We start from the raw sequence: 111,855 nt of genomic DNA, 5'->3' as shown, positions 1-111,855 counted from the left end.
TGGCCAGCGTCAAGGCGGCCGGCAGCGGCTACCCCCTGCGCGGCGAGCTGAAGAGTGCGCCCGCCCCCTACCAGGCCGAGCAACCCGGCAGCGGTCCCGGCCCCGGCGAGGCCTGGGCCGAGGCACGCCTGTTCGCCGCACTCGACCTGCGGATCGGCCAGCCGATCGAAGTCGGCAACCTGCAGCTGCGCCTGACCCGGGTCCTGACCTACGAACCGGATCGCGCGGGCGACTTCTACAGCCTGACCCCGCGCGTCCTCATACACCTCGACGACCTGGCAGCCACCGGCGTGGTCCAGCCCGGCAGCCGGGTGCGCTACCGCGAGCTGTGGCGCGGCGACGGCCAGGCCCTGAGTCGCTACCGCAGCAGCGTCAAGCCGACCCTGGCCGCGCACCAGCGCCTGGAAGACGCCCGCTCCGGCAATCGCCAGATCGGCGGCGCCCTCGGCCGCGCAGAGCGCTACCTGAACCTGGCCAGCCTGGCCGCCGTGCTGCTCTCCGGGGTGGCGGTGGCGCTTTCGGCAGCACGCTTCGCCGCCCGCCGCTTCGACAACAGCGCCCTGCTGCGCTGCCTGGGTCTTTCGCGCCGCGAGGCGCTGAGCCTGTTCGCCCTGCAGTTGGCCATGCTCGGCCTGCTGGCCAGCGTACTGGGCGCCCTGCTCGGCTGGGCCGGCCAACTGATCCTGTTCAAGCTGCTGCACGGCCTGCTCCCCTCCGGCGTGCCTGCCGGCAACCTCTGGCCGGCACTGGCCGGGATCGCCACCGGCCTGGTGGCCCTGGCCGGCTTCGCCCTGCCGCCGCTGGCCGCACTGGGCCGCGTACCGCCGCTGCGGGTATTGCGCCGCGACCTGCTGCCGGTGCCGCCCAGCTCCTGGCTGGTCTACGGCGCCGCCCTGCTGGCCCTGGGGCTGATCATGTGGCGGCTGAGCCTGGATCTGGCCCTGACCCTGGCCCTGCTCGGTGGCGGCCTGCTGGCCACCCTGCTGCTCGGCGGCCTGCTGCTCCTCGGGCTGCGCAGCCTGCGTCACCTGCTGGCACGCGCCGCGCTGCCCTGGCGCCTGGGCCTGGGCCAACTGCTGCGCCACCCGCTGGCCGCTGCCGGGCAGGCGCTGGCGTTCGGCCTGATCCTCCTGGCCATGGCCCTGATCGGCCTGCTGCGGGGCGAACTGCTCGACACCTGGCAGGACCAGCTGCCGGAAAAGGCCCCCAACCACTTCGCCCTGAATATCCTGCCGGCCGAGCAACAGGCCTTTGCCGCGCGCCTCGCCGCATTGTCGCCACAGCCGGCGCCGCTCTATCCGATAGTCGCCGGGCGCCTGACCCTGATCAATGGCCAGCCGGTGAAACGGATCGTCAGCAAGGACAGCGCCGGCGACCGGGCGGTGCGCCGCGACCTCAGCCTGACCTGGTCCAGCGAGTTGCCGGCAGGCAACGAGCTGCAGGCCGGCCAGTGGTGGCAAGCGCAGCCGCGCGACGCGCTGCCCGGCGTCTCGGTGGAGGCCGAACTGGCCGAGAGCCTGCACCTGCAGCTGGACGACGTGCTGACCTTCAGCGTCGGCGGGCTGGAGCGCCAGGCCCGTGTCAGCAGCCTGCGCAAGGTGCAGTGGGACAGTTTCCAGCCGAACTTCTACATGATCTTCGCGCCCGGCACCCTGCAGGATCTGCCGGCGACCTACCTGACCAGCTTCTACCTGCCGCCCAACAGCGAGCGCCAGCTGGTCGAGCTGGCGCGGGCCTTCCCGGCGGTGACCCTGCTGCAGGTCGAGGCCCTGCTGGCCCAGCTGCGCAGCATCCTCGCCCAGGTCACCCTGGCCGTGGAGTACGTGCTGCTGTTCGTCCTGGCTGCCGGCCTGAGCGTGCTGTTCGCCGGCCTGCAGGCGACCCTGGATGAGCGCATCCGCCAGGGCGCGCTCTTGCGTGCCCTCGGCGCCGAGCGACGCCTGCTGCTGGCCGCGCGACGCAGCGAGTTCGGCCTGCTCGGCGCCGCCAGTGGCGTGCTGGCGGCCATCGGCTGCGAGCTGGTGAGCTTCTTGCTGTACCGCTTCGCCCTCGATCTGCCGTGGCAGCCGCATCCCTGGCTATTGCTGTTGCCGCTGATCGGTGCGCTGCTGGTGGGGGGCGCCGGCCTGCTCGGCACCCGCCGCGCGCTGAATGCCAGCCCGCTGGCCGTGCTGCGCGAGGCCTGAGCTTGGTAAACTCGCGCCTTCTTTCCGATACCCGAGCACCATGAGCCGTTATCGTCCGCCCCGCTCCGCCGGCACCCCGCTGATCACCCCCGAAGGCGAGGCCCGCCTGCGCGCCGAGCTGCACGAACTCTGGCATGTCCGCCGCCCGCAGGTGACCCAGTCGGTCAGCGAGGCCGCCGCCCAGGGCGATCGTTCGGAAAATGCCGAGTACACCTACGGCAAGAAGATGCTGCGCGAAATCGACAGCCGCGTGCGCTTTCTCACCAAGCGCCTGGAAAGCCTGAAGGTGGTCGACAGCCGCCCAGCCGATCCGCACAAGGTGTATTTCGGCGCCTGGGTGACCCTGGAAGACGAGGACGGTGAGGAAACCCGCTATCGCATCGTCGGCCCCGATGAGCTGGACCTACGGCTCGGCCTGATCAGCATCGACTCGCCGCTGGCCCGGGCCCTGGTGGGCAAGGCCCTCGACGCCGAAGTGCGGGTGCAGGCGCCGGGTGGCGAGCAGACCTTTTACATCACCGCCATCGACTACCCTTAGAATCGCCGGCTCAGCGCAGGCTGATCAGGCCCTGACGGGCGACCCGTACCAGCTGCCCGATCAGCTCGGCATCGACCGGCTGCGCTTCGCCGCCGACCACCACCAGATCGAAGCCATTGCTGGGCAGCTGGGCCAGCGCCTCGGCGCGCGGGGCGGCGAAGCGGATCAGGAAGTTACGTGCCCCCGGCCAGTGCTTGGGCCAGCCTTCGAGGCTCTTGAGCAGGCGTGGCTGATGCGTACCGACCAGCAGTACATGCGGATGACGGTTGACCGCGGTACGCGGCAGAGAGGAAAAATACAGATGGGGGCGCGGGCAATTCATGGATGCAGTCTCAGCCTCGTAATCCCGCCGGACTGCGGTGGGAGGCGACACCGGCCAGCGCTTTAGCGGTATTCGCCCAACCGGGCGGCGCCCCGCAAGTTGCTCTTAAATCGGCGCCATGGCTGTCATCCTAGAAATCCCGGCACCGCCCTGTCAAGCCGCTTGCAGGCCAGGAGACGAATGTGTCGAGGCAAACCGAGACGAGTCTGCGCCTGTTCTTCGCCCTGCCCCTGCCGAGTGCGCTGCGCCAGCGCCTGGCAAGCTGGCGCAGCAGTCTGGCCCTGACGGGGCGCGCAGTTGCCCCCGGCGACCTGCACCTGACCCTGGTCTTTCTCGGCAACCAGCCCAGCAGCAACCTGGCACTGCTCACCGCCATCGCCGCCGGACTGCGCGGCCGGCCCTTCAGCCTGTGCCTCGACCAGCTGCGCTGTCGCCGCGGCGGCCTGTTGCTGCTGACCCCGCGCCAGGTACCGGATGAGCTACTGGCGCTGCAGCAACGCCTGCTGCAGGCCCTGGGCGAAGCCGGCGTGGCAGCCGATACGCGGCCCTACCACCCGCACCTGACGTTGGCCCGGCATAGCCGGCTGCCGGAAAAGAGCGAAGCCCGTGCCTTCACCTGGCGGGTCACCCGCTTTGCCCTGCTGGTCTCCCGGCAGCAAGCCAGCGGCCATGACTATCAGGTGCTCGGCGAGTGGTTGCTGCGGCCCTAGAGGCCTGGAGCAGTCGGCAGCCGGCCAGGGATTCGCCCTTGCGCGTTTCCCCTGGTAACACCTCGGCGAGCCGCCGAAAAGGCGTGAAATAGTAGCCTGAATTTGTAAACGTCCGTTTAGAGCCTTCGCTCTAAAAAATCAGCTGTTTGGCACATTTCCTGCCCTGTCAGCCCAGGCCGCCGCGCCTGCCCGGGATGGGCAGTGCTGGCCGAACGCATGGACAGCGCCCACCCCACCCATCGAGAGCATCCAATGAATAATAAGAAGACTCTGCTCGCCCTCTGCCTCGGCAGCGGGATCCTCCTCTGCGGCCAGGCCGAGGCCGGCCTGTTCGGCTCCACCGGCTACACCAAGACCAAGTACCCGGTGGTCCTGGCCCACGGCATGCTGGGCTTCGACAGCATCCTCGGCATCGACTACTGGTACGGCATTCCCTCCGCCCTGCGCGCCGATGGCGCCAGCGTCTACATCACCGAAGTCAGCCAGCTGAACACCTCCGAGCTGCGCGGCGAAGAGCTGCTGGAGCAGGTCGAGGAAATCGCCGCCATCAGCGGCAAGGGCAAGGTCAACCTGATCGGCCACAGCCACGGCGGCCCGACCATCCGCTACGTCGCCGCCGTGCGCCCGGATCTGATCGCCTCGGCCACCAGCGTCGGCGCGCCGCACAAGGGCTCTGATACTGCCGACTTCATTCGCCAGATCCCGCCCGGCTCGGCCGGCGAGGCCATAGTCGCCGGCATCGTCAACGGCCTCGGGGCGCTGATCAACTTCCTCTCCGGCAGCTCCAGCACCAGCCCGCAGAACGCCCTGGGCGCCCTCGAGTCGCTGAACAGCGAAGGCGCGGCGGCCTTCAATGCCAAGTACCCCCAGGCCATCCCAACCAGTGCCTGCGGCGAAGGCGCCTACAAGGTCAACGGCGTCAGCTACTACTCCTGGAGCGGCAGCAGCCCGCTGACCAACATCTTCGACATCAGCGACCTGCTGATGGGTGCTTCGGCGCTGACCTTCGACGAGGCCAACGACGGCCTGGTCGGCACCTGCAGCTCGCACATGGGCAAGGTGATCCGCGACAACTACCGGATGAACCACCTCGACGAGGTCAACCAGACCTTCGGCCTGACCAGCCTGTTCGAGACCGATCCGGTCACCGTCTACCGCCAGCACGCCAACCGCCTGAAAAACGCCGGTCTGTAATCCACCTGCCGGGGCCTGCGGGCCCCCTACGGTTGCCCGCTTACGAGTATCGCCGTGAATCGAAAACTGCTTGTGGCCCTGCCGCTGTTGATCGGCGCCAGCGTGGCCCTGACGTTCCAGCTCAACCCCATCGATGCCCATCCGGGCGCCACGCCTCTAGCGCCGCAGCCGGCCAATCAACCCGCCAGCGACCAGCGCCCGGCGCTGCCGGCCAGTCTCGGCGCGATCGCCGACCCTGCGTCCGCCACCCGCCCCGCCGCCCTGCCAGGCTCACTGGCCGGCACCGAAGTGGATGGCCGCTTCCGCCTCGACAGCGCCGGCAACCTGCTGATCAGCGAAGACATTCGGCGCATCTTCGACTATTTCCTGAGTACCCTCGGCGAAGAGTCGCTGGCCCGGAGCATCCAGCGCCTGCAGGCCTACATCGGCAACCAGCTGGCCCAACCCGCCGAAGGGCAGGCGTTGGCGCTGCTCGCCCAGTACCTGCAGTACAAGGAGCAACTGCTCAGCCTGGAGCGCGACCTGCCGCAACTGGCCAGCCTGGATGCCATGCGCCAGCGCGAGCAGGCCGTGCAAGCGCTGCGCGCCGCGATCTTCAGCGCCGAGGTGCACCAGGTGTTCTTCGCCAACGAGGAGGCCTACAACCAGTTCACCCTGCAACGCCTGGGCATCCGCCACGACCCGAGCCTGAGCGACACGCAGAAAGCGGTGGCCCTCGACCAGTTGCGCAGCAGCCTGCCGCCGCAGCTGCAGGAACTGATCGTGCCGCAGCTGCAGAGCGAACTGCGCACCCAGACCGCTGCCCTGCAGGCCGAAGGCGCCAGCCCGGCGCAGATCCAGCAGTTGCGCCTGCAACTGGTCGGCGCCGAGGCCACCGCGCGCCTGGAGGCGCTCGATCAGCGCCGCCAGCAGTGGACCCAGCGCCTCGACCAGTATCGCCAGGAGAAGGCCCGCATCGAGAGCAACGACGGCCTCAGCCAGAGCGACAAGGCGGCGGCCATCGATAGCCTGGTCGCAGAACACTTCGCGCCCCAGGAGCGCCTGCGCCTGGCTGCCGCCGAGGAGCTGGCCGCGGCCCGCGCGCAGACGCCTTGAGCGATGAGAAAGCAGACCGCCACAACGCACGAGGCCCGCATCAGCGGGCCTCGTTCATTGATTGCCGGGGCATTCAGCCGGCGATGCGGCGATCCAGGGACAACTTGCCGGCGCCTTCGAGGATCAGCGCCAGGCTGATCACCCCGAGCATCAGGGCATATTCGTAGCCGTTGGCGGTGATGAAGAAGCCATTGACCCAGTGCACGCTGAACATCGCCACCAGCGACACGACCAGCAGGGCCGCCGCCGCCGGACGCACCAGCAGGCCGATGACCAGGGCCAGGCCACCAAAGAACTCGGCACTGCCGGCCAGGGCCGCCATCAGGTAGCCTGGGGTGATGCCGATGCTTTCCATCCACTGGGCGACACCGGCCAGGCCATAGCCGCCGAACCAGCCGAACAGTTTCTGCGCGCCATGGGCGGCAAAGGTCAGGCCGGTGACGACCCGCAACAGGGTGATGCCGTAGCCGGCCTGGGTGGAGAGAGCGGTTTTGATCAGTGCGTTCATGGCATACATCCTGTTTGGGGGGAGTGGAAGTGCTTGGGTGTTGAGAGACAGATTAGATGATTTTATCGATTTTAAAAGTGCAATTTTGCGTATTTAAATATCGAATTGATCGATCAATCTCGCGCACTCACGGCACTTCCCTGCGGCTCCAGCAGATCGCGCTCGCGGTCATAGGCCAGGTAGTACTTGTTCACGCTGTTGACATAGGTGACCACGCCCATGCCCACCTGCTCCATGGCGATACGCTCCACCTGGAAGAACCAGCGATTGGAGTTCAGGCCGCGCCGCCTGGCCTCCGCACGCAGGCCTTGCACCCGCTGCGGGCCCATGTTGTAGGCCGCCAGGACAAAGGCCATGCGCTCCTCCTCGGCGATCTGCCGGCTGGCGAAGAACTCGCGGCGAATCCGCGCCATGTAGCGAGTTGCCGCCTGCACATTGCTGTCCAGCGCATGCACATTACCGACCCCCACGCTGCGCGCGGCGGCAGGAGTCACCTGCATCAGCCCGGTCGCCCCGGAGGCCCCGCGCGCGGCGGGATTGAGGGTGGACTCCTTGTAGGCCACGGCGGCCAGCTGCAGCCAGTCCAGGTCCTGCTGGCGGGCATGCTTCTGCAGCACCTGGCGCACCTTTTCCAGGCGCTGGCGATCGCTGCGGGCCAGCGGGTTGCGCACCTTGTACAGGCGCCGGTAGACCCGCTGAAACGCCGCATCCTGGTCGGCCGGCGCACGGTAGGCGGCGAGGAAGCGGTCGATGCTGGCACGCAGCATCGGCGCGTCGCGGCGCACGAACCAGCTCATGTCGCTGTCCTGGCCGAGCACCAGATGCCGCTCGATGCGCAGGCGCGGCATGACCTTGAGCCAGCGTTCGGCAATCGGCTGCTCCACCGCGGTCCAGGGATAGATGCCGGCCTGGACCATCTCCAGCACGTCCTCGACGGCCAGGCTGGAATCGGCCCACTCGATCTGGATCGGCGGCTGCCCGCGTTCGGCCAGGCGCCGGTTGACGGCCTGCAGGGCCTCGCCGGCGGCGCTGCCTATCGGCAGAGTCAGGGTGCGCCCGGCCATGTCCTCGAGCTTGCGGTAATGCCGGTTGCCGCGGTTTCCGACCACCACCAGGGGCACATTGCTGCGGATCGCCGCGCTGGCGCTGATGCCTGAACCGGTATGGGCGTCGAGCAGCTCGCCCGGCGCCACCAGATCGCCCTCGCCCTTGTGCAGCGCGGCGAGCAGCTGTTCCTTGCTCTTGGGGATGATCTTCAGGCGCAGGCTGCGGCCATCGCGGGCGTTGCGCGTGAGGTACTGTTCGAAGGCCCGCAGGCGGTGATACTCGACGCCGATCACTTGCCCCTTGATCTCGCCGGAGCTGTGCCGGCTCTGGTTGACCAGCACCCGCAGCTCGCCGCTCTTGCGGATCTCGGCCAGGTCGCGCGCGGCCCGCTCGCTGTGCCAGGCTTCCGGCGGCCCGGCCAGGCGCGCCTGGGCCGCCAACGGCAGCAGGGTCAGGCAGAGCAGGCACAGTAGCGCGCGGATCATCCGGCCTCCGGGTTGAGCCTGGCGCGAGGGGCGCCGGGCCGACTGAGAGTCCCCGCGAGCCGACGAGTTCCGACCCAGGGGGGCGCGGAGATTGTCACAGACAACCGTGTGGCGCTAGCCGAAGCTGGTAACCGACTTCAAATACCATAGCTAACTCAATGTAATTGTTGACTTTATTATCGAGCAAAGCAGCTCTGTTATGCTGCCCGGCGCAGCCCGGAGGTAGCACCATGCAACTCATCGACATCGGCGTCAATCTGACCCATCCCAGCCTGGCCCGCCAACGTGACGCGGTACTCGCCCGCGCGCGCGAGGCCGGCGTCTGCCAACTGGTGCTGACCGGCACCAGCCTGGCGGAAAGCGAACAGGCCCTGGCCTTCTGCGACGAACTGGATGACAGCGGCCAGCGCCTGTTCAGCACCGCCGGCGTGCACCCCCACGATGCCAGCCAGTGGAACGGCGACAGCGCCCGCCAGTTGCGCGCCCTGCTGAGCCAGGCGCCGATACGCGCGGTGGGCGAATGCGGGCTGGACTTCAACCGCGACTTCTCCCCGCGCCCGCAACAGGAAAAGGCCCTGGAAGAACAACTGGCCCTGGCGGTGGAGCTGCAACTACCGGTATTTCTCCATGAGCGCGAGGCCGGCGAGCGGCTGACCGCCATCCTGCGCGAGTTCCGCGACCGCCTGCCGGCTGCGGTGGTGCACTGTTTCACCGGCGAGAAGGCCACGTTGTACGGCTATCTGGACCTCGACCTGCATATCGGCATCACCGGCTGGATCTGCGACGAGCGCCGCGGCACCCACCTGCAGGCGCTGGTGCGCGAGATCCCGGCCGGCCGCCTGATGCTGGAGAGCGACGCGCCCTACCTGCTGCCGCGCAGCCTGCGCCCCAAGCCCAAGAGCGGGCACAACGAGCCGGCCTTTCTCGGCGAGGTCATGCGCGAGGTGGCCCTGCAGCGTGGCGAAAGCCAGGCGGCACTGGCGGCACACACCACCGCCAGCGCCCGGGCTTTCTTCAACCTGCCGAGCCTGGCCGACTGATCAGGCGAATACCGTGACGGTCTGCCGGCTCAGCGCCAGCAACTCGCCGCCGGGACTCCACAGGCCGGCGGCAATGTGCCCGTAGCCGTCGCGGGCGTGCTCGATCTCGGCGTGGTACAGGCACCAGTCGTGGGTGGTCAGCTTGGCCACCGGCTGGACGAACTCGATGGTCCAGGTCAGCGAACTGCCGGGAGCCGGCGCCCGCAGATGGGACAGCGGGATCGGCGGCCAGGCATCGACCAGGGCCAGCAGATGCGCTTCAGTGACCTGGTCATAGGCCACATCGCTGCGCAGGCGCACCCAGCCGCCCATTTCCCGCGAGGTGTTGCCGCTGAAGGGCATGCCGCCGAGGCCCCAGCGCATGGCCAGGAAGCGGGTGTATTCAGGGGTGACGCCGGCTACATAGGGCAGCTCGTGGCATTTCTCGAGCGGCTTCATCGCCGGCGCCGGCACGGCCGGCACGTCGATCACCGACTCGCGCGAGGCGCCGAAGCTGCCCTGCATCAGCGCCACCACCTGGCCACCCTGCACCACCCGGCCGAGCATCTGGCTGACCGCCTTGCCTTCGCGCAGCACTTCGCTCTCGAAGGCCGCCGGCTCGCCCATCAGCAACGGCCCGACAAAGGTGATCGACAGCGAACGCACCGGGCGCCCGGTCGGCACCTTGACCCGCATGGCCTCGTACAGCATGGCGGCGACCAGGCCGCCGAAGGTGGCCCGGCCCTGGCCCCAGAGCGGCGGAACTACGACGTGTTGCGGGCGGTTGTGCACCGCCTGAATCAGTTCGGCAAAGGTCATGCAGCGGTCTCCAGTTGTCTGCCCCGCAGCTTAGGAGAAAAGCCCCCCGTTGCGGGAGGGGCTCCGGCGACAATTATGCGCAGAAATCAGCGCTCATCCGGCGCAACGGGGAAGTAGCCGAGCAAGGCCTGCAGTGCCACGTCGGCCTCTACCTCGGCCTGTTCCAGGCGCCGTTGCCAGTCGGCGGCACAGGGCGCCAGATCGGGCTCGGCCGGCAGCCGCGCCAGCCACTGCAGGTGGTCATGCCAATCGCCCAGGGCACTTTGCGCGCTGCGCAGGGCGACGCTGGCCGGGGCCGGCAGTTCGGCATACTGCGGATAGGCCTCGGCGCCGTAGCGCAGGCGCTTGATCAGCAGGCGCAGGCGGTGCCGGTCATGCGCCGGATCGCGCAGCACCTCGGCCAGGCGCAGGGCCTGGGCGCGCAGGTACCGGCGAATGCGCTTGCCGTCGCCGCGCCACTGGCCGGCCTGCGCCATCTCGCGGCAGCTCGCCGGCCAGTCGTCGAGCACTTCGAACAACTGCTGCAGCGCCTCACTGCCGAGCAAGGCCTGGTAGCCCTGCAGCAGCGACGCCTGGCGGCGCCGGGCCAGCAGCCGATGGCCCTGCTGGTGCAGTTCGCCGGCCAGCACCTCGAGGTCGCGCCACGGCCCGCTGAGCTGGCCCAGCGCAGCCGCGGCCTGCTCCAGCTGCGCGCAGGGCGCCTGGCGGCGCAACGGCCGCAGCAGGCTGCGCAGCTTGCGCAAGGCGATGCGCAGGTCGTGCAGCGCCTCGCCATCGGTCTGCGCCTGCAGCCGGGCGCAGCAGGCATACAGGCGCACCTCCAGGGCGAGAACCTGGGCCTGCAAATCGTTCAGCACTACCGACATCGCTTGTCTCCCTGCCATCACTTACCGCTATCGCTAACCACCACTCAGTGTGGCCTGCGCCCAAGCCTTCAACTAGGCAAATCATTCCGCCGCTGTTTATCCGCTTGGTGCGCGGCGCCAGGGCAGTGCCCGGCGCAGGCGCTGCAGGGCCTGGCGCAACTGTTGCGGGGCACCTTGCTGGCCGGCATAGCGCTGCGCCTCGAAGGCCTCGGCGAACGCGCGGATTTCCCGCGCCTGGGCCGGCAGGGCCTGCGCCGCCCGCCCGGCAAAGGCGCGCACGCCCTCGCCGCGCTCGCGCTGCAGGCCCTGGCGCGCCAGCAGGCGATCGAAGCGCCGCAGCAGGCGCTGCTGCGGATCCCGCTCGCGGCGCCAGGGCTTGAACAGCCATAGCGCCACCAGGGTCAGCACCCCGCCGCCACCGCCGACCAGGGCCAGTGCCAGGTTCTGCCAGTCGAGGCTGCCGAACCAGCGTTGCAGCAGACGCAGCTGCTGTTCGCCGCGGTAGCCGAGCACCCAGCGCTGCCAGCCATAGTTAAGGTTGTCCCAGCTCAGGCGCAGGTCGTTGAGCCAGCCGACATCCCGGTAGCGCAGCAGCGACAGCGGCGACTCCTCGAGGAAGCTCTGCTCGGCGGCTACCGCCTGTTCCAGGCCCAGCTCGATGCGCTCGGGCGCCACCTGGAAAGTCGGGTCGACGCTGACCCAGCCCTTGCCGACCTGCCAGTACTCGACCCAGGCATGGGCATCGAACTGGCGCACGGACAGGTAGTTGCCGGCCGGATTCAGCTCGCCGCCCTGGTAGCCGGCCACCACCCGTGCCGGAATTCCCGCCGCCCGCAGGACGAAAACCATCGCCCCGGCGTAGTGGGCGCAGAAGCCCTGGCGCGTGCGAAAGAGGAACTCGTCGATGCTGTCCTGCCCCACCGGCGGCGGCTTGAGGGTGTAGCCGTAGGGTTCGCGATTGAAATGTTCCAGCAGCGCCCCGACCAGGGCCTGCGGTTGCGGGTGCCGGCGCTGCAGTTGCGCGGCCCAGGCCCGGCTGCGCGGGTCACCGCCGTCCGGCAGCTGCAGGGTGCGCCGCGCCACGCCTGCCGGCAGCTCGGGCTGGCGCACCGCCTGCGGCCAGGACTGCACCCGGTAGAGCAGGTTCTGCCGCACCGGCTGCCCGCTCTCCAGGCGGAAATCGCCCATCTGCCGCACCCCGGGCAGGTCGCTCTGGCCGACATCCAGGGCAAACAGCCAGGGCTTGCCGCTGGGCTGCATGACGATGCTGTAGTCCAGCGCCGCGCCCTGCCTGCTCCACTGCGCCGGGTTCGGCAGGCGCGCCGCGGGCGACTGCGACCAGCGCCGGCCGTCGAAGTCTTCCAGGGTCAGGGCACGCCAGTACAGCTCGCCGCGCGGCGGCACCGCCCCGCTGAAGCTGGCGCGAAACGCCAAGGCATCGGAACGGCTGAGCTCGGCGATATCGGCCGGCGCCATGCTGTCGGACAGGCCGGTGAAGGCCTTGTTCGGGCTGGGCAGGCTCCACAGCGGCCCCAGGCGCGGGAAGAACAGGAACAGCAGCAGCATCAGCGGCAAGGCCTGCAGCTGCAGGCTGACTGCCAGTTTCAGGGTGGCCCGCGGCTGCACCGCCAGGCCGCTGTGCTGCAGGCCGATCAGCGCCGCCAGCAAGGCGGTGACCGGCAGCAGGCTGTACAGCGCGGCCAGCAGGCTGTCATCGAACAGGTAGGCGGTCACCACCACGAAGAAGCCGAGGAAGATCAGCACCAGGGCATCGCGCTTGCTGCGCATTTCCAGCAGCTTGAGGATAAAGGTCGCCACCAGCAGCAACACCCCGGCATCCAGGCCGATCAGGCTGCCGCGCGAGAGCCACACGCCGGCGGCGGTGCCGATCAGCAGTGCGACCCGCACCAAGGTGCCCGGGTAACTGGCACGCATGCGGTACACCTGGATGCGCCAGCCGGCACACAGCAGCCACAGGCCGATGATCCACGGCGGCAGGTGCAGCAGGTGCGGCAGGATCACCAGCACCTGGGCCAGCAGCAGCCAGCTCAGGGCGATCCGCGGGATCGGCTGGACGCCGCTCATGCCGCCACCCCGTACAGCGCCAGGGCGCGCAGGCAGGCTTCGCGGTGCGCCTCGCCATGGCTCGGCGCCAGCTCCGTGCCGGGCAGGCGCAGGCCATAGGCCTGCTGGCGGCCGTCCAGCTGCAGCACCCAGTGGCACAGCAGCGACAGGCGCGCCTCGGGGTCGCCACCGATGGCCAGGAAATCCAGCCACAGGTCACGCCCGGCCAGGGCGGCAAAATCCTTGACCAGCAGCCCCTGGCCGCGCGAGTAGGCCTTCCAGTGCAGGCGCCGCTTGGAATCGCCGGGCTGGTAGCCTTTCAAGCCCTGGTAATCGTCGGCACCGCGCCCGTGGGCGCGCACGCCCTCGTCGTCCTCATCGCGGCCACGGCCGGCCGCCAGCGGCAGGTCCCCCGGCAACGGCCGCGGGTAGACCAGCACCGCCTGATCCAGATCGACCCAGCTCCAGGCCACCAGGATGCCCAGCGGGAAGCGGCTTTCCACCCGCATGCGCGGCGGGTGCAGCCAGCCCCGGCGCGTGGCCGGCAGGCTCAGCTCGCATTCGCGCTGGCCCTGGGGCGGGATATCCAGGGTCTGCAGCTCGGCCGGCGGCCAGCCCAGGGCCACCGCCTGGTGGGCGTGCTCGACGCTTTCCAGGCGCACGCGAAAACGCGCCTGCTCGCCGACGAACACCGCGCCACTGACCCCGGCCTTGAGCAGCAGGCCGGAAAAATTGCGGTAGGTATGCAGGATGGCGACGATGAACAGCGCCGCCAGCATGAAGGTCAGGCCGTAGGCCAGACTGTTCTCGTAGTTGATCGCCGCCAGCAGCATCAGCAGCAGGGCCAGGCCGAAGGCGCCGCCGACCCGGCTGGGCATGATGAAGATGCGCCGCTGGTTGAGCTGCACCTGGGCCGCCGGCGGAATACGCCGGGCGATCCAGCGCCGCCAGCGGGCCCGGCCCCGTTCGCCCAGGGTCAAACCGCCGGCACCTCGCGCAACAGCCACTGCACCAGCGAGCCACCGCCGTGGCCGCTGGGGTCGGCTCGTTCGCGCAGGCGATGGCCGACCACCGAGGGCAGCACCGCCTGCACGTCTTCCGGGATCACGTAGTCGCGGTTGCTCAGGAAGGCCCAGGCGCGCGCGGCCGCCAGCAGCGCCAGGCTGGCCCGTGGCGACAGGCCCCAGGCAAACTGCGGTTCGCTGCGGGTCGCCTCGACCAGGCGCAGCACATAGTCGACCAGCGCATCGCTGGCGCGCACCTGGGGAATCAGCGCCTGGATCGCCGCCAGTTCGGCATGGTTGAGCAGGGGTTGCAGCCTGGGCAGCAGCTCGCGGCGGGTCTCGCCGAGCAGCAGGGCCTTTTCCGCGGCCTTGGCCGGGTAGCCGAGGGACAGGCGCATGAGGAAGCGGTCCAGCTGCGATTCCGGCAAGGCGAAGGTGCCGCCCGAGCTCACCGGGTTCTGCGTGGCGATGACGAAGAAGGGCTCCGGCAGCGGCCGGGTGGCGCCCTCGATGGTCACCTGGCCCTCCTCCATGGCCTCCAGCAGCGCGCTCTGGCTCTTCGGCGTGGCGCGGTTGATCTCGTCGGCCAGCACCAGCTCGGCGAAGATCGGCCCCGGGTGGAAGGTGAACTGCCCGCTGTCCTTGTCGAACACCGAGGTGCCGAGGATGTCGCCGGGCAGCAGGTCGGAGGTGAACTGGATGCGCTGATAGCTCAGGCCGAGGATGCGCGCCAGGGCCTGGCTCAGGGTGGTCTTGCCCATCCCCGGCAAATCCTCGATCAGCAGGTGCCCGCGGGCCAGCAGGCAGGTCAGGGCCAGGCGCACCTGCGGCTCCTTGCCCAGCACAATCTCGTTCACCGCCTGCAGTACGTCATCCAGCTTGGTGCGCATGCGCCACTCCTTCTTGTCAGGCGCACGATGCTACTGTGCCGGCTCGCGCAGGCATAGCTGACGGCAATCTTTGTTGACGATTGCGTCCTAGCCCGGCCGCTGCAGGCTGAACGGCTCGCGGGTGCGGCAATACTGGCTGCCACCCAGACGACCGACCAGGTCCAGACGCTGCGGGTCGATGCGGCCCTGCTCGGTGAGCACGGCGTCATCGATATGCGCCAGCAGCACCTCGACGAAGATCAGGTGGCAGTTGGGCGTGGCCCGCGGGAACGGCTGCACCTCCAGCAGGCGGCATTCGAAGGCCACCGGCGCCCCGGCCACCCGCGGCGGGCGCACCCGTTGCGACGGCGCGCTGGCGATGGCGCAGCGCTCGAACTCGCTGACCCCGTGGGGCAGCTGCGCGGCACTGGCATTCATCGCCTCGGCCTGGGCGAAGGACACCAGCTGGATCACCAGCTCGCCGGTATCCTGCACATTGCGCAGGGTGTCCTTGAGGCTGCCGTCGTCGCGCGAGCCGACATTGATCATCAGGCTCGGCGGGTCGTCACTGATCACCTGGAAGAAGCTGAACGGCGCCAGGTTGCTGACGCCCTCCCGGGACAAGCTGGAAACCCAGGCAATCGGCCGCGGCGTGACCGTGGCGGCGAGCCAGCGGTAGGCCTCCAGTGCACTTAAATCGCCGAAATCCAGCTGCATTCAGTACGCCGCCTCAACGGCCGGCACGCGATTCGCGGATATAGAAACGGGCCTTCTGCGCCTTGGCCGCACAGCCCTCGAACGCCTCGAACTGCTGCTGGGTCTTGGCCCCGGTCAGCAGCGACAGCGCCTTGGAGTAGCTGACCGTACCGGCGAAGCCTTCGGCCTTGGCCAGATCCAGCTCGCGCCAGGCGGCATCCAGCTGGTTGGCGCAGCTGTCACGGTAGGCGGTCTTGCTTGCCCCGGCGCAGCCGCTGATCAATGCGACCAGCAGCGTCAGCAAGGTGAGTTTCTTCATGGATAAAGCTCCTGAACGACTGGTGTCTAATGGAGTACTGCACCGCGAAAAAGTGCCCGCACAACCCGTATGCTGCCGCAGGTTCTGCGGCGGCGCACCGGTACAGGCGAAAGCCGGCGCGCAGGGTGCCGCAAATCCTCGGCGGGCGCCAGGCTGGCGGGTGGCCATGGAAGAGTCTAGCAAATGCCGCCTTGGCGCCGCGCTGCGGCGCAGGTATGTTCAGGATAGGCGTATGGGGGATGGCAATGAGCAAGAAAGTCGCACTGGTACTGGGCTCCGGTGGCGCGCGCGGGTACGCGCACATCGGTGTGATCGAAGAGCTGGAAGCCCGCGGTTATGAAATCGGCTGCGTCGCCGGCTGTTCCATGGGCGCGGTGGTCGGCGGCATCTACGCCGCCGGCAAACTGCGCGAATACCGCGAGTGGACCGAGAGCCTGGACTACCTCGACGTGCTGCGCCTGCTCGATGTGAGTTTTCGACTCGGCGCGATCCGCGGCGAAAAGGTGTTCGGCAAGATCCACGACCTCATCGGCGAGATCGACATCGAAGACCTGGCGATCCCCTACACGGCGGTGGCCGCCGACCTGACCAACCAGCAGGAAATCTGGTTCCAGGAAGGCTGCCTGCACAAGGCCATGCGCGCCTCGGCGGCGATTCCCAGCCTGTTCACGCCGGTCACCCAGGGCAACCGCATGCTGGTCGACGGCGGCCTGCTCAACCCGCTGCCGATCGTGCCGGTGGTGGCCAGCCACTGCGACCTGATCATCGCCGTCAACCTCAACTCGCAGAACCAGAATCAGTACCAGCTGCCGGTGATCGAGCGTCCGGCGGTATTTAAGAACCGCATCGATCAGCTGATGGGTTCGCTCAGCTCGCGCCTACCCTTCTTCAAGCGCGAAGTCGATGAGGAAGAGGAAGGCGAGCTGCTGGTGGAGAGCAACCCCTGGGTGGAACAGCCCACGCCCCGCCGCAAGGTCGTGCCAGAGGCCGCCCCCAAGTCGGCCAGCGGCTCCCGGGTGCTGAGCAATGTCGGCCCGGCGTCGCTGCTGGAACTGGTCAACCAGAGTTTCGAAGTCATGCAGGCCTCGCTGACCCAGTACAAGATCGCCGGCTACCCGCCGGACATCCTGGTCAATGTGCCCAAGCGCGCGTGCCGCTTCTTCGAGTTCCACAAGGCGCCGGAGCTGATCATGCTCGGCCGGCAGATCGCCAGCGACACCCTGGACAAGTACGAGCGCGAGCATCCGTAGGGTGAAAGCATAGGCGGGGCATGTCAGTGGTGGTGGGTAGTGACGACTACTATTGAGCAGGCAGATTAGATAGTTAATAGCTATATCAATAGATGCAGCCCCACTCACCCCCGACCTTCCCGATCAGGCCGGGCAATGGGGAGCAACATTGCCAAGCCTGTCGAGAGATTTGCCGCATTGCATGCTGGGAGAGTTAGCTGAGTGGCACTCCGGCTTAGCAGAGCTTCAAGATGGCCAAAACGATGACGAGGCCGGTGTGGAGAAATCAGATTAGAGCTAACGGTGACCAAAACGCAGAATTCTGGGCAGAGGGGGAAAACCATCAGGCATAAAAAAATCCAGTCACCGCTAAGTGACTGGATTTTTTAGGGTTTTTTGGTCGGGACGGAGTGATTCGAACACTCTACCCCTTGCACCCCATACAGGTAATAACCCTTCCGAGCTTGTCCAGGCCAATCCAACCCTCCCCCTCCAAACCATTGAATCTACTGGCCTGCAGCCAATTTATCGTCCAAAATAGCGCGAAGCGATTCAGTCAAAGCCAATCTCAATTGGCAACGAATTGGCAACCAGAGAATCTCAATTGGCAACCAATTGGCAACGGGAAAACTGAGCGAATGGCCAAGATTACAGACCGCCAGATGACGGCCAAACCTGGCGCAAGCGACAAGTGGCTCAGCGAAGTCGCCATCTGGGGGCATGGCAGTCTGGTAGCTCGAATAACCCCCAGCGGCGAGCGACTCTTTTATTTCCGCTACACAAATAGCAGCAGTGAACGCATCACCTTCCCCATAGGTACCTACAGCCGCGATGGTAGCGAAGGCACAATGACCCTGGCAGAAGCAGGACAGCGAGCGAAGGAGCTTGCAGGACTCCATAAGTCTGGAGTCAGGGATTTGAAGGAGCATCTGGAAGCCGAGGAAGCTGCTCGTGTGGCTGCGCGCGACGCAGAACTTGCACGGATTGCTGCGGAGCAAGCAGCACTGGAGGAAGCCAAATCCCGACAAGCAGCCAGAAAAACCGTCCAGCATTTGTTCGAGCACTGGGCCAAGGTCGACTTAATCAACCGCAAGGATGGCGGCGCAGAAGTTCGCCGAATGTTCGAAAAGGATGTCTTGCCTTATCTCGGCAAGCTGGCAGTCGAAGACGTGAAAAAAGGTCACATCACAGAAGTTACTGATGCGTTGCTTTCGCGTGGCGTTAATCGCATGGCGAAGATGATTTTCAGTCTGATGCGACAAATGTTCAGGTTCGCAGTAGATCGTGACCTAATTGATCACGACCCCACTTCGAGCATTCGCAAAGCCAAGATAGGCGGCAAAGAGGTCGAGCGTGATCGCGTTTTGAGCGAAGAGGAAATCCGCACATTAGCAAAGCTCGCCCCTGAGGCTGGCCTGCTTCCATCCTCAGAAGCTGCAATCTGGATTGCTTTATCGACCTGCTGCCGCATTGGTGAGCTGCTGAACGCTCGATGGGAAAACGTCGATCTTGAAAAAGCAAACTGGCACATCCCCGCCGATCACAGCAAGAATGGCAAGGCCCACAACGTAACCCTCTCACCTTTCGCCATCAAACAGTTCAAAAGAGTCAGGGCATTCACTACTGCTAGTGAGTGGTGCTATCCCAACGTCCAAAACAGCGGACCAGTCTGTTCAAAGACAGTAACCAAACAACTTGGTGATCGGCAACGCATGCCTGGTCAGGGGACTCTGAGCAATAGAAGCGCGAATGCTCAGGCGCTGCTACTCCCTGGTGGAAAGTGGACTCCTCATGATCTTAGGCGAACTGGGGCCACGATCATGACGGCGCTCGGCGTATTACCAGAAGTGGCGGAGCGCTGCCTCAACCATACCGAGGAAAATAAAGTTAAACGAATCTACCAACGCCACAGCTATAGCAAGGAAATGGCAGAAGCTTGGTTAGCTCTTGGTCAATACCTGGAAAAAGTTGTCCATACTACGTAGCTAATACTTAGCTTTACAAGGACACCCCAACCCCAAAAAGCCCTTAGCGCAGATAATTTAATTCCGAAATTAAACGCGGAGTTAAAATCATGAAAATACTTTTACTTTACATTAAAAACACAAGGCAATACCGCGCAATTCAAACGCCACACATTGCGGCACAAGTATTATGTTTATTACTACTCCCTTACAACACCAAAACCCAACAACACAATTGACCGATCTCAATCCAACCCATTGAATATTTTTTAAATCAATAATCACCTATTGAGTATGAGTTAAACTATAGAGCTCATGACCATGCTCAACAACACTAATACCTTACAGCACCACCCACTCAGACACCCTGATAATAAAAACCTCCACCTGCACTACGATGACACATTTGAAGGCTTCCAACTAATGCGTGACAAGGGGCCTTTGATTCGAGAGAGCCTCTCCGCCCTCAAGCATACTATCGACTTGGCGCTGACTGATTACCCGAGAGTCCTGGCTTTCAGAGTGGATCTTTACGTACCTAAAAAAATTAAACTACCTGACTACGCATACACGAACAAGGTCATAACCAAGTTCTTTGAATCGTTCACAAAAAAGATCAAGTACCACCAGAATCGGGTGGCTGAGCGCGGCTACTCACGTGGTTGCAAAGTGCGGTACGTCTGGTCGAGAGAGATCGGCCAGGGAGGTAGACTCCACTATCATCTGTTGATTCTTTTAAATCGCGACGCATACTACAAATTAGGCTTATTACGATCGGAAAAGATCAATATGTTTAGACGAATTGAAGAGTCTTGGGCAAGTGTACTTGGATTATCAGTCGATCAGGTTAGGGGATTGGTTAACAAACCACCGAACCCTGAGTACTTTATCAATCGAGAAATCCGTCGAGATAAGGCTGATGAGCTCCCTGAACTTTTCTTCCGAGCCAGCTACCTGTGTAAGAAAGCGACCAAGCACTATGGTGACCGTCAGCGGAGTTTCGATACCAGTCGGGGGTAGCAAGCGGTCAGCACAATCCCCATGGGCTTACAGCTGGATGAAAGGCCTAAGGGCAGTCGGTGCTGTCAGATTGGCGGATGTTCAAAATTGGACGCATCCTGCCATTCGGAAGATTGCCCATGGGGATGTCTTGCTATGCTATGCACCCTAAGACCAAAATAAAGACCTAAAAAAGGAGCTATGGTATGCAGAGTGTTTTGGCTGACGTTGCCGTGAGCGTTTCTGAGCTGAAGAAAAACCCCACCGGTGTCATGGCGGGTGCCGGTGGCATGCCGGTCGCCGTTCTCAATCATAACCGTGTGATGGGGTACATGGTGCCCGCCGAGCTGTACGAGCAGATGCTGGACCGTCTGGACGATCTGGATCTGATCGATGTCGTTAACGCACGCTCCGGTGAGAAGGGTGTGCCGGTAAACCTGGATGACCTATAAGCTCGAATTCCTGCCCTCAGCGCTGAAGGAATGGGAGAAGCTGGGTCATACGGTGCGTGAGCAGGCAAAGAAAAAACTGCGTGAGCGGCTGGAAGCACCAAAGGTACAGGCTGATGCCCTCAGGGATCTGCCTGGGCACTACAAGATCAAGCTCCGAACAGCAGGCTATCGATTGGTCTATCGGGTCGAAGATGATCGGGTGGTTGTGATGGTGGTCGCAGTGGGCAAGCGTGAACGAAGTGCAGCTTACAAGGCAGCAGGTAAGCGTTAGCTACCAGGGCAAAAGAAAAAGTGGGAGCCATTGCAGGCAGTCTTTCGACTACCCACGCTGGCTCACCGTTCAAGGGTTCATTCTTACTTTCTGCTTCCGGTAGATCCAGCACGCCAACACCACGGCAATCAGCAATGGTGGAAAGCGCACCATCAGAATCACCAGCAGCAATATCGCCAGACAACCGGCCAAGATCCCGGCAAACATGAATGCCGAGGCAACAGTCCGTAACAGCAGTTTCATTGGCACCTCCTTACAGGTAGCCGCGCTCAGCCAACGACACGCAATCCTCCTGGCCTACCACAACGTGATCGAGCGTTCTGACTCCGACCAGATTCAGTGCGTCCTGCAGTTTCGTGGTGAGATTGCGATCCGCCTGGCTGGGCTCGGGATCACCTGAGGGGTGGTTGTGCACCAGGATGATTGCGGCTGCGTTGTGTTCCAAGGCGATCTTCACGACTTCCCGTGGGTAGACGCTGGCGCTATCTAGGGTCCCTCGAAACACCTCCTCAAATGCGATCACCCGGTGCCTGCTATCGAGCATGAGCAGTGCGAACACTTCATGCTCGTATCCGACCAGCAGTGCTTGCAGGTGGCTGAACACTTCCTTCGGTGAAGTCAGTTCACGGCCTTTGCGCAGACGCAGGCTGGCCAGTTGCTTGGCCATCTGCAGGATGTCGTTTTCCGTCACCGGCGAATCGACCAGGTAGGTGCCGGTCGTGTCACTGGCTTTCAGCTTGTGCAGGCGCATGGCGGCCTCCTTGGTCTGTGGGTGGGGTTTGACGAGCAGCCTGTGCATCGAGCTTTTCAGCCAGGCTGGGTTTGGTGGGGTGGAGTGAAGCGGTGTGCGCTGCTGCAGGTGCTTCACCCTCGGGGTAGAATTCTTCGACGATGGCGCTTGCATCCTCCTCGCTGTCTTCGAACGCACCGTTGCCAAAGCCACGTCGTGCTGTCTCATCCAAAGCGGCTTGATCGAAGCCTGCAGCCTGACGCCGTGAGTCGAGTTCACTGGCAGTTACTAATGCCTCCGCCATGTCCATGCCGCTTCTTACCGTCAGGTCGGCGTAAAAGATCGGCGTGCCATGGCTCTGGCGTGTCGACTTACCACGCAGACGCAGTTCCAGCGGCAGGCAGGCCAGGCGGTTGCCTGAAATGGCCTGGAAGTAATGCAGGCGAGCCGCCAGAGTGCGGATGCTGTTGAAGCCGGTGGTGCGGAACACGAAGCTGCCCAGCGGATCCTCATCACCAATGATCACGTTCAGTCGGCCGTAGGGCTTGCAGGCACCGCCTCTGGCCAGCGGACAGGCATCCGGTGAAGGACAAGGCAACGACTGCATGCCGTCCTGGGTAACCCGCTTGCAGGTCTCGCCATTGCCGACGCAAACAGGTCGGCCCGATTGCCGGTCGAACAGCGTGTAGTCGGCTCGGAAATTCAGCTCCGGCTCGTTGAACAGCAGGCGTACCGGAATGCTGCGCAGCTTGTCGCCCTTGCCCTGACGCAGCTCGTCATTGAGCGGGTGCAACAGCCAGCCGTCCTTGCCTTGTACCTGGGATGTGATGGTGAACTGGTCATCCTTCTCCGGAAGCCGTTTGCCGTTCTTCTCGATGACCTTGCCGATGGAAATCCGCCCGAGTACCGGCGGAGTGATAGCCAGACCTTTGAGCATGGTGGCGCTCCTGGAAATGAAAAAAGCCAGCCACGCAGTGCGAACTGCATGGGCTGACCAAAGGGGATGAATGAGGTTGGTTTCAGCCGACCAGAAAGCGCCGCGCACCCGGTTTCAGCAGTGGGTACTTGGCCTGTAGGTAGGGCTTGTCCTGGAGCAACTGAGCGACATCGAGGCCGATGCTGTCCTTCGCTTTGCGCCAGCTGACATAGCCGCTGGAAAACTCCGCCCGACTGGCATCACCCATGGCCTGCTGCAGCATCTGCTTGAGTTCGGCCTCGCGCTTTTCCTTGTCGGCAATCGACTGGCGAATGGCCTTGAGCTCGATGAAGGCAGCGGCCAGTCCGGCATGGCTGCTGAAGTCGACGGTCAGGCCGTTGTCCTCCGGGTAGAGGCAGCGCAGCGCAGACTCAGCCGAAGCCGTGCCATCAGCCGGTGGTGGCGTGTCGGTTTCCACGTAGTGCCAGAACTTGCGCTCCAGCTCGATCAGGCGAGCAATCATCTGCTCGTCTCGTTCGATGCGATGGATCTCCAGCGTTTGACCGCCGAGCAGCACGGCCACATCAGCAGCCTGCTTGCCGGTAACGGCGAGCTGGTGCATCACCTGCAACTGCACATACTCCGGCACGCCCTCCTTCCAGAGGCGTGCCCCGTTTATGCCGGCTGTCTTGCATTCGAGGATCTGCACATCGTCGGCCCCGATCACCTCGCGGTCGATGTTGGCCAGCATCCAAGGCAGCTCCGGATCCGGATGCTGCAGTACGGCATTGATGCGCCGTACCTTGTTCTTGGTGCGCTTGCTGTAATGCCAGGCCACGATAGGCTCCAGCACGTTGCCCCAGTACATCGGGCTTTCCTCATCCTGAGGATCAGCCTTCGGCATGCCGGCATCACGCCCCGTCTTTTCCATCCACAGCTCCAGTTGCGACTTGTACGGGTTCAGACCGACTGCTGCCGCCGCGTCCGAACTGCCGATACCTTGCTTGCGGATCTGCAGCCAGTCCTCGCGCGGGAGCTCCTTGGTGCTGACCAGGCGCAGGGCCGGACGGGCTTTGCTGGTGCTGCGATTCAATGAAGTAGCTTTCATAGCGTTCACCTTGCAGAAATAGAAACGCCCGACCTGCAACAAAGCGGGTCGGGCGTTATGGGGTGGGTAAAAGGTCAGGCGACCAATTGCAGGGCTGTATCCAATGCGCGCTGTTTGATCTGGGCACCCTGGCCGAACCAGGCTGAATCGAGGCGGTACTCCGTGCTGCGTGCCCGGCGTTCGTGATCGACGTACTCGGTCACGGCATTGAGCAGGCCCCAGGCGGTGCCGCGTGCCGAGTCCAGCTGGCTACCGCGACCACGGCCTTCGTACAGCTCCTGCACTTTGCGCAGGGCGCGCTCGTTGGGCAGTTGCTCCGGTAGTGCGCCGGTCGGGCTTGTCTCGCACATCACGTTCATGAAGAAGCCCAGTGCTTCATGCCACTGCACCTTGCGTTCAGCCAGGTGGCGCATGCGGTACATGAAGTCATCCCATTGCGAGACGGCGATACCGAGCTGCTTCTTGACCAGATCGCCGTCGAAGCGGGTGCTATGCGGCACCTTGATCGCACGGCTGTGGCCGTCCAAAGCGATGGTCAACGTGTTGTTGCAGACCACACGAATGGTGGTGGGCGTTGCTGTGGTAGCCAGGGTGCCGTCACAGGAAGTGGCCAGCAGCAGGTAGCCGTTCACCTGGTCGTTGCCCTTGAGCGCAGCGCCCTGTCCGGTTCGCGCCAGCGCCCAGAACTTGCGACCACCCTTGAGCACGCCAGCGGTTTCCAGCTCGTAGCCGGATACCTCGGTCAGGTCGCGGTAAAACTCCAGCACCTCACGAGGCTGGACGGTGTGGTAACGCTGCGAGACCACCGACAGCGGTGCCTTGGTGTCCGAACGGTAGAGCACCTTCTGTTCGGGGAAAGAATGGATTGCGCCCAGATGGCCGATGGCGTCTGACTTGAAATGCACGGGGCTTTCCAGGATCTGCCAGTCCATACCGGCTTCACGTTGCCAGACTTCAATGGGCTGTTTCTGCGGCAGGTTGTTGCCCAGGCCGTGCCACGGAGTAGCGCCAACGTAAGCCATTTGTTCGATTTGATGAGCCATGACGAATTTCCTTTGGGTGCAGGCCGGCATAAAGCGCCGCGCATGGCGCAGCACCGGCAATCAGTGATGGGTAAGGAAGAAGCGAGCGGTGGCCGGATCAGGCCGGCAGGTTGAAGCGGTGACCGCAGAGCAGGCAGAGGTTGTGGGCCAGGACGTGGCGGTCAAGCGACTCGCCGAGCTGAGCGCCAAGTGCGCAGCCACCCACTCCACCGGCCAGGCCGCCGAGAATGGCACCGGAGACCGAGCCCAAGGTGATGCCGACTGGCCCGGCGATTACGCCAAGCGCTGCGCCGGCCTTGCCGCCTGCCAGAGCAGCACTGACGCCGCGGGCGAGGCCACCGACAGCGCCGATGGTCGCGCCGGCTTTCATGGCGTGATGGAACGAAGCGACTTTTGGGGAATGACAGCGAGGACACTGCAATGACATGGGACGAACCTCCTTGGTGCTGATGTCATGGCAGTTATGTGTTGTCAAAAAAATGACGAATTGAATTTTATTAAGTGAATGACTTCCAGAGCCTGCTTCCTCAGCTTCATAAGAAGCTGAGGAAGCAGGTAGCTGAGGGTAGCGTTATAAAAAATCGTATCTGCAACCAGGACCACACCCATGTTGGCAGTTGGATTTCTGGCGCAGCGCTCGTACCAGCGGAGCCAACCAAGGTGCTTTCCTGCGGCCGCTCTGCGTTGAGCAAATACAGCTGATCTTGCACTCAGGCAACAGCGCTCTTCACACGAAAGAGCGCTGACTGATGCCCTCCCCTCTGAAAGTTACACCGGAAGCGCACTTACCACTTCTTGGTAAATGGCTTGTCGGTAAGCCCCCCCCTATGCGTGGCATCGACTCAAACGCGCAATCACCTAGCCAGCCGCACTCGGCTGAGGTCATAGGGCATTTCACGCATGGCCGAACTCTGGACGCCGAGACTTATCCATCACATGCGGTGACACGCCCAGAGGAGACATCCAGAATTTATACAAAAAATCAAGCCTACCGCTTAAAAATAAATATCGCTCAGCGCTCGCACTAATTCCTGAACGCCGAATAGATAACTTAGGGCTTCTTGAGGAGACGCCCTATGAAAGAAAAATTTGACGACGAGGAACTGAGGGTCATTCGCGTGAAGCGATTGCAAGACATGCTTGGAATAAGCAGGTCAACGATTTACTCGAGGGTTGATCCGAAATCAAAGTGGTTCGATCCCGACTTTCCAAAACCATTCAAAATTGGAGGATACGCAGTGGGCTGGGATCTACGCGAGGTCGTTAAATTTGTTGAGATGAAAAAAATGGAGGCTCGATGATCGACTATAAGAGGGCCGCACCACAGCCGTCTTGGAACGATGCTCCACTTGGGCCAAAAGAGGCAAGCAATAGGCACTTAATTGATGACCCTATACCTGCACTGCCCTTTGAAATAACATCAGAGGCAATTGAAGAATGTGTTAGGAATCTTAAAAACCCAAAAGACCTAGCACTTGTCTCAGCAATTACCTTTATATCACTGTCTGTTCAAGGACTATACGATGCACGGTCACCACTTGGAAACATATTTCCCACATCACTTTTATCCATAGCAGTCGCCGGATCTGGAGAGGGTAAAACACCATGCCTAAATAAAATGGGAGGGGGATTATTTGACTACCAAAAAGAAATCCTAGCCAACAGAGATGTTGAATTAAAAAAATTCAGATATGCACATGATATATGGTCGGAGATTTTAAAAGCTCATAAATCCGAGTTAAGAAGATTGATTAAAATCGGTGATAACACTGACAGCATCTTAGAGGTAATAGCTGATCATTATTCAAAAGAACCCAAAGAACCGATGAAGGCCGGCTTCCTTTACGAAGACACCACAGAACCAGCCCTATATGGAAATATGAATGGTGGGCTGCAGTCTATCGGATGGATATCGAGCGAGGCATCAGGAATAGTCAACGGCAGTTCTTTCCGCAACGTTGACAAAATAAACTCCGTCACAAGTGGTGATGGCGTTAGGGTTGAGCGAGCCACTCGGGAATCATACTACCTGGCCAATGCAAGAATTACTTTATGTTATATGTTTCAACCATCCGTACTAAAAAAATTCGAAAATACACGCGGCGAGACAGCAAGAGGAACTGGCTTCTCTGCAAGGTGCTTATTTGTTAATTCTAAAAGCACGCAGGGTACTAGAATTTTTGACGGACTTGAGCAGAGCTGGACAGCTTGCGAACGGTTTAGAGCAAGAACCGTTGAGCTTTACAAGTCCTATGTAGAAAAATTCTCTCGCGGCAGCTTTGCTCGTGAAGAGATTCGCTTGTCGGATCGGGCTGCCGAAATATGGATAGAAACCCGGAATGAAATAGAAAAACAAATACTGGAAGGTGGGCGTTATTCTTGGGCACCTGATCATGCCTCAAAGCTTGCGGAAATTATGATTAGGCTTGCAGTAAATTTTCACGTGTTTGAAGGACGCGAAGGCGACGTTTCTGAAACCACAATGCGGGCTTCAATCGAGCTGGGATATTGGTTCTCTCGTCAATTCGAAAGAATGTTTAGTCCAGAAGCGAAACTAGAAAATGATGCAAGTGAGCTGCACGCATGGCTACGGTCGAAATATGATGAAAACAGCTCCAGAAGATTTGACAGAACATATATTGGCCGACACTGCCCTTCCAGACTCAGGGGAGACCCAAAATACTTAGAGTTGATTTACGATAAGCTTGAAAATGACAAACTGATACGAATCATTACCGAAGGCAAGGCAAAGATCATACTTCTAAATTGATTTATCCAGACCGCAGCACTATATTGACCCAAAGCCATGCACTTGCTGCCTCTGGCTTTTTATTAAATAATTTTTCTCGACATGCCGACTCGAGGTGATCCGCATGGATGCTTATGAATCCATTAATGCAGTAAAGGGACTCGGACTGAGTGGTGGACTAAAACAGCTCGAGATTGAATTACGGAGTATTTTTAAATCCTATTGGCGGGAAGAAATTTTTTCTTATTTTGAAAGAGAGTGTAGAAAGCTTCTTAAAGAAGACGGCCCTATCGCCGAGGACAAAATACTTCGCTGCTGGACCCCTGACATTCGGCAGTCCGGAAGCATCGAACTAAAAGAGCGATTTTTCCATGCAATGCTTTACCTTATGGGAGCAGAGCACGAGTACTATAAAGGCAATCATGGTGCCGCTGGACTACTTGCCATGAGATCGGCACATGAGCTTGGTCGATTTGATGGGTGGCGCGCATGCATGGAAACTATAAATGCGCCCTACAACGGCCGCATTAAAGGTGGAGAGACTGGAAAGGCCATAAGAGAAGATGCCTACCTCGAGCTCTTTAGATACATACAATCAGGTCCCATCAAAGAAGGCTCGACTTGGAAATCTAAAGAAGATGTAATCCGAGACTGCGAGCAGAGACTTCAATCATATATCAATAAAAAATACCCGCTCTTTTCTTTTATGGCCGACAACTTTATTGACAATTCCCTGAGCAAGAAAGGCTTAGTAAAGGATGCTTTTTTGTCATACAAGAAAGCAGTAAAAGACAAGGTCGATACTGACTCAACCCCCAGCGACCAAATTAATTCTCAGAATGCTAAAACAAATGCCGATTTAACCTTCGACCAGCGCCTGTCTTTTCTTCAGCGACAGCAGGATTGGGCATCTCCTGCCAACGAGACGGATTCATCCAATGAACAGGGAGCCGGCCCTGATGAGCAACCTTAACGGCATTGAAGTGCATGAGATGTCGCAAGACCTCTTCTCTTGCTGGAAGACTTTGCCATCAAGAGCATGGCGATCATCGGCCAGGGCAGCGATCCTAACCTAGAGATCAATATCCAGGGAGCCAGCAAGATTCTGCTGACGGGCAAAGCCCAGATCTGCCAGTGGACCACTCTACATGCCAGCGCCAAGTAGCTGCGAAGAATCGGCACCAGCTATGCAACCCTGAAGGTCGTGCACGCCCCTAGATGGTCTACAGCCCTGGCAGCACGACTGAACTGACGGAATTCACATGGCCACCCAACCCTTGCTGTACACCCTGCATATCCAACTGGAACCGCTTCACTTCAACCCACCGATATGGCGGCGCCTCCGCGTGACCGGCGACTGCACGCTGCGCAAGCTGCACCACTTCATCCAGGCTGCCTTTGGCTGGCATAGCAGCCATCTCCATGAGTTCAGCGATGGCGTCAGTCGCTTCATGCCACTGGATGCTGAGTTCATGGACATGTATGACGACGCGCTGGATGACCGTAAAACCAAACTGCGCCGCGTGTTGAAAGAAGCAGGCCGGCTGCGCTATCTCTACGACTTCGGTGATAGCTGGCAGCACGTGATTGCTGTAGAGGCCGTTGAGCCCTGAGACTTCACCGGCAGCTGGTGTGAGGTACTCGATGGTGCCCGCGCCTGCCCACCCGAAGATGTCGGCGTATCAGCACTTCCTGGACAGCATCCAGCAACCAAGCAGTGAAGAAGGCCGCAGCGCACTCGATTGGGCGGGCGGAAAGTTCGATCCCGAGCTATTTGATCGTCGAGCGGCCAACGCCGCCGTGCAGCGGATCTGCAACAACTTCTGGGGCTAGCCGCCCCCTTTGGGCGCTCATCACCCCGGCGGGGAATGCACTCAATGAGCACAGCTAGAAAGCCCCTACTGAAGCCCCCCCCACATCGCACCCAAACCGCAAAAATAAAAGATAGACGCAGTCCAATCATTAATTTGGACGGAATATAAATATTAAAATAGACGATCAACAACCATGAAGGTAGACGGTCAAGAGCACCGATCCTACACTGCGCCCATTGAACCCATACCGATCAGGTAGCCCTGTGACTACGACCCTTCACCCTCGTTATCTGCAGCAACAGGTGCTCGATGCCCTCAGCGACACGCCTGTCGTGTGCATCCTTGGCCCACGCCAGGTCGGCAAAACCACCCTAGCTCGCCAGCTGGAGCCAGGACGCACCTATGTCTCCTTCGACGACAACACAATGCTGGCTGCCGCCCGCTATGACCCACTGGGGTTTGTGGCAGGTCTTCCGGACCGGGTGATACTCGATGAAGTACAACGCGTTCCCGAGTTGCTGACCGCGATCAAACTCTCGGTCGACAATGATCGTCGCCCTGGTCGCTTCATTCTGACCGGGTCGGCCAATCTGCTGCTGTTGCCCAACGTGCAGGAGTCGCTCGCAGGACGAATGGAGGTGATCTATCTCAACCCGCTCTCGGAGCAGGAAAAACACCATAGCGCCTTCTCGCTCCTGGAAGCCCTGCTGACCAACCAGATCAAGCCCGCCATCACGGGAGTTCAGCCCCCTGTGACCGGCATTGCCGAAGCGGTCGTAGGCGGTGGCTACCCCGAGCCGAACACCAGAACGGAGGCGCGTGCCCGCCAGTGGTACCGCCAATACCTGAATGCCATTATTCAGCGGGATGTGCAGGACATCGCCAACATCCGCGACGGAGATGAACTGCTGCGCCTGCTCCAACTCATCGCCCTGCGCACCGGCAACCTAATCAACATCAGCAATCTGATGCAGGACATCGGTCTGCAGCGCGACACTATCAGTCGCTACCTGTCAGTGCTGGAGCGGTTGTTCCTGGTACGCACGCTGCCGGCATGGCACCGCAATGCAGCCAAACGACTGATCAAGTCCCCCAAGATCCACATCATCGACTCAGGCCTGGGTAGCGCACTCACTGGCCTGAAGGCAGCCGATTGGAACAAGCCCGATAACGCCTTTGGCGGGATGCTGGAAAGCTTTGTCGTACAGCAACTGATCTGCCAGTCCGGGTGGTGTGACAGCGAATTGCGCTTCTCCCATTACCGCGACAAAGACCAGCTCGAAGTGGATTTAGTCATCGAACAGGATGACCGCCTCTGGGGAGTGGAAGTGAAAAAGTCCGCCTCCATACAGGGGCGCGATGCTCGAGGTCTGGCACGACTGGCCGAACAAGCTGGTAGTAGCTGGCAGGGCGGCATCCTGCTGTACACAGGCACCAGCACCCTCCCGTTGGCGGATATACCGAACGCCTTTGCAGTCCCCATGAGTCAGCTGTGGCAGAAAGGCTAACCTTGAGTGTGCCTGCCTTAAGCGCACACACAAACTTCGCTGGCCGCCACTGACACCCAACCTTACACCTCGTAGGAGGCCTTTCACGTGTCACCGAAGGAAGCCAAGCGTATTCTCGAGCTCCTCGCCAACGGCGTAGATCCCGTCACCGGCGAAATTTTGCCTGGAAATCATGTGGTGAACTCACCTGACGTGATAAGGGCGCTGTTCCTGGCTGCACAAGCTCTCGACACTGATCCAGTCAAACTTCAAAAACCCAGTTCCGGCGGGCAAGCAGGAAAGCCGTGGACTGTCGACGAAGAGCAACGGCTGATCGCAGAGTTTGAAAGCGGCGCTTCAATCGAACAGATGTCAATAACTCATGAGCGCAGCAAGGGTGGGATTGCTGCACGTCTAGTCCGACTTGGAAAAATCGATGAGCGTTCTGATCTGTACGTACGCGAGCCTCGCCCAACCGCGCAGTCGTGAGGTAATCCCCAGAGAAAGCAGTGCCTCTGGCGGAAACAGTCACTGGCGGAAGACCGTATATGACCGAGGGCAGACACCAAATTTCAACTATCCACGTACCCCAATCACCTCTTCCCAGCGCGTCGTGTAGCGCTGGCTGAGCATTTCTCTGCGCATAGCCCAGGCCGGTGCAGCAGGCACGCTGCCGATACGCACGGTGCCTCGTCCTTCCTTCTGATTGATTTGGTCGACCACCGCCATCAGCCGCTCAGCTCCGCGGCGTGGCGCCGGCGAGAACAGGTCTGGCGTCAGCTCGCCGCGCCGGCTTAGGCCCATCAGCAAGATGGAGCATTTCGAATATGGGTAGCCGGGGCGATATATCTGCGTCAGCCCTTGCTGGGCGAGCGCCAGGATCTCGCGTGTGTCGTCTGTCGGCACTGGCAGTGCCAGGGTAACTGCATTGGCGTAGCGCAGCCCCCTAAGGTCTGCCAGCTGGGTTTGTAGGCCCACCTGGATGGTGCTGCACAACGAGGTCTGGCTACGCAACTTCTCCGCCGCCCGGCTCACGTAGGCGGCCAGCGCCTCGCGAATCGGCGCCAGCTCCGTCTGGCGCACGCCGAACATCTTGCTTGAGCAGATGGCCTCTTTTGGTGCTGGCCCCTCGTTGAAGCCGATGCAACTGATGCCACCCAGCTCGCGCGCGGTGCGCTCCATGGTCACGCCGAAGGTTTTGCGCAGCGTACCGATATCGAACTGGGCCAGATCCCACGCGGTGGTGATATTTAGCGCCGCCAACTTGGCCGCCGAGCGATGGCCAACGCCCCACACCTCGCTCACCGGTGCTATGCGCAGCAGCTTCTCCTGCCGGGCCGGGGAGGTCAGATCGAGCACACCGCCGGTGCCCTTCCACTTCTTCGCGGCCCAGTTGGCCAACTTCGCCAGGGTTTTGGTGGTGCTGACTCCGACCCCCACCGGCATGCCAATCTCACGCGCCAGGCGCTGCCGGATGTGCCGGCCGTGTGCCTCGATATCGGCGATGCCGGTCATGTCGCCCCAGGCCTCATCGATGGAATACACCTCAATGCCGGCCAGTTCCTCGGCCATAACCCGCATCACGCGGTTGCTGATGTCGGCATACAGGGTGTAGTTGCTGGAGCGTGCCACCACACCATGCCGGCGCATTTGCTCGCGCACCTGGTAGTAGGCGGCGCCCATGCCAATGCCCAGCACCTTCGCCTCCGCCGATCGGGCGATCACGCAGCCGTCGTTGTTCGAAAGCACTACCAACGGCCGGCGCTTCAGCTCCGGCTGGCAGATACGCTCGCAGCTGCAGTAGAAGGAATTGCAGTCGATTAGCGCGAACACGCGCCCGGTACCGCTCATGGCGCAACGTGGCTGACCACCCAGCTCACCACGCCCCACACCTCGATAGGCTCTTCACCATCCAGCTGCACATCCGGCACCACCGGGTCGGCAGCCCTCAGCCACAGACCGCCGAACAGATCCCGCGCCACCAGCCGCACGCGGTAGCCCTCGCCTCCCAGATCAACCACCACTAGCCTTCCCTCCAGGTGGCCGGCAGCACGGTTCACAATCAAGCGGTCACCCGGAAAAATGCCGAACCCGAGCAGCGTGTCATCCAGCACCTGCACACCCCAGATATGCGGCGCGCCCAGGCCAGTGAGACGGTCGAGGGAAAGCCCCTCTTCCTTCTCGTCGTCAGCAGGCGACTGGAAGCCGGTGATACGAAGGTCTGCGGCGTCGGAGAGGAGGCGCTCACGCAGGCGCGCACCGCGGGCAAGGATGGAAAGGGACATCTGGGCACTTCCGAAAAAACTGTTTATATATACAGTATTCGAGAAGAGCCCAATTCGGTCAATCCGCCAGTATCACCCCGCCGACAGTTGGCCAGTCGTTCACCAGCTCGGCACGCAGGATCTTCACCTGGTTGGGCGCCTCGATAGCCAGGCGCACCTTGCCATGATCCACCTCCAACATCTGCACGGTAATACCGTCGCGCAGCAGCTTGTCGGTATCTACGGCAGGATCGATGGTAAGCCGGATCTGTTCGCCGGCACGCCGGGTAAGACATAGATTGCCCATGATGGAACTCCTTTTCCGCTGGGTAGGGAATGTGCGTCCTGCTCCGGCAGTCTAGAACATGACAAACGGCGCGAAAGCGCGAGGAGTCAAGAATGTGTGGTGGTGTGCAGGCCCGCGTGGCCGACCAGGTGTGGAAGATCTACTTTCCCAACCCCAAGGCCGCCCTGCCCGTGCTGCAGGCAGACGGTACCACCGAGTGGGTGCTCTGGGGCCGACGACGCGAAGAACCTGGCCACCTACCCACCACCGGCTGGGCACGGCACGACTCAATCACAGCCGGCAAGTGGGCACGCTACCAACCGCGAACGGTAAGCATCCTGGCGGAACGGTTCATGGAAAAAGATGCCGAGCGAGTGTCGCATTGGTTCGACCTGGAGCCAGGTCAGGCACTAGAGGGGCTATTGCTGGAGACGGGCATAGAGCGGCGGGTGTATGTAGTGACCACCACCTCGCCTGAGGGCTATGCCTGGGCACATGACCGGTGGCCGCGACTTCATACCAATCTACGCGATACAGCCCAGTAGCGAGGTCATCAGTTTTCCCTGACTTGAGTACCCCCCGCTTCCCCCAGACCTACCACTACCTCAGCAACTCCCGCACTGTGCTCGCCGGATGGGCGAGCGATATACCGATTTGCTGACTGCAAAGGCCGTCCAGCCGTGAAGCAATGTGTCGCAAAAAACACATTTCGAGTACACGTTGTACCCCATATGTCCTCAACGGCGACACTTTTCCAACCGTCAGCTAAACACATGTTCGATTCCCCCTTGAACCATGTCACGCCTTAGTCTTGACCACTTTCGTCGAGCATGAATCGATAGGTAAGCGCCTCTGCAGCGAGCACACCGGCGAACTGAACAGATGTGGTTGGCTGCAGTGAGAGCTGATCTAACGGATTTGTAATTATTCGCACCTCAGGATTCCCAGCCCCTGTTTGAAGGTTGCCGATTACGACTAGAAAGAAGTTAGAAGTAGTCCGCGCCCTCTCGATCTGGCTGGGCTCGAGTCGAATCACGTCAGGAATGGCGCCGGCATGCACCTTGTACTCATAGAAGTTGTTCAGCTGATCGACTGCATCTGCTCCAACGTTGTGCTGATTGCGAATGTCGACGATCTCGCTTTCGTCAAGTCCAAGAACCCACCGACAAATCTCTGCACCAAGGCTCTCTTGTTCCTCTTGCGTGTAGTTGCGCGTGGCCGCCCCAGCACCTGGCGGTCGCTTCGCTTTGGGCTTGTTCTTATTGGCATCCTGCAGCAGCTTACCGCCCCTCGTCGGGTCCTTTGGTATCGCAGAATCTTTCGTGTGGGCTCCCACCAGAATCTCCCCAGTGGGGTTCTTCAGTCTCAGTGTCGAGATGTCTACCAGGGTCTTGGGTGGCTGCTTCCGCGCATTGCCCTCTTCCGCGCTCCCGGTCTGCCTACCGCCTGGCCTTGCGCGCAACCTCTTCTGACGGCGTCGCTCCGATTCCTCTGACAACTGTTGGAGCACGACGCCGCCAGCGGCCTCGCGCTCGGCCCTGGCCTGTTTTTCCTCAGCCTCCAGACTCGCGGCTGTCTTAATCACCTCAGCTCGATGCCCCGCCTTCGCAGCCGCCCAAGCGGCCAGCCAATCATGGGCCATCCGCCGCGTGTCACTGGCAAAGACCGTCGCGATCGCGTATGCGCCGGAATCCGGGTCGCCGAGGTCGTCTGGATGGGCGATGTAAAACGTGGCTGCGTCCGTGTCGATCCAAGCTCGAGGCGTGAAGGACAAAACCTTGCCTGGGATAATATCGTCCAACGTGACAGTTAGGTCTTGCAGAACGCAGACGTTGAACCGCGATAGCTCGTCCCATGACACCCGTATGCTGGCTTCACTATACGAGTCGCTCAGCGCTAGATCCTTGCGCAAGTTTGAAACTGCGCTAGAAAACATGCTGGTGAGCTCAGGGTCGTACTCTGCATGTTCGGCCCCCTTGACCCTGGTCTGGGAGGCGTCGACACGCTTGAGCCCGTATGGCTCGACCAGTGAGTCTAATTGCGCAAGCGCTCCACCTGGAGTCCAGATCGGAATCTGGCCCGACAATCCGCCAGCAATTAGCGGGTTTTCAACCGCGAAGACGGGGCGCGCCGACATCCAGTGATCGCCAACCCACACGGGGCTTCTAACTAGCTTTCCCCGTTGATCGACCGACGCTCCGGCAAGAATGCGCAACGCTTCCAGCATCACAAGCAGTTGCTCCTTGGTCGGGGTACTCCGCTTGGCTAACTTTCGAAGAGTCTCCTTCGCGTCCGTTACGTCCGGGGGGCGCACCTCCAGCGCCTTCCACAGTGGATCCGCACCCTCGACGGCCGGAACAAACGGCTGCATGAGGCCAAATACGGCACGACCGCTTCTTACAACTGACGGTCGCCGCCACCCGACGTTGGTGGCAATCAGCCCCTCACCCTTCCCGAACTCCGAGCGCAGCGCGCCTAGGGTCAATTGACCAGGGCGGCGAGACGCTCCGCGGCCAGGGATTTGGGCTGCGAGCGCTCGGTACAGGGGCGCTGCATGGTCCGCAGCTGCGGCCGCATCGTCAGGGTACTTGTCACGAATCGCACGTAGCCTGTCGATAAGCTGGTCAGGACGAGGGTCGCCCGCAACGCCCAGGACTGCAAGTACCTCCTGGTAGGCAGCATTATCGAGCCGGTCATTGAGGTATTCAGAAGGGGCACTCCCGAAAAAGGCCTCCGTAACTGCCGTCCGAATCCGGAGATTGTCAGGTTCAGCGGCAGCCCCACTGGCCGATGTGAGCCATTGAATCGAAGCGGCCTTCGCCACCCACCACGCATCGACGTGGTCCCGATTCTGCCAAGAGCGGTAATCGCTGACCGCACGTACCTTTGTGTAAGGGGCCAGACGGTCCCAGGCACGATTAAGACTATTCAGGACTGCGCTTGCACGACGGATTCTGTCGGTGGCCTTCTTTTCGCGTGCAATGTTCGAAAGCACTGCATCCAAGTCGGGCGACATCAGATCCGCCAACGTATATGTTGCCCCGACATCATTCATCTGGTCACTGCGCCGTCGCGGTGTGCCAGTCTCAAAGCGACTGACTCCCGGCTCGGTATACGCGAAGCGCTGAACGTGCGCTGGATGCTTGACCAGTCGTGGGGCAGTCTCAGCCCCAAGGTAGCGAAACAGACGCTGAGCTCCGACCCCTTCGCGGCCGGACTCGGCACGCAACTTCTCCGCATACCGGCTGTGAAGCCAGACAAGGCCTGGCGTCTTGCCCGCAGCCACTCGCCAAGCGTTCGCCTCGCGCTCGATGATGTAGGCCTCACTCGGCTTCGCCGTCGTGGGTATTTTCTTTCCAGCGTTGTCATAGGTAACAGCAGCAAATCGGACCGCTTGACCAATGCCGTCCCCCAATGTCTGGCGGTCGCCAATTGGCAGCTGCTCAAACGCCATGCGAAGCGCGTCAGCCTGCTCGTCAGTCAGCGGCGCATTGAGTTCAAGTCCATCGTTGCCTGCGTTCGCGAGCACACGCAACGCAACATTATCGGTTGCCTCCATGAGAAGAAGATCCCTTCTCTGGAGCCATTCTCGCACGCTCCTCCATCCCGGCCGCTCTCCGTATGCAGGATGAAGTCGTTGACCTATGTCGAGAACATCCCACAGGGTACCCGCCTCCTCGGGCAGCAGAACGCCAAGGCCGACAACGTCCGAGGGGGTCACCCGGTCGACATCATTCAGAACGATGCACGGACGATTTTCTAGCTCATTAGTTGAGTCAGTCTCTACAGCGATGGCGACGAGGTCCGCCACGAACTCCGGAGAGCAGCAGACGTCGTCGAGCAATTTAAGAGCGTCGACCACCTCAACGAGTTTCGGAGTTTCCGCCCCAATGTCACGAAGCGCTTCTAGCGTATCTCGCCAACGATTGTCGTCTGATCTCACTGCCGCGATTACGGTCCCTGCGGTGCCCGCGATGGTCTTGACGTCGTTAGGGGTCAAGACGTGCTCAAGCTCAGGGGCTTCGTACGATAGCTCATGGAGGTGATAGCGCTGTCCATCATCCGGTAGGGTAATTATCTTGGCGAATGCTGTACGCGCGGCTTCCATCAAATGCCGATCGATTTCGGCTCGCAGTTGTCCGGTAGTTTGCCCGTCGTCGTCCAACTCATCTTTCAGGGGAACCGCAGCCCATGCGGCAACAGGGTTCCGATCAAAGTGCTCAAGCACGGCGTCAAGCCACAGGGCACTGAGCGGCTCGACTAATGAGTGATTCCATGGATCGTCGGAGATGTCTCGGCGGCTGGTCAGCGGATCGAATTGGGCCATCATTCGAAAGGGCAGACCGATCGGGCGTACCGGAAGGCCGACATGCAGATGTCCGATGTCCGGCCCGATGAGAGAAAACGCAACAGCGATTGGAGTGAACCGTGTCTGGGCCTTGCGCGACCGAGTGCGGCCCGTGGGTACAGGGACCGACCGTGAGTAGACGACCCACTCTCGAGAGTCGGAGGCTTTGGCAACACGCCGAGTCATCTCACCACTGGTGCTCTTAACAAGCTCGGGGGCGCCGCGATCCAGGTGAAGTTTGGCTAGCACATCGCCGGCAGGCCCCCGCAACACCACAGTGTTGAGAGCGGACAAGAAGACCAATCCGGCGTCGCTCCAACGCTTCAGCCATTCGGCCACGATTGTCGCGGTAGACGCGTCAGGCTTCAATGGGATCACGAACGTCGTCATGGTGTCCGCCAGCTCCTCACCCGGCCACGTCACATTGCTCTTGGCAACCGACAGATCGTTTGCTTGGTAGCGCACACGGAAGTGGCCCTGATGGACCTCAAGGACGTCGGAAAGCGCATGAAGTGTTTTCAGACCAATTCCAAACCGACCCAACTGATCCGGGTCGTCGACTTTGAGGCTAAGCCAGGGGATCGCGAGCGCCCACACGTCGTGAAGAGTAAGTACCGCCCCGTTGTGCCGGAACATGAGGCACGACCCGGTCGCATCAACCGCAAACTCTGCGGACGTTGCGCCAAGATCGTCGGCATTTTGGATGAGCTCGGCGAGCCCCTGTAGCCGGTCATCGCTGATGTGTCCCGCACTAGACTCAGCATTAGCAAGCGCGTTCCGAATGCTTGCAGGCAGAGCCTTGAGTTCGTCCGAAAGCGCTGTGACACCAGCATCCGCGGCTAGCCCGTCTCGAGGAATAAACGAAAAGATACGGGGCGTTGCAGGGTCGTGGTGAACGACTTCCAGGGCACGCCTCCGAGCATCCTCCGCAGTAAAAATCCGCTGCTCCCGCCGTAATGCCATTCAGTCACCCAATCCGTGATTCTTCGTTGCCGCCAAACTTTATGGACCCACACTTCCCCGATACGGCGCACTAAGGCGACCAGAACGCAGCCACATCGCACTTTTAACCATTCGGGAACGACGCGTTGAGTTCCTAGCAGAGGGATTCAACCGTTCTGCTCAAGGCCTCTGCCCAGTTACTCGCCGCTCACCTCATCCGACAAAGCTCCGGAAGCTCGCCCGGAAGTCCGTCGGCTTTAGGTGCACATGCTGGGCGAGATCGCCGTTGAGCGTGAACAAGCGTGGCCCCTCTCTGAATTGGAACACCCGGTAGAGGTAAAACTGGTCTCCAACTTCCTTAGAAAACTCGAGCTCGTTGTGGCTGACCAGGAATGACGAAGCAACGCTGCCATTAGTGGTTTTGACTTCGATGAAGCGGTGCCGAACGGCGTCTTCGAACGACAGAATGTCGAAGCCAGCGCCATCTCCTTGCGTGTCTGCCACCCAATCCAGGCGCTGGAATAGCTCAGGATTGCCCATGTCAGTCAGGCGCTGTTGTTCAAATTCGATTACCCACTGCTCCCCCGCCCGACCCAGCTTGCGGTTAGCCTCATCGCGAGCGGCAAAGTCGAGCTTGCGCGGCAGCCGTTGCCGAACGGCACCAGAGCCACGCACAAGCACATCTCGCGTCGGAGCCTCGACCAGGGCAGCAAGATACGTCTTCTCGCTGGGCAACTTTACCTCCTCCATTGCATCGACGATGGTACCTACAAGCTGCTGGTGCCTAAGTACATACGCGTGTACAGCTTTGCGGAGCAGCAGCTGGCTGTTGCCCCTTGGCTTGTAGCCGTTGATGTAAGGAAGGCCCAGTGAGTCGAGTACGGCGCTGATGTTCTGGTGCTTGAGCTCAACCGAGGATTTACTCCGGCCGTTCAGCAGTCGTCGTAGCGCCTGGTTATGCTCGGACTTATTAAAAGGTCTCCCAGCGGCTTCAGCGCGCAGCATTTCAAAGTAATCGCTGACAGTGGCCTCCACCTCCATTTCCGACCAATCTTCACCGATGCGGATGATGGTAAAACCGAGGGTAGTTAGCACAGGCACAACCGTGGCTTCGCCGCCCGAGAAACTGTCTGCGCTTAGCGGCCCCTGGTCGGGGAACTGCTTGCCGAAGGCGACGCCGGCAATTGCTTTGGAGTCGCAGTCGACCCCTGTTTGGGGATCACGCACCAGAAAATCGCGTGACTTACCAAAGCCATATCGCGCCAGGAATTTCGTTCTCCCAAGCTGCACAAATTCATCGATAGCAGCCTGTACAGCCGCCGGACTTCGAAGCAGGGAGAGCAGAGACATCGGTTCCTTCCTTTCTCAGTTGCATCAGGCGACGTGTAACGCAATGCAGCTCGCCAGTAATCCACCCGGAATTCCCTGACGTAGCATGGCAGATCATGCATTGCCAATGACTCGAAGCTTCATCGCGCGGGTTTCTAACAGATACGTTTCAACCCCAGCCAACAGATGCAACCCCTCTTCGTTAACCGCTGCGCGCGATAGCCCTGGCTGTACAATTCGAACGTCGAACTCATAGCGATAATCTTGCCAGCTCGCCTTCAGCTTCTTGAGCGATGCTGCGGTACCCAGTTCGAATCGAGAACTCTGCCCTTTTTCGAGACGAAGCTTCTCTCGCTTCAGCATGTGAGCAAACATGCGATTCGGACGATCGCGCCACCGAGCAGATTTCTGCGCTTGCCCGCAGACCTCGTAGAGATCTCCGAGGCGAGATCCAGGGGTATCGCTACTTGAAAACTTGCAATGGTAGAGCGTGACCTGCACTAAGCTGTCAGTGACACGCAGCGAAACCACGTCAGCAATTTCCCCTTTCCCGTCATCGTCAAAAATCAGATCATATACGTTGCCATCGGAGAGCAAGTATTCAATGACCTTACGCTGGACAGAGTCGGGGCGCTTCTCGACACCCTGAGATTCGGCCCGTATGTTGGTTGCGGACCAATCCCACTCAAAAATCTTGTCAGTTGGGTATGGCTCAACAGACACATCTTCAGGCAGCGCGTAGAGATGGCTGTAGATCAGAAGCGACCCGTCTCCAAAGTCGATCTGTGGTGCATCCTCTCCGAACGACTCAGATAACGCCTTCATGGCACTGCCAATCTTAATGGTTGCCTCCGGCCCCACTCGCTGTGGATAGCGGGCTCCCCCATCGTTGAACTCGATTTCAAACTCGGCGGCATGGGCGTCGCTGGTTACGGCGAATCGCAGCGGGCCGGTTCTCTCATGACTGAGAAGCTCGATATCGCATTCGGCGAATGGGACAACCTGGCCATCGAAACTGATTTCTATACGCTCTTCGATCTGTGTCATAAGCGACTCCGGCCAGTGAATCGCGACGGGAGGAGCCGCGGGCCTCTCGCTGATCTGGCGAGGCCGCATCGCACTTTTGAACACTTCATCAGTGGTAATTCCGGAATCGCTCACCAATCGACCGATTCCCTGGCACCAATCCACCCAATCGGTCAGATCCCGGACTGGAGTGATCGACCAGAACTTACCCTTCACCGAGCAACCACGAATGGTCGGTACACCATCAAGGAAGCCGGTAGCAAAGACGTTGTTCTTAATCCTGGACTGCTTAGCGGTGTCAAGGCCGTCAGCGACATCAACGCCCATGTACATGGAATAGCGCACTCCGCGGCCCTGATGATGGGTGAGTCCCAGGTTGCGCAGAATCAGCCGTTTGAAGCCATGAAGACTCCGAAACACGTCTTCACCCTCAATTCGGCGAGCGCTATCGCCACAGATAGCCTTGGCAAGCTTGTCATGAGGGCCCTTTGTGGAGCTGCTAATGAACAGGAGTCCAGCTTCCTCATCCCAATGCATCATGTGCAGATCCCAGATGACATTGGTGGCTAGCTGAGCTGTAGTCCAGCCTGCCTGTTCTTCATTGCGCGTAACGAATATGGCGACTCGGCGCTGCTGATTGAGCTTCATGCCGCGATAAACGCCGGCAGGGAAGAGATCCTCTACTTGCAGTGGATCCCAAATTTCGCATGTCGTCCTATAAACGACAGCATTCATTTTTGGCTCCAGGGTCTGCAGTGCGGATTCCACGCTGACTCGGACACCCATTCCACGCACATCCGGACAGTGATTCCACGCTGATCCGGACACTCATTCCACGAGCATCCGGACACCGATTCCACGGCCATCCGGACACTTTCCAGGCNATGCGGAGCCAAGTGCTGATGCAGTTCGCTCAGGTCGAGGAACTGATCGATGCCACGCAACAGGTGATTGGCCGGGACGTGATCGTCCAGATTGAACGTGTAGAACAGAGGGGCCTGAGCGGCCTGCTGACGTCCCATCATCGTGGAGAACTCCACTGCGCTGATGGAGGTTTAGTGAACCAGCTTCGGCCAGCTCACTCAACCGAGTTTTTCAACGGAATAGGCCAAAAGCAGTCCGCCGGAGCTCTCGATGAAACCAGGGGCGACTCAGCCCGACCAGGCGCGCCCCTCAAGCCAGGCAGCTCTGGCTTGAGGATTAGACACTGAGCCGAATAACCTCGCTAATCGGCTCACAGACGAGCAGCCCCCTGAATGCCCCTTGAATAGCCCCCATCAGCGCCCCTGGCAGGCATCCACCCGCAGGCGCCGCTCAAGCAGCCGGAAGCCTTGGACCAGAACATAGGCGGCAACCAGGTAAAACACCCCGGCGGCAAAGAAGATCTCAACCGGCTGGTAGGTGCGGGCGATGATGGTGCGTGACATGCCGGTCAGTTCCAGCAGGGTGATGGTACTGGCCAGAGCGCTGGCCTTGAGCATCAGAATCACCTCGTTGCTGTAGGCCGGCAGGCCGATGCGCGCCGCCCGCGGCAGGATGATGTGCAGCAGCGCCTGCGCCCGCGACATGCCCAGTGCCCGCGCGGCCTCGATCTCGCCCGGCGGAATGGCCTGGATCGCGCCGCGCAGAATCTCGGCGATATAGGCTGCGGTGTGCAGAGTCAGGGTGATGATCGCGCACCAGTAGGGGTCGCGCAGATAGGGCCAGAGGGGGCCCTGGCGCACGGCCTCGAACTGCGCCAGGCCGTAGTAGACCAGGAACAGCTGCACTAAGAGCGGCGTGCCACGGAAGAAGAAGATGTAGCCGTAGGGCAAGGCGCGCACCCACCACTGCCGCGACGACCGCGCAATACCCAGCGGCAGGGCCAGGAGCAGGCCGGCGAGCACGGCGATGGCGACCAGTTCCAGCGTCAACGCGGCACCCTCGGCGATCCGCGGCAGCCACTTGAGGATCAACTCCCAGTTCATGCGGCGGCCCTCACGAAACCACGACCGGCGCGCTTCTCCAGGAAGAACAGACCGTTCATGGCGATGATGGTCAGGCTCAGATAGATGAGCGCAGCCACCAGATAGAAGGTGAAGGGTTCCTTGCTGGCAGTCACCGCGATCTGCGAATTGCGCATGATTTCCTCCAGGCCAATCACCGAGATCAGCGCGGTGTCCTTCATCAGGATCATAAACAGGTTACCCAGACCGGGCAGGGCGATGCGCCACATCTGCGGCAGCACCAGACGCCAGAGAATCGCCGAGCGAGACAGTCCCAGCGCCAGGCCGGCCTCGCAATGGCCGCGCGGAATGGCCAGGATGGCGCCACGGAACACCTCGGTGGCATAGGCGCCGAAGCAAAGGCCAAGGGCGACGCTGCCAGCAGCGAAGGCGCTGAGTTCCAGCTCCGGATAGCCGATCAGCTCACCCAGGCTGCGCAGCAGGTTGACCGTGCCGAAATAGATCAAGAGCACCCAGAGCAGTTCGGGCACGCCGCGTACCAGGGTCGAATAGCTGCCACCCAGCCACTGCAACGATTTGTACGGAGAGGTCTTGGCCAACGCGCCGAGCAGGCCGAGCAGCAGGCCCAGCGACAGCGCCGACAGGGCCAGCTTGATGGTCATCAGGGCGCCGATAGCCAGCGCCGGGCCGAAGCCATAGAGATCGAATGTCATAGTTCAAACCATCGCAGGGACTGGCGCGCCCCATGGGAGCCACGCCAGCCGGGCCGATCAGTAAATGCTGAAGGGGAAGTACTTGGCGTTGATCTTCTGATAGGTGCCGTCGGCGATTATGGTTTGCAGCGCGGCGTTCAGCTGCGCCTGCAGCGGGTCGCCCTTGCGTACGGCGATGCCGATCTTGTCGTTGTCGAAGACCGGTTCGCCCTTGAACTCGAAGCCCTTGCCGGCATCGCTCTTGATCCATTCCCAGTTGACGAACTTGTCGGCCAGCACGCCGTCGAGGCGGCCCGAGGTCAGGTCGAGGTAGGCGTTTTCCTGGGTGTCGTAGAACTTGATGTCGACCACATCGCCCATGTTGTCCTCCAGCCAGGTGCCGGCCATGGTGGCACGTTGGGCGCCGATCACCTTGCCTTTCAGGCTGGCCTTGTCGGTCTTGAGGTCGCTGCCTTTGGCGGCGACGTATTGCAGTTTGTTGGTGTAGTAGGGGACGGTGAAGTCCACCGCCTGCTTGCGCTCGTCGGTGATCGACATGGAGGCGACGATGGCGTCGAATTTCTTCGCATTGAGCGCCGGGATGATGCCGTCCCAGTCGGAGGTGACCACTTCGCACTCGACCTTCATCTGTGCGCACAGGGCATTGGCGATGTCGACGTCGAAGCCGCCGACCTTGCCGCTGGCGTCGATCAGGTTGAAGGGCGGGTAGGCGCCTTCGGTGCCGATTTTCAGTTTGTCCGCGGCGATGGCGCTGCTGCCGAAGGCCAGAGTAGCGATTGCGGTAACCAGGATCTTCTTGTAGTTCTGCATGCGATGAGGCTCTGTTAGTGATGACTGGACATGAATTGTTTGCAGCGCGCCGATTGCGGGTTGCCGAACACCTGGTCGGGGGAACCCTGTTCCTCCACCAGGCCCTGATGGAGGAACACCACTTCACTGGAGACCTGGCGAGCGAAGCTCATCTCGTGGGTGACCAGCAACATGGTGCGCCCCTCCTCGGCCAGCGCGCGGATCACGCTGAGGACCTCCTGAACCATCTCCGGATCGAGCGCCGACGTCGGCTCGTCGAACAGGATTACCTTGGGCTGCATGGCCAGGGTGCGGGCGATGGCGGCGCGCTGTTGCTGGCCGCCGGAAAGCTGATTGGGGTAGGCGTGGCGCTTGTCGGCGATGCCGACCTTGGCCAGCAGGGCTTCGGCGATTTCGGTAGCTTCGGCGCGACTCTGACCGAGCACGCGGCGCGGTGCCTCGATGATGTTGTCGAGCACGCTCATGTGCGGCCACAGGTTGAAATTCTGGAAGACGAAACCGATCTCGCTGCGCAGGCGGTTGATCTGCTTGCCATCGGCGGCGACCAGCTCGCCGCTCTTCGCCGCCTTCAGCTTGAGTTCTTCGCCGGCGACCAGGATCTGCCCCTGGTGTGGGCTTTCCAGCAAGTTGATGCAGCGCAGGAAGGTCGACTTGCCGGAACCGGAGGAGCCGAGGATGGAAATCACATCGCCGTCGCGGGCGGTGAGGGAGATGCCCTTGAGCACTTCAAGATCCCCGTAACGCTTGTGCAGGTCGCGGATTTCCAGCGCGGGCGTTGAGCCAGTCATATCAGTACCTCTTATTATTCTTGTGCGTCGCGAATACTGCGCGGCCACCGCACCGCCCACCTAACAGCGATGCGTCATCGGTGGTCTGGATTGCGCCAGGAAGACGAGCAGCCAGCCAGGCGGAATGCACTACACGGCAAAGCCGCTAGCTGTTTCCAGGTACCGATGTAAACCAGGAAGCGGCAACGCCTCAGTCGAAAATAACGACTCGGATCATTCCAAAAACAAGTACCTTTCCGAGCGATACGCCCATGCTCCAGAGGCCTGCAAGCCCCCAGTCATGCCGCTGGGCGCCGCTGACGCAACGGCAGGTTTGCAACCTCGAGAGTGGGGGGATGGTCCGCCCACCTTCGCCCGGCGCATTGGACGTGGCAAGGTGAAGGTCCGCCAGGCGCGGGAGCCCTATCCCGCATCAGGGAACCAGCAGCTGCGTGGCTCCCCGGCAGCCGGGCGCTCACACGCGAAATTGCTCGATCAGGCGAGTCAGCCGACTGTCGAGCCGGCGGATATCAGTCGCTGCAGCATGCGTCTGCTCCATGGTGGTGACACTGTCCTGGGTCAGGCTGCCGAGGCGGACAACGCCAGTGCCCACCTCTTCGGCTACTCGCGCCTGCTCGCTGGCCGCCTGGGTGATGTGCTGAATGTTGCCATCGATCGCATCAACCGCCCCGATGATGCTCTGCAAGGCCGCATCGGTTGTCTGGGCGCTGCTGCTGGCCAGCTCCATGGCTTGCCGACTGTCCGCCATCGTTAGCATCGATTCGCGTGTGCGGCCCTGCAGCGCCTCGATGATTGCGCGAATCTGCGCAGTCGATTGCTGTGTACGCTGGGCCAGCGAGCGCACCTCGTCGGCCACCACGGCAAAGCCTCGCCCGGCTTCGCCGGCCCGTGCCGCCTCGATGGCGGCATTCAACGCCAGCAGGTTGGTCTGCTCGGCGATGGCCACGATCACCTCCAGCACCGAGCCAATGCTTTCGCTGTCGGCCCCCAGCAAGTCGATCACCCCGGCCAGTCGCTCGATACGCCCAACCAGCCCCTGCATTGCGGCCCGGCTGGCCTGCACACACTCCTGGCCGCTGCTCGCGGCGCGCCGCGCCTCGCGCGACAGCATCTCGCCCTGGCCAGCGGCATTCACCACCTCCTGAGCACTGGCGGCCATCTCGGTGACGGCCGAGGCAATCAGGCTGTTCTCGTCACGCTGACTGGCGACCTGGCGGTGTGCACTATCCGCCGCCTGCTCCAGCCCGCCGGAGGCCTGCGCGAGCTGGCCCGAAGCCTGCGCCACCTCGACCACCGTACGGCGGATCTTCTCGATAAAAATATTGAAGCTCTCAGCCAATCGCCCCAGCTCATCACGCCCCTGCACCGGCAATCGGCGAGTCAGGTCACCCTCACCCTCGGCCATGTCCTGCAGCATACGGTTGATCCGCGAGATGCTGCGCACCAGCACGGAACCCACCGCATAGGCCACCAGGCTGCCGCACAGCAGAGCAGCCAGCACCAGCCCCCAGAGCAGCCGGTTAACCGCCTGCACCGTACTGTCCGCCGCGCCGGAGGCACGCTCCATGGCCTGCATGATGTCCTGCTGCAAGCGGCTGGCGTGATCGGCGACCTGCGGATCAATGCTTGCCATTTCCGTCAGGGTCCGGTTGCGCGCCTCGACCAGCTGCACCGTGCGATCCGCCGCCGCCTGGTACTTGCCCAGAATGGCGAGGGCCTCGTTCAGCTTGGTCTTGATGCCTTCGCTGCTGCTACGGTCGCGAAGCACGCCAATGCTGCTCTGCGCACTCTGCAGCTCGCGGCGAAAAGCCGTCACCTGCTCCGGCTGATTTTCCTGCAGGAAGCGGTAGAGATTCTGGCTGCCCAGCAGCAGGCTGCGTATTCCGGCGCTGGAATAGAACACCGCATCCAGGTTGAAATCCTGCTGTGCGTTGGACAGCACGGACGAAAGGGTACTCTCGATGGCCTGGCCGTAGCCGGCCAGCTCCACCTCTACCAGTTGCTTGCGCTCCTGGCTGAGGGGCACCAGCTGCTCGCGAAACAGTCGCCGGTACTGTTCGAGCAGGACCTGCACTTCATCCAGTTGCCGCTGGCTGTCCGCCTGCTGCAGCCGTTCACGAGCCTGCTCCAGTGCATCCTTGAGCCCCGCATCCAGCTCGCTGAAGCGCGACTCGGCCTCCGGCTCACCGGTGCGCGCATATTGACGCACGACCAACTGCAGACGGCTCATGCCGTCGGCCACCTTCGCCAACCGATCCAGGCTCGGCCCAAGATCCTGGGTTACCACCTCCACCCGGCTGGCGATGCTCCGCTGGCTTAGCGAAGACACCACACCCAGCACCACCAGCAACCCGCCCAGCAGGACGGGCACCAGGGCAATCTTGTAGGCCACCCGCAAATCGGCAAAACCGCGCATATTCTTCCCCGCTTCGAAGATGACAGGTCCGCCCCTGCGGCCAGGGGTTCTGATATATCCGTTTATCGCCGGAACGGATATCTACCTGAGCGACCCGATGTATCGAATCCGCGACGTGCGGGCCGTGTGGCGGGGTGCACCAGGCGCGCGCGACGCATCCACACCGGGCTGTAACGCCTGCTTCCATTATGGGTAGACTGCAATTCTTCATGGCCGATCAGCACCGGGCGGCGTCCACAGTCCTGGCGAAGTAGAGTCCACATGCAGCCGTTACCTTCTATCAAGGCGCCGGATAGCGCCAACGATGAGCGACTCCATGGCCTGGCCCGCCTGGCCAGGCGCCACTTCGACGTGCTCGCCGCGCTGGTGACCACGGGCGCCGCGGATCGCCAGCAGGTCAGGAGCTGCGATGGCCCGCCCCTAGGCAATGCCTCCTGGATCGAGCGTTTTGACCAGCCCTGGAATGACGCCGATACGCTTCTCGTGGTCCCGGATCTGCATCGCGACGCGCGTTTCCGCGATCACCACCTGCTCACAGCGGCTCCCCATGTGCGCTTTCTGGCCGCCTGCCCGCTGCTGGCAGCCGATGGCCACGTGTTCGGCATGCTCTACCTGCTGCACGATCAGCCCCGCGAGCTGGACGCCGCTCAGCAATGCGTGCTGCATGAGCTGGCCCGGCTGACGACCGACCTGCTCGCGCGGGAGGCGGCAGACGCCCGCCTGCAGCGGGAAGTCGAGGCCCTGCGCGAGAGCGAGAAACGCATGGCCCTGGCCATCGCCGGCAGCGGTACCGGTATCTGGGACCGCAACGTGGCCACCGGCGAGATGCACTACTCCAGCGGCTGGCGGGCGCTGCTGGGGTACGCCGAGCATGAGGTCGGCAATCGCATCGAGGAGAGCTACACCCGCGTCCACCCGGCAGACCTGGAGTATGTGCGGGCGGCCATCCAGGCTCACTTCGAGCAACGAACCACAAGCTACGAAGCGGAGCATCGCCTGCGCTGCCGGGATGGCAGCTACAAGTGGGTGTGCAGCCGCGGCAAGGTGGTCGAGCGCGATAGGGCCGGCAAGCCCTTGCGCATGATCGGCACGACCACGGACATCACCGCCATGCGCGCCCTGTCCGAGCAGGTGCAGCAGACCGCCGAGCTGATGACCGACCTGACCAACGAGATCCCCGGCATGGTCTTCCAGTACCGGCGCCAGGCGGATGGCCGCTCGTTCCTTACCTATGCCAGCGCCGGCGTTGTGGATATCTACGGGCTCACCGCGCAGCAGCTGGCAAACGATCCGCAGGCGCTGCTGGCGATCATCCACCCGGACGATCTGCCGCTCTACCTGGCGTCCTTTGCGGAATCAGCGCGCCAACTGGCGCCCTGGCACCTGGAGTACCGGGTGCAGCTGCCGGGGCGGGAAGTCTCCTGGCGCCAGGGCGACGCGCGCCCCAGGCGGCTGGAGGATGGCAGCGTGCTCTGGCACGGTTTCGTCACCGATATCACCGAGCGCAAGCAGATCGAAGCCGAGTTGCAGGTGTTCGCCACCACGGACTTCCTGACCCAGCTGGCCAACCGCCGCCATTTCATGCAGCAGCTCGAAGCCGAGCTGGCCCGGGTGCAGCGCAGCGCGGGCCACCACGCGACCATCCTGATGTTCGACCTGGACCACTTCAAGGCCATCAATGACCGCTGGGGCCACTCGGTCGGCGACCAGGCGCTGCGCCATTTCGCGGCCATCCTGAGTTCACAGCTGCGCAAGACCGACGCCGCCGGACGCATGGGCGGCGAGGAGTTCGCGGTGGTGCTGAGCGAAGCCGACCTCGACCAGGCCATGACCTTTGCCCGGCGCATCCAGGACGAACTCGCCAAAGCGCCCGTGGTGCATGGCGCGGAGCAGATCGCCCTGGCCGTCAGCGTCGGCATCACCGCCATCGGCGCCAGCGACATCAGCCCCGGGGCAGCCCTGTCGCGCAGTGACATGGCTCTGTATGCCGCCAAGCGCGGCGGTCGCAACCGCATCGAATGCCAGTAAACACGGAGCGCTCCCGGTCGCGTTCCGCTATGGCGCGACGCCCATGACGGACAGGCCTGGAGGGGTATCGCTGCCCCTGGTTCACCCCGCACCACAGGCTTACCAGCCACCCCAGCGTGGCGATGATGTTTCTGCGAGGGGCTTCACCGTCATGCCATCCGGGCCGCCCCGCGCACCAGCACGGTGGTAAAGTGGCGCCCCGTTTGCCCCGCACCACATGGACGTCACATGCTCAGGCACAGCATCCCTCAGCGCCAGGACTGGCGCGCCCAGGCCGCTTCGCTCGGCTTTCATTTCCACTCCATCGGCGGCGAGCCTTACTGGGACGAGAGCGTCTGCTACCGTTTCAGCCTGCGCCAGATCGAAGACGCTATCGAGGCGCCCAGCGCCGAGCTGGAGGCCATGTGCCTGGCCCTGGTGGCCGAGGTGGTGGACAGCGAGGCGCTGCTGCGGCGCATGGCGGTTCCCGAGGCCCACTGGCAGCTGATCCGCGACAGCTGGCAGGCCCGCGAGCCAGCACTCTACGGGCGCATGGACCTGGCCTACGACGGCCAGGGTCCGGCGCGTTTCTACGAATACAACGCCGATACGCCAACCGGCCTGTACGAGGCGGCCTTCTTCCAGTGGGTGTGGCTGGAGCAATGCCGCGAGCGCGGCCTGCTGCCCGAGGCGGCCGACCAGTACAACCGCATCCAGGACGCGCTGATCGAGCGCCTGCAGCAGATCGGCATGGCCGGGCACCCCCTGCACCTGGCCTGCTGCCGCGACCATATCGAGGATGAAGGCACCCTGACCTACCTGGCCGACTGCGTCAGCCAGGCCGGCCTGCAGCCCCAGCTGATGCATATCGACGATATCGGCCACCTGCCCGGCAAGGGCTTCGTCGACCTGCGCAACCAGCCGCTGCAGCAGCTGTTCAAGCTCTACCCCTGGGAATGGCTGTTGCAGGAGGACTTCTCCCGCCACCTGGCGCAGAGCCACACGCGCTTTATCGAGCCGGTGTGGAAGACCCTGCTGTCGAACAAGGCCATCCTGCCGCTGCTGTGGCAACGCCATGCCGGCCATCCCAACCTGCTGCCGGCCTGCTTCGCCGACGCGGCGGATGCCGAGTTGCTCGGCACGCGCTGGGTACGCAAGCCGTTCTTCTCCCGCGAGGGGGCCAATATCCGCGTGGAAAGCGCCAATGGCGTGGAGTTGGAAGTGCCCGGCCCTTACACCGACGGCCCGGCGATTCTGCAGGCCTGGTGCCCGCCACCGAGCATGGGCGGCCAGCACCCGATCATCGGCAGCTGGCTGGTCGGCGGCGAGCCGGTCGGCATGGGCGTGCGCGAAGACCTGGGTGTGATCACCCAGGACAGCTCACGCTTCGTCCCGCACTACATCCTCGATTGAGCGACCGCCGAGCAGGGCCTGGCAGCGCATAGCAACGCGCTGCTGCAGGGCAAAACCAGCCAGGCCGCAGGCCAGGGCTGCCAGGCCGAGCACCAGATGCGCCAGCAGGAAACCGATCAGGTCGAAACTGATGATCAGGAAGGTCACCAGAAATACCTCGATCACCACCGAGCTGGCCACCAGCGCTTCCGGGCTGAACAAGCGCCGCAGATAGTCGCGCAGGGGCAGCGGTCGATAGGCGCCGATGGCTTGCAGCCGCTGCCAGTCCAGCTCGCCCAGCAACTGGGCGTTGCACGGCAGAAGTTGCTCCTGGGGATGCCCGGCGACGCTCAGTGGCTCCGGCGACGCTTGCCGCGCCTGCTGCACTTGCACAATGCCCGCCAAGTCGATGGACTGGCCGCTGTTCAGGTGCAGCAGCCACTGGCGCCGTGGGTTGAACAGGTAAGTGTTCGGGTAAGCGCCAGCCAGCACGCAGTAACCCAGAAACAGCAGCCACAACAGCCCCCAGGCCAGCAGGGTCAGCTCGAAGTTGCCCAGCGGCCAGGGGCGGAACTCGAGGGCCAGTTGCCCTGCCAGCAGCAGGCCGATCAACAAGGGCGTGAACAGGCAAAGCAACTGCACCAGCAGTTGCTGATTACCCAGCAACAACACCGTCTGGCTGGACGCATCGTGCTGCAAGACTCGCACCGGCGACTCGTCGAACAGCTCGCCAGGCATTTCCGGGGGATTACTCATCTCAGGATCTCTCATCCAGGCGAACCATCAGCAACTGCCACTGGCGATCGCTCCACAGGGCACGCGCCTGCGTGGGTTGGCGACTGGCGGGCAGCAGCACCACAGCGAAGGGGCGCTCAGCCAGTTGCAGCTCGGCCAGCTGCAAGGCCGGCACCACTCCATCCAGCCGTGACTTGACGCCCACCAGGGCTTCGACCGTGGCGGGCTTGGCCAGCGCCGCCCACCACGCCTGCCAGGCATGCAGCCCGCCCAGGCGCGAACCACTCAGGCGCAGGCGGCCGTCGCGGTGCATGGCCAGCAAGTCTTCGGGCCAGGCCTCGGGGGCGCCATCCTGCCATCCGGGCCATTCTTCGAGGGGCATGGCGGACAGGTTCTGCCAGACCCTCTCGAGCGCCTGCAACTCCTCCGGGGAGGCCTGCGCCATGGCCTGAACCATGGCCTGCTCGTTTTCCAGGGCAGCATCATTCTGCGGTTCGGTGCGGTAACGAGTCAGGTCCTTGAGCTGCAGGCGCAGCATCCGCCCGCTCTGCCACGCATTGCCACTGTGATCCCAGAAGATCGCCGCCTGCACCTGGGTCAGGCCGCCGCCACTGGACTCCATGCCCATGCACTGGCTCATGGCCCGCACCGGCGGAGCCGCGCGCACCAGTACCGGGGGCCGGCAGAGCGGATACAGGCCCAGCTCCTTGAGACTGTGGCGTTGATTGCGCGCGGGCAGCTTGACCTGCAGCGATTCGGGTTGCTTGTGTATCTGCTGATACAACTGGGCCAGCAGCACATCGGCCTGGCCGATGCTGTGGCTCAGGCTCTGCGCGCGCAGCGCACCGCAGCAGGCCAGGCATGCGCACAGCAGCAGCCAGCGGGGGTGGATCCGCATGCCATTCACCCCGTGGCCAGTGCCATGCTGCTGCGCGCCGTGGCGCCAAAGCCACCGCGGGCCGCGCCGCCCATCCGTGCGGGCAGCGTGTTGGCCTGGAAGTGCTGGGCGTAGCCGGCGCCGGCCTGCAGCTGGCTGGTGCGCAGGTTCAACTGGCGGCTGTTCTGGTCGCCCAGGTACTGCCCCTGGCTGGTGAACATGTGCCAGTTGCGATTGCTGAAGCCGCCGTAATAGCTCGGGTAGTGGTAGCTGGAGACATAGCCGCCGCTGCCACCACCGAGGTTCTCGTCGCTCATGCCGTAGACCGGCTGCAACTCCTCCATGTCCAGCTCGGCCAGGGCCGGCTGCTCGCCCTGGCGCAGGCGATCGAGCAGGGCTTCGCTGACCAGGAAGGCCGCCGGGTTCGGCCGGGCCAGGCCGTCATCGCCCAGCGCACAGTTCTGCACGGTTTCCGACGCGCACCAGGTGCCCTTCTCGCAGCTCTCGCTGACGCGCAGGAAATCGCTCTCGCAGATGGTGAAGTTGACGAAGCTGGGGGCGATCTGCGCATTGCGCCGCAGGGCCTCGTCATACAGCTTCTGGCACTGCTCGGCCGACAACGGGCTGTCGTTGTCGCACGCCGCCACGCTGGGGAAGACCCGCACATCTCGGTACAGCGGGTCCCACATGAGAATCGCCAGGGGCGCCACGCCCATCAGGCTAAGGGTCAGCAGGCTGGCACGCTTCTGCCGGCGGGCAAGCGCCGGGACGGCGTCAGGCAGGGCAACGGGCACAGGAGCCGCAAGGGTATCGGCGTCAGACATAAAACTTCCGTGTTTGCAGTCAGCAGGCCGCGCATTACAAAGCCTGTGCCGACGCCGGTCAACCTTGCCGCCCAGCCCGGCGAGGAAGATGTGAACCAGTCCCGGCGACGCAGGGCGGCCGCCGGTGACAGCCGCTCAGCGCACCGTCAGGGCAATCGGCGCATCCTCGAAATCGAAGCAGCCGAGGAAGGTCTTGATCTCCAGCAGGTCGCCATCGACCTTCACATCGCCCAGCAGCGCACCCTTGAGCAGGCCGTTCTCGCCGCTCATCACGGTGTCCAGGTAGCTCTTGTCGAGGGTCAGTTTGAGCGTGGTGCCGGCGGGGATGCCCTGGTGCAACTGCACCACGCCGCGGCGCACTTCCAGCGCCCATTCCTCATTGATATCCGGGAAGCTGAAGCCCAGGGTCAGCTCGACATCATTGGCCTGGTCCGGGTCGATGCGGGTGATCCAGTTCTGCAGGAAGACCCGCGCCGGGAAGTTCTTCAGCATGTCCGGGGAGAGGAACGCACTGCGCATACTCTGGGCCAGTTTCTGCACCTCGTCGCTGTCGAACTTGCCTTCCAGCTCCATGGCGCTCATCAGGTACCAGTTGCGCCAGTTGATGTTCATGCTGGCGTAGCCGAGCTTGCGCAAACTGCGCGCCTTGATGTCGCGGGCCAGCTGATCCTCGTTGTCCAGGCTGATGACGTAACTGGCCAGCTCCGCGGCCCACTGGTGCTCACCCTTGAGATAGGCCTCGCCGGCGGCCAGCAGCACCTTGTCATGCCCGCCCATCAGGGCGATCAGCCGCTCGGCCTTCTGCTTCGGCGGCAGCGGGTCGAGCGCCACCGGGTCGCCCTGGAACCAGCCCAGGTAGCCGTTGTAGATCTGCCGCACGCTGTGCTTCACCGTGCCGTAGTACTCGCGCAGATAAGGCGTATAGCCGGCCAGATGCGGCGGCAGCTTGACCTTCTCGACCAGCTCGTCCGGGGTCAGGCCCTTGTTCATCCAGCGCACGCTCTGGTCGTGGATATAGGCAATGCCGTCGCGGGTCATGCGCAGTACTTCCTCGACCTGCGCCTGGCCGCTGACCGGGCGACCGTGCAGCGGCACCATGTGCTCGGCCTGGTAGGCGCGCAGCTTGTCCAGGCTCTCGACCCACACCACCGGGTCGCGGAACTTGGTGCCGCGCAGGGTGTGGATATTCGGCAGGGTCGGCCCCTGCTCCACCTCGGCGCTGATCAGCACGCGATTGGCCGGCAGGTAGACGGTGATCTCGTCCGGCGCCTCGCTGGGCACATGCAGAAACTGCAGATCCAGGCCGGCGATACGGGTGTCGAGCCTGTCCTTGAAGGTCAGGGTCGGCGCAATGAAGGTCGAGGCCTCGGCCTTGGCCAGCGGGCCAATGCCGGCGTTCATCTGCTCATGGTCACTGGCCGGCAGGCCGGCGCCGAAGCTGTAGCCGGAACGTACCGAGAGAATCGGCCCGACCAGCGCGCCCTGGGCCACCACGTTGGCCAGCAGGGTGTCGTGGGCGATGATCTGTACCTCGCCGCTGCGCACCTGCTCTTCCGTGACGAAGGCCTTCACGCCGTTGATGTGGTCCGGGTGGAAGTGGGTGTAGACCACCGCCTTGACCGGCTTGTCGCTGATCCTGCGGAACTCGGCCATGATCTTGCGCGACTCGCTGACCGACTCGCCGGTATCGACGATGATCAGCCCTTCCGGCGCCTCGATCATCGCCACGTTGCCCAGCTGCCAGCCCACCGCCGAATAGACGTTGTCGGCCACCTTGTAGACCTGTTGCGTGAAGTGCTTGGTGTGTTCGGCCAGCTCAGGGTGGATCGAGGCGGCAATCTGTTCTTCGGGCAGGGCGGCATGGCTGGCCAGGGGCAAGGCCAGGCTCAGCAGCACGGCGGCAGTTCGGTTGCGTGAAAACATGCGCAGAGGCTCATTGTGGTGGGCAGTGCTGGCAGATTGGCCAATGGCAGCCAATAATTCCAATGCATTCCAAATCACAAGACGATGCAATAAGCGCATGAACGACCTTCGCCAGCTCCGCCATTTCGTCGCCCTCGCCGAGCACGGTCACTTCGCCCGTGCCGCCGAGGCCGTGCACCTCAGCCAGCCGGCGCTGAGCCGCAGCATCCAGGCGCTGGAGGCCAGCCTCGGCTGCAACCTGGTCGACCGCCACAGCCGCGGCATCAGCCTCACCGCCCACGGCGAGCTGGTGCTGGAGCATGCCCGGCGCCTGCTCGCCGGCAGCCGCGCGCTGAGCAATGCGGTGAGCCAATTGGGTAATCTGAGCAGCGGCGAGCTGCGCCTGGGCGCCGGCCCCTACCCCGCCGCGCGCCTGGTGCCGCAGGCCCTCGGCCAGTTCGCCGCGCGCCACCCACGAGTGCGCGTGCAGTTGCTGATCGACAACTGGCAGCAGTTGCGCAGCCGTCTGCTGGACGACGAGATCGAGCTGTTCATCGCCGATACGCGCGAGTTCCACGCCGATCCCCAGCTGCAGGTAACGGCGCTGCAGAGCCACCACGGCGTGCTGTTCTGCCGCCCGCAGCATCCGCTGTGCCAGCGCCAGCCCCTGCCGCCAGCGGCTCTGGGCGAATTCCCCCTGGCCGGCACGCAGATGCCGGTGGAGGTCGAGCACCTGCTGCAACGCCTGGGCGATGGGACGAGTCCGCTGAGCATCCAGTGCGACAACTTCATGGTGCTCAAGGAGCTGGTATCGAGCAGCGATGTGCTCAGCCTGGCGCCCTGGGATGTGGTGGCCGCCGATGTGCAGACCGGGCGCCTGGCCACCCTGCGCCTGGCCGGCGACTCGGCCCTGGCCCGCTCGGCCTATGGCATCGTCAGCCGCGCCGGGCACAGCCTGTCGCCGGCGGCCGAGCAGCTGCAGCGGATCATTTGCCAGCAGGATGGTCAGACGAAACCGGCGTAGGGCGGGGGCAACCCGTGGGTTTCTCCCGCCCTGCGGATTACAGCTTGTGCCGCGCGGCGTAGAGACAAACCATCTCCATGGCCAGGGTGGCGCCGGCCAGGGCGGTGACTTCGGCGTGGTCGTAGGGCGGTGCCACTTCCACCACGTCCATGCCGACCAAGTTGATGCCGCGCAGGCCACGGAGGATCTCCAGCGCCTGGTGGCTGGACAGGCCGCCGCACACCGGGGTGCCGGTGCCGGGGGCGAAGGCCGGGTCGAGGCAGTCGATGTCGAAGGTCAGGTACACCGGGTGGTCGCCGACCCGGGCGCGGATCAGCTCGGCGATCTGCTCCGGGGTGCTGCGGTTGACCTGCCGCGCATCCAGCACCGCAAAACCCATCACGTCGTCGTTGGTGGTACGCAGGCCGACCTGCACCGAGCGCGCCGGGTCGACCAGGCCGTCCTTGGCGGCGTGATAGAACATGGTGCCGTGGTCGATGCGCGCGCCCTCCTCATCCGGCCAGGTGTCGCTGTGCGCGTCGAAGTGGATCAGCGATAGCGGGCCGTGCTTCTTCGCGTGGGCCTTGAGCAACGGGTAGCTGATGAAGTGGTCGCCGCCCAGGGTGAGCATGGCGCAGCCGGCGGCGAGGATCTTGTCGGCATGGGCCTCGATCAGCGCCGGTGTGGCCTGCGGGGTGCCGTGGTCGAAATGGCAGTCGCCGTAGTCGATGCAGGCCAGCAGGTCGAAGGGGTCGAACTCCCAGGGGAAGTGGCGGGCCCAGGCCGACTGGATCGAGGCGGCGCGAATGGCGCGCGGGCCAAAGCGGCTGCCGGGGCGATTGGTGGTGGCAGTGTCGAACGGCACGCCGCTGACCACCAGGTCCACCCCGCGCAGGTCGCGGGTATAGCGGCGGCGCATGAAGCTGGTGATGCCGGCGTAGGTCGGTTCGGCGCAGGTGCCGTACAGGCTGTCGCGGGTGATGGCCTGGTCGTTGTCGAAGGCTTGGTCCATGTCGGTCTCCTCAGTACTGGGTGCGGAAGGCAGCCCACAGGCGGGTACGTTCGCGCTGGGCGCGCAGCGGCAGGATCTGCTCGGCGAACAGCTTTTCGCGCACCGCCCGTGGCGGGTAGATATGCGGGTCGCCGCTCACCGCCGCGTCCAGCAGCGGGGTGGCCGCGCGGTTGGCGTTGGCGAAGTACAGCGCGTTGGTCAGCTCGGCAATGGCCTCGGGCTTGAGCATGTAGTCGATGAAGGCCCGCGCCGCCTCCGGGTGCGGCGCATCCACCGGGATGGCCATGGTGTCGAACCAGATCAGCGTGCCCTCACGGGGGATGCGGTAGAGCACCTCGAACGGCTGCCCGGCCTCGGCGGCGCGGGCGGCGGCCATGCCGGCGTCGCCGGTGTAGGTCAGCGCCAGGCAGATCTCGCCCTTGGCCAGGTCGTCGATATGCCGCGCGGTCGCCACGTAGCGCAGGTTGGGCTGCAGTTCGGCGAGCAGCGTCTTGACCGCCTTGAGGTCATCCGGATGGCCGGCGTAGGGTTTCTTGCCCAGGTAATTGAGGGCGATGGCCACCACTTCCTGGGGCGAATCGAGCACGGCAATGCCGCAGTCCTTGAGCTTGGCCGCGTACTCAGGTTTGAACAGCAGGTCGAGGCTGTCCAGCGCCACGCCGGGCAGGCGCTGTTCCACGGCCTGGCGGTTGATGCCCAGGCCGACGGTGCCCCAGGTGTAGGGCACCCCGTAGCGGTTGCCCGGATCGATGAAGGCCAGCTTGGCCAGCATCTCCGGATCGAGGTTGGCGGCGTTGCCCAGTTCGCCCACCGGTTGCACGGCCTTGGCCTGGATCGCCCGGGCCAGGCCGCTGGAGGCGGGAAACACGACGTCGTAGCCGCTGCCGCCGGTGAGCAGCTTGGCGTCCAGCACCTCGGCGCTGTCGAAGGTGTCGTACTTGACCCGGATGCCGGTCTCGGCCTGGAAGCGCTTGAGCGCCTCGGGCGCCACGTAGTCGGCCCAGTTGTACAGGTTGAGGCTCTGCTCCGCCGCCTGCAGCGGCAGGGCGAAGGCGAGCATGAATAGGCTTGCAGCAAGACGCATGGTGGACAACCTCGTTGGACTGACTGGGCGCGGCTTCCGTAGGAGCCAGCTTGCTGGCGATCCAGCGCACAGCGGCAGCGGTGATCGCCAGCAAGCTGGCTCCTACAGGCTGCATCCTGCGCCCGGCATTGCTTCCGATAAATACGAAGTGATCTACTCTGGCATCGCTATTCATCAATGTATGGAACCGCCATGCTCAGCCAACTGCGCGACCTCGATCTGCAACTGCTGCGCCTGTTCGTCACTGTGGTGGAGAGTGGCGGTTTCAGCGCCGCCCAGGGCGAACTGGGCATCGGCCAGTCGACCATCAGCACGCAGATGGCCAAGCTGGAGACGCGCCTGGGCTTTCGCCTGTGCGAGCGCGGCAAGGCCGGCTTTCGTCTGACGCCCAAGGGCGAGCAGGTGCTGGCCGCCACGCGCAAGCTGTTCGGCGCCATCGAGACCTTCAAGGGCGAGGCCCAGGGCATGGCCGACAAGCTGCTCGGCGAGCTGCATGTCGGCCTGTCCGAGGCGCTGGCCGACGAGGTGCTGGAGCGGGTCGCGGCGGCCATCGGGCGTTTTCGCCGACGCAACCAGGCGGTGCAGATCGAACTGCTCAGCGCCGTGCCGGCCGAGCTGGAGCGGCGCCTGCTGCAAGGCCAGCTGCAACTGGCCATCGGCTATTTCTCCGGGGCGCAGACGGCGCTGGACTACCGGCGGCTGTTCGCCGAGCAGCAGCACCTGTACTGCGGCCGCGGCCATCCGCTGTTCGGTCGGCGACAGGTCGAGGCCGGCGATCTGCAGCACTGCGACGGCGTTTTGCACCCCTACCGTTTCATCGCCGCCGACGAGCCCTGGCAGGCCGGCAGCAGCAGCGCGCGCAGCGAACAGGTGGAAGGCACGCTGGCCTTTGTCCTGTCCGGCGCGCATATCGGCTACCTGCCCGAGCACATCGCCGCGCCCTGGGTCGCGCGCGGCCGACTGCAAGCCGTGCAGCCCGAGCAACAGGGATTCAGCGTCGAATTCCGCCTGGCCCAACACCGCGGCCGCCAGCCCAGCGAGGCGCAACAGGCACTGGTCGAGGATCTGCTGGCGGCCTTTGCCTGAGCTTCGCCTGACTACTGGATGACTGGGGCTGCGCCCACCGGGGCCCCACTGCGGGCCTGTCGGTGCGCGCGGCGCACCCTACGCGCCACGCATGCCCTCACACGCCACACCGATCGCGACCGATTCGCCCGCTGAATCGGCATATCTGACGCTTTTCATCGCTAGACCGACTGGTCTACATATAGCGTCATGAACACAGACAACCTCAGCACCCGCGACAAACTGATCGCCGCCATGGCCGATACCCTGCAACGCAAAGGGCTGCATGGCGCCGGTCTCAACGAGCTGCTGGCCCAGGCCCAGGCGCCCAAGGGCAGCCTCTATCACCACTTCCCTGGCGGCAAGAACGAGCTGGCGGTGGCGGCCATCGAGCACATCGGCCGGCGCATCGATGGCTTCTTCGCCCAGTTGTTCCGCGAGCACCCGGACCCGCTGCGGGCCATGCAACGCTGGCTCGACAACACCCTGCAGCAACTGGAAGGCAGCCGCTTCGAGCGCGGCTGCCCGCTGGCCACCGTGGCCCTGGAAAGCGGCCCGGAGGATGTCGAGATCCGCGCCGCCCTGGCCGGCTGCTTCACCCGCCTGCGCCAGGCCCTGGCGACCCAGCTGCAGGGCGTCGGTTTCAGCGCCGACAGCGCCGAGAGTTTCGCCAACCTGTTCATCTCGCTCTATGAAGGCGGCTTGCTGCAGGCCCGCGTGGCCGGCAGCAGCGAACCCTTGCAACGCGCCAGTGCGGCGCTTTTCCAGCTACTGCGTGACTACCCGCGGGAGACCCGCCATGACCAGTGAAACCCCGAACATCCGCCGTGAAGACCTGCAGCTCAGCGCCCACGACGGCTACCCGCTGCGCGCCACCTTGTACCACGCGCCGCAGCCACGCGCGCGCCTGCTGATCGGCGGCGCCACCGGCGTGCCGCAGGGCTTCTACCGACGCTTCGCCGAATACGCTGCGCAGCGCGGCTACAGCACCCTGAGTGTGGACTACCGCGGCATCGGCCAGTCCAAGCCTGAGCAGCTGCGCGGCTTCGCCATGCGCTACCTGGACTGGGCTACCCATGACCTGGCCGCCGCCCTCGACCACCTGCACGGCGACGACCTGCCCACCTACATGGTCGGCCACTCCTTCGGCGGCCATGCCTTCGGCCTGCTGCCGGGGCACGAACGGGTCGCCGGGTTCTACACCTTCGGCACCGGCGCCGGTTGGCATGGCTGGATGCCGCCGCTGGAGCGGCTGCGCGTGCAACTGATGTGGAACCTGGTCGGCCCGCTGATCGTGATGCGCAAGGGCTACCTGGCCTGGAGCAAGCTGGGCATGGGCGAAGACCTGCCGCTGGGCGTGTACCAGCAATGGAAACGCTGGTGCCGCTACCCGCGCTACTTCTTCGACGACCCCGAGCAAGGCCACCTGGCCGCCCGGTTCGCCAGCGTGCGCACGCCGATCGTCGCCGCCAACACCCTCGACGACCTGTGGGCACCACCCAGCTCGCGTGACGCCTTCATGGCCGCCTACAGCGCCGCGCCCTACCAGGCCCGTACCATCGACTCCCGGGCCGAGGGCCTCGGCAACGTCGGTCATATGGGCTATTTCCGCAGCAGCGCCACGCCATTGTGGGACGAGGCGCTGGAGTGGTTCGAACAGCTGCAAAGCAATCGCCGCGCCGCCTGAGCGGAAAACCATTCCTAGAGGACAGCACCGATGAACCCGCAACAGATGACCGGCCTGGAAATCATGCAAGCCTTCGCCGCCGGGCACTTCCCCAAGCCTGGCATCGCCAAGACCATGCCCATGGAAGTTGAGACGGTGGAAGCCAACCGCGTGGTCTTCGCCGTCACCGCCGACGAGCGCCACACCAACCCGCTGGGCGGCGTGCACGGCGGTTTCGCCGCCACCGTGCTGGACTCGGTGACCGGCTGCGCCACCCACACCGCCCTGGGCGCCGGCGAGAGCTACGGCACCATCGAGCTGAACGTGAAGATGAGCAAGGCCATCCCCTTCAACCGCACCCTGCGTGCCGAAGGCAAGGTGATCAATGTCAGCTCGCGCCTGGTCATTTCCGAAGGCAGCATCCGTGACGCCGACGGCACCCTCTACGCCTACGGCACCGCCACCTGCATGATCCTGCGCTAGGCACCGGTTGCCGATCTTGTCCCGCGCGCACGAGGAACAGGGCTGCCCGGGCTTGAACCTGGGCGCCCTGCCGTATGCCGCGCGCACCGCAGTGCCTGCAGGGGCATCTGGTGCGCACAGCGCACCCAGGCGATCGTAAACAGGCGGTGTAGAGCACCCAGCCTCAAATCCCGGGCTGGCGCCCGAGCGGCGTTCGCTGGCGCAGCTGCCCGGCCAGACGTTCGATGGCCTGCAGGGTCAGCTGGATTTCCTGGTGGATCAGCACCCGCTCGGGCACATCCTCCAGCTTCAGCTCATCCAGCGGCTCTTCGGCTTCCAGCTGATAACGCGGGTCAAACGGGTTGAATCTGGCCATTGCGGTGTCCTCAGGGTTCGCCGGCAGCGACAGGCCACCGGCACGCTGTGCAGCAACAGGCAACTAAGGGATTCACGGTGTCCCCGGCCAGCATGCGAGCCGGGGATGACTGTTGTTTGACCGGTCGACCTTGCGTCGACTTTCGGTCAATTTCCGCGCAACTGCCGCGCAGGTCAAGGCGCCGTTCGTCACCCCCGGACACCCCGCCATAGAGCGGACGGCGGGCAGAATCGGGCAGCCGCACTATAGTTCCAGCTCAACCCTTTCTTGATCTGTTTAGGGAGTCAGCATGAGCAAAGTCCACCGCGTCGCCGTCCTGGTCGGCAGCCTGCGCAAGGCCTCGATCAACCGCAAACTGGCCATGGTCCTGGTCGAACTGGCCCCGCCTTCGCTGCAGCTGGACATCGTCGAGATCGGCGACTTGCCGCTGTACAACGAGGACATCGACGTCAGCCCCGCGCCGCTACCCTACTCCAGCTTCCGCCAGCAGGTGAAAAGTGCCGATGCCCTGCTGTTCGTCACCCCGGAATACAACCGCTCGGTGCCGGCGCCGATGAAGAACGCCATCGATGTCGGCTCGCGGCCCTACGGCCAGAGCGTGTTCAGCGGCAAGCCGGGAGCGGTGCTCAGCGCCTCGCCGGGGGCGGTCGGCGGTTTCGGCGCCAACCACCACCTGCGCCAGTCCCTGGTGTTCCTCGACGTGCCGGTGCTGCAGCAACCGGAGGCCTACCTGGGCGGCGCCGGCAGCTTCTTCGACGAACAGGGCAAGCTCAATGACGGCGTGCGCGGCTTCCTGCAGAAGTTCATCGACGCCTATGCGCTGTGGGTGGAAAAGCACGTGCGCAGCTGAACCCAGGGCACGCGCGGGCTGGCGCTGGCCCTGGGCTGCGCGGTGGCGAGCGCCGGGACAGCGCCCTGGCGCAGCTCACTCCACGCCCCTGCCGCCATGGCCTGCCCCGCGCACAGCGGCCTTCACGGCGCCAGCGCGGGCGCCGTGAAGGTCACGAGCGGCACGTTGCGGATCAGGACTTCTCCAGCATCGCCCGATGCGCACGCAGCTGCTCGATCATCTGCTCCATGTGCTTGATGCGCTGATCCACCTGCTCCACCGTGTCCAGCTGCATCATGCCCATGCCCTGCCCCATTCCCATGCCGGGCATATTGCCGTGCATGGGGCAGCCACCCATCATCTGCATGCCGCTGCCCATGGCCTTCTGGTGCTCCTGCATCAGCTTCTGCCGCTCCTCCGGGGTCTTGCCGGCCATCCAGTTCTGGTGCATCTGCTGCATTTCGTTCATGTGCTGCTGCCATTGCTGTTCCGTGGCGGCATCTTTCGCCGCATCCGTCGCGGCCCAGCTGCTGCCGGCAGCCAGCAGCACCAGCAGGCCGCCCAGTAGTGTCGATCTGTTCATCTGCACATCCTCTGCAAAGCAAGGTTGAACCCCAACTTTAGACCCCTCTCAAAGAGTGCGTTTGATCTGTATCAACCAGCGCCCGCCTGCCGCCGGCGCCTCGCCAGCCGCTGCAACTGGCTGTGCTGAAGCGGCCGCTAAGCTACCTGCAGTTCCACGACGCCACCAACTTCCGCCGCTCGTTCAAGCGCTGGACCGGCCTGGCGCCGAGCGCCCTGCGCCAGTTGCTGGAGGGGCTGGGCTGAACGGCTGAGCGATGCGCGCGGCAGGCCGGTAAAAAACCTGGACGCAGAAAAAGAAAAACCCCGCTAGCGCGGGGTTCTGCAGATTGGTTCCTGACTTCCCTGGTCGACTCGCCATCCTGGCAAGCAATCCTACGAATCCGTGTTGTTTTGCTGCGCTTCCTGCGCGTCGTCCTTGGTGGGCAGATTAAACAGCTGTTCGAATGGCCGCCAGCCGCGATTGCCGGCACGCCTTGTAAGCCAAGACGTACACGGCCGCCCGGCAGGAAAGGGTTCACAAATTCGCCGCTCCGGCTATCATCGCGCGCCCAACCTTGTGCGCTGCGCGCCTGTGACCCTGCCGATGAAACCTCAACTGATCGCCGCCGCGGAAATCGACCGTCTGGAAACCTGGAGCAAGTACAACAGGGACATGTGCACCAGCTGCATGTCGACCTGCTGCACCATGCCGGTGGAAGTGCGCATCGTCGACCTGATCCGCATCGGCGTGGTCGACGAGTTCGAGCGTGGCGAGCCGCCGAAGAACATCGCCAAGCGCCTGCAGAAGGAAGGGCTGATCGAGCGCTTCAACGCCAAGTCGGGGATCTTCACCCTGACCCGCATGAGCAACGGCGACTGCATGTACCTGGATCGCAAGACCCGCCTGTGCACCGTCTACGAACAGCGCCCGGACACCTGCCGCAACCACCCGCGCATCGGCCCGCGCCCCGGCTACTGCGCCTGGCGGCCGAAAACCCAGAGCTGAATCGGCGCGGCAGATGGCGGAAAACCGCCAAAAACCGCCCCGCTCTTGGCGGATTACCGCCACAAGAACTCCACCGCCAACAGCACAACCGCTCTAGAACAAGCCTTTGCGCCAGCCCAATGGCTGGCATCCGTGTTGCTAATAGCCTCTCCAGCAGCGTCGCGCCGAACCCCGCAACCGTAGCCGACTACAGTTAGGGGGAGTTCCACGGTGCATTGCCGCGCTAGCTACTAACAATCACAACAAAGGAATCATCCGCATGTTCAAGCAAACTGCCATGGCGCTCGCCTGCGCCCTGTCCCTCGGCATCGCCGGCCTGGCCCAGGCCGCCGAGCCGATCGTCATCAAGTTCTCCCACGTGGTCGCCGACAGCACGCCGAAAGGCCAGGGCGCGATCCTGTTCAAGAAGCTCGCCGAGGAGCGCCTGGCCGGCAAGGTCAAGGTCGAGGTCTACCCCAACTCCTCGCTGTTCGGTGACGGCAAGGAAATGGAGGCCCTGCTGCTCGGCGACGTGCAGATGATCGCCCCGTCCCTGGCCAAGTTCGAGCAGTACACCAAGCAGCTGCAGATCTTCGATCTGCCGTTCCTGTTCGACGACATGGCCGCGGTCGACCGCTTCCAGCACAGCGCCGAAGGGCAGAAGCTGCTGACCTCCATGGAAGGCAAGGGCATCACCGGCCTGAGCTACTGGCACAACGGCCTCAAGCAGCTGTCGGCCAACAAGCCGCTGCTGCTGCCCAAGGATGCCCGCGGCCTGAAGTTCCGCGTGCAGGCTTCCGCCGTGCTCGAGGAGCAGTTCAAGGCGGTGCGCGCCAACCCGCGCAAGATGAGCTTCGCCGAGGTCTACCAGGGCCTGCAGACCGGCGTGGTCAACGGGGCCGAGAACCCCTACTCGAACATCTACAGCCAGAAGATGCACGAGGTGCAGAAGTACATCACCGAGTCCAACCACGGCCTGCTGGACTACATGGTGATCACCAACACCCAGTTCTGGAACGGCCTGCCGCAGGACGTGCGCAGCGAGCTGAGCAGCATCATGGCCGAGGTCACCGTCGAGGTGAACAAGCAGGCCGATGCCCTCAACCAGGGTGACAAGCAGCGCATCCTCGACGCCAAGACCAGCGAGATCACCGTGCTCAACGCCGAGCAGCGCGCGGCCTGGCGCGATGCCATGAAGCCGGTGTGGCAGAAGTTCGAAGGCGAGATCGGAGCAGACCTGATCAAGGCCGCCGAAGCCGCCAACCAGGCGCAGTGACACGCACCCCGCAGCCGCCCTCCCGGCGGCTGCGACCTGTCGTTTCAGCCATCGGGAGATGCCATCCATGAACGCCCTGCGGCGCGTCTGGGATCACTTCGAGGAGGGCTTCATCGCCTTCCTGCTGGGAGCCATGACGCTGGTGACCTTCGTCTACGTCATCCTCAACAACCTCTACACCCTGTTCTACAACCTGGCTGATCGCTGGCCGGCGGCCAGCGATACGCTGTTCGCCATCGGCGACGCCATCCTCGCCGGTGCCCAGGCGATGACCTGGAGCAACGCGCTGACCAAGGCGCTGTTTGCCTGGCTGATCTTCTTCGGCCTGTCCTACGGCGTGCGCACGGCCGGGCATATCGGCGTCGATGCGCTGGTCAAGCTGGCGTCCAAGCCGGTGCAGCGCATCATCGGGGTGATCGCCTGCCTGTGCTGCCTGGTCTACGCCGGACTGCTCAGCGTGGCCAGCTTCGGCTGGATCCAGACCCTGTTCACCGCCGCCATCGGCGCCGAAGACCTCGGTCACTACGGCGTGATGCAGTGGCATATCGGCCTGATCGTGCCGGTCGGTTTCGCCCTGGTGTTCATTCGCTTCGCCGAGGTCCTGGTGCGCATCCTGCGCGGCCAGCAGACCGGCCTGGGCCTCGCCGACGAGGCCGCCGAAGCGGTGAAACTCACCGAGCACGAGGAGCACAAGCCATGACCGTCCTGTTCCTCTTTTTGCTGTTGTTCCTGCTGATGTTCATCGGCGTGCCGATCGCCATTTCCCTCGGCCTGGCCGGCTCGTTCACCATCATCCTGTTCAGCCAGGATTCGGTGCGCTCGCTGGCGATCAAGCTGTTCGAGACCAGCGAGCACTACACCCTGCTGGCCATTCCGTTCTTCCTGCTGGCCGGTGCGTTCATGACCACCGGCGGCGTGGCACGGCGGCTGATCGACTTCGCCAACGCCTGCGTCGGGCATATCCGTGGCGGCCTGGCGATTGCCGCGGTTCTGGCCTGCATGCTGTTCGCCGCGCTGTCCGGCTCGTCGCCGGCCACGGTGGCGGCGGTCGGCTCCATCGCCATCGCCGGCATGGTCCGCTCCGGCTACCCGCAGGCCTTCGGCGCCGGCATCGTGTGCAACGCCGGCACCCTGGGCATCCTGATTCCGCCGAGCATCGTCATGGTGGTGTACGCCGCCGCCACCGAAACCTCGGTGGGCAAGCTGTTCATGGCCGGCGTGATCCCGGGCGTGCTGCTCGGCATCGTACTGATGGTGGCGATCTACGTGGTCGCAGTGAAGAAGAACCTGCCGGCCCTGCCCCGGGCGACCTTCCGCGAGTGGCTGGATGCCGCGCGCAAGGCGGTATGGGGCCTGCTGCTGATGGTGATCATCCTCGGCGGGATCTACTCCGGCATGTTCACCCCCACCGAAGCGGCGGCCGTGGCGGCGGTCTATTCCGGCTTCATCGCCCTGTTCGTGTACAAGGACATGCGTGTGCGCGAGGTGCCGAAGGTGCTGGTGGAGTCGGCCAAGCTGTCGATCATGCTGATGTTCATCATCGCCAACGCCATGCTGTTCGCCCATGTGCTGACCACCGAACAGTTGCCGCAGCAGATCACCGCCTGGGTGATCGAGGCCGGCCTGACCCCGGTGATGTTCCTGCTGGTGGTGAACATCGTGCTGCTGATCGCCGGCGCCTTCATGGAGCCTTCGGCGATCATCCTGATCCTGGCGCCGATCCTGTTCCCGATTGCCATGAAGCTGGGCATCGACCCGATCCACCTGGGCATCATCATGGTGGTCAACCTGGAGATCGGCCTGGTCACCCCGCCGGTGGGGCTGAACCTGTTCGTCACTTCGGCGGTGACCGGCATGCCGCTGACCGCCACCATCCGCGCCGCCATGCCCTGGCTGATGCTGCTGCTGGCCTTCCTCATGCTGGTGACCTACGTGCCGTGGATCTCCCTGGCCCTGCCGACCTGGCTGGGCATGAGCTGACACCCAGCCACGCAAACCGACTGACGCAACCTTGCCCGGCCCAGCGCCGGGCTTTTTTTGCCTTCAGTTCTGCGCCAGGTCGGCCGGTTTCTTCGGCTTGATCAGGCTGAAGTCGATCAGGTTCTGCGGCTGCGCGGGATTGCCGATCAGCAGCGGACGCGGCTTGAACGCGGCGCTGACCAGGCTCTTGCTGGCATCGAACTCGGCGTAACGCAGCCCGACCAGGTCCGACCAGGTGTGGATGAAGTGCGCGCTGCTGTAGGGCCGTCCCAGCGTCCGGGCAAAATCGCGCGGCTGCTGGGCCTGCCAGCGCGGCGAATTCCAGACGATGAAGGGGATGGTGTACATCGGGCTGGTCGGCGCCGCCTCGTTGCGCCCCAGCACCTCTGCCTTCGGCGCATCGAACACCGCCTCGCCGTGGTCGGCCAGGTACAGCAGCAGGCCGTTCGGGTCGGTGGCGGCGAAGCGCTTGATCAGGCTGGCGACCACGTGGTCGTTGTAGCGCACGGCATTGTCGTAGCTGTTGTAGGTCGGCAGCTGGTCGTCGGTCACCGAGGCCGGCGCGCCGCTGCGGTCGGTGAAATGCTCGAACTGCGGCGGATAGCGGTACTGGTAACTCATGTGGGCACCGAGCAGGTGAACCACGATGAACTTGCGCGGCGCCGTATCGGCCAACACCTTGGCGAACGGCTCGAACACGTCGCCGTCGTACTGGCGGGCGTTCTGCTCGCGGTTGTTGTTCAGGTAGAACTGCTCGTCGGCCTGCTTGGAGAAGGTGGTGAGCATGGTGTTGCGCTTGGTGATGGTCTGCTGGTTGGTGATCCAGTAGGTCTTGTAGCCGGCCTGCTTCATCAGGCTGACCAGCGACGGGGTGCTCAGGTAGGCCTCGGGATTTTCCTGGTCGGCGAAGGTCAGCACCTGCTGCAGCGCCTCGATGGTGTAGGGGCGCGGGGTGACCACGTTGTCGAACACCTGCAGCTGGTCGCGCAGCTGGTCCAGCTCGGGGGTGGTCTGCCGCGGATAGCCGTATAGGCTCATGCGCTGGCGGTTGGTCGACTCGCCGATGACCAGCACCAGGGTGGCCGGCTGCCCGGCATGGGCATCCTGCAGGTTCTGCAACGGCGCGATCTGCCGGCTGCCTTCCAGCAGGGCCTGCATGTTGGCCAGCTGCGCGCGGTACTGGCGATAGCCCACCACCAGCTGCCAGGGCGTGGCCGGTTCGATGCGCTCCTCGAAGTTTTCCAGGGCGGTCAGCGGGTTGTCATGCTTGCTGAACTGGCGGATCGCCGGGTAGCCGACCGAGGCCAGCAGCACGGCCAGCGAGGCCAGCAGCGCCACCGGGCGGCTCAGGTAGACCGGACGTACCCGGCGCCACAGCAGCCAGGCACCCAGGCCGTAGGCGAGGAATGCCGGCACCATCCACCAGGCGAAGTACTGCGCCAGGTACTCGCTGCCTTCGCTCACGTTCGACTCGAACAGGATGAAGATGACGCTCTGCGAGAACTCCTGGCCGTAGATCAGGAAGTAGCCGAAGCCGGCCAGCGAGCACAGCCACAGCACCCCGCCCAGCAGCGCAGCCAGCAGACGGGCGCGCGCGGGGAACAGCAGCAGCGGCACCAGCCACAAGCCGCTGAGCAGGAACGCCTGGCGGAAACCGGCAAAGCCGGCGGTGCCGGTCAGCTGGATCAGCAGCTGGGTCACCCCGGAGAAGTACCAGAAGAACAGGAACATCCAGCCCAGGCCCGCCCAATCGATGCCTTTGCCGCGCCCAGCCATGCGTTCAACTGCCGCCATACCCATGCCTCGTGCCAGTGCCGGACAGAAGAATCCCGGACATATCTGCCTACCCTGTCACGCGGGAAGTGAAAACTTCGTCAAATGGCGGCCAAGTGCCAGCCCTGCCAGCCCTGCCGGCTAGGCCGCCAGCAGCCACAGGCCGCCGAGCAGCAGGCCGGCGCCGGCCAGGCGGCTCAGCCAGGGGTCGCCCGGCAGCAGCTTCTCGGCCATGACATAGAGGGTCAGGCCGATGATCCAGTACAGGTTCATCACCCCGCCGGCAAACAGCAGGGCCATCAGCGCCCAGCAGCAGCCGAGGCAGTACAGGCCATGCCGTGCCCCCGAGCAGAGGCTGCCGCAGCCGCGCTGGCGGGCCTGGACGAGAAACTGCACCGGAGCCTGGCAGTGGTGCAGGCAGGCATGCTTGAGCGGGCTGAACTGCCAGGCCCCAGCCACCAGCAGGATCACCCCGGCCAGCGGCCGGGACGTGTTGCCGAGCATGGCGGTGAGCAGGCCCTGGCGCATCAGCAGCCACTGCAGCAGCACCGCCAGCAGGCTGAAGCCGCCCCACGCCAGCAGGTAGCCGGCGACAAAGCCGGCGCAACTGCCGAACGGCTGGCGTCCCGGCTGGGCGCGCCGATTCAGCGCCGCCACCAGCAGCAGCACCGGCGCGGCACTGGGCAGCATCATCGCCAGCATCATGCCCCACCACATGGCCAGCATCAGCAGGGCATAGCCCCAGGTCCAGGCCTGTGGCCGCGGGGCCAGGCCAAAGGCGCTGGGCATGCGCGTCATGTCCCAGGCATCCATGCCCATGCCGGCGCCGCTCAGCACGTAGCCCCAGGCCAGCAGCAACAGCAGGCCCAGCGCCGCCAGCGCCAGCCAGCGGTCCCGCTTGAGCAGGGCCTCCAGGCTCATCGCGCCGGCGCGTGCACCACGCCGTCGCGCGAGTGCCATACCCGGTTGAACTGCCCGTAGCTGTCCTGCAGATCCAGTTCGATGGCCGCACGGGCGCGGGTGTCGGCCCGGCCGATCTCGGCCAGCTCGAACTCGATCCCGGCGGGAATATCGATGCGCACCCGGTGCTCTTCGCCAGTGGCCGGACTGAGGATCGGCCGGCCGACGGACTCCAGCACCCCGGCAATGCTGACCCGGGCGCTGCGCGCCGCGATGTCCAGGCTGAAGTCGATGGGCAGGAACAGCGGCGCATGCACCGTCTCGCTCATGGCGTGGAACACCCACCAGTGGGTGGCGCCCGGACTGGTCTCGCCGCCCTGCAGCACCGTGCCCAGGGCCGCACGCTGCGCGGCGTCGGCGCGCTCGTCGATGATCAGCTGCATCTCGCCGCGGCCCTCGAAGATCGGCCCCGGCCAGGCGTACAGGATGGCCGCCTGCAGGCCGGCCAGCTCGACCTCGGCGAAGTGCCCGCGCTCGACGCGCAACACCTCGAAACCGCGGCAGTGGCCCTGGCTGGGCAGGCCCTCGAACTGGCAGGGGCAGGCGTAGATGCAGTTGCAGCTGCCGAACTGCACGCCGTCGATATACCACTCAACAGATTTCATGCCGACCTCCCGCGAACCGCCCCAGGCGGGCCGCTCGCCTCTTTCAGCCTAGCCCCGCCGCGCCGCCCCGGGGCGCCGTTCGTCCCGCGCGCGGCCGGCTCCTTGCACTTTCCCGCCGGCAATGAAAACGCCCCCGCAGGCAGGGCCTGCGGGGGCGTCGGGTGCAGCTCAGCTAGAACTTACTTCTTGCTGTGGCGCTTGCGGTCGGTTTCGCTGAGGAACTTCTTGCGCAGACGAATCGACTTCGGCGTGACTTCCACCAGTTCGTCGTCATCGATGAACTCCAGAGCCTGCTCAAGGGTGAACTTGATCGGCGGCACCAGGGCGATGACTTCATCCTTGCCGGAGGCACGCATGTTGTCGAGCTTCTTGCCCTTGGTGGGGTTGATCACCAGGTCGTTGTCGCGGCTGTGGATGCCCGCCAGCTGGCCTTCGTAGATGTCCTGGCCCGGCTCGAGGAACAGCTTGCCGCGGTCCTGCAGGGTTTCCAGCGAGTAGGTCAGCGCCTTGCCGGTGGCCATGGAAACCAGCACGCCGTTCTGGCGGTGGCCGACTTCGCCGACCTTGATCGGGCCGTAGTGGCTGAAGGTCGAAGTCAGGATGCCGCTACCCGAGGTCATGGTCAGGAAGGAGTTACGGAAGCCGATCAGGCCGCGGGCCGGAATGGTGTACTCGAGGCGGATGCGACCCTTGCCATCCGGAACCATGTTGGTCAGATCGCCCTTGCGCAGGCCCATCTGCTCCATCAGGGCACCCTGGTGGATTTCCTCGATGTCGACGATGACGTTCTCGTACGGCTCTTGTTTCTCGCCGTTGACTTCCTTGATCACCACTTCCGGACGACCGACGGCCATTTCGAAGCCTTCGCGACGCATGGTTTCGATCAGTACCGAGAGGTGCAGTTCGCCACGGCCGGAGACCTTGAACTTGTCGGCCGACTCGCCTTCCTCGACGCGCAGGGCGACGTTGTGCAGCAGTTCCTTCTCCAGGCGCTCCTTGATGTTGCGGCTGGTGACGAACTTGCCTTCCTTGCCGCAGAACGGCGAGTCGTTGACCTGGAAGGTCATGGACACGGTCGGCTCGTCCACCGACAGCGGCGGCAGGGCTTCGACGTTGTTCATGTCGCACAGGGTGTCGGAGATGTACAGCTCGTCCATGCCGCTGACGCAGACGATGTCGCCGGCCTGGGCTTCGGCGACTTCGACGCGGTGCAGGCCGGAGTGACCCATGATCTTCAGGATGCGGCCCTGACGCTTCTTGCCGTCGGCACCGATGGCCACCACCGGGGTGTTGGTCTTGACCTTGCCGCGGGCGATGCGGCCGATACCGATCACGCCGAGGAAGCTGTTGTAGTCCAGCTGGGAGATCTGCATCTGGAACGGACCGTCGACGTCGACTTTCGGCGCCGGCACGTGGTCAACGATGGCCTGGAACAGGGCATCCATGTGGTCGTCCATGTTCTCGTGGTCCAGACCGGCGATGCCGTTCAGGGCGCTGGCGTAGACGATCGGGAAGTCCAGCTGCTCTTCGGTGGCACCGAGGTTGTCGAACAGGTCGAAGATCTGGTCGATGACCCAGTCCGGACGCGCGCCCGGGCGGTCGATCTTGTTCACTACCACGATCGGTCGCAGGCCGGCCTTGAACGCCTTCTGGGTCACGAAACGGGTTTGTGGCATCGGGCCGTCCTGGGCGTCGACCACCAGCAGTACGGAGTCGACCATCGACATCACGCGCTCGACTTCACCGCCGAAGTCGGCGTGGCCGGGGGTGTCGACGATGTTGATGTCGTAGCCGTTCCACTTCAGGGCGGTGTTCTTCGCCAGAATGGTGATGCCACGCTCTTTTTCCTGGTCGTTGGAGTCCATCACGCGCTCGGATTCCAGCTCTTTGCGGTCGAGGGTGCCGGACAGGCGCAGCAGTTTGTCTACCAGGGTGGTTTTGCCATGGTCGACGTGGGCGATGATGGCGATATTGCGGAGATTTTCGATCACAGTGTCGTCTCGATTAAGGATTCAGCGGCCGCGACTGATGGCGGCAATAAAATTCGGCAAGGCTTCAACGCAACAGCCGGTCGGGAGGGCGGTGGCGGATACTGCCACCGAGCCAACCCGGCTGTTTATGCCGGACGATAAACGCGCACATTGGCATGCCCCTCGCTCAACAGATGGTGAGCATGCAGGCGGCTCATGACACCCTTATCGCAATACAGCAGGTACTGACGATTGGCATCCAGTTCCTTGAAGCGGTTGTTGATCGCGTAGAACGGCAGAGTCTGGACCTCGATGCCCGGCAACACCAGCGGCTCGTCTTCGGCGGCATCCGGATGGCGGATGTCGAGGACGATCTGCCCGGGTAGCGCTTCGCCGACCTCCTCGACCTGCAGATCCTGGCCCAGCTCGTCGATCACCCGATCGACGGTAATCCGCGTGGCGCGCTCCAGGGCGCGCTCGAGGATGGCCATGTCGAAATGGCTTTCTTCGTGTTCGATGCGCCCCGCCTTGGCCCGGGTGGTCGGGTTCACCGAGATCACGCCGCAGTACTCGGGCATGTGCTTGGCGAACTCGGCGGTACCGATCCGCGTGGCGCAGTCGATGATGTCCTGCTTGTGGCTGGCGATCAGCGGGCGCAGCACCAGCATGTCGGTGGCCGAATCGATCACCGAGAGGTTGGGCAGGGTCTGGCTGGACACCTGGCTGATCGCCTCGCCGGTGACCAGGGCGTCGATGCGCAGCTCTTCGGCGATACGGCTGGCGGCGCGCAGCATCATGCGCTTGAGGATCACGCCCATCTGGCTGTTGTCGACCTTGCCGAGGATCTCGCCGACCACTTCCTCGAACGGCACGCTAATAAAGAGTACGCGGTGCGAGCTGCCGAACTTCTGCCACAGGTGGTGCGCCACTTCCATCACGCCCAGCTCGTGGGCGCGGCCGCCGAGGTTGAAGAAGCAGAAGTGGGTCAGCAGGCCGCGGCGCATCATCTGATAGGCAGCGACGGTGGAATCGAAACCGCCGGACATCAGCACCAGGGTCTGCTCGATCGAACCCAGCGGGTAGCCACCCAGACCTTCGTGCTGGGCATGGATGATCAGCAGGCGCTGGTAACGCACCTCGAGGCGCACTTCGGTCTCGGGATTCTTCAGGTCGATGCCACTGGCGCCGCACTCGCGGCGCAGGCGGCTGCCGATGTGGCCGGCCAGATCCACCGAGGTGAAATCATGGGTATTGCCGGCGCGCTTGCAGCGCACGGCGAAGCGCTTGCCGGGCAGCTGGGCGCCGAAATGCGCGCGGCACTTCTCGAAGGTGTCGTCGAAATCGACGTAGGGGTATTCGTGCACTTCGAGGAAGTGGGCGATGCCCGGGGTGTTGCGCAGGCGCTCGAACATCTCCGCCTGGATCTTCGGCTCGCACACCTGGCTGATCAGGTCGAGGTTGTCCCACTCGCCCTGCACCTCAAGCGCCGGGTCCAGGTCACGCAGCACCGTGCGGATGTTCTTCGCCAGCTGGCGGATGAACTGCTTGCGCACCGGCCGGCTCTTGATGGTGATTTCCGCGAAGGGTTTGACGATGAGTTTCATGGGACAGCGCGTACGCCAGGCAGCCGAAAAAAGAAGGGCGCGGATTATAGCGGAAATTGCTCAAGCTTTAACCAGAAACAACTCGACAGAATGCAAAAGACCTAAAATGGTGCATCTCAATAAAAACAGGCACCAAAAAGAAGCACTCTGCAGGGTGGAAAAACTTGTGCAAGCCGCGCAACGCCTGATTTTCAGGCGTGGCGCCCATTCCCGTGCACTGGCACACTAATTGCTCCCTTGTGAGGCAAGTCGCTCAAGCGGATTATCCCGCCCGGCTTCACACATATTCGGAGGCGGCCCCATAACCCGCCTCTTTCCACCTGGAGGACAGCATGTCTAAGGCAATTCAACTGATCAAAGAACACGATGTGAAGTGGGTAGACCTGCGCTTCACCGACATTCGTGGCCAACAGCACCACATCACCATGCCGGCCCGCGACGCCCTGGACGAAGACTTCTTCGAACACGGCAAGATGTTCGACGGTTCCTCCCTGGACGGCTGGAAAGGCATCGAAGCCTCCGACATGATCCTGCTGCCGGAAGACGACAGCGCCGTTCTGGACCCCTTCACCGAAGAGCCGACCCTGATCCTGGTCTGCGACGTGATCGAGCCGTCCACCATGCAGGGCTACGACCGCGACCCGCGCGCGATCGCCAAGCGCGCCGAAGAATTCCTGAAAAGCACCGGTATCGGTGACACCGTATTCGTCGGCCCGGAGCCGGAGTTCTTCATCTTCGACCAGGTCAAGTTCAAGTCGGACATGTCCGGCTCGATGTTCAAGATCTTCTCCGAACAGGCCGCCTGGAACAGCGACGGCGACTTCGAAGGCGGCAACAAGGGCCACCGCGTAGCAGTCAAGGGCGGCTACCTGCCGACCCCGCCGTCCGACTACGACCACGAAATCCGCACCGCCATGTGCAACGCCCTGGAAGAAATGGGCCAGATCGTCGAAGTGCACCACCACGAAGTGGCCACTGCCGGCCAGAACGAAATCGGCGTCAAGTTCAACACCCTGGTGAAGAAGGCCGACGAAGTTCAGACTCTGAAGTACTGCGTGCACAACGTGGCCGACGCCTACGGCAAGACCGCGACCTTCATGCCGAAGCCGCTGTACGGCGACAACGGCTCGGGCATGCACGTGCACATGTCCATCTCCAAGGATGGCAAGAACACCTTCGCCGGCGAAGGCTATGCCGGTCTGTCCGACACCGCCCTGTACTTCATCGGCGGTATCATCAAGCACGGCAAGGCGCTGAACGCCCTGACCAACCCGTCGACCAACTCCTACAAGCGTCTGGTCCCGGGCTTCGAAGCTCCGGTCATGCTGGCCTACTCGGCCCGCAACCGTTCCGCCTCGATCCGCATCCCGTACGTCGCCAGCCCGAAAGGCCGCCGCATCGAGGCGCGCTTCCCGGATCCGGCTGCCAACCCGTACCTGGCCTTCGCCGCCCTGCTGATGGCCGGTATCGACGGTATCCAGAACAAGATCCACCCTGGCGATGCGGCCGACAAGAACCTGTACGACCTGCCGCCGGAAGAGTCCAAGCTGATCCCGCAGGTGTGCGGCAGCCTGAAAGAAGCCCTGGAGGCCCTGGAGGCCGACCACGACTTCCTGCTCAAGGGCAACGTATTCAGCAAGGACTTCCTGGAAGCCTTCACCGAGCTGAAATCGGCTGAAGAAATCAAGGTACGTACCTTCGTGCACCCGCTGGAATACGACCTGTACTACAGCGTCTAAGCCTGCCGCGTGATGCAAGAGGCCTCCTTCGGGAGGCCTTTTTTTCGTCTTACCGCCGCCAACTCCCTGCACCGCCTCACCCTTGCCGCCAGCCGCGCCACCACCCCACCCAACCCGGTCTTTTCTTGCGCCGCAGCACGCTGCAGGAGCCCCGCCCTTGCCAGTCCGGCCTGCAGATGCAAGGCTTAACGCCAGCTCACCCGGGAGTACACCGATGCGCCTGCTCACCGCCTGCCTGCTCTGCGCCCTGGCCCTGCCGGCCGCCGCGCAGATCTACAAATACACCGATGCCAACGGCAACACCGTGTTCACCAACCAGCCACCGGAAGGCCAGGCGGCGCAATCCGTCGAACTGCCGCCGACCAACGCGGTGCCAGCGCAAAAGCCCAGCATCGCCGCCGAGGCGCCCACGCCTGCCGCCGCGCAGGATGCCTACCAGGTGCTGCAGCTCACCGACATCCCCACCGAGGAAGCGCTGCGGGCCAACAACGGCACCTTCACCGTCGGCGTGGAGATCGAGCCGCGCCTGATCCCCGGGCACCGCTTGCGCCTGCTGCTGGATGGCAAACCCCATGGCCAGCCGAGCAATGTCACCCGCCTGCAGGTGACCAACGCCGATCGCGGCGAGCACAGCCTGGCGGTCGAGGTACTCAGCGGCGACCAGGTCATCCAGCAGAGCCCTACCCTGACCTTCACCGTGCAGCGCATCAGCATCAACAGCCCGGCGCGGCCCAAGCCGACGCCGACGCCAACCCCCAAGCCGGCCCCGTAATCCCGCCATTTCCCCGCGAGCAACCCGACGCTTATGTATCGCCCGCTGTTCTGTCTGCTTCTCTGCCTCACCGGCCTGCCCGCGCAGGCCGGCGTCTACACCTACATCGATGCCGACGGCAACCGGGTGTTCACCGACCAGCCGCCCTCCGAGCGCGCCGAACGCATCGAGATGGCGCCGTCCAACAGCATGAACGGCGTAGAGGTGGCCCGCCCACCGGTCTCGCTGACCCTGGAGGAGCCCAAGCCGCCGGCCTACCAGCTGCTGCGCATCCTCATCCCCGAGCCGGACGCGACCATCATCGACCAGGCCGGCAACCTGATCGTCACCGCCACCAGCGAGCCCGGCCTGCTGCCGGAGCATAACTTCCGCCTGATCATGGACGGCCAGCCCGTCGGCCAGCCCGGCCGCAGCCCGGTCTTCCCGCTGGAGAACATCGATCGCGGCACCCACCAGCTGTCGGTGGAAATCCTCGATGCCGGCGGACGCATCGTCGAGCGCACGCCGAGCCAGCCGGTGCACATCAAGCGCATCTCCCTGGCGCAGAAGCGCCAGGCCAATCCGTGCAAGAAAGCCGACTACGGCGTGCGCCCGGAATGCCCGCTAAAGGACAAACCGGCAGAACCCAGAGACATCCCCCTGGTCCCTTTCATCTGATCCGGCGGATCAATGCACCAATATGACGCATTGATCTGCACCGATTTCTATACTCTCCCTGTTTTGGTTCATCCCGCGCGCCACACACTGCGCTGAAAAGCAGCCAAAACCGCGCCACCAGCAGAAACCACGCAACTTTTCAGGGCTTTGGTTTGCTTCTTGCATTTTCCTGCCCATTGCCGGATGCCTGCCCATGAACCTGAACGACACACTGCTGCGCCTGCTGCTGGACAACCTGACCACCGCCACCATTCTGCTCAACGACGACCTGCGTCTTGAGTACATGAACCCGGCGGCGGAGATGCTCCTGGCCGTCAGTGGCCAGCGCAGCCACGGCCAGTTCATCAGCGAACTGTTCACCGAATCGGCGGAAGCGCTCAGCTCCCTGCGCCAGGCCGTCGAGCACGCGCACCCCTTCACCAAGCGCGAAGCCCTGCTCACCTCGCTGAGCGGCCAGACCATCACCGTGGACTACGCCGTCACGCCGATCCTCAACCGCGGCCAGACCCTGCTGCTGCTGGAAGTGCACCCGCGCGACCGCCTGCTACGGATCACCAAGGAAGAGGCGCAACTGTCCAAGCAGGAAACCACCAAGCTGCTGGTGCGCGGCCTGGCCCACGAGATCAAGAACCCGCTCGGCGGCATCCGCGGCGCCGCCCAGCTGCTGGCCCGCGAACTGCCGGAAGACAGCCTGCGGGATTACACCAACGTGATCATCGAGGAGGCGGATCGGCTGCGTAATCTGGTCGACCGCATGCTCGGCTCGAACAAGCTGCCGAGCCTGGCCATGACCAACATCCATGAGGTTCTGGAGCGGGTCAGCAGCCTGATCGAGGCCGAATGCCAGGGCAGCATCACCCTGGTGCGCGACTACGACCCGAGCATCCCCGATGTGCTGATCGACCGCGAGCAGATGATCCAGGCCGTGCTCAACATAGTGCGCAACGCCATGCAGGCGCTGGCCGGGCAGAGCGACCTGCGCCTGGGCCGCATCAGCCTGCGCACCCGCACCCTGCGCCAGTTCACCATCGGCCACACCCGCCACCGCCTGGTGGTCAAGGTGGAGATCATCGACAACGGCCCGGGCATTCCCGCCGAGCTGCAGGAAACCATCTTCTATCCCATGGTCAGCGGCCGTCCGGACGGTACCGGGCTGGGCCTGGCCATCACCCAGAACATCATCAGTCAGCACCAGGGGCTGATCGAATGCGAGAGCCACCCCGGCCATACCGTGTTCTCGATCTTCCTGCCCCTGGAACAAGGAGCCTGTTAGTCATGAGCCGCAGTGAAACCGTCTGGATCGTCGATGACGACCGCTCCATCCGCTGGGTGCTGGAAAAGGCCCTGCAGCAGGAAGGCATGACCACCCAGAGTTTCGACAGCGCCGACGGCGTACTCAGCCGCCTCTCCCGCCAGCAGCCGGACGTGATCATCTCCGACATCCGCATGCCGGGCGCCAGCGGCCTGGAGTTGCTGGCGCGGATCCGCGACCTGCACCCGCGCCTGCCGGTAATCATCATGACCGCCCATTCCGACCTGGACAGCGCCGTGGCCTCCTACCAGGGCGGCGCCTTCGAGTACCTGCCCAAGCCGTTCGATGTCGACGAGGCCGTGTCCCTGGTCAAGCGCGCCAACCAGCACGCCCAGGAGCAGCAGGGCCTGGCCGTACCGGTCGAGCAGGCCGCCACCCCGGAAATCATCGGCGAAGCGCCGGCCATGCAGGAGGTGTTCCGCGCCATCGGTCGCCTCAGCCACTCCAACATCACCGTGCTGATCAACGGCGAGTCGGGCACCGGCAAGGAGCTGGTGGCCCACGCCCTGCACCGTCACAGCCCGCGCGCGGCTTCGCCGTTCATCGCGCTGAACATGGCGGCGATCCCCAAGGACCTGATGGAATCCGAGCTGTTCGGCCACGAGAAAGGCGCCTTCACCGGCGCGGCCAACCAGCGCCGCGGACGTTTCGAGCAGGCCGACGGCGGCACCCTGTTCCTCGACGAGATCGGCGACATGCCGGCCGATACGCAAACACGGTTGCTGCGCGTGCTGGCCGACGGCGAGTTCTACCGGGTCGGCGGCCACACGCCGGTCAAGGTCGACGTGCGCATCATCGCCGCCACCCACCAGAACCTGGAAACCCTGGTGCAGGCCGGCAAGTTCCGCGAAGACCTGTTCCACCGCCTCAACGTGATCCGCATCCACATCCCGCGCCTGTCGGATCGCCGCGAGGACATCCCGACCCTGGCCCGCCACTTCCTCGCCCGCGCCGCCCAGGAGCTGGCCGTCGAGCCCAAGCTGCTGAAGAGCGAGACCGAGGACTACCTCAAGCACCTGCCGTGGCCGGGCAACGTGCGCCAGTTGGAGAACACCTGCCGCTGGATCACCGTGATGGCCTCCGGGCGCGAAGTGCACGTCGACGACCTGCCGCCGGAACTGCTCACCCAGCCCCAGGAAAGCGCCCCGGCGACCAACTGGGAACAGGCCCTGCGCCAGTGGGCCGACCAGTCCCTGGGTCGCGGCCAGTCCAGCCTGCTCGATAGCGCCGTACCGGCCTTCGAACGGATCATGATCGAGACCGCGCTCAAGCACACCGCCGGCCGCCGCCGCGACGCCGCGGTGCTGCTGGGCTGGGGGCGCAACACCCTGACCCGCAAGATCAAGGAACTGGGCATGAAGGTCGACGGCGGCGATGACGACGACGGCGACGAATAAGCCTCACGCTCGGCACCACCCAGAAAACGGGCCCGATCGGGCCCGTTTTTCATGGCGCCGCACAACGGCGATCTGAAAGAGCTTGGCGGCTAAAGCCGCTCCCACGGGCCTTCGCCTGGGGCGACCACGCGACCTCCCGCAGGAGCCGCTTCAGCCCAATCAGGCCAGTGCGCCAGAGCAATGCACCCGCCTCGCTCCGGTGCACAGCAGCGGTTCAAGCGCGGCCCCGCCAGCGCCCGCAGCGAACCGCCAGAAAGCGTTGCAACCCAGTATTCACAAGGCCTGCAGCCGTCGTAATAAAACTGGCACACAGCCTGCATAGACTCTAGCAATCCCAGTTTCGGGGACCTTGGTACAGGCAGGCCGGGGATTCCCCTCTTTTACAAGTGCAACACAAAGGCCACCTTCGCGGGTGGCCTTTGTGCTTTCTGGCGCTACCAGTCAAGGCCCGCCAGCCGCGTCACCTGGCCGGAGGCGAGGCAACCGCGGCGGGCGGTGCCAGCGGCACCTCGATCCGCAGCAACCAGTGCTCGCCGGCCGCCTCCAGGCGCTCGTGCACCTCGAGGCGCTCGCCCAGGCCGACCAGCAGCACCTGCACATCCGCGCCCCGGTTCTCGACCCGCCAGGACAGGCTGCGCCCGTCCGCCTGAACGCGGCCGCGCCGCGCCGCGCCGGCCAGCTGCGCACCCGGCAGGCGCAGGCTCACCGCGCCGCTTTCCTCGCTGCGCCGGTAAGGCAGCGGGCGATCCAGCAGGATCTGCAGCACCAGGCCACGGTCGCCATGCTCCGGCCGCACCTCGATAACCCGCGCGGCGACCTCGGCCTGCACGGTTGGCCTGACGCTGGCCAGGTTGGGCACGCCCTTGACCACCCGGCCGATCATCAGCCCCACCAGCAGCCCCATGAGGATCACCGCAGCCAGCCAGAGCGAACCGCGGCGCAGGCGCTCGACCTGTGCCTGGCGCGCGGCCGCGGCCTCCTCCTGCGCCTGGGCCTGCAGCTGCCGGCGCTCTTCGGCGGACAGCCCGTCCGCCTCGGCCTTCTCTCGCGTAACGTCCTCCAACTGCGCCCCCCTTGCAAGTCTGCCGCCCCCGCGCTCAACGGCACGCGGTGGCACACTGTAGAATGTCGGCCTCCGCCCTGTCCCGAGCCCGCCCCATGTTCCATGTCGTTCTGTTCCAGCCCGAGATCCCGCCGAACACCGGCAACATCATCCGCTTGTGCGCCAACACCGGCTGCCAGCTGCACCTGATCGAGCCCCTGGGTTTTGAACTGGACGACAAGCGCCTGCGCCGCGCCGGCCTGGATTATCACGAATACGCGACCTTGAAGCGCCACCAATCCTTGCGCGACTGCATCGCAGAGACCCAGTGCGACAGGGTATTGGCATTCACCACAAAAGCCAGCCACAGCTACGCGCAAATGCAGTTCCGCCGCGGCGACCTGCTGCTGTTCGGCCCGGAAAGCCGCGGCCTGCCCAGCGAGATCCTCGAACAGATCCCCGACCAGCAGCGCCTGCGCATGCCGATGCGCCCGGAGTGCCGCAGCCTCAACCTGTCCAACGCGGTGGCCGTGGTGGTCTACGAGGCCTGGCGGCAGAACGATTTCGCCATGCAGTAGGAGCGCGCTCTGCTCGCGAACCCAGGCCAGGCAAAAGCTTCGCGAGCAGAGCCCGCCCCTATCAGGTAAATCCAGGCAGAAAAAAAGCGCCCCGCGGGGCGCTTCTTTCATCACCGCCGGCCTCAGGCCTGGGCGGTCGCCTCGCCGGCGGACTGCATGCGCTGCAGCTCCTGGGCGTAGAGGGCGTCGAAGTTCACCGGGGCCAGCATCAGCGCCGGGAAGGAACCGCGCACCACCAGGCTGTCCAGGGTCTCGCGGGCGTAGGGGAACAGCAGGTTCGGGCAGAAGGCGCCGAGGGTGTGGCTCATGGACGCGGCATCCAGGCCCTTGATCAGGAAGATCCCGGCCTGCTGCACTTCGGCGATGAAGGCGGTCTCTTCGCCGGTCTTCACGGTCACCGAGAGGGTCAGCACCACTTCGTGGAAGTCGCCGTCCAGGGTCTTCTGACGGGTGTTCAGGTCCAGCGCGACGCTCGGCGCCCACTCCTGACGGAAGATCTCCGGGCTCTTCGGCGCTTCGAAGGACAGATCCTTCACATAGATGCGCTGCAGGGAGAACTGAGGCCCTTGCTCGGCTTGGGCGGCACCGTTGTTTGCTTGTTCAGTCATGACGAAGTCTTCTTATTACGGGTTTCTGAAAGGGTTCAGGCCTGCAGCAGCGCATCCAGCTTGCCGGCGCGCTCCAGGGCATAAAGGTCGTCGCAGCCACCGACATGGGTGCTGCCGATCCAGATCTGCGGTACCGAGGTGCGCCCGGCCTTGCGCGTCATCTCGGCGCGCGCCTCGGGCTTGCCGTCGACGCTGATGTCGTGGAAGGCCACACCCTTGCTGCTCAGCAGTTGCTTGGCGCGGACGCAGTAGGGGCACCAGGCGCTGGAGTAAACCACAATCTCGGGCATGTCACTTGACCACGGGCAAGTTGTCGCCACGCCAGGTGGCGATGCCGCCGCCCAGTTTGGCCGCGGTGAAGCCGGCCTTCTGCAGGTCGCGGGCAACGCTGCCGGCGTGCTGGCCCATGGCATCGACCACGATGATGGTCTTGGCCTTGTGCTTGTCCAGCTCGGCCATGCGGCTGGCGAGCTTGTCGAAAGGGATGTTCAGGGCGCCGACGATGTGGCCGCTGGCGAAGTCCTTGTTGTTGCGCACGTCCAGCACCAGGCCCTGCTCGCCGTTGACCAGGCTGGTCAGCTCACGGCTGGACAGGCTCTTGCCGCCCTTGCGCAGCTCGGTGACGATCAGCAGCACCAGCAGGAAGGCGAAGCATGCGGTCAGTACATAGTGGTTAGTGGCAAATTCAATCAGGTGGGCCAACATCGCGGAGTTCCAGGGCGTTAAAATGCCGGCCAGTATACACAGCCACACTGGTCGGCCAAGCCCCGCCCAGCGGTGACGGCGCGGGCCGTTGACCGTAGAATGTGCGACCTTTTTCGACCCATGCACAGCGAGCCAGCTTTTATGAGCGCCACGCCCAAACCCCTGGTCCTGATCATCCTCGACGGCTTCGGCCACAGCGACAACCCCGAGTACAACGCCATCCACGCGGCCCACACGCCGGTCTACGACCGCCTGCGCGCCACCCAGCCGCATGGTTTGATCTCAGGCAGCGGCATGGATGTCGGCCTGCCGGACGGGCAGATGGGCAACTCCGAGGTCGGCCACATGAACCTCGGCGCCGGCCGCGTGGTGTACCAGGACTTCACCCGGGTGACCAAGGCGATCCGCGATGGCGAGTTCTTCAGCAATGCCGCCATCACCGGTGCCGTGGACAAGGCCGTAAGCGCCGGTAAGGCCGTGCATATCCTCGGCCTGCTGTCGGATGGCGGCGTGCACAGCCACCAGGACCACCTGGTGGCCATGGCCGAGCTGGCCGCCGGGCGCGGCGCCGAGAAGATCTACCTGCACGCCTTCCTCGACGGCCGCGATACCCCGCCGAAAAGCGCCCAGCCGTCCATCGAGCTGCTCGACGCCACCTTCGCCAGGCTCGGCAAGGGCCGCATCGCCAGCCTCACCGGCCGCTACTTCGCCATGGACCGCGACAACCGCTGGGACCGCGTCGAGCAGGCCTACCACCTGATCGTCGAAGGCCAGGGCCAGTTCAATGCCGCCAGCGCCGTTGAGGGCCTGGCCGCCGCCTACGAGCGCGGCGAGAGCGACGAATTCGTCAAGGCCACCACTATCGGCACCCCGGTGAAAGTCGAAGACGGCGACGCCATCGTGTTCATGAACTTCCGCGCCGACCGCGCCCGCGAGCTGACCCGCGCCTTCGTCGAGCCCGGGTTCAACGAGTTCGAGCGCGCGCGTGTGCCGCAACTGGCCGGCTTCATCATGCTCACCCAGTACGCGGCGAGCATCCCGGCGCCCAGCGCCTACAAGCCGGAACCCCTGACCAACGTGCTCGGCGAGTACCTGGCGAACAACGGCAAGACCCAGCTGCGCATCGCCGAGACCGAGAAGTACGCCCACGTCACCTTCTTCTTCTCCGGCGGCCGCGAAGAGCCGTTCGCCGGAGAGGAGCGCATCCTCATCCCCTCGCCGAACGTCGCCACCTACGACCTGCAGCCGCAGATGAGCGCGCCGCAAGTGACCGACAAGATCGTCGAGGCCATCGAGAACCAGCGGTATGACGTGATCATCGTCAACTACGCCAACGGCGACATGGTCGGCCATACCGGCGTGTTCTCTGCCGCCGTGGCCGCCGTGGAATGCCTGGACACCTGCGTCGGGCGCATCGTTGCCGCGCTGGACAAGGTCGGCGGCGAAGCGCTGATCACCGCCGACCACGGCAACGTCGAGCAGATGGAAGACGAGTGCACCGGCCAGGCGCACACCGCGCACACCTGCGAGCCGGTGCCGTTCATCTATGTCGGCAAACGCCCGGCGAGCCTCCGTGAAGGCGGCGTGCTGGCCGACGTGGCGCCGACCCTGCTGACCCTGATGGGCCTGCCGATCCCGCAGGAAATGACCGGCACCAGCATCATCAGTCTGAAATAAAGCGCCCCACGTCGCGAAACGCCTGCCGGCTCTCGTCGGCGGGCGTTTTTTTTGCGCGGCGCGACGGGCATACTAGGCCGACTCCCCGCTCCAGGTGCTGCACAGCCCATGTTTCGCGCCCTCGCCCTGATAGTCCTGACCAGCCTGCTCGCCCCGGCCGCCTTCGCCGACGAGAAAGCCGACGCCCAAAAACAGCTGGAAGCCGCGCGCGCCGATGTCGCCGAGCTGAAGAAGCTGCTCGAACAGCTGCAGAAAGAAAAATCCGGGGTGCAGAAGGACCTCAAGCGCACCGAAAGCGAGATGGGCCAGCTGCAGAAGCAGGTCAACGGCCTGCAGCAGGAGATGAACAAGAGCGAGCAGGAGCTGCAGCGTCTCGACCAGGAGAAAAAAAAACTCCAGCAATCGCGCCTTGAACAGCAGCGCCTGATCGGCATCCAGGCCCGCGCGGCCTACCAGGGCGGCCAGCAGGAGCCGCTGCGCCTGCTGCTTAACCAGCAGCAGCCGGAAAAGTTCTCGCGCACCCTCACCTACTACGACTACCTCGGCCAGGCGCGCCTGGAGCAGCTGGCCGCGTTCAACGAGACCCTGCGCCAGCTGGCCAACATCGAAACCGACATCGCCACCCAGCAGGCCCAGCTGGGCGAGCAGAAAAGCGCCCTGGACAGCCGCCGCGAGCAGCTCGCCGCCGCGCGCAAGGAGCGCCAGCAGGCCCTGGCCAAGCTGAACAAGCAGTACAGCGCCGGCGACCACAAGCTCAAGGCACGCCAGCAGGAACAGGCCGAACTGACCCGCGTGCTCAAGACCATCGAGGAAACCCTCGCCCGCCAGGCCCGCGAGGCGGCAGAAGCACAGCGCCTGGCCCTGCTCGAACAGCAGCAGGCACGCCAGCCGAACAGCCAGCCGCTGGCCCTCGGCCCGGCCGTGAGCAACAGCGGCGCCAGCTATGGCGGCCCCTTTGCCAGCGCCAAGGGCAAGTTGCCGTGGCCGGTCAACGGCCGGGTGGTGGCGCGCTACGGCACGCCGCGCGGTGGTGATGCCCGCACCAAGTGGGACGGCGTGCTGATCGGCGCCAGCGCCGGCAGCCAGGTGCATGCCGTGCATGGCGGGCGGGTGGTGTTCGCCGACTGGTTGCGCGGCGCCGGGCTTCTGGTCATCCTCGATCACGGCAACGGCTACCTGAGCCTGTATGGCCACAACCAGAGCCTGCTCAAGGAAGCCGGCGACATCGTCAAGGCCGGCGAATCGATTGCCACCGTCGGCACCAGCGGCGGGCAGGACACGCCCGCCCTGTATTTCGCCATTCGCCAGCAGGGCCGCCCGAGCGATCCCGCACAGTGGTGCCGCGGCTGACCGCCCGAGAGCGCCACCCGCAATTATTTCTGGGAGTTCACATGTCGCATTTCCACCGCCTCACCCCTCTCGCCCTGGCCCTCGGCCTGCTGGCGGGCAGCCCTGCCCTGCAGGCCGCGCCCGAGCCGGTGGCGGCCCCGGTGGAAAACGCCAAGGCACCCTTGCCGCTGGATGAACTGCGCACCTTCGCCGAGGTGATGGACCGCATCAAGTCGGCCTATGTCGAGCCGGTGGACGACAAGACCCTGCTGGAAAACGCCATCAAGGGCATGCTCAGCAACCTCGACCCGCACTCCGCCTACCTGGAGCCGGAAGCCTTCGCCGAACTGCAGGAAAGCACCAGCGGCGAATTCGGCGGCCTGGGGATAGAAGTCGGCGTGGAGGACAGCTTCCTCAAGGTGGTCACGCCGATCGACGACACCCCGGCCTCGCGCGCCGGCATCCAGCCCGGCGACCTGATCTTCAAGATCGACGGCCAGCCGACCAAGGGCCTGTCGCTGATGGAAGCGGTGGACAAGATGCGCGGCAAGGCCGGCAGCAAGATCGTCCTGACCCTGGTGCGCGAAGGCGGCCAGCCGTTCGATGTGGAACTGACCCGCGCGGTGATCAAGGTCAAGAGCGTGAAGAGCCAGCTGCTCGAAGACGGCTACGGCCTGCTGCGCATCACCCAGTTCCAGATCAACACCGGCGAGGAAGTCGGCAAGGCCCTGGCCAAGCTGCGCAAGGACAACGGCGGCAAGCTGCGCGGCCTGGTCCTCGACCTGCGCAACAACCCCGGCGGCGTGCTGCAGGCGGCGGTGGAAGTCACCGACCACTTCCTCAAGAAGGGCCTGATCGTCTACACCGAGGGCCGGATCGCCAACTCGGAACTGCGCTTCAACGCCGACCCGGCCGACGCCAGCGAAGGCGTGCCGCTGGTGGTGCTGATCAACGGTGGCAGCGCCTCGGCCTCGGAGATCGTCGCCGGCGCCCTGCAGGACCACAAGCGCGGCGTGCTGATGGGCACCGACAGCTTCGGCAAGGGCTCGGTGCAGACCGTGCTGCCGCTGAACAACGACCGCGCCCTGAAGCTCACCACCGCCCTGTACTACACCCCCAAGGGCCGCTCGATCCAGGCCCAGGGCATAGTCCCGGACATCGAGGTGGCGCGCGCCAAGCTGACCCGCGAGCAGGACAGCGAAAGCATCAAGGAAGCCGACCTGCAGGGCCACCTGGGCAACGGCAACGGCGGCGCGGACAAGCCCAGCGGCAAGAAGAGCGAGAAGCCGGCACGCCCGCAGGACGACGACTACCAGCTGAGCCAGGCGCTCAACCTGCTCAAGGGTCTGAGCGTCACCCGCGGCGACTGAGAGCCCGCCTAGGGTCAAAAGATCGTAAGCAGTCTCCAAGGCGAGTGGAAAAAACAAAAAACCCGGGCAAGCCCGGGTTTTTCCTGTCCGCCAGAATTACTCCACGTAGCTCTGGAAGATCTTGTCCACCGTGCCATCGGCGCGCATCTGGTCGAGGGCCTTCTGCAGACGCTCGACCACCTCGTCCGGGGTTTCCGGGTTGAGGGCCAGGTACAGCTCGGCACTGTCGAAGCGCAGCACGGTCTTCAGCCCGCTGACGCCCTCCAGCTTGGCCAGGTAACGGCCGGCGGGGTCGCCGGTGGCCCACAGGTCGATCTGCCCGTTCATCAGCTTGGCCACGTTCTCCTGGTCGCGCAGCGAGCTGAGCGGCTCCAGACCCTGTTTGCGCAGGTGCTCGTCGATGGCGTCGCCCTTGTAGGCGCCGATGCGGTACTGCCTGGCCTGTTCCAGGCTGAGCAGGCTGATCGGGCTGTCGGCCTTGGCCAGCATCACCCAGTCGTCCGGGCCGATCGGGCCGACCCATTTGAACAGCTTTTCCCGCTCCGGCAGCTTGGCCGCCACGAACACGCCATGGTCGGGCAGTTCCAGGGCCATCTTGTAGATGCGCGCCCAGGGGAAACGCAGCGTCATGTGGTACTGGATGCCGGCCTTCTTGAACATCTCGCCGACCACCTTCACGGCGATGCCATCGAGGTTTTCCTCGCGGGCGTAGTTCTTGCCGTTGGTCGCCATGTTGTAGGGCGGGAAGTTCTCGGTCAGCAGCACGACCTTGTAGTCGGCCGGCACTTCGGCACGGGCCAGGGCGGAAAACAGCAGGCCCAGGCCCAGCACCGCCATCGTCAGACGCTTCAACAACATATCCATTTCCTTGCCAGTCAAAAGAGGCGGGCGGCGCACGGGCTGCCCTCCAGCGCCTCGGCAGGCGCGAGCGCGGGCAGCCTCCGGGGCGGCGCAGGTTAGCATGAAGCTCGTCCCGCGCCAGTGCGGATGGTCACGCCGGCGGCCGGCGGCGCAACGGCTCAGAGGTAGTTGCTGGTGATCTGCTCGACGAAGCCGTCGCTGCGCATCTTGTCCAGCGCGCCCTGCAGCTTCTGCACCACTTCATCGGGCACCTCTTTGTTCAGTGCCAGATACAGCTCGCCGCTGTGGAAGCGCAGCACCGTCTTCAGCCCGGACACGCCCTCCTGCTTGGCCAGGTAGCGACCTGCCGGATCACCGGTGGCCCACAGATCGATCTGACTGCCCTCCAACTTCTTGGCGTTTTCCTGATCGCGCAGCACGGTGATCGGCGTCAGACCGTTCTTCACCAGATGCTCAGCCGTGGCATCACCCTTGTAGGCTCCGACCTTGTACTTCTTCGCCTCAGCCAGGCTGCCGAGGGTGATCTGGCTGTCGCCCTTGGCCAGCAACACCCAGTCGTCTTTGGCGATAGGGCCGACCCATTTGAACAACTGCTCACGCTCCGGCACACGGCTGGTGGCGAACACGCCGTAGCCCGGTTTCTCTAGCGCCAGCTTGTAGATGCGATCCCAGGGGAAACGCAGGGTCAGGCTGTACGTGACCCCGGCACGCTTGAACATCTCCCGCACGATATCTGCAGCGATGCCGTCAATGTTGTCTTCCTGGGCGAAGTTCTTGCCGTTGATCGCCATGTTGTACGGCGGGTAATTCTCGGTCAGCAGGATGACCTTGTAGTCCGGGTCCAGCTCGGCGTGTGCGCCACCGGCCAGCAGCAGACCAGCGAGCAGCAGGGCTTTTTGCAGAGATTTCAGCATGCAGTACAGCTCCAGGGTTAGGGGGAAATTGGCGAGCCTGACAGTGGACAGCCGGCGAGCAGCCATAGTCACCTTGTGACCTGCGAGTTTCAACCCACTGCGACAGAACGCGATAGCGCCACGCGCATGCAACTGCTGCAGATCGATCGACGGCCCGCCAGGCGAGCGCGCGCCATGCCAAGGCAGGCAAGAAACGAACCAGACGGGGCAATCGGGCCGCCATGAAAAACGCCCGCGGGCAGCGGGCGTCGGGTCAAGCGCGGCAGGCGGCTCAGCGCACCACGATACCGCGGCTGGCCAGGTAGGCCTTGGCCTCCGGCACGCTGTACTCGCCGAAGTGGAAGATGCTCGCCGCCAGCACCGCATCGGCCTTGCCTTCGAGGATGCCGGCGGCCAGGTGTTCGAGGTTGCCGACGCCGCCGGAGGCGATCACCGGGATGCCCACGCTCTCGCTGATGGCGCGGGTCACGCCGAGGTCGTAGCCGCTCTTCACGCCGTCCTGGTCCATGCTGGTCAGGAGGATTTCGCCGGCGCCGAGGTCTTCCATCTTCTTCGCCCACAGTACGGCATCCAGGCCGGTCGGCTTGCGCCCGCCATGGGTGAAGATTTCCCAGCGCGGGGTTTCGCCCGGCAGCGAGACCTTCTTGGCGTCGATGGCGACCACGATGCACTGCGAGCCGAAGCGCTGCGCGGCCTCGCCGACGAACTCCGGGTTGAACACCGCGGCGGTGTTGATCGAGACCTTGTCTGCACCGGCATTGAGCAGGTTGCGGATGTCCTGAACAGTCCTGACCCCACCACCGACCGTCAGCGGGATAAACACCTGGCTGGCCATGCGCTCGACCGTGTGCAGGGTGGTGTCGCGACCATCGACGCTGGCGGTGATGTCGAGGAAGGTGATCTCGTCGGCGCCCTGCTCGTCGTAGCGGCGGGCGATCTCCACCGGGTCGCCGGCGTCGCGGATGTTCTCGAACTTGACGCCCTTGACCACGCGGCCGTTGTCCACGTCGAGGCAGGGGATGATGCGTTTAGCCAAAGCCATAACAATGCACTCGTAGGATGGGTTGAGCGCAGCGATACCCATCGTCGCGTCAACGGATGACTCTATCGGTGGGTTACGCCGCTGCGCGGCTAACCCACCCTACGTTCAGATCAACCCTTGAAGCTGTCGCAGAAGGCCTGGGCCTCGGCGACGTCCAGAGTGCCTTCGTAGATCGCCCGGCCGGTAATGGCGCCGATGATGCCCGGCGAGCGGGCCAGCAGCAGCTTTTCGATATCGCCGAGGTTGTGGATGCCGCCGGAGGCGATCACCGGGATCTTGCTGGCCGCCGCCAGGGCCGCGGTGGCCTCGACGTTGCAGCCCTGCATCATGCCGTCTTTGGCGATGTCGGTATAAACGATGGCGGACACACCGTCGGCCTCGAAGCGCTTGGCCAGGTCGGTGGCCTGCACGCTCGATACCTCGGCCCAGCCGTCGGTGGCGACGAAGCCGTCCTTGGCATCCAGGCCGACGATGACCTTGCCCGGGAAGGCCTTGCAGGCATCGGTGACGAACTGCGGATCTTTCACCGCCTTGGTGCCGATGATCACGTAGCTGACCCCGGCCTTGACGTAGTGCTCGATGGTTTCCAGCGAGCGGATGCCGCCGCCGATCTGGATCGGCAGGTGCGGGTAGCGCTTGGCGATGGCGGTGACCACCTCGCCGTTGACCGGCTGGCCCTCGAAGGCACCGTTGAGGTCGACCAGGTGCAGGCGGCGGCAACCGCCCTCGACCCACTTGGCGGCCATGCTCACCGGGTCATCGGAAAACACCGTGGAGTCTTCCATGCGGCCCTGGCGCAGACGCACGCAGGCGCCGTCCTTGAGATCGATAGCGGGGATAATCAGCATCGGTTGAACCTGCTCAAGTCTTTAGAATCGGTGAAAGGTCAGCTCTTCTCGAGCGCCCACAAGTCGCTTTCGATACTGGCGAAGCGGTCGGACAGCAGCGCCTGCACATCGGCAATCGCCTTGTTGTAGTAGTGCGGGGCAATTTCGCGACTGAACAGCTCCAGCACTTCCTGCACCTCGAAGGAGCCCAGCTGCAGCTCGAAACGCTCCTCGAGGAAGCCCTTGAGGCTGTGCAGTGCGGCCTGCTCCTGGGCGGCGTCCAGTGCCAGGAGCGGCGCCTTCTTGCCCCGGCTCATTAGCAGCGGCCATCCCAGCCGACGAAGTTCTGCAGCAGCTGCAGGCCGTGGGTGTGGCTCTTCTCCGGGTGGAACTGCACGGCGAACTTCGAGCCCTCGGCCAGCGCCGCGGCGAAGTCCTTGCCATAGTGACCGCGGCCGACCACCTGGGCCGGGTTACCGGCCTCGATGTAGTAGCTGTGCACGAAGTAGAAGCGGCCCTTGTTGGGGATCTCGTGCCACAGCGGGTGCTCGACCACCTGCTCGACCTCGTTCCAGCCCATGTGCGGCACCTTCAGGTGTGAACCGTCCTCGTGCAGGTCCTTGCCGAAGAAGCGCACCTGGCCGGGGAACAGGCCGATGCAGTCGACCCCGCCGTTCTCCTCGCTGCGCTCCAGCAATGCCTGCATGCCGACGCAGATGCCGAGGAACGGGCGGTCGGTGCTGACCTCGCGCACCAGCTCGTCGAAGCCCAGACGCTTGATCTCGGCCATGCAGTCGCGGATTGCGCCGACGCCGGGGAACACCACCCGGTCGGCCTCGCGGATCACCTGGGCGTCGCTGGTGACGATCACTCGTCCCGCGCCGACATGCTCGAGGGCCTTGGCCACCGAGTGCAGGTTGCCCATGCCGTAATCAATCACAGCTACCGTTTGCACTTACAGGCACCCTTTGGTCGACGGCATCTGCCCGGCCATGCGCGGATCCAGCTCGACGGCCATGCGCAGGGCGCGGCCGAAGGCCTTGAACACCGTCTCGATCTGGTGGTGGGTGTTGGTCCCGCGCAGGTTGTCGATGTGCAGGGACACCAAGGCGTGGTTGACGAAGCCCTGGAAGAATTCCTGGAACAGGTCGACGTCGAAGCCGCCGACCACCGCGCGGGTGAACGGCACGTGCATCTGCAGGCCCGGGCGGCCGGAGAAGTCGATCACCACGCGCGACAGCGCTTCGTCCAGCGGCACGTAGGAGTGGCCGTAGCGGGTCATGCCCTTCTTGTCGCCGAGGGCCTTGGCGAAGGCCTGGCCGAGGGTGATGCCGACGTCTTCCACGGTGTGGTGGTCGTCGATATGCAGGTCGCCCTTGCACTGGATGTCCAGGTCGATCAGCCCGTGGCGGGCGATCTGGTCGAGCATGTGCTCGAGGAACGGCACGCCAATATCGAACTTGGCCTTGCCGGTGCCATCCAGGTTGATCGAGACCTTGATCTGGGTCTCCAGGGTGTTGCGCTCGACGGATGCCGTACGTTCGGCCATCACCAGCTCCCGAAAATGCTTGCGGAAAAGGCGGCCATTATAGGCGGCGCGGGGCTTGGGCGGCTACCGCAACGGCCCAAAGGCGGTTACGCATGTTGGCCCTGGCTGTTTTCGCCAGGGCTGTCGGCGCCTTACACTGCGCCACCCGCCAGCGAGGAAGCCGCGATGCCCGTGTTTGTCGAGATCGTCACCCGTCCATCGGCCCAGGACCACATCGACCTGACCAAGGTCTACGCCGACGCCCCGGACTGGCTGCTGGCGCCCTACGCCAGCGCCGATGCGCTGATCGCCGGCGGTATCGGCGAGGGCCGGCTGATCGCCGGGCGCTTCAACGACCGCCTGCTCGGCGCCGCCCTGCTGAGCCGCGATGCCGACTGCTGGCGCCTGTCGCACCTGTGCGTGCGCAAGGTCACGCGCAAGCGCGGCGTGGCCCGGCGCCTCCTCGACGAAGCCCAGCGCATGGCCCGCGAGGCCGGCCAGCCGCTGCGCCTGGCCGCGCCGAAAGACCATCTGGAAAGCCAGGCCCTGGCCGCCCGCAGCGGCCTGCCGCTGGACAGCCTGTAACCGGCGCAAGCACCGTAGGCTGCGCCGCGCGCACCGGGCAACCCCTAGGAGAAGGCCGCCACCCGCGGCCGCGCCGCCAGCCACAACAGCCACAGCAGGCTGACCGCACACAGCCCGGCCAGCAGCAGGCCGAGCAACCACTGTGCCGGTACCAGCCACAACCCCCAGCCCAGCGCCGCGCCGGCCATCAGCAGCTGGCGGCCTGCCTCCACTTTCCACAACGCACGCCGGCCCTCGAACAGCAGGCCGAGGCTGACGCAGCCGCCGAGAATCGCCAGCACCAGCAGCCAGGGCTCCCACACGGCGGCACGCTTGACGCTGGCGAGGAAGCACAGGGCCATGGCGTTGATCGCCACGAACTGCAGCACGGCATACCCGCGCAGGCTGGCCGGATAGGGCCGGTCGAACTTGTCCGCGCCCATCGATGGCCAGAGCCGCGCCTGCACATCCGCCGGGCGCCAGCCGGTGGGCATCCACCACAGGCGCAGCTTGTCCCACCAGGAGCGAGTCGCGCAGGTGTCGGCCCACAGCAGGCGCCACCAGGAGAACTGCAGGCGGATCGGGTCGAAGGTGCGCACCGGCGTGGTCACCCCGTAGCGCACCGGCTCGCGCTCGTCGGCGAAGGTGCCAAACAGGCGATCCCAGAGGATGAACACCCCGCCGTGGTTCCTGTCGATGTAGCAGTCGTTCTGCCCGTGGTGCACCCGGTGGTTGCTCGGCGTGACCATAAACCACTCCAGCACGCCGAGCCGGCCGATATGCTGGCTGTGGATCCAGAACTGGTAGACCAGCTGCGCGCCGAGCAGGACCAGGAACAGCGGCAACGGAATCCCCAGCAACGCCAACGGCAGGTAGAACGGCCAGTCGAAGGCCGTCTGGAAGGCGCCCTTGCGCAGCGCGGTGGACAGGTTGAAGTCCTCGCTGGAGTGGTGCGGCTGGTGCGCGCCCCACAGCAGGTTGTAGCGGTGCAGGCTGCGATGGGCCCAGTAAAAGCAGAAGTCCACGGCGACGAAGCCGAGCAGCCAGGTCCAAGGCGAACTCGCGTCCAGCTCCAGCAGCCGCCCATGCTCATACAGCCAGGCGTAGGGAATGATCAGCAGCAGACGCAGCGGTCCCTCCAGCAATACGCGCAGCACCGCGGTGTTGATGCTGGTGACGGCATCCGCCAGGCGATAGGTGTGGCGCCCGCTATGGCGCTCGTAGGCCAGCTCCAGCAGGATCAGGGCGATGTACAGCGGCACGGCCATCACGGTGACATTCATGGGCGCCTCCCGGTTCTTGTTATGCTGCCAGCCTAACCCCGCAGGTTGCTCGGCAACACCGCCCGAGCCGCCAATTCCAGCCACCGTTCACGCCAGCCAGCATGCACAGCATCGACACCCTGATCATCGGCGCCGGCGCCCTCGGCCTGGCCGGCCAGCTGCGCTTCGGCCCGGACGTGCGCTACCTGGATGCGCTGGACTACCGCGTCGACGAGCAGCTGCGCGAGCCCTTCGCCACGGCGATCCAGCGCTATTTCCCCGGCCTCGACCCCGCCCGCCTGCAGCCCGGCTACAGCGGCGTGCGAGCCAAGCTCAGCGGCGCCGGGGAACCGCCCGCCGACTTCGTCATCCAAACGCCTGCCGCCCACGGCCTGCAGGGCCTAGTCAACCTGTTCGGGATCGAATCGCCGGGGCTCACCGCCAGCCTGGCGATCGCCGAGAAGGTGGCCGCGGCACTCTGAGCCGGCGCTATACTCGCGCCCAGAAAAAGTCATCCAAACAAGGACGCGTCCATGAAATCTATCGGCAAAATCCTGGGCCTGGTCTTCCTCGGACTGCTGCTGATCATCGTCGGCCTCGGCTTCGCCCTGACCCACCTGTTCGACCCCAACGACTACAAGGACGAAATCCAGCAACTGGCCCGCGACAAGGCCAACCTCGAGCTCAAGCTCAATGGCGATATCGGCTGGAGCCTGTTCCCCTGGCTCGGCCTGGAACTGACCGACGCCACCCTGGCCAGCGCCGCCACCCCGGACCAGCCGTTCGCCGACCTGCGCCTGCTCGGTCTGTCCGTGCGCGTGCTGCCGCTGCTGCGCAAGGAAGTGCAGATGAGCGACATCCGCATCGACGGCCTCAACCTGACCCTGCAGCGCGATGCCAAGGGCCGCGGCAACTGGGAAGACGTCGGCAAGCCGGCCCAGGCCGCCAGCGCTGCGAACGCACCGGCCGCCGCCACGCCGGCGCCGGCAAGCAGCGACGCCGCCCCCGCAGCCGCCGAACGCCCGCTCAAGCTGGATATCGACAGCCTGACCATCAGCAATTCGCGCATTGACTACCGCGACCAGCGCAGTGGCCGCCAGCTCAGCGCCGAAGGCATTGAGCTGAGCAGCGGGGCGATCCGCGAGGGCGCCAACATCCCGCTCAAGCTGAGCGCCTTCCTCGCCAGCAACCAGCCGCTGCTGCGCGCCCGGACCGAGCTGCAGACCCAGCTGCGCTTCGACCGCGCGCTCAAACGCTACCAGCTGGAAGACTTCAAGCTGGCCGGCGAGGTTTCCGGCGAGCCGCTCAAGGGCAAGACCCTGACCTTCGCCACCCAGGGCCAGCTGCTGCTCGACCAGGCCGCCCAGGTCGCCGAGTGGAACAGCCTCAAGCTCAGCGCCAACCAGCTGCGCGCCATCGGCGAACTGAAACTGCGCGACCTGGACAAGACCGCACAACTGCAGGGCGGCCTGTCCATCGCCAAGTTCAACCTGCGCGAATTCCTCGGCGGCGTTGGCGTCGAACTGCCGGCCATGCGCGACGGCAACAGCCTGCAGCAGTTCGAGCTATCCACCCGCCTGGCCGGCACGCCGAGCAGCCTGAACCTCAACGAGCTCAGCCTGCAGCTGGATGACAGCAGCTTCAGCGGCAACCTGGCCATCAGCGACTTCGCCAAACAGGCCCTGCGCCTGCAGCTCAAGGGCGACAAGCTCGACCTCGACCGCTACCTGCCGCCCAAGGACCCGGACGCCAGCGCCGGCGCCGCGCGCAAGAACGAGATCAAGGGCGCGGTGGCCGCCGCCGGCAAGAACGGCAGCACGCCGCTGCCGAGCGCGCCGACCCAGCAGGCCTGGAGCACCACGCCGATCCTGCCGCTGGAGCCGCTGCGCAAGCTCGATGTGCAGGCCGAACTCGGCCTCGGCCTGCTGACCCTGAACCGGCTGCCGATCGAAGACGCCCACCTCAAGGCCAGCGCCCAGGCCGGCGTGCTCAGCCTGCAGACCCTGCGCGGCGACCTCCATGGCGGCAACTTCAGCGCCCAGGCCCAGCTCGACGTGCGTCCGGACGTGCCGCTGCTCACCGCGCGGAAACAACTAAACCATGTCCCAGTGGAAAAACTCATCGAGAGCCAGGGCGAGAAGGCGCCCGTCAAGGGCCTGCTCGACCTGAGCGCCGACATCCGCACCCAGGGCAACAGCCAGAAGGCCTGGATCGACGCACTGAACGGCACGGCCAGCTTCAGCCTGAGCCAGGGCGTGCTGGTCGAGGCCAACCTGGAGCAGCAGCTGTGCCAGGGCATCGCCACCCTCAACCGCAAGACACTGTCCAGCGAACCGCGCGGCAAGGACACGCCCTTCGAGGAACTCGACGGCAACCTGACCCTGCGCAACGGCGTGGCCAGCAACCCGGACCTCAAGGCGCGCATCCCCGGCCTGACGGTCAACGGCAAGGGCGATGTCGACCTGCGCGTACTGGGCCTGGACTACCGCATCGGCATCGTCATCGAAGGCGACAAGGGCGCCATGCCCGACCCGGCCTGCCAGGTCAACGAACGCTACGCCGGCATCGAGTGGCCGCTGCGCTGCCGCGGCCCGCTGGAGCTGGGCGCCAAGGCCTGCCGCCTGGACCAGGACGGCCTGGGCAAGGTCGCCGCCAAGCTGGCCGGGGCCAGGCTCGAGGAGAAGATCGAAGAGAAGCTCGGCGACAAGGTCAGCCCGGAACTCAAGGACGCCCTCAAGGGCCTGTTCAACCGATGACGCCCGCGCAGTTCAACGGCGCCGTGCTGGCCTGGTATGACCAGCACGGGCGCAAGGATCTGCCCTGGCAGCAGGCCATCAACCCATACCGGGTGTGGGTCTCGGAAATCATGCTGCAGCAGACCCAGGTCAGCACCGTGCTCGGTTACTTCGACCGCTTCATGCACGCCCTGCCCACGGTCAAGGATCTGGCCGAGGCAGCGGAAGACGAAGTCCTGCACCTGTGGACCGGCCTGGGCTACTACACCCGCGCGCGCAACCTGCAGAAGACCGCACAGATCGTCATGCGCGAGCATGGCGGCGAATTCCCCCGCGACGTCGAGGCGCTCAGCGCCCTGCCCGGCATCGGCCGCTCCACCGCCGGTGCCATCGCCAGCCTGAGCATGGGCCTGCGCGCGCCGATCCTCGACGGCAACGTCAAGCGAGTGCTGGCCCGCTACGTCGCCCAGGAGGGCTATCCGGGCGAGCCGAAGGTGGCCAGGCAGCTGTGGCAGGTGGCCGAGCGCTTCCTCCCCGAGGAGCGGGTCAACCACTACACCCAGGCGATGATGGACCTGGGCGCCACGCTCTGTACCCGGAGCAAGCCGAGCTGCCTGCTCTGCCCGCTGCAGAGCGGCTGCCAGGCGCACCTGCTGGGCCTGGAAATCCGCTACCCGGTGGCCAAGCCGCGCAAGGAGCTGCCGCGCAAGCGCACCCTGATGCCGCTGCTGGCCAACCGCGACGGCGCAATCCTGCTCTATCGCCGCCCGTCGAGCGGCCTGTGGGGCGGCCTGTGGAGCCTGCCCGAGCTGGACGACCTGGCCGGCCTCGAAGCGCTGGCCAGCCAGCACGCCCTGCACCTGGGCAATCGCCACGAACTGGCCGGGCTGACCCATACTTTCAGCCACTTCCAGCTGGCCATCGAGCCCTGGCTGGTCCGGGTCGAGGCCGCCAACCCCGGCGTGGCCGAGGGCGACTGGCTCTGGTATAACCTCGCCACCCCGCCGCGCCTGGGCCTGGCCGCCCCGGTGAAGAAGCTCCTCAAGCGAGCTGCGCAAGAACTGAATGCAGGAGAAGAGTCATGAGTCGCACCGTCCACTGCCGCAAGCACAAGCAAGACCTCCCTGGCCTTGAGCGCCCGCCCTACCCGGGCCCGAAAGGCGAGGACATCTTCAACAACGTGTCCAAGCAGGCCTGGGACGAATGGCAGAAACACCAGACCATGCTGATCAACGAACGACGCCTGAACATGATGAATGCCGAGGACCGCAAATTCCTCCAGACCGAGATGGACAAGTTCCTCTCCGGTGAGGAATACGCCCAGGCCGAAGGCTACGTACCGCCGAGCGCCTAAGCCCGTGGACAGGTGCGGGAAATCCCTCCCGTACCTGCCCGACAATCGTAAGCGCCCGTCTTTGCTGAAATTTTTTTCTTTCCTCGCTTGACACCGCAGTCGCAAATCCGTTTAATTGCGCCCCGTTGCCCAGGTAGCTCAGTCGGTAGAGCAGGGGATTGAAAATCCCCGTGTCGGCGGTTCGATTCCGTCCCTGGGCACCATGAATACCGAAACCCCTGATTCCTAACGGCTTCAGGGGTTTTTTCGTTTAAGACCTCCTAGCTGCGCCCCCGTGGTCGTACAAAGGAGGCGTACAAAGTGGGTGTCATGCCGACGCTGAAGACCTGCCCCAAGACGGGCAACTACATCTACCGCAAGACCATTCCGGCTGCGCTTCGCCACCTGATAGGCCGTGGAAACGAGTGGAAGGTCTCCTTCGGAACCAAGTCCCTCACAGAAGCCCGCCCACTGTTCGCCGCCGAGTCCGCCCGTTGCGAAGCAGCCATCGCATTAGCGCGTTCCTCGCTCAAAGGTGAATCCCGCTTGCAGCCGTCCGACGCCCCGAAGCTGGCAGACCGCTGGGCAGTTGCCGAGCTTGCTGCATGGGAACGTGATAGCGGCCGCATCCACCAGTTTTTGGCCCACTCAGGCGGCGACGTCGTTATGCCGCTGGAATTGCAGGACAAGAGTGAGCCCTGGGGTGACCCTAAACTCCAACGTCTTTTGACTGCAGCCATACAGCAGACACTGACTGCAGCCGGACACGCCGTCCCGCCTGTATCGTCCCCTGCGTATACCGTGCTCCGCCAAGAGTTCTTCATCACTTGGCACAGCCTGTCCTGGACGGCCCTACAGCGCCATCGTGGCGACTGGCGCTCTAACCCCGACTTACCCGCAGCGTCACTTCCATTGTCGCAGGAAGGCCCTTCGCAGAGCCGCACAGGCAAAGCACTCCTCCTATCCGAAGTGTTCACCAAGTGGGCCGAGTCGAAACGCCAGGATAGCGCCGGCCTGGGTGACCCCTCGAAGACCATTGCCGAATATATGGACTGCATGCAGCGCCTCATCTTCCTTGTCGGCGACATTCCCGCGCCGCAGGTATCCAAGTCCACCATCCACAACTTCCGCGTCGCACTTGGCCAACTCCCAAAAGGTCGCTGGAAACCTGGCCTGAACGTGGAAGCGTTGCGTGCCCAGGTTGAACAGGGTGCCCCCACCATGGAGCTGGCGACCATCCGCAAGAAGCTGGCTGCCTTAGCGGCTATCTTCAAGTTCGCCCGTGAGCGCCTGGAGGCCCTGGAGGAAGAACCAGTAGCTGCTTCTGGAGTGCTGCGCGACCTTCGCAACGCAATCAACAAAGCCGCCCTCCACAAGGAAGCCCCTGACAAGGGATACAGCCGTAAGGAGCTGGTCACCATATTCTCCAGCCCACTATTTCATGACCAGTGGAAGCCACAGATTGCCGACTATGGCCATGCGCTTTACTGGCTCCCACTGCTCATGGCCTACACAGGGGCACGCCGCGAGGAGGTCGCCCAGCTCCTGGTATCAGACGTTGAGCAAGATGCGGAGTCTTGTGCCTGGTGCATCGCCATACGCCCCGGTGACGGGAAGTCCTTGAAGACCGCCAGCAGTCGTCGCAGAGTACCGCTGCACGATGACCTACTGGCCCTCGGCTTCCTCGAATACAAGGCCAGCGTCCCCGCCAGTGGTCGATTGCTCCCTAAGCTGAAGCCGCACAAAGACGGCCTAGGACATGCGATAGGCAAGACTTGGGACAACTACCTCCAGGACGTGGTGAAGCTGCAGAGCGCCGCCAAACCCGCACACGGCTTCCGCCACGCCTTCAAGACGCTGTGCCGCGAAGTGGGCATCCCCAAAGAAGTGCATGACTGGCTAACAGGGCATGCCGCGTCGAACGTGGGGGACAGCTACGGGAGCGCACCGATTAGCCGCATGGCGGAGGAGCTGAAGAAGTACCCAAGCCTCGCCCGCATGGCTGGACTATTGGTCTAGCCCTGCGCTTTACTAATTGCCCCATGCAGCAGGAGGCGACCAAGTGATAAGCGTGTTCGTGGATAACAACGCCTGGGACATACTCTATCGGAGAGGTGTCGACCTGCTCACCGCTCTGCCCTCCCCCGACTTCGGTCTTGCCATTACTAGGGAGGCCGAGTTCGAGATTGCGAGCATTCCAGACCAGGACTTGCTTGCCTACATACGCTCCAGCATTAGCTCGCGGCAAATCCCGACTGATACCTACTTCGGCTTTGGAGCCCCTGGACTGCCGCCTGACCAGCAACGAGTGGCTGGCTTTAACCGGGGTCGCTACGCCAGCCGCGCCGAGACCACGATCCTGGCAGCAGAAGCTCAGAGGATCAAGCCGACCAAACGCCCGACCGGCCTGTTCAAAAATGAGGCTGATGTATCGCTTGCCGCTCGCTCCGTTCATTCCATCCTGCTCACCTCTGACAAAAAAGGCCTTCTTGGACAGATTGAGGCCAAGTACGGTGCCACAGTGGTGGACCTGTCCAATTGGCCACAAGGACTCCCACTTGGCGACTTCGTTCGGAGTCACTCCCTGAAGGGCAACTAAAACGCCAGGGGGTAGGGCACGCGAGCGCCCAGTATCCCCCATGGTCGAGTGATAGGTTTTGAAGGCTGAGCCCAAGAGTAACGCGGCTTGCAGCCAATCGAGGGCTCTGAGAGCCCCTCATGTGGGGCCCTCGTTAGAAGTCGCCATGGGCCCTGTCGGCAGCCGCCTGTGTATGCATCCGGGCGACCTCCAGGCCTAGCTGGCTGTGGTCAACGTCATCGTCCATGGCGTCATCGTCCTCCGTGGTCACGGGCTGGTGAACCTTCGGCTTGTACTTCGCTCTCAGGAACGCAATGCCATCGGGACGGTCAGCCTCCCTCCCCAACTCGATAAAGGCAGCAACCACGCTCTTGTCATCGTGTCGCCCGTCCTCACCAAGCAGTGCCTGAACGGCGGCCATCTTAGCGACATGCTTCTGTGCTGCCGCGCTAGTGCGCTTACTAGGCTCCTGACGCTCCCTCTTGAACATCGCCCAGGTGATGATGCTCAGACGCCTCCAGGTGGTCTTCCTGTTCCAGTAAGCCTGGAGTTGCTGCTCGACTTTGTCCCGTGGAGCTTCGGGGTCGATCTTCCCAGCCTTGATACCCTCCTGCCGGACGGCTTCGCGGAAACGCTTGATAGTGTTCTCGGAGACGCCTAGCAGGACGGCAACCTCCTTGACGCTCATCTTGCGGTAGGTGTCCCGCTCCAAGTTGAAGGCCGTCCAAGCATTTTCGGTGCGCTCCAGAGGCGACATGGGCTGGATTACGTGCTGGTTGGCTAGCCTGGCGGCGTCCAATGCATCTGCAAGACCAAGCCCAGGAATGACCTCAACCAAGGCCTCTGCTTTCCCGGCCTTCTTCAGCGCCTCAAGGCGGTGGTGGCCGTCCACCAGCCAGAAGCGAGTAGGAACATGGTGCGGCCGATCCGCCCCAGGAGCCAATTCGTAATTACCACCCTCCTCGGCGGCAACAACTTTCATAGGGACTTGCTGCCCCGCCGCCTTGATGCTGCGGTTCAGTTGGTTGATATGTTCCTTGTACCGCTTGGCGTCGCTGTGCTCCTTGAACTTCTGCATGCCGACGTTCCGGTTCTGTAAGCGTGGATCGGTCTGGATGGCGTCCAGTGGAATAGATTGAAGTCTTTCCGTCATGGTCTACCTCAGCGCGTCCGGACTATGGGGCCAAGGGCAAGCCACTGGGGCTCCTCCCGGTCGGGCTTGGCAAGTTCCAGCAGGTCGGCGTCGTCCCAGGCCAGCCCCGCCGTTAGGGCCAGTTCCATGGCCTCAGCAAGGCGCGTGTCGCGGCACTTCTTCTTGCCAAGGGCGCAGGCCAGGGTGGTCAGGCGATTAAGGTGCTCGGGGCGCAGGTGCAGGTTAAGGCGCACCAGTTTGTGGGGGTGGTTCATTGGATCGAAGTCCTTTGTTTTGATAGGTGAGCGCCAGCGCCCCGCCTGGAGGTTTCCGGGCAGGGTGTCGTGGTCGTTTCGTTGTGGGTGTGGTTTGTGCGAAGACTGGGGGCAAATAGCCCGCCTGTTTTCTTCTGGTGCTGAGGGCTAATCCGCAGCGGTCAGATGGAGCGCGGCGGGCTGTTATACAAGGTAGGGCCGTAAATGCTCAGCGGGGTTGGCTCAGGGCCTCGAATTCCATGGGATTCCGTGTATTTGTCAGGCGTCCGCCGCTGCCTGCTCCTGGAGCTTCTTCGCCCGGATGACGGTGGACGTCCCGGTGCCGGTGGCCTTGGCCGTCTCCCGGAGGCTCATACCCTTGGCCAGGCAGGCAAGGATGCGCTTGTGCTTGTCCTGGTCAATGGCCTTGCCCTGGTAGCGGCGTTCAGCCTTGGCCTTCTCGATGCCCTGCTTCTGGCGTCGTAGGCGGTCGTCGTAGTCCTTCCTGGCCACGGCTGCGAGCATGTCCAGGAGCATGTCGTTAATGGCTGCCAGTATCCGGGCGGTGAAGGCGTCGGCGTCGGTGCTGGGCTTCTCCAGGAATTGGTGAGAGGTCGGCAAGTCCAGGGCGACCACACGCACGTCCTTCGCCTTGATGATGGAGCGAAGCTGCTGCCAGTCGCCCTCGGTCAGCCGTGACAGCCGGTCAACCTGCTCGACCAACAGGACGTCACCTGGCTCGGCGTTGTCCAGTAGCTCGAACAGTTTGGGCCGCTGCAGCGATGCCCCGCTCTCGTTCTCTGGGTAGTAGCCGGCGATACGGTGGCCACGCTCCTTGGCGAAGTCGGTCAGTTGCTGCTTGGCGCGGTTGGCGTCCTGTTCGGCGGTGCTGGCTCGAAGGTAGGCGTGAACAAGCATGGCGGGCGTCCTTGTTATCATTGAAGTGGTGTCACTATGCCTGGTGTCGGATAGATGGTCAACAGACTCTAAACGGTGACACCTCGCTTGGCCTCCAGGCGTTACCGCTGGTGCATACCCAAACGACTGCACCTTCTATGTGGGGTAGAGGCTGCTGGCGACAGCGAGCCGGATGTAACGAAGACGCGCCGCCCCGGCAGCAGGAACTAGTGGCGGAGGTCGACTGCATTACGCAAATACCCTGGATTCCGGTGATTTGAAGACCGAGGCCGGGGGTACGGGGGGAAGTGAGGCAGATACCATTACTTACAAGGGCGCTCGGATTTTCTATAAAAAAATAGTCGCCGACTTCGGGTAGTTTTGGCTTTGAAGGTTAATAAGGGGGCCGCATGGAAAAGCGAAGAGAAAGCGTCACCGTAGACTTGGCGGAAAAGTACCCGATTTTTAAAAAAGTAGACGGGCAGTTGGTAGAGCTTGAGGAAGTAGAGCCCGGAAGGCGCTACGGGCTGGTGGTAAACCATGGCGGCGCTACTTATTACCTTCAGCACACGGATGAAGAAGAAGCGGAGGCAGACGCCCAAAAAGCCGCTTGGGATGCAGGAGCCCATGACAGAGAACTGGAGGAGAAACGGATTGCCGAGGAGGTAGCTAAGTTCGAGGCTTCGTTGAGCTTTGAGACTCGAATAACTGCTTTTGTTGACGTGCTCGGCTGGAAAAACGCTGTTGAGGACGCAGCTAATGGCGGTGACCGCGAGAAACTACTGGCACTGGGGAGAGCCCTCGCCGGTATGCAAGGGTACGGCAAGTTCACAGAAACGCTCCAAGGCCTAGCCCAGGAGGGTGAGCGTTGGCATGGAGACCCCAGGGTCAGCCAGTTTTCCGATTGCCTGATTCTTAGCTTTAGCGATGACTCCCTAGGGTACGGTGCTCTGAAGCAAGCACTTTTCGTATTAACTTCGACGCTCATCCCCCATGGGCTTTTGCTGCGAGGAGGCGTTGTTCGGGGGAAGTTGTACCAACAGGGCGCGCTTGCTTTTGGCCCGGCAATCCACGAGGCATATCACCTAGAAAGCAAAGTCGCTTCGAGCCCGAGAATTATCCTCTCGGCGGAGTTGGCGGCCGAATGGATTGAAGATGAACCGGGTGGAGGGGTCGCTTGGCGGATCGACCACGACGGGCACCGTTTTTATAATTTCCTACCCCCGTTCTGCGGAAGATCGTTCTTCCATCAAAATCAGGAGCTATGGCAAACGCGATTGAACCCCATTCGGAGCTTGATTATCTCCATGGCTGGTGACACGAACTGCCCCGAGTCAATATTTGCTAAGTACGAATGGCTGGCGGGGTACTTCGACGCCGTCTGCTCGGAGAACCCGGCATGCGGAATCAACGCAGTCCTATCTGAGGCGATTGACCTAAGGGGGCAGGTAGCCGCCTCGAATTGGAACAGTCTTGTGCAGGCTATTCGACGGTGGCTCCCACGGTGGCCCTTAAAGCGGGGCTGACCTCCTCCAACCTAGTAAAAGGCATCTTCACTTTTAGGGGCATCAGTAGGGGCATTTCGTACAAGAAGGTCGTACAATTCCCGACCTCACGCGCAGCCAGAGCCTAGAGGGCGCGGGGGTTGAGGTTTTCACGGGTGTCTCGGCGGTTCGATTCCGTCCCTGGGCACCACCTTTCGTTTTCAGGTGGTGCCAAAACCACCCGAAAGCCTTAAAGAACCGGCCATAATGCCGGTTTTTTATTGCCTGCGATTTGCCTCCGAGGCATCGCGCTTGCCGCGCCCCCGGCCTTCACCCCGACTGCCGCCTCCATTACACTGCGCGGCGCACTGCAGCCGGGCCAAAAAATCGACCGCAACAGCCCAAAGCCCGATCCGCGCGTCGGGCTTTTTGTTTGGGCGCGACACACAACTGTAACGATGCGACAACCTGTCGTTGCCCCTGCCAACAGCGCCCGCTGGCGGCTTGGCGCTGCCGTTGGCGCTATGCTAGGTTCACCCCCACGCTAGGATGGCGGCCAGCAGCCGGAGTGCATCCGCAACCAAGAGGACATCCCATGGCCGAGGCCACGCCAGCGCTGGAAATTCGTAACCTGCACAAACGCTACGGCGACCTTGAAGTGCTCAAGGGCATCTCCTTGACCGCGCGCGACGGTGATGTGATCTCCATTCTCGGCTCGTCCGGCTCCGGCAAATCGACCTTCCTGCGCTGCATCAACCTGCTGGAAAACCCGCACCAGGGGCAGATCCTGGTGGCCGGCGAAGAACTCAAGCTGAAGACCGCCAAGAACGGCGACCTGGTCGCCGCCGACAACCGCCAGATCAATCGCCTGCGCAGCGAGATCGGCTTCGTCTTCCAGAATTTCAACCTGTGGCCGCACATGAGCGTGCTCGACAACATCATCGAGGCACCGCGTCGCGTGCTGGGCAAGAGCCGGGCGGAGGCCACCGAAATCGCCGAAGCGCTGCTGGCCAAAGTTGGCATCGCCGACAAGCGCCACGCCTACCCCAACCAGCTTTCCGGTGGCCAGCAACAGCGCGCCGCCATCGCGCGCACCCTGGCCATGCAGCCTAAAGTGATACTGTTCGACGAGCCGACTTCGGCCCTCGACCCAGAAATGGTACAGGAAGTGCTTAATGTGATCCGCGCGCTTGCCGATGAGGGGCGCACGATGCTGCTGGTTACCCACGAGATGAACTTCGCTCGCCAGGTATCCAGTGAAGTGGTGTTCCTCCACCAGGGCCTGGTGGAGGAGCAGGGTTCGCCCGAGCAAGTATTTGACAACCCGCAGTCGGCACGCTGTAAACAATTCATGTCCAGCAATCGCTAACGGAGCAATACGCATGCAGAACTATAAGAAAATCCTGTTTGCCGCAGTCGCCACTCTGGCGTTCGGCAGCAGCGCAATCGCAGCGGACAAACTGAAAATCGGTACCGAAGGCGCTTACCCGCCCTTCAACCTGATCGACGCCAGCGGCAAGGTCGGCGGCTTCGATGTGGAAATCGCCCAGGCCCTGTGCGCCAAGATGGCCGCCGAGTGCGAAGTGGTCACCTCCGACTGGGACGGCATCATCCCGGCCCTCAACGCGAAGAAGTTCGACTTCCTCGCCGCGTCCATGTCGATCACCGAAGAGCGCAAGCAGGCGGTCGACTTCACCGATGCCTACTACACCAACAAGCTGCAGTTCATCGCGCCGAAAAGTGCCGACTTCAAGACCGACAAGGCCAGCCTGAAAGGCAAGGTGATCGGCGCCCAGCGCGCCACCATCGCCGGCACCTGGCTGGAAGACAACCTGGACGGCGTGGTCGAGATCAAGCTGTACGACACCCAGGAAAACGCCTACCTCGACCTGTCCTCGGGCCGCCTCGACGGCGTGCTGGCCGACAAGTTCGTCAACTGGGAATGGCTGAAGAGCGATGCCGGCAAGGACTTCGACTTCAAGGGCGAGCCGGTATTCGACAACGACAAGATCGGCATCGCCGTACGCAAGGGCGACCCGCTGCGCGAGAAGCTGAACGCTGCGCTGAAGGCCATCGTCGAAGACGGTACCTACAAGCAGATCAACGACAAGTACTTCCCGTTCAGCATCTATTGATGCCGCCTGACCGTCGCCGCCCAGCCGGGCGGCGGCCGTCCCTTGCAGTAGCCCTCAGATGACTCTCGACCTCCACGGATTCGGCCCGGCCCTGTTTGCCGGTGCGCTGATGACCATCCAGTTGGCGCTCTGCGCGCTGGCCCTGGGCCTTGTGCTCGGCCTGCTCGGCGCCCTGGCCAAGACTTCGCCGTACAAGCCGCTGCAATGGCTGGGCGGCAGCTACTCGACCATAGTGCGCGGCGTCCCCGAGCTGCTCTGGGTCCTGCTGATCTATTTCGGCACGGTCAACCTGATGCGCAGCCTCAGCGACCTGGTCGGCCTGGAACTGGAACTCAACGCCTTCGCCGCCGGCACCATCGCCCTCGGTATTTGCTTCGGCGCCTATGCCACCGAAGTGTTTCGCGGCGCCATCCTGGCCATCCCCAAGGGCCATCGCGAAGCCGGCCAGGCCCTCGGCCTGTCGAGCTCGCGCATCCTCTGGCGGGTGATCCTGCCGCAGATGTGGCGCATCGCCCTGCCCGGCCTGGGCAACCTGTTCATGATCCTGATGAAGGATACCGCGCTGGTCTCGGTGATCGGCTTGGAAGAAATCATGCGCCGCTCGCAGATCGCCGTGACGGCCAGCAAGGAGCCCTTCACCTTCTTCATGGTCGCCGCCCTCATCTACCTGGGCCTGACCATCATCGCCATGACCGGCATGTATTTCCTCGAGAAGCGCGCCAGCCGCGGCTTTGTGCGGAGCGCATCATGAACTGGGAAATCATCGTCAAGTACCTGCCCAAGCTGCTCGATGGCGCCGCCCTGACCATCGAGCTGGTGGCCATCGCCGTGGTCGCCGGACTGATCCTCGCCCTGCCCCTGGGCATCGCCCGCGCCTCGCGCCACTGGTACGTGCGTGCCCTGCCCTATGGCTACATCTTCTTCTTTCGCGGCACGCCACTGCTGGTGCAGCTGTTCCTGGTCTACTACGGCCTGGCCCAGTTCGACATCGTGCGCTATGGCCCGCTCTGGCCATATCTGCGCGACCCGTACTGGTGCGCGATCATCACCATGACCCTGCACACTGCGGCCTACATCGCCGAGATCCTGCGCGGCGCGATCCACGCCGTGCCGCCGGGCGAGATCGAGGCGGCCCGCGCCCTGGGCATGTCGCGGGCGCAGACCATGTTCTACATCGTCCTGCCGCGCGCCGCGCGCATCGGCCTGCCGGCCTACAGCAACGAGGTGATTCTGATGCTCAAGGCCAGTGCCCTGGCCAGCACCGTGACCCTGCTCGAGCTGACCGGCATGGCGCGCACCATCATCGCCCGCACCTACCTGCCGGTGGAGATATTCTTCGCCGCCGGGCTGTTCTACCTGTTCATCGCCTACATCATGGTGCGCGGCTTCAAGCTGCTGGAACGCTGGCTGCGCGTGGACGCCTGCCAGGGTCGCTAACTCCCGGATGGCGCTCTCCCGCGGGAGAACGCCGCCCCTCATTCGCCCAGCCCCGCCATGATCCTCACCGGCCCCACCCTGCTCGAACGCTTCCAGGCGCTGGACAGCTTCCTGCTGGCCCACCAGCAGCTGTGGCGACCCAAGCCGTTCACCAGCCTGCGGCTGGACTGGGAACACGAACACGCCGAGCTGGCCCACTGGCTGCGCCAGCGCAGCCTGGAGCAGGCCGAGGCCAGCCATAACCAACCGCACCTGCTCGCCGCACCCGCCCCCTTCCCGCAGCTGGCCGCCCACGCCCAGGCCCTGAGCCAGCTCGGCGAACTGCCGGTCAAGGCGATGCGAAAGCTGCCCGCGCACTACTCGATCGATGTGCCGGGGCGCAAATGGCAGCAGATCGAGGCCTTCGCCAGCCGCCTGCAGTTCCACCGGCAACCCGGCCACTGGCTCGACTGGTGCGCCGGCAAGGGCCACCTCGGCCGCCTGCTGGCCCACGACGGTGGCCAGCTGACCTGCCTCGAATACGACCCGCAGCTGGTCAGCGCCGGACAACGGCTGAGCGAGCGCCTGCACCTCGCCGCACAGCATCGGCAGCAGGATGTGCTGGCCGCCGATGCCGCCGAACAGCTGCACGCCGAGCACAGCCCGGTAGCCCTGCACGCCTGTGGCGAGCTGCATGTGCGCCTGCTGCAACTGGCCAGCGCCAAGGGCTGCCGGCAACTGGCGGTGGCCCCCTGCTGCTACAACCGCATTCACACCCAGCACTACCAGGCGCTATCCAGCCCCGCGCAACACTCCGCCCTGCAGCTGTCGCGCGACGACCTGGGCCTGCCGCTCAGCGAAACCGTCACCGCCGGCCAGCGCGTGCGCCAGCAACGCGACCGCTCCATGGCCCGCCGCCTGGCCTTCGACCTGCTGCAGCGGCAACTGCGCGGCTGCGACCACTATCTGCCGACCCCTTCCCTGCCGGTCGCCTGGCTGGCCAAGGACTTCGCCGACTACTGCCGCGACCTGGCCGCCCTGAAGGAGCTGCCCAGGCCACCGGAGTGCGACTGGACGAGCCTCGAAAGCCAGGGCTGGCAACGCCTGGCCCAGGTGCGCAACCTGGAACTGCTGCGCAACCTGTTCCGCCGCCCCCTGGAACTGTGGCTGCTGCTGGACCGCGCGCTGTACCTGGAAGAACAGGGCTACCACGTACAACTGGGCAGTTTCTGCAGCCATGCCTTGAGCCCGCGCAACCTGCTACTGCTCGCCGAGCGGCCCTGACAACCATCCACAGAAGCTGTGGATAACTCTGTGCGTAGTTTCTGCAGAAAACGCTGCAAAGCCTGCCGCGACTGCCCTGCGCGGCGCTGCCGATTTTTTGATCACAAGCAAAAAATCATTAAAAACAGCAAGTTATGTTTGACTGAGAGCTGGCGCACAAAAGTCGCGCATTCATCCTCATTAAGCCTCGCGATTGTGCATAAGCGCAGCGCGGCTGATAGCCGGCCCATGTATCAACTGCATCGCAACGGTTTACTCCGCGCTGCCAATGGCTATAATGGCGCCCCTTGCCGGTATAGCTCAGCTGGTAGAGCAACTGACTTGTAATCAGTAGGTCCCGGGTTCGATTCCTGGTGCCGGCACCATACAAATCAAAGGGTTACGTGAAAACGTAGCCCTTTTTTGTGGCCAAAATTCAGCTTGGGGTAGGCTTGGGGTAGGGATTTGACACCCCATGTCCTGCTGGTTAGAAAAAGTCCGCGCCAACCAAAGAACCGCTCGTCGGTAAAATCTCACGATCAAGCCCATCCTGCGGCGCATTTTCTTTATACGACAACATCACCAAACGACTTTTTAGCCATCTTGAAGGTCATTCATGGTGAAGGCCTTTTTCGTCCGGATGCCGTAAAGTGGGGTCTTGCACAGCCCCTGAGAGCTGAATAGTGTGAATGGGCGGGTCAACAGACCTGACTCCAGGATCACCATGAGCAATTCGTTATGGTGGCTGTATGCGGGGCGCTTCGGCGCACCGAGTTCCTAGAGTCTCGGTCTTCCACACCCGCATACAGCCGCCACCCATCATGTGGAAGTGATGCTGGCGGTCTCTAAAACTCTAGAGGCCTCCCTATGCACCCGAGCGACTCATTCCCAGGCTTTACCCCGCTCCATGCCGGCGAACACGGCAGCTTGCTTGGTTTTCGCAGTGATGCCCCAGCAACCGAGCTCTATGACGAAGCCGTGCAGCGCCAGTGCGCCGCCCTGAGCCTGCTCTGCGCCCTCAGTGGTTCATCTAATTTGAATGAGCTTTCCGGCGAACCATTAAGTGGATGCATGCAAGCCATTCGGCTGTTGTGCAGCGATGCTGCAGGGTTGTACTCAGCAGCATGGGAAAGCGTGCAGCAAAACCCAGCCTGAGCCACTGGGCCTCCTTTGCGTTCAATGCCGTATGTTTATTTGGTCGATAGCTGCTTCATATAGACCGCTATCGGCCGATTCTGTTGAAAAAGTCCCATCGCGATTTTTGCCCTTGAAAGAGCGTGAGCGACGTTGAAATCTGTTTCGCTCAGAGGACAGAGCTGTATTGGTTTTTACGTAGCAACGCCGAAATCGAGCGATTCTTGAACTGCCGAAACACAACTCTCGCAGAAACCGACTTTTTCAACAGAATCGGCCAATAGCAGCCATAGCTTTTACTTGGAATATTCTCGTTGCTGACGCTCCAGGAGCGCCCATTGCTTGTCGATTACCTCCTTCTGCTCGCTCGTCGGCTGCTCCAGAAAATACAACCGACTGCGCAGCTTGGGGTCGAGTATCAGGGACGGCTGATCTTGCTGAAGCCGACGCAGCTGGGGCAGATCTGATCGTAAAGCGGAGTAAAAGAGGGTGTATGCCGAGTTCTGTACTGAGCTTTGCGGCCTCAGCATGTAGTCGATAAAGCGATAAGCCAGTTCGGTGTTGCGCGCAGTTGTGGGAATCACCCAGGTCTCCAGGGAAATCGGCGCCCCCTCGGTGGGTACCACGAATTGCAGAGATGGTCTCTTTCGAGCGGCCATCAGTGCCTGCCCAGACCAAGCCACGGCTAGGCAAAGCCGACCTGCCACCAGATCATCCACGTAGGCTTCATTGTTCAGCGCCCGCAGATTTTGCGCCATGTGCTCCAAGGTTTGCCCTTGTCGCGCCAAGTACTGGGTCGAGGAGCTTGGCAAGCGCTTGCCTTGATAGTTAAGCAACAGCGAATACATCTCCTCGGGCGCATCCAGCCAGCTGACGCCGCAGGGAGCAAGGCGCGCCAGGGACTGCTCGACAAGGGCAAGGCTCCAGCTCTCCGGCAGTGGCCCACCAAACTGCTGCACGGCTGTCTCGGTGTCGTAGACCAGCCCGG

111 protein-coding genes, 2 tRNA genes and 3 pseudogenes (2 of these 116 running past the window's edge) are annotated in these 111,855 nt (G+C 63.6%); 58 read left to right on the top strand and 58 right to left on the bottom strand.

Annotation, left to right across the window (positions count from 1 at the left end; genetic code table 11):
* Positions 1-2,186 carry the 3' portion of an ABC transporter permease gene (locus GV001_RS12670; RefSeq protein ID WP_160080343.1) on the top strand. The gene continues 319 nt to the left of window position 1, outside the view, so the window shows 2,186 of its 2,505 coding nt (coding positions 320-2,505); the start codon falls outside the window, past its left edge; the stop codon is at positions 2,184-2,186.
* Positions 2,187-2,226: 40 nt separating this feature from the next.
* Positions 2,227-2,724 carry a transcription elongation factor GreB gene (gene greB, locus GV001_RS12665; RefSeq protein ID WP_160080341.1) on the top strand — a complete coding sequence of 166 codons (498 nt, stop codon included), beginning with the start codon at positions 2,227-2,229 and terminating at the stop codon, positions 2,722-2,724.
* Between the two features lie 10 nt (positions 2,725-2,734).
* Here the strand turns inward: greB and GV001_RS12660 are convergent, their stop codons facing one another.
* Positions 2,735-3,046, bottom strand: a complete 312-nt coding sequence (locus GV001_RS12660) for a class I SAM-dependent methyltransferase (RefSeq protein ID WP_160080339.1) — start codon at positions 3,044-3,046, stop codon at positions 2,735-2,737.
* 182 nt (positions 3,047-3,228) lie between these two features.
* Between GV001_RS12660 and thpR the strand changes: the two genes are divergently transcribed.
* The 3 genes from thpR (at position 3,229) to GV001_RS12645 (ending at position 6,045) form a co-directional block, all read left to right on the top strand.
* A complete protein-coding gene (thpR, locus tag GV001_RS12655) occupies positions 3,229-3,756 on the top strand; it encodes an RNA 2',3'-cyclic phosphodiesterase (RefSeq protein ID WP_160080337.1) in 528 nt (175 codons plus the stop codon).
* Positions 3,757-4,008: 252 nt separating this feature from the next.
* The gene (locus GV001_RS12650) at positions 4,009-4,950 is read left to right on the top strand and encodes a triacylglycerol lipase (protein WP_160080335.1); all 942 of its coding nucleotides are present in this window, start codon (positions 4,009-4,011) and stop codon (positions 4,948-4,950) included.
* A gap of 54 nt (positions 4,951-5,004) precedes the next feature.
* Entirely contained in the window at positions 5,005-6,045 is a 1,041-nt protein-coding gene (locus GV001_RS12645; protein ID WP_256664914.1) for a lipase secretion chaperone, read from the top strand.
* A gap of 73 nt (positions 6,046-6,118) precedes the next feature.
* Here the strand turns inward: GV001_RS12645 and GV001_RS12640 are convergent, their stop codons facing one another.
* Together GV001_RS12640 and GV001_RS12635 are read right to left on the bottom strand one after the other, a co-directional pair.
* The gene (locus GV001_RS12640; protein ID WP_160080333.1) at positions 6,119-6,553 is read right to left on the bottom strand and encodes a DoxX family protein; all 435 of its coding nucleotides are present in this window, start codon (positions 6,551-6,553) and stop codon (positions 6,119-6,121) included.
* A 113-nt stretch (positions 6,554-6,666) separates the two neighbouring features.
* Positions 6,667-8,085, bottom strand: coding sequence for a transglycosylase SLT domain-containing protein (locus GV001_RS12635; protein ID WP_160080331.1), 1,419 nt, complete (start codon positions 8,083-8,085; stop codon positions 6,667-6,669).
* Positions 8,086-8,315: 230 nt separating this feature from the next.
* On the opposite strand from GV001_RS12635, the gene GV001_RS12630 reads away from it, so the two are divergent.
* Positions 8,316-9,125, top strand: coding sequence for a TatD family hydrolase (locus GV001_RS12630; protein WP_160080329.1), 810 nt, complete (start codon positions 8,316-8,318; stop codon positions 9,123-9,125).
* On the opposite strand, the gene GV001_RS12625 is transcribed toward GV001_RS12630, so the two are convergent.
* The 7 genes from GV001_RS12625 to GV001_RS12595 all read right to left on the bottom strand — a co-directional run bounded on the left by GV001_RS12625 (position 9,126) and on the right by GV001_RS12595 (position 15,741).
* Positions 9,126-9,923 carry an acyl-CoA thioesterase II gene (locus tag GV001_RS12625; protein ID WP_160080327.1) on the bottom strand — a complete coding sequence of 266 codons (798 nt, stop codon included), beginning with the start codon at positions 9,921-9,923 and terminating at the stop codon, positions 9,126-9,128.
* 86 nt (positions 9,924-10,009) lie between these two features.
* Positions 10,010-10,789 carry a CHAD domain-containing protein gene (locus GV001_RS12620; RefSeq protein ID WP_160080325.1) on the bottom strand — a complete coding sequence of 260 codons (780 nt, stop codon included), beginning with the start codon at positions 10,787-10,789 and terminating at the stop codon, positions 10,010-10,012.
* Between the two features lie 96 nt (positions 10,790-10,885).
* Positions 10,886-12,874, bottom strand: a complete 1,989-nt coding sequence (locus GV001_RS12615) for a DUF3488 and DUF4129 domain-containing transglutaminase family protein (protein ID WP_160080323.1) — start codon at positions 12,872-12,874, stop codon at positions 10,886-10,888.
* Entirely contained in the window at positions 12,871-13,827 is a 957-nt protein-coding gene (locus GV001_RS12610; protein ID WP_256664998.1) for a DUF58 domain-containing protein, read from the bottom strand. The genes GV001_RS12615 and GV001_RS12610 overlap by 4 nt, the downstream gene beginning before the upstream one ends.
* 2 nt (positions 13,828-13,829) lie before the next feature.
* Complete coding sequence (locus GV001_RS12605) at positions 13,830-14,747, bottom strand: MoxR family ATPase (RefSeq protein WP_160080321.1); 918 nt, start codon at positions 14,745-14,747, stop codon at positions 13,830-13,832.
* An 87-nt stretch (positions 14,748-14,834) separates the two neighbouring features.
* Positions 14,835-15,443 carry a flavin reductase family protein gene (locus GV001_RS12600; RefSeq protein WP_160080319.1) on the bottom strand — a complete coding sequence of 203 codons (609 nt, stop codon included), beginning with the start codon at positions 15,441-15,443 and terminating at the stop codon, positions 14,835-14,837.
* Positions 15,444-15,456: 13 nt separating this feature from the next.
* Positions 15,457-15,741, bottom strand: coding sequence for a hypothetical protein (locus GV001_RS12595; protein ID WP_160080317.1), 285 nt, complete (start codon positions 15,739-15,741; stop codon positions 15,457-15,459).
* A gap of 245 nt (positions 15,742-15,986) precedes the next feature.
* Between GV001_RS12595 and GV001_RS12590 the strand changes: the two genes are divergently transcribed.
* From GV001_RS12590 to GV001_RS12570, 5 genes are all read left to right on the top strand, one after another.
* Complete coding sequence (locus GV001_RS12590; protein ID WP_160080315.1) at positions 15,987-16,991, top strand: patatin-like phospholipase family protein; 1,005 nt, start codon at positions 15,987-15,989, stop codon at positions 16,989-16,991.
* Positions 16,992-17,608: 617 nt separating this feature from the next.
* Entirely contained in the window at positions 17,609-18,955 is a 1,347-nt protein-coding gene (locus GV001_RS12585) for a site-specific integrase (protein ID WP_160080313.1), read from the top strand.
* 300 nt (positions 18,956-19,255) lie between these two features.
* On the top strand, positions 19,256-19,954 hold the full coding sequence (locus tag GV001_RS12580; protein ID WP_160080311.1) for an inovirus Gp2 family protein: 699 nt from the start codon (positions 19,256-19,258) through the stop codon (positions 19,952-19,954).
* Between the two features lie 185 nt (positions 19,955-20,139).
* Entirely contained in the window at positions 20,140-20,385 is a 246-nt protein-coding gene (locus GV001_RS12575) for a type II toxin-antitoxin system Phd/YefM family antitoxin (RefSeq protein WP_033942931.1), read from the top strand.
* Positions 20,375-20,656, top strand: coding sequence for a type II toxin-antitoxin system RelE/ParE family toxin (locus tag GV001_RS12570; RefSeq protein ID WP_125861722.1), 282 nt, complete (start codon positions 20,375-20,377; stop codon positions 20,654-20,656). The genes GV001_RS12575 and GV001_RS12570 overlap by 11 nt, the downstream gene beginning before the upstream one ends.
* 69 nt (positions 20,657-20,725) lie before the next feature.
* Here GV001_RS12570 and GV001_RS20020 read toward each other — a convergent pair whose 3' ends face one another.
* The 6 genes from GV001_RS20020 to GV001_RS12545 all read right to left on the bottom strand — a co-directional run bounded on the left by GV001_RS20020 (position 20,726) and on the right by GV001_RS12545 (position 24,880).
* The gene (locus GV001_RS20020) at positions 20,726-20,899 is read right to left on the bottom strand and encodes a hypothetical protein (RefSeq protein ID WP_165362587.1); all 174 of its coding nucleotides are present in this window, start codon (positions 20,897-20,899) and stop codon (positions 20,726-20,728) included.
* 10 nt (positions 20,900-20,909) lie between these two features.
* A complete protein-coding gene (radC, locus tag GV001_RS12565) occupies positions 20,910-21,407 on the bottom strand; it encodes a DNA repair protein RadC (protein WP_160080309.1) in 498 nt (165 codons plus the stop codon).
* Positions 21,379-22,323 carry a hydrolase or metal-binding protein gene (locus tag GV001_RS12560; protein ID WP_160080307.1) on the bottom strand — a complete coding sequence of 315 codons (945 nt, stop codon included), beginning with the start codon at positions 22,321-22,323 and terminating at the stop codon, positions 21,379-21,381. The genes radC and GV001_RS12560 overlap by 29 nt, the downstream gene beginning before the upstream one ends.
* Before the next feature lie 82 nt (positions 22,324-22,405).
* Positions 22,406-23,410, bottom strand: a complete 1,005-nt coding sequence (locus tag GV001_RS12555; protein WP_160080305.1) for a YqaJ viral recombinase family protein — start codon at positions 23,408-23,410, stop codon at positions 22,406-22,408.
* A gap of 74 nt (positions 23,411-23,484) precedes the next feature.
* Entirely contained in the window at positions 23,485-24,453 is a 969-nt protein-coding gene (locus tag GV001_RS12550; RefSeq protein WP_160080303.1) for a DUF932 domain-containing protein, read from the bottom strand.
* Between the two features lie 97 nt (positions 24,454-24,550).
* Positions 24,551-24,880 carry a hypothetical protein gene (locus tag GV001_RS12545; RefSeq protein WP_160080301.1) on the bottom strand — a complete coding sequence of 110 codons (330 nt, stop codon included), beginning with the start codon at positions 24,878-24,880 and terminating at the stop codon, positions 24,551-24,553.
* A 649-nt stretch (positions 24,881-25,529) separates the two neighbouring features.
* Between GV001_RS12545 and GV001_RS12540 the strand changes: the two genes are divergently transcribed.
* The 8 genes from GV001_RS12540 to GV001_RS12510 all read left to right on the top strand — a co-directional run bounded on the left by GV001_RS12540 (position 25,530) and on the right by GV001_RS12510 (position 30,992).
* The gene (locus GV001_RS12540; RefSeq protein ID WP_125861717.1) at positions 25,530-25,754 is read left to right on the top strand and encodes an AlpA family transcriptional regulator; all 225 of its coding nucleotides are present in this window, start codon (positions 25,530-25,532) and stop codon (positions 25,752-25,754) included.
* Positions 25,751-27,223, top strand: a complete 1,473-nt coding sequence (locus tag GV001_RS12535) for a YfjI family protein (RefSeq protein ID WP_160080299.1) — start codon at positions 25,751-25,753, stop codon at positions 27,221-27,223. The genes GV001_RS12540 and GV001_RS12535 overlap by 4 nt, the downstream gene beginning before the upstream one ends.
* 103 nt (positions 27,224-27,326) lie before the next feature.
* Positions 27,327-28,175, top strand: coding sequence for a hypothetical protein (locus GV001_RS12530; RefSeq protein WP_160080297.1), 849 nt, complete (start codon positions 27,327-27,329; stop codon positions 28,173-28,175).
* A 39-nt stretch (positions 28,176-28,214) separates the two neighbouring features.
* Positions 28,215-28,367, top strand: a complete 153-nt coding sequence (locus GV001_RS12525; protein ID WP_160080295.1) for a hypothetical protein — start codon at positions 28,215-28,217, stop codon at positions 28,365-28,367.
* Between the two features lie 97 nt (positions 28,368-28,464).
* On the top strand, positions 28,465-28,815 hold the full coding sequence (locus GV001_RS20170; RefSeq protein WP_256664913.1) for a plasmid pRiA4b ORF-3 family protein: 351 nt from the start codon (positions 28,465-28,467) through the stop codon (positions 28,813-28,815).
* A 34-nt stretch (positions 28,816-28,849) separates the two neighbouring features.
* Positions 28,850-29,035: a plasmid pRiA4b ORF-3 family protein gene (locus GV001_RS20165; protein WP_256664912.1), complete on the top strand. Its 186-nt coding sequence runs from the start codon at positions 28,850-28,852 to the stop codon at positions 29,033-29,035.
* Positions 29,036-29,279: 244 nt separating this feature from the next.
* Positions 29,280-30,524, top strand: coding sequence for an ATP-binding protein (locus GV001_RS12515; protein WP_160080293.1), 1,245 nt, complete (start codon positions 29,280-29,282; stop codon positions 30,522-30,524).
* Positions 30,525-30,611: 87 nt separating this feature from the next.
* The gene (locus GV001_RS12510; RefSeq protein WP_125861712.1) at positions 30,612-30,992 is read left to right on the top strand and encodes a hypothetical protein; all 381 of its coding nucleotides are present in this window, start codon (positions 30,612-30,614) and stop codon (positions 30,990-30,992) included.
* Between the two features lie 87 nt (positions 30,993-31,079).
* Here the strand turns inward: GV001_RS12510 and umuC are convergent, their stop codons facing one another.
* The 3 genes from umuC to GV001_RS12495 are packed head-to-tail and all read right to left on the bottom strand — an operon-like array spanning position 31,080 to position 33,074.
* The gene (umuC, locus tag GV001_RS12505) at positions 31,080-32,354 is read right to left on the bottom strand and encodes a translesion error-prone DNA polymerase V subunit UmuC (protein ID WP_160080291.1); all 1,275 of its coding nucleotides are present in this window, start codon (positions 32,352-32,354) and stop codon (positions 31,080-31,082) included.
* Positions 32,351-32,788 carry a LexA family transcriptional regulator gene (locus GV001_RS12500; RefSeq protein ID WP_160080281.1) on the bottom strand — a complete coding sequence of 146 codons (438 nt, stop codon included), beginning with the start codon at positions 32,786-32,788 and terminating at the stop codon, positions 32,351-32,353. The genes umuC and GV001_RS12500 overlap by 4 nt, the downstream gene beginning before the upstream one ends.
* Before the next feature lie 58 nt (positions 32,789-32,846).
* Entirely contained in the window at positions 32,847-33,074 is a 228-nt protein-coding gene (locus GV001_RS12495) for a carbon storage regulator (protein ID WP_160080279.1), read from the bottom strand.
* Between the two features lie 92 nt (positions 33,075-33,166).
* On the opposite strand from GV001_RS12495, the gene GV001_RS20015 reads away from it, so the two are divergent.
* Entirely contained in the window at positions 33,167-33,598 is a 432-nt protein-coding gene (locus tag GV001_RS20015) for a hypothetical protein (protein ID WP_178091822.1), read from the top strand.
* A 260-nt stretch (positions 33,599-33,858) separates the two neighbouring features.
* Here the strand turns inward: GV001_RS20015 and GV001_RS12485 are convergent, their stop codons facing one another.
* From GV001_RS12485 to GV001_RS20380, 10 genes and pseudogenes are all read right to left on the bottom strand, one after another.
* Positions 33,859-38,364, bottom strand: a complete 4,506-nt coding sequence (locus GV001_RS12485) for a sacsin N-terminal ATP-binding-like domain-containing protein (protein WP_372238533.1) — start codon at positions 38,362-38,364, stop codon at positions 33,859-33,861.
* A gap of 192 nt (positions 38,365-38,556) precedes the next feature.
* Positions 38,557-39,693, bottom strand: a complete 1,137-nt coding sequence (locus tag GV001_RS12480) for a DUF3883 domain-containing protein (RefSeq protein WP_160080275.1) — start codon at positions 39,691-39,693, stop codon at positions 38,557-38,559.
* A 93-nt stretch (positions 39,694-39,786) separates the two neighbouring features.
* Positions 39,787-41,433, bottom strand: a complete 1,647-nt coding sequence (locus GV001_RS12475; RefSeq protein WP_218583022.1) for a hypothetical protein — start codon at positions 41,431-41,433, stop codon at positions 39,787-39,789.
* A 149-nt stretch (positions 41,434-41,582) separates the two neighbouring features.
* A pseudogene (locus tag GV001_RS20160) lies at positions 41,583-41,723 on the bottom strand (IS5/IS1182 family transposase); the annotation flags it as partial.
* Positions 41,724-41,975: 252 nt separating this feature from the next.
* Positions 41,976-42,665, bottom strand: a complete 690-nt coding sequence (locus GV001_RS12470) for an ABC transporter permease (protein WP_160080273.1) — start codon at positions 42,663-42,665, stop codon at positions 41,976-41,978.
* On the bottom strand, positions 42,662-43,357 hold the full coding sequence (locus GV001_RS12465) for an ABC transporter permease (RefSeq protein ID WP_160080271.1): 696 nt from the start codon (positions 43,355-43,357) through the stop codon (positions 42,662-42,664). Before GV001_RS12465 ends, GV001_RS12470 begins: the two co-directional genes overlap by 4 nt.
* 57 nt (positions 43,358-43,414) lie before the next feature.
* On the bottom strand, positions 43,415-44,167 hold the full coding sequence (locus GV001_RS12460) for an ABC transporter substrate-binding protein (RefSeq protein WP_160080269.1): 753 nt from the start codon (positions 44,165-44,167) through the stop codon (positions 43,415-43,417).
* 14 nt (positions 44,168-44,181) lie between these two features.
* Positions 44,182-44,955 carry an ABC transporter ATP-binding protein gene (locus tag GV001_RS12455; RefSeq protein ID WP_160080267.1) on the bottom strand — a complete coding sequence of 258 codons (774 nt, stop codon included), beginning with the start codon at positions 44,953-44,955 and terminating at the stop codon, positions 44,182-44,184.
* A 454-nt stretch (positions 44,956-45,409) separates the two neighbouring features.
* Complete coding sequence (locus tag GV001_RS20385) at positions 45,410-46,240, bottom strand: methyl-accepting chemotaxis protein (protein WP_372238588.1); 831 nt, start codon at positions 46,238-46,240, stop codon at positions 45,410-45,412.
* Between the two features lie 27 nt (positions 46,241-46,267).
* Positions 46,268-46,522, bottom strand: a pseudogene (locus GV001_RS20380) (HAMP domain-containing protein); the annotation flags it as partial.
* A 1,110-nt stretch (positions 46,523-47,632) separates the two neighbouring features.
* Between GV001_RS20380 and GV001_RS12445 the strand changes: the two are divergent.
* Positions 47,633-49,399, top strand: coding sequence for a diguanylate cyclase (locus GV001_RS12445; RefSeq protein ID WP_160080263.1), 1,767 nt, complete (start codon positions 47,633-47,635; stop codon positions 49,397-49,399).
* Positions 49,400-49,627: 228 nt separating this feature from the next.
* Positions 49,628-50,791, top strand: coding sequence for a glutathionylspermidine synthase family protein (locus GV001_RS12440; protein ID WP_160080253.1), 1,164 nt, complete (start codon positions 49,628-49,630; stop codon positions 50,789-50,791).
* On the opposite strand, the gene GV001_RS12435 is transcribed toward GV001_RS12440, so the two are convergent.
* The 4 genes from GV001_RS12435 to GV001_RS12420 all read right to left on the bottom strand — a co-directional run bounded on the left by GV001_RS12435 (position 50,759) and on the right by GV001_RS12420 (position 55,129).
* Positions 50,759-51,526, bottom strand: coding sequence for a hypothetical protein (locus GV001_RS12435; protein WP_160080241.1), 768 nt, complete (start codon positions 51,524-51,526; stop codon positions 50,759-50,761). The genes GV001_RS12440 and GV001_RS12435 overlap by 33 nt on opposite strands.
* Position 51,527: 1 nt before the next feature.
* Positions 51,528-52,403, bottom strand: coding sequence for a hypothetical protein (locus GV001_RS12430; protein ID WP_160080239.1), 876 nt, complete (start codon positions 52,401-52,403; stop codon positions 51,528-51,530).
* 5 nt (positions 52,404-52,408) lie between these two features.
* On the bottom strand, positions 52,409-53,206 hold the full coding sequence (locus GV001_RS12425; RefSeq protein ID WP_160080236.1) for a DUF1190 domain-containing protein: 798 nt from the start codon (positions 53,204-53,206) through the stop codon (positions 52,409-52,411).
* 135 nt (positions 53,207-53,341) lie between these two features.
* Positions 53,342-55,129, bottom strand: a complete 1,788-nt coding sequence (locus GV001_RS12420; RefSeq protein ID WP_160080234.1) for an alkyl/aryl-sulfatase — start codon at positions 55,127-55,129, stop codon at positions 53,342-53,344.
* Between the two features lie 97 nt (positions 55,130-55,226).
* On the opposite strand from GV001_RS12420, the gene GV001_RS12415 reads away from it, so the two are divergent.
* On the top strand, positions 55,227-56,132 hold the full coding sequence (locus tag GV001_RS12415; protein ID WP_160080232.1) for a LysR family transcriptional regulator: 906 nt from the start codon (positions 55,227-55,229) through the stop codon (positions 56,130-56,132).
* 37 nt (positions 56,133-56,169) lie between these two features.
* On the opposite strand, the gene speB is transcribed toward GV001_RS12415, so the two are convergent.
* Together speB and GV001_RS12405 are read right to left on the bottom strand one after the other, a co-directional pair.
* Positions 56,170-57,123 (bottom strand): agmatinase, encoded by a 954-nt coding sequence (gene speB, locus GV001_RS12410; RefSeq protein WP_160080230.1) that lies wholly within the window; start codon positions 57,121-57,123, stop codon positions 56,170-56,172.
* Positions 57,124-57,133: 10 nt separating this feature from the next.
* Entirely contained in the window at positions 57,134-58,207 is a 1,074-nt protein-coding gene (locus tag GV001_RS12405) for an extracellular solute-binding protein (RefSeq protein WP_160080228.1), read from the bottom strand.
* Between the two features lie 192 nt (positions 58,208-58,399).
* On the opposite strand from GV001_RS12405, the gene GV001_RS12400 reads away from it, so the two are divergent.
* From GV001_RS12400 to GV001_RS12385, 4 genes are all read left to right on the top strand, one after another.
* Positions 58,400-59,293 carry a LysR family transcriptional regulator gene (locus GV001_RS12400; RefSeq protein WP_160080226.1) on the top strand — a complete coding sequence of 298 codons (894 nt, stop codon included), beginning with the start codon at positions 58,400-58,402 and terminating at the stop codon, positions 59,291-59,293.
* Between the two features lie 189 nt (positions 59,294-59,482).
* Positions 59,483-60,082 carry a TetR/AcrR family transcriptional regulator gene (locus GV001_RS12395; protein WP_218583020.1) on the top strand — a complete coding sequence of 200 codons (600 nt, stop codon included), beginning with the start codon at positions 59,483-59,485 and terminating at the stop codon, positions 60,080-60,082.
* Complete coding sequence (locus tag GV001_RS12390) at positions 60,072-60,959, top strand: alpha/beta fold hydrolase (protein ID WP_160080223.1); 888 nt, start codon at positions 60,072-60,074, stop codon at positions 60,957-60,959. The genes GV001_RS12395 and GV001_RS12390 overlap by 11 nt, the downstream gene beginning before the upstream one ends.
* Before the next feature lie 30 nt (positions 60,960-60,989).
* On the top strand, positions 60,990-61,421 hold the full coding sequence (locus tag GV001_RS12385; RefSeq protein ID WP_160080221.1) for a PaaI family thioesterase: 432 nt from the start codon (positions 60,990-60,992) through the stop codon (positions 61,419-61,421).
* Between the two features lie 163 nt (positions 61,422-61,584).
* On the opposite strand, the gene GV001_RS12380 is transcribed toward GV001_RS12385, so the two are convergent.
* Positions 61,585-61,776 (bottom strand): hypothetical protein, encoded by a 192-nt coding sequence (locus GV001_RS12380; protein WP_160080209.1) that lies wholly within the window; start codon positions 61,774-61,776, stop codon positions 61,585-61,587.
* A gap of 289 nt (positions 61,777-62,065) precedes the next feature.
* Here GV001_RS12380 and GV001_RS12375 point away from each other — a divergent pair, with 289 nt between their 5' ends.
* Positions 62,066-62,626, top strand: a complete 561-nt coding sequence (locus GV001_RS12375) for an NADPH-dependent FMN reductase (protein WP_160080207.1) — start codon at positions 62,066-62,068, stop codon at positions 62,624-62,626.
* Positions 62,627-62,798: 172 nt separating this feature from the next.
* Here GV001_RS12375 and GV001_RS12370 read toward each other — a convergent pair whose 3' ends face one another.
* Positions 62,799-63,188 carry a hypothetical protein gene (locus tag GV001_RS12370; protein ID WP_160080205.1) on the bottom strand — a complete coding sequence of 130 codons (390 nt, stop codon included), beginning with the start codon at positions 63,186-63,188 and terminating at the stop codon, positions 62,799-62,801.
* A gap of 122 nt (positions 63,189-63,310) precedes the next feature.
* On the opposite strand from GV001_RS12370, the gene GV001_RS20060 reads away from it, so the two are divergent.
* The 5 genes from GV001_RS20060 to dctM all read left to right on the top strand — a co-directional run bounded on the left by GV001_RS20060 (position 63,311) and on the right by dctM (position 67,410).
* Positions 63,311-63,433 (top strand): hypothetical protein, encoded by a 123-nt coding sequence (locus tag GV001_RS20060; protein WP_306108821.1) that lies wholly within the window; start codon positions 63,311-63,313, stop codon positions 63,431-63,433.
* A gap of 340 nt (positions 63,434-63,773) precedes the next feature.
* Positions 63,774-64,175 carry a YkgJ family cysteine cluster protein gene (locus GV001_RS12365; RefSeq protein WP_160080203.1) on the top strand — a complete coding sequence of 134 codons (402 nt, stop codon included), beginning with the start codon at positions 63,774-63,776 and terminating at the stop codon, positions 64,173-64,175.
* A gap of 259 nt (positions 64,176-64,434) precedes the next feature.
* Positions 64,435-65,430 carry a C4-dicarboxylate TRAP substrate-binding protein DctP gene (gene dctP / locus GV001_RS12360; protein WP_160080201.1) on the top strand — a complete coding sequence of 332 codons (996 nt, stop codon included), beginning with the start codon at positions 64,435-64,437 and terminating at the stop codon, positions 65,428-65,430.
* A gap of 67 nt (positions 65,431-65,497) precedes the next feature.
* On the top strand, positions 65,498-66,130 hold the full coding sequence (locus tag GV001_RS12355) for a TRAP transporter small permease (protein ID WP_160080199.1): 633 nt from the start codon (positions 65,498-65,500) through the stop codon (positions 66,128-66,130).
* Positions 66,127-67,410: a C4-dicarboxylate TRAP transporter large permease protein DctM gene (gene dctM / locus GV001_RS12350; RefSeq protein ID WP_160080197.1), complete on the top strand. Its 1,284-nt coding sequence runs from the start codon at positions 66,127-66,129 to the stop codon at positions 67,408-67,410. Before GV001_RS12355 ends, dctM begins: the two co-directional genes overlap by 4 nt.
* Positions 67,411-67,473: 63 nt before the next feature.
* Here the strand turns inward: dctM and cptA are convergent, their stop codons facing one another.
* The 5 genes from cptA to thiI all read right to left on the bottom strand — a co-directional run bounded on the left by cptA (position 67,474) and on the right by thiI (position 74,322).
* Positions 67,474-69,204, bottom strand: coding sequence for a phosphoethanolamine transferase CptA (cptA, locus tag GV001_RS12345; protein ID WP_160080195.1), 1,731 nt, complete (start codon positions 69,202-69,204; stop codon positions 67,474-67,476).
* A 120-nt stretch (positions 69,205-69,324) separates the two neighbouring features.
* Positions 69,325-70,104, bottom strand: a complete 780-nt coding sequence (locus GV001_RS12340; RefSeq protein ID WP_160080193.1) for a DUF2182 domain-containing protein — start codon at positions 70,102-70,104, stop codon at positions 69,325-69,327.
* Complete coding sequence (locus GV001_RS12335) at positions 70,101-70,748, bottom strand: DUF1326 domain-containing protein (RefSeq protein ID WP_160080191.1); 648 nt, start codon at positions 70,746-70,748, stop codon at positions 70,101-70,103. The genes GV001_RS12340 and GV001_RS12335 overlap by 4 nt, the downstream gene beginning before the upstream one ends.
* Before the next feature lie 179 nt (positions 70,749-70,927).
* Entirely contained in the window at positions 70,928-72,739 is a 1,812-nt protein-coding gene (typA, locus tag GV001_RS12330) for a translational GTPase TypA (RefSeq protein ID WP_160080189.1), read from the bottom strand.
* A 125-nt stretch (positions 72,740-72,864) separates the two neighbouring features.
* A complete protein-coding gene (gene thiI / locus GV001_RS12325; RefSeq protein ID WP_160080187.1) occupies positions 72,865-74,322 on the bottom strand; it encodes a tRNA uracil 4-sulfurtransferase ThiI in 1,458 nt (485 codons plus the stop codon).
* A 332-nt stretch (positions 74,323-74,654) separates the two neighbouring features.
* Here thiI and glnA point away from each other — a divergent pair, with 332 nt between their 5' ends.
* The 5 genes from glnA (at position 74,655) to ntrC (ending at position 80,199) form a co-directional block, all read left to right on the top strand.
* The gene (glnA, locus tag GV001_RS12320) at positions 74,655-76,061 is read left to right on the top strand and encodes a type I glutamate--ammonia ligase (protein ID WP_160080185.1); all 1,407 of its coding nucleotides are present in this window, start codon (positions 74,655-74,657) and stop codon (positions 76,059-76,061) included.
* Between the two features lie 214 nt (positions 76,062-76,275).
* Complete coding sequence (locus GV001_RS12315; RefSeq protein ID WP_160080183.1) at positions 76,276-76,833, top strand: DUF4124 domain-containing protein; 558 nt, start codon at positions 76,276-76,278, stop codon at positions 76,831-76,833.
* A 33-nt stretch (positions 76,834-76,866) separates the two neighbouring features.
* On the top strand, positions 76,867-77,490 hold the full coding sequence (locus GV001_RS12310) for a DUF4124 domain-containing protein (protein WP_160080181.1): 624 nt from the start codon (positions 76,867-76,869) through the stop codon (positions 77,488-77,490).
* 193 nt (positions 77,491-77,683) lie between these two features.
* Positions 77,684-78,763, top strand: coding sequence for a nitrogen regulation protein NR(II) (gene glnL / locus GV001_RS12305; RefSeq protein ID WP_160080179.1), 1,080 nt, complete (start codon positions 77,684-77,686; stop codon positions 78,761-78,763).
* Positions 78,764-78,765: 2 nt separating this feature from the next.
* The gene (ntrC, locus tag GV001_RS12300; protein WP_160080177.1) at positions 78,766-80,199 is read left to right on the top strand and encodes a nitrogen regulation protein NR(I); all 1,434 of its coding nucleotides are present in this window, start codon (positions 78,766-78,768) and stop codon (positions 80,197-80,199) included.
* A gap of 460 nt (positions 80,200-80,659) precedes the next feature.
* Here the strand turns inward: ntrC and GV001_RS12295 are convergent, their stop codons facing one another.
* Positions 80,660-81,262 (bottom strand): hypothetical protein, encoded by a 603-nt coding sequence (locus GV001_RS12295; protein ID WP_160080175.1) that lies wholly within the window; start codon positions 81,260-81,262, stop codon positions 80,660-80,662.
* A gap of 95 nt (positions 81,263-81,357) precedes the next feature.
* Here GV001_RS12295 and trmL point away from each other — a divergent pair, with 95 nt between their 5' ends.
* Positions 81,358-81,819: a tRNA (uridine(34)/cytosine(34)/5-carboxymethylaminomethyluridine(34)-2'-O)-methyltransferase TrmL gene (gene trmL / locus GV001_RS12290; protein WP_160080173.1), complete on the top strand. Its 462-nt coding sequence runs from the start codon at positions 81,358-81,360 to the stop codon at positions 81,817-81,819.
* 122 nt (positions 81,820-81,941) lie between these two features.
* Here the strand turns inward: trmL and secB are convergent, their stop codons facing one another.
* The 3 genes from secB to GV001_RS12275 are packed head-to-tail and all read right to left on the bottom strand — an operon-like array spanning position 81,942 to position 83,132.
* Positions 81,942-82,427, bottom strand: a complete 486-nt coding sequence (gene secB / locus GV001_RS12285; protein ID WP_160080171.1) for a protein-export chaperone SecB — start codon at positions 82,425-82,427, stop codon at positions 81,942-81,944.
* 35 nt (positions 82,428-82,462) lie between these two features.
* Positions 82,463-82,717, bottom strand: coding sequence for a glutaredoxin 3 (gene grxC, locus GV001_RS12280; protein WP_160080169.1), 255 nt, complete (start codon positions 82,715-82,717; stop codon positions 82,463-82,465).
* Between the two features lies 1 nt (position 82,718).
* A complete protein-coding gene (locus GV001_RS12275) occupies positions 82,719-83,132 on the bottom strand; it encodes a rhodanese-like domain-containing protein (protein ID WP_160080167.1) in 414 nt (137 codons plus the stop codon).
* A gap of 141 nt (positions 83,133-83,273) precedes the next feature.
* On the opposite strand from GV001_RS12275, the gene gpmI reads away from it, so the two are divergent.
* The 3 genes from gpmI to GV001_RS12260 all read left to right on the top strand — a co-directional run bounded on the left by gpmI (position 83,274) and on the right by GV001_RS12260 (position 87,508).
* Complete coding sequence (gene gpmI / locus GV001_RS12270) at positions 83,274-84,809, top strand: 2,3-bisphosphoglycerate-independent phosphoglycerate mutase (protein ID WP_160080165.1); 1,536 nt, start codon at positions 83,274-83,276, stop codon at positions 84,807-84,809.
* Positions 84,810-84,917: 108 nt separating this feature from the next.
* Complete coding sequence (locus GV001_RS12265; RefSeq protein ID WP_160080163.1) at positions 84,918-86,159, top strand: murein hydrolase activator EnvC; 1,242 nt, start codon at positions 84,918-84,920, stop codon at positions 86,157-86,159.
* A gap of 41 nt (positions 86,160-86,200) precedes the next feature.
* The gene (locus GV001_RS12260; protein WP_160080161.1) at positions 86,201-87,508 is read left to right on the top strand and encodes a S41 family peptidase; all 1,308 of its coding nucleotides are present in this window, start codon (positions 86,201-86,203) and stop codon (positions 87,506-87,508) included.
* A 96-nt stretch (positions 87,509-87,604) separates the two neighbouring features.
* Here the strand turns inward: GV001_RS12260 and GV001_RS12255 are convergent, their stop codons facing one another.
* The 7 genes from GV001_RS12255 to hisB all read right to left on the bottom strand — a co-directional run bounded on the left by GV001_RS12255 (position 87,605) and on the right by hisB (position 92,701).
* A complete protein-coding gene (locus GV001_RS12255; protein WP_160083324.1) occupies positions 87,605-88,363 on the bottom strand; it encodes an ABC transporter substrate-binding protein in 759 nt (252 codons plus the stop codon).
* 164 nt (positions 88,364-88,527) lie between these two features.
* Positions 88,528-89,283, bottom strand: a complete 756-nt coding sequence (locus tag GV001_RS12250) for a substrate-binding periplasmic protein (protein WP_372238532.1) — start codon at positions 89,281-89,283, stop codon at positions 88,528-88,530.
* A gap of 271 nt (positions 89,284-89,554) precedes the next feature.
* Positions 89,555-90,325 (bottom strand): imidazole glycerol phosphate synthase subunit HisF, encoded by a 771-nt coding sequence (gene hisF / locus GV001_RS12245; RefSeq protein WP_160080159.1) that lies wholly within the window; start codon positions 90,323-90,325, stop codon positions 89,555-89,557.
* A 110-nt stretch (positions 90,326-90,435) separates the two neighbouring features.
* Complete coding sequence (gene hisA / locus GV001_RS12240; protein WP_160080157.1) at positions 90,436-91,173, bottom strand: 1-(5-phosphoribosyl)-5-[(5-phosphoribosylamino)methylideneamino]imidazole-4-carboxamide isomerase; 738 nt, start codon at positions 91,171-91,173, stop codon at positions 90,436-90,438.
* A 38-nt stretch (positions 91,174-91,211) separates the two neighbouring features.
* Positions 91,212-91,469: a DUF2164 domain-containing protein gene (locus GV001_RS12235; RefSeq protein WP_160080155.1), complete on the bottom strand. Its 258-nt coding sequence runs from the start codon at positions 91,467-91,469 to the stop codon at positions 91,212-91,214.
* Positions 91,469-92,107 (bottom strand): imidazole glycerol phosphate synthase subunit HisH, encoded by a 639-nt coding sequence (gene hisH, locus GV001_RS12230; protein ID WP_160080153.1) that lies wholly within the window; start codon positions 92,105-92,107, stop codon positions 91,469-91,471. Before hisH ends, GV001_RS12235 begins: the two co-directional genes overlap by 1 nt.
* Positions 92,108-92,701, bottom strand: coding sequence for an imidazoleglycerol-phosphate dehydratase HisB (gene hisB / locus GV001_RS12225; RefSeq protein WP_160080151.1), 594 nt, complete (start codon positions 92,699-92,701; stop codon positions 92,108-92,110).
* Positions 92,702-92,866: 165 nt separating this feature from the next.
* Here hisB and GV001_RS12220 point away from each other — a divergent pair, with 165 nt between their 5' ends.
* Positions 92,867-93,265 carry an acetyl-CoA sensor PanZ family protein gene (locus GV001_RS12220; protein ID WP_160080149.1) on the top strand — a complete coding sequence of 133 codons (399 nt, stop codon included), beginning with the start codon at positions 92,867-92,869 and terminating at the stop codon, positions 93,263-93,265.
* A gap of 44 nt (positions 93,266-93,309) precedes the next feature.
* Here GV001_RS12220 and GV001_RS12215 read toward each other — a convergent pair whose 3' ends face one another.
* Positions 93,310-94,527 (bottom strand): sterol desaturase family protein, encoded by a 1,218-nt coding sequence (locus tag GV001_RS12215; protein WP_160080147.1) that lies wholly within the window; start codon positions 94,525-94,527, stop codon positions 93,310-93,312.
* 140 nt (positions 94,528-94,667) lie between these two features.
* On the opposite strand from GV001_RS12215, the pseudogene GV001_RS12210 reads away from it, so the two are divergent.
* From GV001_RS12210 to GV001_RS12180, 7 genes and pseudogenes are all read left to right on the top strand, one after another.
* A pseudogene (locus GV001_RS12210) lies at positions 94,668-94,988 on the top strand (FAD-dependent oxidoreductase); the annotation flags it as partial.
* Between the two features lie 51 nt (positions 94,989-95,039).
* Positions 95,040-97,262 carry an AsmA family protein gene (locus GV001_RS12205; RefSeq protein WP_160080143.1) on the top strand — a complete coding sequence of 741 codons (2,223 nt, stop codon included), beginning with the start codon at positions 95,040-95,042 and terminating at the stop codon, positions 97,260-97,262.
* The gene (mutY, locus tag GV001_RS12200; RefSeq protein WP_160080141.1) at positions 97,259-98,326 is read left to right on the top strand and encodes an A/G-specific adenine glycosylase; all 1,068 of its coding nucleotides are present in this window, start codon (positions 97,259-97,261) and stop codon (positions 98,324-98,326) included. The genes GV001_RS12205 and mutY overlap by 4 nt, the downstream gene beginning before the upstream one ends.
* Positions 98,323-98,595, top strand: coding sequence for an oxidative damage protection protein (locus GV001_RS12195; RefSeq protein ID WP_160080139.1), 273 nt, complete (start codon positions 98,323-98,325; stop codon positions 98,593-98,595). Before mutY ends, GV001_RS12195 begins: the two co-directional genes overlap by 4 nt.
* 127 nt (positions 98,596-98,722) lie before the next feature.
* A tRNA-Phe gene (locus GV001_RS12190) sits at positions 98,723-98,798 on the top strand.
* Positions 98,799-98,904: 106 nt separating this feature from the next.
* Positions 98,905-100,593 (top strand): site-specific integrase, encoded by a 1,689-nt coding sequence (locus GV001_RS12185; protein ID WP_160080137.1) that lies wholly within the window; start codon positions 98,905-98,907, stop codon positions 100,591-100,593.
* Positions 100,594-100,636: 43 nt separating this feature from the next.
* Positions 100,637-101,173, top strand: a complete 537-nt coding sequence (locus GV001_RS12180; RefSeq protein ID WP_160080135.1) for a hypothetical protein — start codon at positions 100,637-100,639, stop codon at positions 101,171-101,173.
* Between the two features lie 133 nt (positions 101,174-101,306).
* Here GV001_RS12180 and GV001_RS12175 read toward each other — a convergent pair whose 3' ends face one another.
* From GV001_RS12175 to GV001_RS12165, 3 genes are all read right to left on the bottom strand, one after another.
* Positions 101,307-102,230 (bottom strand): ParB N-terminal domain-containing protein, encoded by a 924-nt coding sequence (locus GV001_RS12175; RefSeq protein WP_160080133.1) that lies wholly within the window; start codon positions 102,228-102,230, stop codon positions 101,307-101,309.
* Between the two features lie 83 nt (positions 102,231-102,313).
* A complete protein-coding gene (locus GV001_RS12170) occupies positions 102,314-102,559 on the bottom strand; it encodes a hypothetical protein (RefSeq protein WP_160080131.1) in 246 nt (81 codons plus the stop codon).
* Between the two features lie 258 nt (positions 102,560-102,817).
* Positions 102,818-103,456 carry a recombinase family protein gene (locus GV001_RS12165; protein ID WP_160080129.1) on the bottom strand — a complete coding sequence of 213 codons (639 nt, stop codon included), beginning with the start codon at positions 103,454-103,456 and terminating at the stop codon, positions 102,818-102,820.
* 389 nt (positions 103,457-103,845) lie between these two features.
* Between GV001_RS12165 and GV001_RS12160 the strand changes: the two genes are divergently transcribed.
* The 8 genes from GV001_RS12160 to GV001_RS12125 all read left to right on the top strand — a co-directional run bounded on the left by GV001_RS12160 (position 103,846) and on the right by GV001_RS12125 (position 110,888).
* On the top strand, positions 103,846-104,961 hold the full coding sequence (locus tag GV001_RS12160) for a hypothetical protein (protein WP_160080127.1): 1,116 nt from the start codon (positions 103,846-103,848) through the stop codon (positions 104,959-104,961).
* A gap of 553 nt (positions 104,962-105,514) precedes the next feature.
* Positions 105,515-106,288: an ABC transporter ATP-binding protein gene (locus GV001_RS12155; protein WP_160080125.1), complete on the top strand. Its 774-nt coding sequence runs from the start codon at positions 105,515-105,517 to the stop codon at positions 106,286-106,288.
* Positions 106,289-106,301: 13 nt separating this feature from the next.
* Positions 106,302-107,054: an ABC transporter substrate-binding protein gene (locus tag GV001_RS12150; RefSeq protein WP_160080123.1), complete on the top strand. Its 753-nt coding sequence runs from the start codon at positions 106,302-106,304 to the stop codon at positions 107,052-107,054.
* A 58-nt stretch (positions 107,055-107,112) separates the two neighbouring features.
* On the top strand, positions 107,113-107,805 hold the full coding sequence (locus tag GV001_RS12145; RefSeq protein WP_160080121.1) for an ABC transporter permease: 693 nt from the start codon (positions 107,113-107,115) through the stop codon (positions 107,803-107,805).
* Positions 107,802-108,491: an ABC transporter permease gene (locus GV001_RS12140; protein ID WP_160080119.1), complete on the top strand. Its 690-nt coding sequence runs from the start codon at positions 107,802-107,804 to the stop codon at positions 108,489-108,491. Before GV001_RS12145 ends, GV001_RS12140 begins: the two co-directional genes overlap by 4 nt.
* A gap of 57 nt (positions 108,492-108,548) precedes the next feature.
* Positions 108,549-109,754, top strand: a complete 1,206-nt coding sequence (locus GV001_RS12135) for a methyltransferase (RefSeq protein WP_160080117.1) — start codon at positions 108,549-108,551, stop codon at positions 109,752-109,754.
* Positions 109,755-110,043: 289 nt separating this feature from the next.
* A tRNA-Thr gene (locus GV001_RS12130) sits at positions 110,044-110,119 on the top strand.
* A 481-nt stretch (positions 110,120-110,600) separates the two neighbouring features.
* The gene (locus GV001_RS12125) at positions 110,601-110,888 is read left to right on the top strand and encodes a hypothetical protein (RefSeq protein ID WP_160080115.1); all 288 of its coding nucleotides are present in this window, start codon (positions 110,601-110,603) and stop codon (positions 110,886-110,888) included.
* A 275-nt stretch (positions 110,889-111,163) separates the two neighbouring features.
* Here the strand turns inward: GV001_RS12125 and GV001_RS12120 are convergent, their stop codons facing one another.
* Positions 111,164-111,855, bottom strand: partial view of an extracellular solute-binding protein gene (locus GV001_RS12120; protein ID WP_256664909.1) — the 3' portion only. The gene runs 403 nt beyond the window's last position; 692 of the gene's 1,095 nt are visible here — the last part of the coding sequence; its start codon lies off the right edge, out of view; its stop codon occupies positions 111,164-111,166.

The organism is Pseudomonas sp. 8AS (assembly GCF_902506505.1).
In the GTDB taxonomy this organism is placed as follows: Bacteria; Pseudomonadota; Gammaproteobacteria; order Pseudomonadales; family Pseudomonadaceae; genus Aquipseudomonas.
This window is presented reverse-complemented; position numbering and strand designations above follow the sequence as displayed.

Coding starts and splice junctions, on each gene's coding strand:
- greB (WP_160080341.1), top strand. CDS start 2,227: ATGAGCCGTTATCGTCCGCCCCGCTCCGCCGGCACCCCGCTGATCACC.
- GV001_RS12660 (WP_160080339.1), bottom strand. CDS start 3,046: ATGAATTGCCCGCGCCCCCATCTGTATTTTTCCTCTCTGCCGCGTACC.
- GV001_RS12650 (WP_160080335.1), top strand. CDS start 4,009: ATGAATAATAAGAAGACTCTGCTCGCCCTCTGCCTCGGCAGCGGGATC.
- GV001_RS12640 (WP_160080333.1), bottom strand. CDS start 6,553: ATGAACGCACTGATCAAAACCGCTCTCTCCACCCAGGCCGGCTACGGC.
- GV001_RS12635 (WP_160080331.1), bottom strand. CDS start 8,085: ATGATCCGCGCGCTACTGTGCCTGCTCTGCCTGACCCTGCTGCCGTTG.
- GV001_RS12630 (WP_160080329.1), top strand. CDS start 8,316: ATGCAACTCATCGACATCGGCGTCAATCTGACCCATCCCAGCCTGGCC.
- GV001_RS12625 (WP_160080327.1), bottom strand. CDS start 9,923: ATGACCTTTGCCGAACTGATTCAGGCGGTGCACAACCGCCCGCAACAC.
- GV001_RS12620 (WP_160080325.1), bottom strand. CDS start 10,789: ATGTCGGTAGTGCTGAACGATTTGCAGGCCCAGGTTCTCGCCCTGGAG.
- GV001_RS12615 (WP_160080323.1), bottom strand. CDS start 12,874: ATGAGCGGCGTCCAGCCGATCCCGCGGATCGCCCTGAGCTGGCTGCTG.
- GV001_RS12605 (WP_160080321.1), bottom strand. CDS start 14,747: ATGCGCACCAAGCTGGATGACGTACTGCAGGCGGTGAACGAGATTGTG.
- GV001_RS12600 (WP_160080319.1), bottom strand. CDS start 15,443: ATGCAGCTGGATTTCGGCGATTTAAGTGCACTGGAGGCCTACCGCTGG.
- GV001_RS12595 (WP_160080317.1), bottom strand. CDS start 15,741: ATGAAGAAACTCACCTTGCTGACGCTGCTGGTCGCATTGATCAGCGGC.
- GV001_RS12590 (WP_160080315.1), top strand. CDS start 15,987: ATGAGCAAGAAAGTCGCACTGGTACTGGGCTCCGGTGGCGCGCGCGGG.
- GV001_RS12585 (WP_160080313.1), top strand. CDS start 17,609: ATGGCCAAGATTACAGACCGCCAGATGACGGCCAAACCTGGCGCAAGC.
- GV001_RS12580 (WP_160080311.1), top strand. CDS start 19,256: ATGCTCAACAACACTAATACCTTACAGCACCACCCACTCAGACACCCT.
- GV001_RS12575 (WP_033942931.1), top strand. CDS start 20,140: ATGCAGAGTGTTTTGGCTGACGTTGCCGTGAGCGTTTCTGAGCTGAAG.
- GV001_RS12570 (WP_125861722.1), top strand. CDS start 20,375: ATGACCTATAAGCTCGAATTCCTGCCCTCAGCGCTGAAGGAATGGGAG.
- GV001_RS20020 (WP_165362587.1), bottom strand. CDS start 20,899: ATGAAACTGCTGTTACGGACTGTTGCCTCGGCATTCATGTTTGCCGGG.
- radC (WP_160080309.1), bottom strand. CDS start 21,407: ATGCGCCTGCACAAGCTGAAAGCCAGTGACACGACCGGCACCTACCTG.
- GV001_RS12560 (WP_160080307.1), bottom strand. CDS start 22,323: ATGCTCAAAGGTCTGGCTATCACTCCGCCGGTACTCGGGCGGATTTCC.
- GV001_RS12555 (WP_160080305.1), bottom strand. CDS start 23,410: ATGAAAGCTACTTCATTGAATCGCAGCACCAGCAAAGCCCGTCCGGCC.
- GV001_RS12550 (WP_160080303.1), bottom strand. CDS start 24,453: ATGGCTCATCAAATCGAACAAATGGCTTACGTTGGCGCTACTCCGTGG.
- GV001_RS12545 (WP_160080301.1), bottom strand. CDS start 24,880: ATGTCATTGCAGTGTCCTCGCTGTCATTCCCCAAAAGTCGCTTCGTTC.
- GV001_RS12540 (WP_125861717.1), top strand. CDS start 25,530: ATGAAAGAAAAATTTGACGACGAGGAACTGAGGGTCATTCGCGTGAAG.
- GV001_RS12535 (WP_160080299.1), top strand. CDS start 25,751: ATGATCGACTATAAGAGGGCCGCACCACAGCCGTCTTGGAACGATGCT.
- GV001_RS12530 (WP_160080297.1), top strand. CDS start 27,327: ATGGATGCTTATGAATCCATTAATGCAGTAAAGGGACTCGGACTGAGT.
- GV001_RS20170 (WP_256664913.1), top strand. CDS start 28,465: ATGGCCACCCAACCCTTGCTGTACACCCTGCATATCCAACTGGAACCG.
- umuC (WP_160080291.1), bottom strand. CDS start 32,354: ATGAGCGGTACCGGGCGCGTGTTCGCGCTAATCGACTGCAATTCCTTC.
- GV001_RS12500 (WP_160080281.1), bottom strand. CDS start 32,788: ATGTCCCTTTCCATCCTTGCCCGCGGTGCGCGCCTGCGTGAGCGCCTC.
- GV001_RS12495 (WP_160080279.1), bottom strand. CDS start 33,074: ATGGGCAATCTATGTCTTACCCGGCGTGCCGGCGAACAGATCCGGCTT.
- GV001_RS20015 (WP_178091822.1), top strand. CDS start 33,167: ATGTGTGGTGGTGTGCAGGCCCGCGTGGCCGACCAGGTGTGGAAGATC.
- GV001_RS12485 (WP_372238533.1), bottom strand. CDS start 38,364: ATGGCATTACGGCGGGAGCAGCGGATTTTTACTGCGGAGGATGCTCGG.
- GV001_RS12480 (WP_160080275.1), bottom strand. CDS start 39,693: ATGTCTCTGCTCTCCCTGCTTCGAAGTCCGGCGGCTGTACAGGCTGCT.
- GV001_RS12475 (WP_218583022.1), bottom strand. CDS start 41,433: ATGAATGCTGTCGTTTATAGGACGACATGCGAAATTTGGGATCCACTG.
- GV001_RS12470 (WP_160080273.1), bottom strand. CDS start 42,665: ATGAACTGGGAGTTGATCCTCAAGTGGCTGCCGCGGATCGCCGAGGGT.
- GV001_RS12465 (WP_160080271.1), bottom strand. CDS start 43,357: ATGACATTCGATCTCTATGGCTTCGGCCCGGCGCTGGCTATCGGCGCC.
- GV001_RS12460 (WP_160080269.1), bottom strand. CDS start 44,167: ATGCAGAACTACAAGAAGATCCTGGTTACCGCAATCGCTACTCTGGCC.
- GV001_RS12455 (WP_160080267.1), bottom strand. CDS start 44,955: ATGACTGGCTCAACGCCCGCGCTGGAAATCCGCGACCTGCACAAGCGT.
- GV001_RS12445 (WP_160080263.1), top strand. CDS start 47,633: ATGCAGCCGTTACCTTCTATCAAGGCGCCGGATAGCGCCAACGATGAG.
- GV001_RS12440 (WP_160080253.1), top strand. CDS start 49,628: ATGCTCAGGCACAGCATCCCTCAGCGCCAGGACTGGCGCGCCCAGGCC.
- GV001_RS12435 (WP_160080241.1), bottom strand. CDS start 51,526: ATGAGTAATCCCCCGGAAATGCCTGGCGAGCTGTTCGACGAGTCGCCG.
- GV001_RS12430 (WP_160080239.1), bottom strand. CDS start 52,403: ATGCGGATCCACCCCCGCTGGCTGCTGCTGTGCGCATGCCTGGCCTGC.
- GV001_RS12425 (WP_160080236.1), bottom strand. CDS start 53,206: ATGTCTGACGCCGATACCCTTGCGGCTCCTGTGCCCGTTGCCCTGCCT.
- GV001_RS12420 (WP_160080234.1), bottom strand. CDS start 55,129: ATGTTTTCACGCAACCGAACTGCCGCCGTGCTGCTGAGCCTGGCCTTG.
- GV001_RS12415 (WP_160080232.1), top strand. CDS start 55,227: ATGAACGACCTTCGCCAGCTCCGCCATTTCGTCGCCCTCGCCGAGCAC.
- speB (WP_160080230.1), bottom strand. CDS start 57,123: ATGGACCAAGCCTTCGACAACGACCAGGCCATCACCCGCGACAGCCTG.
- GV001_RS12405 (WP_160080228.1), bottom strand. CDS start 58,207: ATGCGTCTTGCTGCAAGCCTATTCATGCTCGCCTTCGCCCTGCCGCTG.
- GV001_RS12400 (WP_160080226.1), top strand. CDS start 58,400: ATGCTCAGCCAACTGCGCGACCTCGATCTGCAACTGCTGCGCCTGTTC.
- GV001_RS12395 (WP_218583020.1), top strand. CDS start 59,483: ATGAACACAGACAACCTCAGCACCCGCGACAAACTGATCGCCGCCATG.
- GV001_RS12390 (WP_160080223.1), top strand. CDS start 60,072: ATGACCAGTGAAACCCCGAACATCCGCCGTGAAGACCTGCAGCTCAGC.
- GV001_RS12385 (WP_160080221.1), top strand. CDS start 60,990: ATGAACCCGCAACAGATGACCGGCCTGGAAATCATGCAAGCCTTCGCC.
- GV001_RS12380 (WP_160080209.1), bottom strand. CDS start 61,776: ATGGCCAGATTCAACCCGTTTGACCCGCGTTATCAGCTGGAAGCCGAA.
- GV001_RS12375 (WP_160080207.1), top strand. CDS start 62,066: ATGAGCAAAGTCCACCGCGTCGCCGTCCTGGTCGGCAGCCTGCGCAAG.
- GV001_RS12370 (WP_160080205.1), bottom strand. CDS start 63,188: ATGAACAGATCGACACTACTGGGCGGCCTGCTGGTGCTGCTGGCTGCC.
- GV001_RS12365 (WP_160080203.1), top strand. CDS start 63,774: ATGAAACCTCAACTGATCGCCGCCGCGGAAATCGACCGTCTGGAAACC.
- dctP (WP_160080201.1), top strand. CDS start 64,435: ATGTTCAAGCAAACTGCCATGGCGCTCGCCTGCGCCCTGTCCCTCGGC.
- GV001_RS12355 (WP_160080199.1), top strand. CDS start 65,498: ATGAACGCCCTGCGGCGCGTCTGGGATCACTTCGAGGAGGGCTTCATC.
- dctM (WP_160080197.1), top strand. CDS start 66,127: ATGACCGTCCTGTTCCTCTTTTTGCTGTTGTTCCTGCTGATGTTCATC.
- cptA (WP_160080195.1), bottom strand. CDS start 69,204: ATGGCGGCAGTTGAACGCATGGCTGGGCGCGGCAAAGGCATCGATTGG.
- GV001_RS12340 (WP_160080193.1), bottom strand. CDS start 70,104: ATGAGCCTGGAGGCCCTGCTCAAGCGGGACCGCTGGCTGGCGCTGGCG.
- GV001_RS12335 (WP_160080191.1), bottom strand. CDS start 70,748: ATGAAATCTGTTGAGTGGTATATCGACGGCGTGCAGTTCGGCAGCTGC.
- thiI (WP_160080187.1), bottom strand. CDS start 74,322: ATGAAACTCATCGTCAAACCCTTCGCGGAAATCACCATCAAGAGCCGG.
- glnA (WP_160080185.1), top strand. CDS start 74,655: ATGTCTAAGGCAATTCAACTGATCAAAGAACACGATGTGAAGTGGGTA.
- GV001_RS12315 (WP_160080183.1), top strand. CDS start 76,276: ATGCGCCTGCTCACCGCCTGCCTGCTCTGCGCCCTGGCCCTGCCGGCC.
- GV001_RS12310 (WP_160080181.1), top strand. CDS start 76,867: ATGTATCGCCCGCTGTTCTGTCTGCTTCTCTGCCTCACCGGCCTGCCC.
- glnL (WP_160080179.1), top strand. CDS start 77,684: ATGAACCTGAACGACACACTGCTGCGCCTGCTGCTGGACAACCTGACC.
- ntrC (WP_160080177.1), top strand. CDS start 78,766: ATGAGCCGCAGTGAAACCGTCTGGATCGTCGATGACGACCGCTCCATC.
- trmL (WP_160080173.1), top strand. CDS start 81,358: ATGTTCCATGTCGTTCTGTTCCAGCCCGAGATCCCGCCGAACACCGGC.
- secB (WP_160080171.1), bottom strand. CDS start 82,427: ATGACTGAACAAGCAAACAACGGTGCCGCCCAAGCCGAGCAAGGGCCT.
- grxC (WP_160080169.1), bottom strand. CDS start 82,717: ATGCCCGAGATTGTGGTTTACTCCAGCGCCTGGTGCCCCTACTGCGTC.
- GV001_RS12275 (WP_160080167.1), bottom strand. CDS start 83,132: ATGTTGGCCCACCTGATTGAATTTGCCACTAACCACTATGTACTGACC.
- gpmI (WP_160080165.1), top strand. CDS start 83,274: ATGAGCGCCACGCCCAAACCCCTGGTCCTGATCATCCTCGACGGCTTC.
- GV001_RS12265 (WP_160080163.1), top strand. CDS start 84,918: ATGTTTCGCGCCCTCGCCCTGATAGTCCTGACCAGCCTGCTCGCCCCG.
- GV001_RS12260 (WP_160080161.1), top strand. CDS start 86,201: ATGTCGCATTTCCACCGCCTCACCCCTCTCGCCCTGGCCCTCGGCCTG.
- GV001_RS12250 (WP_372238532.1), bottom strand. CDS start 89,283: ATGCTGAAATCTCTGCAAAAAGCCCTGCTGCTCGCTGGTCTGCTGCTG.
- hisF (WP_160080159.1), bottom strand. CDS start 90,325: ATGGCTTTGGCTAAACGCATCATCCCCTGCCTCGACGTGGACAACGGC.
- hisA (WP_160080157.1), bottom strand. CDS start 91,173: ATGCTGATTATCCCCGCTATCGATCTCAAGGACGGCGCCTGCGTGCGT.
- GV001_RS12235 (WP_160080155.1), bottom strand. CDS start 91,469: ATGAGCCGGGGCAAGAAGGCGCCGCTCCTGGCACTGGACGCCGCCCAG.
- hisB (WP_160080151.1), bottom strand. CDS start 92,701: ATGGCCGAACGTACGGCATCCGTCGAGCGCAACACCCTGGAGACCCAG.
- GV001_RS12220 (WP_160080149.1), top strand. CDS start 92,867: ATGCCCGTGTTTGTCGAGATCGTCACCCGTCCATCGGCCCAGGACCAC.
- GV001_RS12215 (WP_160080147.1), bottom strand. CDS start 94,527: ATGAATGTCACCGTGATGGCCGTGCCGCTGTACATCGCCCTGATCCTG.
- GV001_RS12205 (WP_160080143.1), top strand. CDS start 95,040: ATGAAATCTATCGGCAAAATCCTGGGCCTGGTCTTCCTCGGACTGCTG.
- mutY (WP_160080141.1), top strand. CDS start 97,259: ATGACGCCCGCGCAGTTCAACGGCGCCGTGCTGGCCTGGTATGACCAG.
- GV001_RS12195 (WP_160080139.1), top strand. CDS start 98,323: ATGAGTCGCACCGTCCACTGCCGCAAGCACAAGCAAGACCTCCCTGGC.
- GV001_RS12185 (WP_160080137.1), top strand. CDS start 98,905: ATGCCGACGCTGAAGACCTGCCCCAAGACGGGCAACTACATCTACCGC.
- GV001_RS12175 (WP_160080133.1), bottom strand. CDS start 102,230: ATGCAGAAGTTCAAGGAGCACAGCGACGCCAAGCGGTACAAGGAACAT.
- GV001_RS12170 (WP_160080131.1), bottom strand. CDS start 102,559: ATGAACCACCCCCACAAACTGGTGCGCCTTAACCTGCACCTGCGCCCC.
- GV001_RS12165 (WP_160080129.1), bottom strand. CDS start 103,456: ATGCTTGTTCACGCCTACCTTCGAGCCAGCACCGCCGAACAGGACGCC.
- GV001_RS12160 (WP_160080127.1), top strand. CDS start 103,846: ATGGAAAAGCGAAGAGAAAGCGTCACCGTAGACTTGGCGGAAAAGTAC.
- GV001_RS12155 (WP_160080125.1), top strand. CDS start 105,515: ATGGCCGAGGCCACGCCAGCGCTGGAAATTCGTAACCTGCACAAACGC.
- GV001_RS12150 (WP_160080123.1), top strand. CDS start 106,302: ATGCAGAACTATAAGAAAATCCTGTTTGCCGCAGTCGCCACTCTGGCG.
- GV001_RS12145 (WP_160080121.1), top strand. CDS start 107,113: ATGACTCTCGACCTCCACGGATTCGGCCCGGCCCTGTTTGCCGGTGCG.
- GV001_RS12140 (WP_160080119.1), top strand. CDS start 107,802: ATGAACTGGGAAATCATCGTCAAGTACCTGCCCAAGCTGCTCGATGGC.
- GV001_RS12135 (WP_160080117.1), top strand. CDS start 108,549: ATGATCCTCACCGGCCCCACCCTGCTCGAACGCTTCCAGGCGCTGGAC.
- GV001_RS12125 (WP_160080115.1), top strand. CDS start 110,601: ATGCACCCGAGCGACTCATTCCCAGGCTTTACCCCGCTCCATGCCGGC.